This window comes from Nibribacter koreensis (assembly GCF_039541795.1).
GTDB lineage: Bacteria > Bacteroidota > Bacteroidia > Cytophagales > Hymenobacteraceae > Nibribacter > Nibribacter koreensis.
Window position 1 is genome coordinate 980,415 of record NZ_BAABGX010000002.1, and the last position, 115,343, is coordinate 1,095,757.

Annotated in this window: 107 protein-coding genes (1 of these 107 only partly in view); 45 read left to right on the plus strand and 62 right to left on the minus strand. The window is 49.7% G+C overall.

Annotated elements, in window-relative coordinates; genetic code table 11:
* Positions 1-384, minus strand: partial view of a DUF4142 domain-containing protein gene (locus tag ABD880_RS11425; RefSeq protein WP_345166043.1) — the 5' portion only. 186 nt of this gene lie to the left of the window's left edge; the window shows 384 of its 570 coding nt (coding positions 1-384); its start codon is at positions 382-384; the stop codon falls past the left edge of the window.
* Positions 385-596: 212 nt separating this feature from the next.
* On the minus strand, positions 597-1,379 hold the full coding sequence (locus ABD880_RS11430; RefSeq protein WP_345166045.1) for an enoyl-CoA hydratase/isomerase family protein: 783 nt from the start codon (positions 1,377-1,379) through the stop codon (positions 597-599).
* 147 nt (positions 1,380-1,526) lie between these two features.
* Between ABD880_RS11430 and ABD880_RS11435 the strand changes: the two genes are divergently transcribed.
* From ABD880_RS11435 to ABD880_RS11445, 3 genes are all read left to right on the plus strand, one after another.
* On the plus strand, positions 1,527-3,080 hold the full coding sequence (locus ABD880_RS11435; protein ID WP_345166047.1) for a M28 family metallopeptidase: 1,554 nt from the start codon (positions 1,527-1,529) through the stop codon (positions 3,078-3,080).
* Positions 3,081-3,489: 409 nt separating this feature from the next.
* The gene (locus tag ABD880_RS11440) at positions 3,490-3,666 is read left to right on the plus strand and encodes a hypothetical protein (RefSeq protein ID WP_345166050.1); all 177 of its coding nucleotides are present in this window, start codon (positions 3,490-3,492) and stop codon (positions 3,664-3,666) included.
* 17 nt (positions 3,667-3,683) lie between these two features.
* The gene (locus ABD880_RS11445; protein WP_345166053.1) at positions 3,684-4,151 is read left to right on the plus strand and encodes a hypothetical protein; all 468 of its coding nucleotides are present in this window, start codon (positions 3,684-3,686) and stop codon (positions 4,149-4,151) included.
* A gap of 210 nt (positions 4,152-4,361) precedes the next feature.
* Here the strand turns inward: ABD880_RS11445 and ABD880_RS11450 are convergent, their stop codons facing one another.
* The 3 genes from ABD880_RS11450 to rpoN all read right to left on the minus strand — a co-directional run bounded on the left by ABD880_RS11450 (position 4,362) and on the right by rpoN (position 7,637).
* Positions 4,362-4,868 (minus strand): hypothetical protein, encoded by a 507-nt coding sequence (locus tag ABD880_RS11450; RefSeq protein ID WP_345166056.1) that lies wholly within the window; start codon positions 4,866-4,868, stop codon positions 4,362-4,364.
* 527 nt (positions 4,869-5,395) lie between these two features.
* Positions 5,396-6,016 carry a hypothetical protein gene (locus ABD880_RS11455; RefSeq protein ID WP_345166058.1) on the minus strand — a complete coding sequence of 207 codons (621 nt, stop codon included), beginning with the start codon at positions 6,014-6,016 and terminating at the stop codon, positions 5,396-5,398.
* Between the two features lie 136 nt (positions 6,017-6,152).
* Positions 6,153-7,637: an RNA polymerase factor sigma-54 gene (rpoN, locus tag ABD880_RS11460; protein WP_345166060.1), complete on the minus strand. Its 1,485-nt coding sequence runs from the start codon at positions 7,635-7,637 to the stop codon at positions 6,153-6,155.
* Positions 7,638-7,877: 240 nt separating this feature from the next.
* Here rpoN and asnS point away from each other — a divergent pair, with 240 nt between their 5' ends.
* The 10 genes from asnS (at position 7,878) to ABD880_RS11510 (ending at position 18,305) form a co-directional block, all read left to right on the plus strand.
* A complete protein-coding gene (gene asnS / locus ABD880_RS11465; RefSeq protein ID WP_345166062.1) occupies positions 7,878-9,266 on the plus strand; it encodes an asparagine--tRNA ligase in 1,389 nt (462 codons plus the stop codon).
* 216 nt (positions 9,267-9,482) lie between these two features.
* Positions 9,483-9,926 (plus strand): hypothetical protein, encoded by a 444-nt coding sequence (locus ABD880_RS11470; protein ID WP_345166063.1) that lies wholly within the window; start codon positions 9,483-9,485, stop codon positions 9,924-9,926.
* 227 nt (positions 9,927-10,153) lie between these two features.
* Entirely contained in the window at positions 10,154-12,313 is a 2,160-nt protein-coding gene (locus tag ABD880_RS11475) for a TonB-dependent receptor (protein ID WP_345166065.1), read from the plus strand.
* A 175-nt stretch (positions 12,314-12,488) separates the two neighbouring features.
* Entirely contained in the window at positions 12,489-13,121 is a 633-nt protein-coding gene (locus tag ABD880_RS11480; RefSeq protein WP_345166067.1) for a hypothetical protein, read from the plus strand.
* A gap of 66 nt (positions 13,122-13,187) precedes the next feature.
* The gene (locus ABD880_RS11485; protein ID WP_345166069.1) at positions 13,188-14,231 is read left to right on the plus strand and encodes a sensor histidine kinase; all 1,044 of its coding nucleotides are present in this window, start codon (positions 13,188-13,190) and stop codon (positions 14,229-14,231) included.
* Positions 14,232-14,306: 75 nt separating this feature from the next.
* Entirely contained in the window at positions 14,307-15,098 is a 792-nt protein-coding gene (locus tag ABD880_RS11490; RefSeq protein WP_345166071.1) for a LytR/AlgR family response regulator transcription factor, read from the plus strand.
* A 174-nt stretch (positions 15,099-15,272) separates the two neighbouring features.
* Positions 15,273-16,172 (plus strand): LysR family transcriptional regulator, encoded by a 900-nt coding sequence (locus tag ABD880_RS11495; RefSeq protein WP_345166073.1) that lies wholly within the window; start codon positions 15,273-15,275, stop codon positions 16,170-16,172.
* A gap of 71 nt (positions 16,173-16,243) precedes the next feature.
* Entirely contained in the window at positions 16,244-17,185 is a 942-nt protein-coding gene (locus tag ABD880_RS11500) for a YeiH family protein (protein WP_345166076.1), read from the plus strand.
* Positions 17,186-17,219: 34 nt separating this feature from the next.
* Positions 17,220-17,684: a GNAT family N-acetyltransferase gene (locus tag ABD880_RS11505; protein ID WP_345166078.1), complete on the plus strand. Its 465-nt coding sequence runs from the start codon at positions 17,220-17,222 to the stop codon at positions 17,682-17,684.
* 57 nt (positions 17,685-17,741) lie between these two features.
* On the plus strand, positions 17,742-18,305 hold the full coding sequence (locus ABD880_RS11510) for a DUF4252 domain-containing protein (RefSeq protein WP_345166081.1): 564 nt from the start codon (positions 17,742-17,744) through the stop codon (positions 18,303-18,305).
* A gap of 614 nt (positions 18,306-18,919) precedes the next feature.
* On the opposite strand, the gene ABD880_RS11515 is transcribed toward ABD880_RS11510, so the two are convergent.
* Positions 18,920-21,793, minus strand: coding sequence for a CHASE domain-containing protein (locus tag ABD880_RS11515; protein ID WP_345166083.1), 2,874 nt, complete (start codon positions 21,791-21,793; stop codon positions 18,920-18,922).
* A gap of 108 nt (positions 21,794-21,901) precedes the next feature.
* Positions 21,902-23,251 carry an FAD-dependent oxidoreductase gene (locus tag ABD880_RS11520; protein ID WP_345166086.1) on the minus strand — a complete coding sequence of 450 codons (1,350 nt, stop codon included), beginning with the start codon at positions 23,249-23,251 and terminating at the stop codon, positions 21,902-21,904.
* Positions 23,252-23,351: 100 nt separating this feature from the next.
* Here ABD880_RS11520 and ABD880_RS11525 point away from each other — a divergent pair, with 100 nt between their 5' ends.
* On the plus strand, positions 23,352-23,858 hold the full coding sequence (locus ABD880_RS11525; protein ID WP_345166088.1) for a methylated-DNA--[protein]-cysteine S-methyltransferase: 507 nt from the start codon (positions 23,352-23,354) through the stop codon (positions 23,856-23,858).
* 293 nt (positions 23,859-24,151) lie between these two features.
* Here ABD880_RS11525 and ABD880_RS11530 read toward each other — a convergent pair whose 3' ends face one another.
* Together ABD880_RS11530 and ABD880_RS11535 are read right to left on the minus strand one after the other, a co-directional pair.
* Positions 24,152-24,766, minus strand: a complete 615-nt coding sequence (locus ABD880_RS11530; protein ID WP_345166090.1) for an alpha-ketoglutarate-dependent dioxygenase AlkB family protein — start codon at positions 24,764-24,766, stop codon at positions 24,152-24,154.
* Positions 24,767-24,774: 8 nt separating this feature from the next.
* Entirely contained in the window at positions 24,775-26,028 is a 1,254-nt protein-coding gene (locus tag ABD880_RS11535) for a cation:proton antiporter (RefSeq protein WP_345166093.1), read from the minus strand.
* A gap of 234 nt (positions 26,029-26,262) precedes the next feature.
* Between ABD880_RS11535 and ABD880_RS11540 the strand changes: the two genes are divergently transcribed.
* Positions 26,263-26,658 carry a hypothetical protein gene (locus ABD880_RS11540; protein ID WP_345166095.1) on the plus strand — a complete coding sequence of 132 codons (396 nt, stop codon included), beginning with the start codon at positions 26,263-26,265 and terminating at the stop codon, positions 26,656-26,658.
* 308 nt (positions 26,659-26,966) lie between these two features.
* Complete coding sequence (locus tag ABD880_RS11545; protein WP_345166097.1) at positions 26,967-29,207, plus strand: monovalent cation:proton antiporter family protein; 2,241 nt, start codon at positions 26,967-26,969, stop codon at positions 29,205-29,207.
* Positions 29,208-29,391: 184 nt separating this feature from the next.
* Here ABD880_RS11545 and kynU read toward each other — a convergent pair whose 3' ends face one another.
* Together kynU and ABD880_RS11555 are read right to left on the minus strand one after the other, a co-directional pair.
* Positions 29,392-30,666: a kynureninase gene (gene kynU / locus ABD880_RS11550; protein WP_345166100.1), complete on the minus strand. Its 1,275-nt coding sequence runs from the start codon at positions 30,664-30,666 to the stop codon at positions 29,392-29,394.
* Positions 30,667-30,769: 103 nt separating this feature from the next.
* Complete coding sequence (locus ABD880_RS11555) at positions 30,770-31,825, minus strand: amidohydrolase family protein (RefSeq protein ID WP_345166103.1); 1,056 nt, start codon at positions 31,823-31,825, stop codon at positions 30,770-30,772.
* A gap of 491 nt (positions 31,826-32,316) precedes the next feature.
* Between ABD880_RS11555 and ABD880_RS11560 the strand changes: the two genes are divergently transcribed.
* The 3 genes from ABD880_RS11560 to ABD880_RS11570 all read left to right on the plus strand — a co-directional run bounded on the left by ABD880_RS11560 (position 32,317) and on the right by ABD880_RS11570 (position 34,456).
* The gene (locus ABD880_RS11560; protein ID WP_345166105.1) at positions 32,317-32,712 is read left to right on the plus strand and encodes a RidA family protein; all 396 of its coding nucleotides are present in this window, start codon (positions 32,317-32,319) and stop codon (positions 32,710-32,712) included.
* Positions 32,713-32,798: 86 nt separating this feature from the next.
* The gene (locus tag ABD880_RS11565; RefSeq protein ID WP_345166108.1) at positions 32,799-33,656 is read left to right on the plus strand and encodes an NAD(P)H-binding protein; all 858 of its coding nucleotides are present in this window, start codon (positions 32,799-32,801) and stop codon (positions 33,654-33,656) included.
* Between the two features lie 65 nt (positions 33,657-33,721).
* Positions 33,722-34,456, plus strand: a complete 735-nt coding sequence (locus ABD880_RS11570) for a YebC/PmpR family DNA-binding transcriptional regulator (RefSeq protein WP_345166111.1) — start codon at positions 33,722-33,724, stop codon at positions 34,454-34,456.
* Positions 34,457-34,582: 126 nt separating this feature from the next.
* Here the strand turns inward: ABD880_RS11570 and ABD880_RS11575 are convergent, their stop codons facing one another.
* The 5 genes from ABD880_RS11575 to ABD880_RS11595 all read right to left on the minus strand — a co-directional run bounded on the left by ABD880_RS11575 (position 34,583) and on the right by ABD880_RS11595 (position 36,971).
* Positions 34,583-34,870: a type II toxin-antitoxin system RelE/ParE family toxin gene (locus ABD880_RS11575; protein ID WP_345166114.1), complete on the minus strand. Its 288-nt coding sequence runs from the start codon at positions 34,868-34,870 to the stop codon at positions 34,583-34,585.
* The gene (locus ABD880_RS11580) at positions 34,858-35,106 is read right to left on the minus strand and encodes a hypothetical protein (RefSeq protein WP_345166117.1); all 249 of its coding nucleotides are present in this window, start codon (positions 35,104-35,106) and stop codon (positions 34,858-34,860) included. Before ABD880_RS11580 ends, ABD880_RS11575 begins: the two co-directional genes overlap by 13 nt.
* Positions 35,107-35,207: 101 nt before the next feature.
* Positions 35,208-35,531, minus strand: coding sequence for a hypothetical protein (locus tag ABD880_RS11585; protein WP_345166120.1), 324 nt, complete (start codon positions 35,529-35,531; stop codon positions 35,208-35,210).
* 80 nt (positions 35,532-35,611) lie between these two features.
* A complete protein-coding gene (locus ABD880_RS11590) occupies positions 35,612-35,995 on the minus strand; it encodes a nuclear transport factor 2 family protein (protein WP_345166123.1) in 384 nt (127 codons plus the stop codon).
* A 448-nt stretch (positions 35,996-36,443) separates the two neighbouring features.
* Positions 36,444-36,971: a 3-hydroxyanthranilate 3,4-dioxygenase gene (locus ABD880_RS11595; RefSeq protein ID WP_345166126.1), complete on the minus strand. Its 528-nt coding sequence runs from the start codon at positions 36,969-36,971 to the stop codon at positions 36,444-36,446.
* A 17-nt stretch (positions 36,972-36,988) separates the two neighbouring features.
* On the opposite strand from ABD880_RS11595, the gene ABD880_RS11600 reads away from it, so the two are divergent.
* The 5 genes from ABD880_RS11600 to ABD880_RS11620 all read left to right on the plus strand — a co-directional run bounded on the left by ABD880_RS11600 (position 36,989) and on the right by ABD880_RS11620 (position 42,658).
* Positions 36,989-37,225, plus strand: coding sequence for a hypothetical protein (locus tag ABD880_RS11600; protein ID WP_345166128.1), 237 nt, complete (start codon positions 36,989-36,991; stop codon positions 37,223-37,225).
* 24 nt (positions 37,226-37,249) lie between these two features.
* Complete coding sequence (locus tag ABD880_RS11605; RefSeq protein ID WP_345166131.1) at positions 37,250-38,038, plus strand: SDR family oxidoreductase; 789 nt, start codon at positions 37,250-37,252, stop codon at positions 38,036-38,038.
* A 308-nt stretch (positions 38,039-38,346) separates the two neighbouring features.
* A complete protein-coding gene (locus ABD880_RS11610) occupies positions 38,347-39,789 on the plus strand; it encodes an aldehyde dehydrogenase (protein ID WP_345166134.1) in 1,443 nt (480 codons plus the stop codon).
* Between the two features lie 55 nt (positions 39,790-39,844).
* Positions 39,845-40,333: a hypothetical protein gene (locus ABD880_RS11615; RefSeq protein ID WP_345166137.1), complete on the plus strand. Its 489-nt coding sequence runs from the start codon at positions 39,845-39,847 to the stop codon at positions 40,331-40,333.
* A gap of 126 nt (positions 40,334-40,459) precedes the next feature.
* Positions 40,460-42,658: a S9 family peptidase gene (locus tag ABD880_RS11620; RefSeq protein ID WP_345166139.1), complete on the plus strand. Its 2,199-nt coding sequence runs from the start codon at positions 40,460-40,462 to the stop codon at positions 42,656-42,658.
* A gap of 131 nt (positions 42,659-42,789) precedes the next feature.
* On the opposite strand, the gene ABD880_RS11625 is transcribed toward ABD880_RS11620, so the two are convergent.
* From ABD880_RS11625 to glmM, 5 genes are all read right to left on the minus strand, one after another.
* A complete protein-coding gene (locus ABD880_RS11625) occupies positions 42,790-43,266 on the minus strand; it encodes a hypothetical protein (protein ID WP_345166142.1) in 477 nt (158 codons plus the stop codon).
* Between the two features lie 86 nt (positions 43,267-43,352).
* Positions 43,353-44,327, minus strand: coding sequence for an L-threonylcarbamoyladenylate synthase (locus tag ABD880_RS11630; protein WP_345166144.1), 975 nt, complete (start codon positions 44,325-44,327; stop codon positions 43,353-43,355).
* Between the two features lie 597 nt (positions 44,328-44,924).
* Positions 44,925-46,865, minus strand: coding sequence for a PAS domain-containing sensor histidine kinase (locus ABD880_RS11635; protein WP_345166145.1), 1,941 nt, complete (start codon positions 46,863-46,865; stop codon positions 44,925-44,927).
* Positions 46,866-47,140: 275 nt separating this feature from the next.
* Positions 47,141-48,283, minus strand: a complete 1,143-nt coding sequence (locus ABD880_RS11640; RefSeq protein ID WP_345166148.1) for a cysteine desulfurase family protein — start codon at positions 48,281-48,283, stop codon at positions 47,141-47,143.
* A 129-nt stretch (positions 48,284-48,412) separates the two neighbouring features.
* Positions 48,413-49,804, minus strand: a complete 1,392-nt coding sequence (gene glmM, locus ABD880_RS11645) for a phosphoglucosamine mutase (RefSeq protein WP_345166150.1) — start codon at positions 49,802-49,804, stop codon at positions 48,413-48,415.
* Between the two features lie 589 nt (positions 49,805-50,393).
* On the opposite strand from glmM, the gene mazG reads away from it, so the two are divergent.
* The 8 genes from mazG to ABD880_RS11685 all read left to right on the plus strand — a co-directional run bounded on the left by mazG (position 50,394) and on the right by ABD880_RS11685 (position 57,165).
* A complete protein-coding gene (gene mazG / locus ABD880_RS11650; RefSeq protein WP_345166152.1) occupies positions 50,394-51,206 on the plus strand; it encodes a nucleoside triphosphate pyrophosphohydrolase in 813 nt (270 codons plus the stop codon).
* 248 nt (positions 51,207-51,454) lie between these two features.
* On the plus strand, positions 51,455-52,309 hold the full coding sequence (locus ABD880_RS11655; protein ID WP_345166155.1) for a MotA/TolQ/ExbB proton channel family protein: 855 nt from the start codon (positions 51,455-51,457) through the stop codon (positions 52,307-52,309).
* 34 nt (positions 52,310-52,343) lie between these two features.
* Entirely contained in the window at positions 52,344-52,946 is a 603-nt protein-coding gene (locus ABD880_RS11660; RefSeq protein WP_345166158.1) for an ExbD/TolR family protein, read from the plus strand.
* Between the two features lie 14 nt (positions 52,947-52,960).
* Complete coding sequence (locus ABD880_RS11665; protein WP_345166161.1) at positions 52,961-53,485, plus strand: ExbD/TolR family protein; 525 nt, start codon at positions 52,961-52,963, stop codon at positions 53,483-53,485.
* Positions 53,485-54,306, plus strand: coding sequence for an energy transducer TonB (locus tag ABD880_RS11670; protein ID WP_345166164.1), 822 nt, complete (start codon positions 53,485-53,487; stop codon positions 54,304-54,306). The genes ABD880_RS11665 and ABD880_RS11670 overlap by 1 nt, the downstream gene beginning before the upstream one ends.
* Before the next feature lie 139 nt (positions 54,307-54,445).
* Positions 54,446-54,703 carry a hypothetical protein gene (locus ABD880_RS11675; protein ID WP_345166166.1) on the plus strand — a complete coding sequence of 86 codons (258 nt, stop codon included), beginning with the start codon at positions 54,446-54,448 and terminating at the stop codon, positions 54,701-54,703.
* Positions 54,690-55,646, plus strand: coding sequence for a PstS family phosphate ABC transporter substrate-binding protein (locus ABD880_RS11680; RefSeq protein WP_345166169.1), 957 nt, complete (start codon positions 54,690-54,692; stop codon positions 55,644-55,646). Before ABD880_RS11675 ends, ABD880_RS11680 begins: the two co-directional genes overlap by 14 nt.
* A gap of 46 nt (positions 55,647-55,692) precedes the next feature.
* Positions 55,693-57,165 (plus strand): tetratricopeptide repeat protein, encoded by a 1,473-nt coding sequence (locus tag ABD880_RS11685; protein ID WP_345166171.1) that lies wholly within the window; start codon positions 55,693-55,695, stop codon positions 57,163-57,165.
* Between the two features lie 108 nt (positions 57,166-57,273).
* Here ABD880_RS11685 and ABD880_RS11690 read toward each other — a convergent pair whose 3' ends face one another.
* The 13 genes from ABD880_RS11690 to ABD880_RS11750 all read right to left on the minus strand — a co-directional run bounded on the left by ABD880_RS11690 (position 57,274) and on the right by ABD880_RS11750 (position 68,988).
* The gene (locus ABD880_RS11690; RefSeq protein WP_345166173.1) at positions 57,274-58,338 is read right to left on the minus strand and encodes an RluA family pseudouridine synthase; all 1,065 of its coding nucleotides are present in this window, start codon (positions 58,336-58,338) and stop codon (positions 57,274-57,276) included.
* 93 nt (positions 58,339-58,431) lie between these two features.
* Positions 58,432-58,986 (minus strand): OmpH/Skp family outer membrane protein, encoded by a 555-nt coding sequence (locus tag ABD880_RS11695; protein ID WP_345166175.1) that lies wholly within the window; start codon positions 58,984-58,986, stop codon positions 58,432-58,434.
* Between the two features lie 67 nt (positions 58,987-59,053).
* Positions 59,054-59,740, minus strand: coding sequence for an OmpH/Skp family outer membrane protein (locus ABD880_RS11700; protein ID WP_345166177.1), 687 nt, complete (start codon positions 59,738-59,740; stop codon positions 59,054-59,056).
* A 17-nt stretch (positions 59,741-59,757) separates the two neighbouring features.
* A complete protein-coding gene (gene bamA, locus ABD880_RS11705; RefSeq protein WP_345166179.1) occupies positions 59,758-62,286 on the minus strand; it encodes an outer membrane protein assembly factor BamA in 2,529 nt (842 codons plus the stop codon).
* Entirely contained in the window at positions 62,286-63,038 is a 753-nt protein-coding gene (gene uppS, locus ABD880_RS11710; RefSeq protein ID WP_345166181.1) for an undecaprenyl pyrophosphate synthase, read from the minus strand. The genes bamA and uppS overlap by 1 nt, the downstream gene beginning before the upstream one ends.
* Positions 63,039-63,128: 90 nt before the next feature.
* Positions 63,129-63,800, minus strand: a complete 672-nt coding sequence (porG, locus tag ABD880_RS11715; protein WP_345166184.1) for a type IX secretion system protein PorG — start codon at positions 63,798-63,800, stop codon at positions 63,129-63,131.
* 90 nt (positions 63,801-63,890) lie between these two features.
* Entirely contained in the window at positions 63,891-64,829 is a 939-nt protein-coding gene (locus ABD880_RS11720; RefSeq protein ID WP_345166187.1) for a DUF6089 family protein, read from the minus strand.
* Between the two features lie 123 nt (positions 64,830-64,952).
* Complete coding sequence (locus ABD880_RS11725) at positions 64,953-65,831, minus strand: NAD kinase (RefSeq protein ID WP_345166189.1); 879 nt, start codon at positions 65,829-65,831, stop codon at positions 64,953-64,955.
* 52 nt (positions 65,832-65,883) lie between these two features.
* Positions 65,884-66,549: a CBS domain-containing protein gene (locus ABD880_RS11730; RefSeq protein ID WP_345166191.1), complete on the minus strand. Its 666-nt coding sequence runs from the start codon at positions 66,547-66,549 to the stop codon at positions 65,884-65,886.
* Positions 66,546-67,310 carry an alpha/beta fold hydrolase gene (locus ABD880_RS11735; RefSeq protein ID WP_345166193.1) on the minus strand — a complete coding sequence of 255 codons (765 nt, stop codon included), beginning with the start codon at positions 67,308-67,310 and terminating at the stop codon, positions 66,546-66,548. The genes ABD880_RS11730 and ABD880_RS11735 overlap by 4 nt, the downstream gene beginning before the upstream one ends.
* Positions 67,311-67,349: 39 nt before the next feature.
* Positions 67,350-67,922, minus strand: a complete 573-nt coding sequence (locus ABD880_RS11740) for an anthranilate synthase component II (protein ID WP_345166195.1) — start codon at positions 67,920-67,922, stop codon at positions 67,350-67,352.
* Positions 67,923-68,004: 82 nt separating this feature from the next.
* Positions 68,005-68,499, minus strand: coding sequence for a CvpA family protein (locus ABD880_RS11745; RefSeq protein ID WP_345166197.1), 495 nt, complete (start codon positions 68,497-68,499; stop codon positions 68,005-68,007).
* A gap of 27 nt (positions 68,500-68,526) precedes the next feature.
* On the minus strand, positions 68,527-68,988 hold the full coding sequence (locus ABD880_RS11750; RefSeq protein WP_345166199.1) for a GatB/YqeY domain-containing protein: 462 nt from the start codon (positions 68,986-68,988) through the stop codon (positions 68,527-68,529).
* A gap of 125 nt (positions 68,989-69,113) precedes the next feature.
* Between ABD880_RS11750 and ABD880_RS11755 the strand changes: the two genes are divergently transcribed.
* The 4 genes from ABD880_RS11755 to ABD880_RS11770 are packed head-to-tail and all read left to right on the plus strand — an operon-like array spanning position 69,114 to position 71,990.
* Positions 69,114-69,830 carry a pyridoxine 5'-phosphate synthase gene (locus ABD880_RS11755; protein ID WP_345166201.1) on the plus strand — a complete coding sequence of 239 codons (717 nt, stop codon included), beginning with the start codon at positions 69,114-69,116 and terminating at the stop codon, positions 69,828-69,830.
* A 58-nt stretch (positions 69,831-69,888) separates the two neighbouring features.
* On the plus strand, positions 69,889-70,467 hold the full coding sequence (locus tag ABD880_RS11760; RefSeq protein WP_345166204.1) for a PH domain-containing protein: 579 nt from the start codon (positions 69,889-69,891) through the stop codon (positions 70,465-70,467).
* Between the two features lie 40 nt (positions 70,468-70,507).
* Positions 70,508-71,275 carry an alpha/beta fold hydrolase gene (locus tag ABD880_RS11765; protein WP_345166206.1) on the plus strand — a complete coding sequence of 256 codons (768 nt, stop codon included), beginning with the start codon at positions 70,508-70,510 and terminating at the stop codon, positions 71,273-71,275.
* On the plus strand, positions 71,250-71,990 hold the full coding sequence (locus ABD880_RS11770) for an SAM-dependent methyltransferase (RefSeq protein WP_345166208.1): 741 nt from the start codon (positions 71,250-71,252) through the stop codon (positions 71,988-71,990). Before ABD880_RS11765 ends, ABD880_RS11770 begins: the two co-directional genes overlap by 26 nt.
* A 351-nt stretch (positions 71,991-72,341) precedes the next feature.
* Here the strand turns inward: ABD880_RS11770 and ABD880_RS11775 are convergent, their stop codons facing one another.
* The 7 genes from ABD880_RS11775 to ABD880_RS11805 form a co-directional block, all read right to left on the minus strand.
* Positions 72,342-73,709, minus strand: coding sequence for a murein hydrolase activator EnvC family protein (locus tag ABD880_RS11775; RefSeq protein ID WP_345166211.1), 1,368 nt, complete (start codon positions 73,707-73,709; stop codon positions 72,342-72,344).
* A gap of 34 nt (positions 73,710-73,743) precedes the next feature.
* A complete protein-coding gene (lolB1, locus tag ABD880_RS11780; protein ID WP_345166214.1) occupies positions 73,744-74,502 on the minus strand; it encodes a lipoprotein insertase outer membrane protein LolB1 in 759 nt (252 codons plus the stop codon).
* Positions 74,495-76,255: a tetratricopeptide repeat protein gene (locus tag ABD880_RS11785; RefSeq protein ID WP_345166217.1), complete on the minus strand. Its 1,761-nt coding sequence runs from the start codon at positions 76,253-76,255 to the stop codon at positions 74,495-74,497. The genes lolB1 and ABD880_RS11785 overlap by 8 nt, the downstream gene beginning before the upstream one ends.
* An 18-nt stretch (positions 76,256-76,273) precedes the next feature.
* The gene (locus tag ABD880_RS11790) at positions 76,274-77,281 is read right to left on the minus strand and encodes a sugar phosphate nucleotidyltransferase (RefSeq protein WP_345166220.1); all 1,008 of its coding nucleotides are present in this window, start codon (positions 77,279-77,281) and stop codon (positions 76,274-76,276) included.
* Positions 77,282-77,396: 115 nt separating this feature from the next.
* Positions 77,397-77,843, minus strand: coding sequence for a dUTP diphosphatase (gene dut / locus ABD880_RS11795; protein WP_345166223.1), 447 nt, complete (start codon positions 77,841-77,843; stop codon positions 77,397-77,399).
* 19 nt (positions 77,844-77,862) lie between these two features.
* On the minus strand, positions 77,863-79,359 hold the full coding sequence (locus ABD880_RS11800) for a lipopolysaccharide biosynthesis protein (RefSeq protein ID WP_345166224.1): 1,497 nt from the start codon (positions 79,357-79,359) through the stop codon (positions 77,863-77,865).
* A 160-nt stretch (positions 79,360-79,519) separates the two neighbouring features.
* Positions 79,520-80,302 carry an enoyl-CoA hydratase/isomerase family protein gene (locus ABD880_RS11805; RefSeq protein WP_345166227.1) on the minus strand — a complete coding sequence of 261 codons (783 nt, stop codon included), beginning with the start codon at positions 80,300-80,302 and terminating at the stop codon, positions 79,520-79,522.
* A gap of 228 nt (positions 80,303-80,530) precedes the next feature.
* Here ABD880_RS11805 and ABD880_RS11810 point away from each other — a divergent pair, with 228 nt between their 5' ends.
* Positions 80,531-80,971: a hypothetical protein gene (locus tag ABD880_RS11810; RefSeq protein ID WP_345166229.1), complete on the plus strand. Its 441-nt coding sequence runs from the start codon at positions 80,531-80,533 to the stop codon at positions 80,969-80,971.
* Positions 80,972-81,191: 220 nt separating this feature from the next.
* Here ABD880_RS11810 and infB read toward each other — a convergent pair whose 3' ends face one another.
* From infB to ABD880_RS11835, 5 genes are all read right to left on the minus strand, one after another.
* The gene (gene infB, locus ABD880_RS11815) at positions 81,192-84,368 is read right to left on the minus strand and encodes a translation initiation factor IF-2 (protein ID WP_345166231.1); all 3,177 of its coding nucleotides are present in this window, start codon (positions 84,366-84,368) and stop codon (positions 81,192-81,194) included.
* A gap of 168 nt (positions 84,369-84,536) precedes the next feature.
* Positions 84,537-85,802 (minus strand): transcription termination factor NusA, encoded by a 1,266-nt coding sequence (gene nusA / locus ABD880_RS11820; protein WP_345166232.1) that lies wholly within the window; start codon positions 85,800-85,802, stop codon positions 84,537-84,539.
* An 8-nt stretch (positions 85,803-85,810) separates the two neighbouring features.
* A complete protein-coding gene (locus ABD880_RS11825) occupies positions 85,811-86,284 on the minus strand; it encodes a ribosome maturation factor RimP (RefSeq protein WP_345166234.1) in 474 nt (157 codons plus the stop codon).
* A gap of 196 nt (positions 86,285-86,480) precedes the next feature.
* Positions 86,481-88,640 carry a ferrous iron transport protein B gene (gene feoB, locus ABD880_RS11830; RefSeq protein WP_345166237.1) on the minus strand — a complete coding sequence of 720 codons (2,160 nt, stop codon included), beginning with the start codon at positions 88,638-88,640 and terminating at the stop codon, positions 86,481-86,483.
* 3 nt (positions 88,641-88,643) lie between these two features.
* Positions 88,644-88,877: a FeoA family protein gene (locus ABD880_RS11835; protein ID WP_066507943.1), complete on the minus strand. Its 234-nt coding sequence runs from the start codon at positions 88,875-88,877 to the stop codon at positions 88,644-88,646.
* Between the two features lie 165 nt (positions 88,878-89,042).
* On the opposite strand from ABD880_RS11835, the gene ABD880_RS11840 reads away from it, so the two are divergent.
* Positions 89,043-89,789: a Bax inhibitor-1/YccA family protein gene (locus tag ABD880_RS11840; RefSeq protein WP_345166242.1), complete on the plus strand. Its 747-nt coding sequence runs from the start codon at positions 89,043-89,045 to the stop codon at positions 89,787-89,789.
* Positions 89,790-90,077: 288 nt separating this feature from the next.
* Here the strand turns inward: ABD880_RS11840 and ABD880_RS11845 are convergent, their stop codons facing one another.
* Positions 90,078-90,548 (minus strand): hypothetical protein, encoded by a 471-nt coding sequence (locus tag ABD880_RS11845; RefSeq protein WP_345166244.1) that lies wholly within the window; start codon positions 90,546-90,548, stop codon positions 90,078-90,080.
* Positions 90,549-90,561: 13 nt separating this feature from the next.
* On the minus strand, positions 90,562-93,030 hold the full coding sequence (locus ABD880_RS11850; RefSeq protein WP_345166246.1) for a bifunctional UDP-N-acetylmuramoyl-tripeptide:D-alanyl-D-alanine ligase/alanine racemase: 2,469 nt from the start codon (positions 93,028-93,030) through the stop codon (positions 90,562-90,564).
* A 244-nt stretch (positions 93,031-93,274) separates the two neighbouring features.
* On the opposite strand from ABD880_RS11850, the gene ABD880_RS11855 reads away from it, so the two are divergent.
* Positions 93,275-94,177 carry an EamA family transporter gene (locus ABD880_RS11855; protein ID WP_345166249.1) on the plus strand — a complete coding sequence of 301 codons (903 nt, stop codon included), beginning with the start codon at positions 93,275-93,277 and terminating at the stop codon, positions 94,175-94,177.
* A 139-nt stretch (positions 94,178-94,316) separates the two neighbouring features.
* Positions 94,317-94,748, plus strand: a complete 432-nt coding sequence (locus ABD880_RS11860) for a hypothetical protein (RefSeq protein WP_345166252.1) — start codon at positions 94,317-94,319, stop codon at positions 94,746-94,748.
* 216 nt (positions 94,749-94,964) lie between these two features.
* On the opposite strand, the gene ABD880_RS11865 is transcribed toward ABD880_RS11860, so the two are convergent.
* The 9 genes from ABD880_RS11865 to ABD880_RS11905 all read right to left on the minus strand — a co-directional run bounded on the left by ABD880_RS11865 (position 94,965) and on the right by ABD880_RS11905 (position 105,029).
* Positions 94,965-95,822 carry a hypothetical protein gene (locus ABD880_RS11865; RefSeq protein WP_345166255.1) on the minus strand — a complete coding sequence of 286 codons (858 nt, stop codon included), beginning with the start codon at positions 95,820-95,822 and terminating at the stop codon, positions 94,965-94,967.
* A 134-nt stretch (positions 95,823-95,956) separates the two neighbouring features.
* Positions 95,957-96,808 carry an acyl-CoA thioester hydrolase/BAAT C-terminal domain-containing protein gene (locus tag ABD880_RS11870; RefSeq protein ID WP_345166257.1) on the minus strand — a complete coding sequence of 284 codons (852 nt, stop codon included), beginning with the start codon at positions 96,806-96,808 and terminating at the stop codon, positions 95,957-95,959.
* Between the two features lie 71 nt (positions 96,809-96,879).
* Positions 96,880-97,392, minus strand: coding sequence for a Crp/Fnr family transcriptional regulator (locus ABD880_RS11875; protein ID WP_345166260.1), 513 nt, complete (start codon positions 97,390-97,392; stop codon positions 96,880-96,882).
* 164 nt (positions 97,393-97,556) lie between these two features.
* Positions 97,557-99,062: an alpha/beta hydrolase gene (locus ABD880_RS11880; RefSeq protein WP_345166263.1), complete on the minus strand. Its 1,506-nt coding sequence runs from the start codon at positions 99,060-99,062 to the stop codon at positions 97,557-97,559.
* 77 nt (positions 99,063-99,139) lie between these two features.
* On the minus strand, positions 99,140-99,664 hold the full coding sequence (locus tag ABD880_RS11885; protein WP_345166266.1) for a DUF2867 domain-containing protein: 525 nt from the start codon (positions 99,662-99,664) through the stop codon (positions 99,140-99,142).
* 216 nt (positions 99,665-99,880) lie between these two features.
* Positions 99,881-100,486: a hypothetical protein gene (locus ABD880_RS11890; RefSeq protein WP_345166267.1), complete on the minus strand. Its 606-nt coding sequence runs from the start codon at positions 100,484-100,486 to the stop codon at positions 99,881-99,883.
* A 113-nt stretch (positions 100,487-100,599) separates the two neighbouring features.
* Positions 100,600-101,190, minus strand: a complete 591-nt coding sequence (locus ABD880_RS11895) for a hypothetical protein (protein ID WP_345166270.1) — start codon at positions 101,188-101,190, stop codon at positions 100,600-100,602.
* A 124-nt stretch (positions 101,191-101,314) separates the two neighbouring features.
* The gene (locus ABD880_RS11900; protein WP_345166272.1) at positions 101,315-103,927 is read right to left on the minus strand and encodes a DUF5686 and carboxypeptidase regulatory-like domain-containing protein; all 2,613 of its coding nucleotides are present in this window, start codon (positions 103,925-103,927) and stop codon (positions 101,315-101,317) included.
* 232 nt (positions 103,928-104,159) lie between these two features.
* Entirely contained in the window at positions 104,160-105,029 is an 870-nt protein-coding gene (locus ABD880_RS11905; protein WP_345166275.1) for a DMT family transporter, read from the minus strand.
* A gap of 164 nt (positions 105,030-105,193) precedes the next feature.
* Here ABD880_RS11905 and ABD880_RS11910 point away from each other — a divergent pair, with 164 nt between their 5' ends.
* The gene (locus ABD880_RS11910; protein WP_345166278.1) at positions 105,194-105,679 is read left to right on the plus strand and encodes a regulatory protein RecX; all 486 of its coding nucleotides are present in this window, start codon (positions 105,194-105,196) and stop codon (positions 105,677-105,679) included.
* Positions 105,680-106,188: 509 nt separating this feature from the next.
* On the opposite strand, the gene ABD880_RS11915 is transcribed toward ABD880_RS11910, so the two are convergent.
* From ABD880_RS11915 to ABD880_RS11935, 5 genes are all read right to left on the minus strand, one after another.
* Positions 106,189-106,827 (minus strand): DUF4230 domain-containing protein, encoded by a 639-nt coding sequence (locus ABD880_RS11915; RefSeq protein ID WP_345166281.1) that lies wholly within the window; start codon positions 106,825-106,827, stop codon positions 106,189-106,191.
* A 522-nt stretch (positions 106,828-107,349) separates the two neighbouring features.
* Positions 107,350-108,270: a 1-aminocyclopropane-1-carboxylate deaminase/D-cysteine desulfhydrase gene (locus ABD880_RS11920; protein WP_345166284.1), complete on the minus strand. Its 921-nt coding sequence runs from the start codon at positions 108,268-108,270 to the stop codon at positions 107,350-107,352.
* Between the two features lie 80 nt (positions 108,271-108,350).
* A complete protein-coding gene (locus ABD880_RS11925) occupies positions 108,351-110,780 on the minus strand; it encodes a YfhO family protein (protein WP_345166287.1) in 2,430 nt (809 codons plus the stop codon).
* Between the two features lie 60 nt (positions 110,781-110,840).
* Positions 110,841-111,131, minus strand: a complete 291-nt coding sequence (locus ABD880_RS11930; RefSeq protein WP_345166289.1) for a DUF4834 family protein — start codon at positions 111,129-111,131, stop codon at positions 110,841-110,843.
* 2 nt (positions 111,132-111,133) lie between these two features.
* The gene (locus ABD880_RS11935) at positions 111,134-111,883 is read right to left on the minus strand and encodes an FkbM family methyltransferase (protein WP_345166292.1); all 750 of its coding nucleotides are present in this window, start codon (positions 111,881-111,883) and stop codon (positions 111,134-111,136) included.
* A gap of 205 nt (positions 111,884-112,088) precedes the next feature.
* Between ABD880_RS11935 and ABD880_RS11940 the strand changes: the two genes are divergently transcribed.
* The 4 genes from ABD880_RS11940 (at position 112,089) to ABD880_RS11955 (ending at position 115,304) form a co-directional block, all read left to right on the plus strand.
* Positions 112,089-113,015 (plus strand): restriction endonuclease, encoded by a 927-nt coding sequence (locus tag ABD880_RS11940; protein ID WP_345166294.1) that lies wholly within the window; start codon positions 112,089-112,091, stop codon positions 113,013-113,015.
* 103 nt (positions 113,016-113,118) lie between these two features.
* Entirely contained in the window at positions 113,119-113,436 is a 318-nt protein-coding gene (locus tag ABD880_RS11945; RefSeq protein WP_345166296.1) for a hypothetical protein, read from the plus strand.
* A gap of 128 nt (positions 113,437-113,564) precedes the next feature.
* Positions 113,565-114,794: a serine hydrolase domain-containing protein gene (locus ABD880_RS11950; RefSeq protein ID WP_345166299.1), complete on the plus strand. Its 1,230-nt coding sequence runs from the start codon at positions 113,565-113,567 to the stop codon at positions 114,792-114,794.
* A 135-nt stretch (positions 114,795-114,929) separates the two neighbouring features.
* On the plus strand, positions 114,930-115,304 hold the full coding sequence (locus tag ABD880_RS11955) for an endonuclease domain-containing protein (protein ID WP_345166302.1): 375 nt from the start codon (positions 114,930-114,932) through the stop codon (positions 115,302-115,304).
* Positions 115,305-115,343 lie beyond the last annotated feature (39 nt).

A 115,343-nucleotide genomic window follows, 5' to 3' on the forward strand; every position in this document is an offset into this window, starting at 1 on the left:
GCCGCTCTTGCTCATGATCTCATTGTACTCGTCCTGGTGGTCGTCTCCCATCTGCGTGGGCGTTACCAGGTTCTTGAGATCAGCAATCTGCTTAAGCTGGGCGTTGGCCTGCGTGTGGTGGTTGAGGAGGGTTTGTCCTAGTTCGCGCACTAGCGGAGACGCGCCTTTGCTGGAAGCCAGCCGGCCCAGCTCTGCTTCTAGCAAGCCACCGCTGGTGACTTCGGCTACAAACCACCCGGCTTTCTCGTCTTTGCCCGTGGTTTCCAGGAGTTTTTCATTGTGCTTTCCGGCAGCGTCTACAGAGGTGGAGTCTGAGGAACCGCCACAGCTGGTCAATATTGTCAACAAGGCGCCGCTGAAGAGAAAACACAATCTTTTTTTCATAGTGGTATTTTGTACAAATGGCATACAGGTCTCACCTGCTGGCTATTTTTACGGGCTTGCCATAGGATGGTTTTCATAGGCGGTTTTCTTGCTTGCAAAGAGCATTGTTGTGATTTTACCAGTATACATTTAAACGGAAAGAGCCCGCGCCTTTTGCAAGACGCGGGCTCTCTTGTTTTTGGCTTGTTTTCTCAAAAACAGGCCAAAAACGCTTACTCACCAGTGAAGACTGGTTTGCGCTTTTCATTGAAGGCGGCCACGCCCTCGCGGTTGTCAGCAGAGTTGCCGGCAATCTCCTGACAGTAGGCTTCATAGTCCAGCATTTCGTCCAGGCTAGACTCAAAGGATTTGTTCAGCATCTTCTTCATGAGGCCGATGGCTTTGGTAGGCGCACTGGCATAACGCTCGGCAATCTCTTGCACGGCGGCATCCAGTTCCTCTGGAGCAACTACTTGGTTGACCAAACCTAGTCGCAAGGCTTCATCGGCTTTTACCTTTGTGCCCAGCGTGCTCAGTTCAAAGGCTTTGCGCATGCCCACCAGACGCGGCAAGAAGTACGATGAACCCGAATCCAACACCAAGCCTACGTTGACAAACACTTCAATCAAACTAGCTTCTGTGCTGGCCACTACATAGTCACATGCCAAAGCCAGGGAACAACCAGCCCCGGCGGCCACGCCGTTCAGGCGGCAGATGATGGGTTTTGGCAGTTCGCGCATGGCCCTGATGATGGGATTGTAGCGCTTGTGCAGGCTGTCTGCAAGAGAGCGTTTTTCTGCGCCGGCAATGGCTTTCAAGTCCTGGCCGCTACAGAAGGCTCTGCCGACACCCGTCAAAATCACCACGCGCACGTTCACGTCTCTGGTTACTTGCTTAAGAGCGTCTTGTAGTTCAAAGCTCTGCTGGTCGTCAAAGGCGTTGAATACCTCTGGACGGTTGAGCATGATGGTGGCTATGCCATTGGTGACGCTATATTGTAGAATTTGCTCAGACATGTTGTTTTTGGGCTGTTTTATGAAAAGTAGGCTAAAAACGGTTTTATCAAAAGTACAGATTTGGGTTGGGAGTGCCAAAGGGTTGCCATTGGTGCTTTTTTTCTGTTTCTTTCCTATCTCAATTTCTTAATCCCACTCCAACCTAACATGAACAAAACCTATACCCTTTTGCTGGGGGCCGCTTTCTTGGCGTTCCCGGCAATGGCCCAGCAAAAAGCCGAGCCGCTGGACGCGGCCATCGTAGAGAAAATCAAGCAGGAAGGACTGCAGAAGTCTCAGGTGATGGACATTGCGTTCTACCTCACAGACGTGAACGGCCCGCGCCTTTCGGGTTCTACCGGACTGGCCAAAGCCAACCAGTGGACCAAAGAAAAACTTGCCTCCTGGGGCTTAAAGAACGCCACCATTGAGCCGTGGGGAACGTTCGGGAAAGGCTGGGAAGTAGAGAAATCCTACCTGGCCCTGACCAAGCCGTATTACCAGCCCATGATTGGCTCACCCAAGGCCTGGACGCCCAGCACCAACGGTCCGGTAAAAGGGCAGGTAGTCTTGGTGAAAGCCACCAAAGAAGAAGACCTGGCCCAGTACGCCGGCAAGCTGAAAGGCAAGATTGTGATGGCCGAAGTCACCAATCCTATCAAAACCACTTTTGAGGCCGACGGCAACCGCTACACCGACGAGCAACTGCACAAGATGGCCGAGCCAGTGGCTCCAACTGCCGGACGCGCACCTATGAGCGAAGAGCGTATGGCCCAGATGCGTGCCCGTCGTGCATTTGTAACCAAGATGAACGAGATGATTCTCTCTGAAGGCGCTGCCGCCATCCTAAGTTCACGCGGAGGTTCACATGGTACGTTCTTTACTACCAACGGTGCACCGTACGCCATGGACGCCAAGCCGGCCCTGCCTGAGTTTGAGATTGCCCAGGAAGACCTGTCCCGCATGAGCCGCCTTTTGAGCGCTGGCATTCCAGTAGAAGTAGAACTAGAGAGCAAAACCCGATTCTTAACTGATGACCCGCAAGGCTACAACGTCATCGCTGAGATACCAGGTTCTGACAAAAAACTGAAAAGCGAAGTAGTGATGCTAGGCGGTCACATTGACTCTTGGCACGCCGCTACCGGCGCCACAGACAACGCCGCGGGCGTGGCCGTGATGATGGAAGCCGTACGCATTATCAAAGCCTTGAACCTTCAGCCTAAGCGCACTATCAGAATCGCGCTTTGGGGTGGTGAAGAGCAAGGTCTGCACGGTTCCCGCGGTTATGCCAAGAAGTACATAGGTGACACCAAAACGATGGCCTTGTTGCCACAACAGGAGAAAATCTCGGCGTACTTCAACCTGGACAACGGTACTGGCAAGATCAGAGGTATTTACACGCAGGGCAATGAGGCCGTGGCTCCGTTGTTCTCTGAGTGGTTGAAGCCCTTCAACGCCATGGGCGCCACTACCGTGACCAACCGCAATACCGGCGGCACCGACCACTTGTCTTTTGACGCGCTGGGCGTACCGGGTTTCCAGTTCATCCAGGATGAGATTGAGTACAACACCCGCACCCACCACACCAACATGGACACCTATGACAGACTACAGCCCGAGGACCTAAAACAAGCCTCTGTAATTGTGGCCAACTTTGTGTACCAGACCGCCAACCGCGCAGAGAAACTGCCGCGCAAACCCATGCCTAAGCCGCAGTCATAAGGTTTAGCTTTAATCATAACCTAAAAGCCCGGTGTTCTTTCCAGAGCATCGGGCTTTTTGATGAAGTGTAAATGGGGACGGGGCGTTTTTGGCTTCTTTTCACCAAAACAGCCCAAAAACGGATTTTTCTCCCGCCCTTGTCGCGTGTTTTCACCAACAAGCGGAAGGGTCCTTGCACCTAGCTATCGCCTCGCATACTATTCTGATTTCTTTGAAAGCATCCAAAGAGATGAACCCGGTCGGTTTTAGCCTCTTTTGCGCAAAACAGCCCAAAAACGAACATCTTCTCTTCAACATCATTCTAACTAGTTATCAATCAGCAATAACTGATTCCTGTCAACTAATTCCTACTGACTGTTTACCGTATCTTGTAATTGTGTATCTTTACTAATTACCCTATTACGCTTTTATGAATACTCGCAACGCAAACATGCTTTTAAACGGCATGCTGGTGGTTTCCTTCTTGATTCTCATGCGCAACATAGAGCATCCAAACATCATGGTGCCTGCGCTGTCCTTCGTAGGATTCTTGATCTTTGTCGTGTTCAAGTTCATCATCACCCTTAGAAACCGAAAACAGAAATAACCTAACCGCTTACCCCTATGGAGTCCTTCTTCCTGAACTTGTCTCCTCCCAATGAGAACAGATCCACGCTGTCCTGGCTATACTCGGCCATGGCGGCCATCTTTTTGCTGGTAGGCTGTGTAGGCGTCTATACCGAATTTGCTTCTGGGCAGGCCCAATGGCACAACTACCTGTTGCCGCTGGTCCAGATGGCGCTGGGCATCTCTTACCTGGTGGTGGTGATTAGAAGAAGACGCCCGGTGGGCAAAAGCTACGTGCAGGTAGACGACCAGCAGATAGAACTCAAACTAGAGCCAGATGAAGACGCGTACACTCTGCCCTGGGAAGACATTCACCTCTTGCGCGTCCAGCCAAACAAACTCATCTACCGCCTCTCTACCGGCCACACCGGCGAAATCGATTTAGAGGACGTCCCAGAAGAGCACCTGGAAACCGTCCGGGAAGTCATCAGGCAAGCCGGCAAACGCAAAGGAGTAAGTCTTTGAGAGAGTCCTGAGTCGCGAGTTCTGAGTCTTGAGTCAAGCATCATATAAAACGTAAAGGCCCTGAAGAAAACTCTTCAGGGCCTTTACGTTTTTAGACTTTTTTCTGAGAATTAGGCTAAAAATGGATATAAGCTGGTTGAAATTCTTGTACAATTAAGTAATAGTAATCCCTTTCAACAGAGTCACCGTTTACTTCTTCAAGTCAACCATTTATTCCTTTACAGGAATATGCCATGTCTGGCCAGAGGCGGCTTTCCTTGGTATGAAGGTATACTTAGCAGGGTCCTTCAGCTTTAATCTCCATACAAACCTTAAGATTTCTGCAGAGGGGGTTGATGCCTCAGTATCCGGAGGGCATTTTGCTCCAATGTTCATGTAAATAGTATCTTCTATTTGGGTTATAAGACCATCGAGCGGGCAGTCTGTAGAATGCCAAAGAACAAAGGATATCTCTACTGAATCTGACTCTAATCGTTTAACCTGAAGTTGGTGAGCTTTTCTTATATTTTGTCCAACAAGAAACCTCTTGACATCATCTCTTGAGGCATTATAATACTGAAATTTGGAGGGCAGTTTATTTTCAGAGCAGGCTGAGTATGCACCAAGGGAGAATAAAAAAATGGTAATCTTAAGAAATGCATTGACCTTCATACGAGGGAATATGTTACCAATGATACTAATTAGAATCTGTTTCTTCTTAAGGTAAATCAATTTCATCTGTCTTCCTGAAAGGAACCTGTGGGCGAACTAGACAGGCGGTTGCATAAGAGCAGATTCTCCCCTTGAGGGGAGCGCAGAGGGGTGTTTATTTCAACAGATGAAGCTATCATATACTCATTTTGAATCTATAGAGCTAGGGTTAATGAATGTTCTATTTCTTCTTTTGATGTGCTAGTTTGAAGTAATGAACTCCTAGAAATATTGAGATTAGAGGAAGGACAGTCAAAGGAATTTTAAAACCTAAGAACCCTAAAAATGTGATGAAGGTCAAAATCCCAAACAAAATACCCAGTTGTCTGAAGTCCTTTTTGAACAAGTACAGGAAAAGCAATAGGATATTCCAAAAGGAGTAAACTATAACTTGCCATACCAGCATAAACCCTTCATAAAACTTCTTCTTGAAGAAATATGCTATGGAATCGTCAACTATTATGAGGAATAATAGAAGAAAGGAAAATGCTGTAAGAAGGTAATGGTAGTTACTCTTATTTAAACTAAAGCTGAGTCTCATATAAACAGCTGCTTTAAAAAGGAAGCCCCCAGAGAATCACGCCTAGCAGAAAACCCAGAATAAAGCCTGTGTAGACTTGTTTAGTGTTGTGGGCGCCTAACGCCAGCCTGGCAGAAAGAACCGCTCCGGCAATGGCAATGCCTATAACGGCGGGGTAAAACAAATGCGGTTCTGGGAGCCAGTCATAAAGCAAAACCAGAATACCCAAGGCCCCGCCTACCCCAATGGCGTGCGCGCTAATCTTCCAGAACTGGTTAATGACCAGCGTCATGTAGACAGACGCCGTGATGATGGCCATCACGTAAAAGAACAGGTCGTCAAAGTAGGTCTGGCGGTAAAAGAGGACGGTAGTCACCGTGTAACAGGCTGCGGCAAACAATAAGGGCCAGCGCCGGTCTGCCCTGCTTTCTAAGGTAAGGGATGAGATTTGTCCCGCCCGCCGCATGGCATACGCTCCCAACCCTGGAATGAGGAAAGTGGTCAGAAAGACCATAATCCAGACCAGACGCCGCCCTTCTACCGGGAACGTCAAGGCACCCACCGGCAGGTAGAACAAGATCAGGGCGAACAAGTACGATGGCAACAGCAGTGGATGAAACACCACTGACAGCACCAGCGCGAGGCGGGGATTCACTTCGTTAATTAAAAATTAGAAATTAGGAATGGGGGCATGCAGGAAACGGCTCTAGCTCAATCGTAAATTTGGTTAAAAATAATTTCTAATTTTTAATTTCTAATTCGCCTTCGCAAGGAGTTGTAAGCCATTTGGCTTACAACTCCTTGCGAAGGCGCGCTACGGGTATGTTTAACTGCTCACGGTATTTGGCCACGGTGCGGCGGGCAATGTTATAGCCTTTCTCGTTGAGCATTTTTTCAATCTTGTCATCTGAGAGCGGCTTGCGTTTGTTCTCTTTCTCAATGATGTCTTTGAGAATGGCCTTCACCTCGCGACTACTGGCTTCTTCGCCGGCATCGGTGGCAATGCCTTCAGAGAAGAAGAACTTAAGCGGTATAATCCCGAACTCGGTCTGTACGCTCTTGCTGTTGGCCACCCGGCTGACGGTAGAAATGTCCATACCGATGTCCTCGGCGATGTCTTTCAGAATCATGGGGCGCAGCTTGCTTTCATCGCCGTCCAGAAAATACTCATACTGGCGTTTCATGATGGATTCCATGGTGCGCAACAGGGTATTCTGGCGCTGTTTGATGGCGTCAATAAACCACTTAGCCGAGTCCAGTTTCTGCTTCACAAAGGTGACCGTCTCCTTGAGCTTCTTGTCTGTCTTGGCGCTTTTGTCATAGGCGTCAAACATGTCGGCGTAAGACCGCGAGATGCGCAGGTCTGGCGCGTTGCGGGCGTTCAAAGACAGTTGCAACTGGCCTTCCTCATTGGTGATGATAAAGTCCGGAATCACGTACTGCACGCGCGTAGCGCCCCCGCTACCGCCGGGCTTGGGGTTGAGCTTCAAGATTAAGTCTATCGCCGATTTGAGTTCATAGTCCTCCAGCTCCAGCTTCTGCTGAATGCGCGGATAATGCTTCTTAGTGAACTCGTCAAAGGTGTCATGGATGATTTGCTCCGCTACCTCAGTAATGTCATCTGGGTCGCGGCGCTCTAGTTGCAAGAGCAGACACTCCTGCAAATCGCGGGCGGCAATGCCAGGCGGATCAAAGGCTTGGATGCGGCGCAGAACATCTTCAATTTCCTCTACGCTGGCTTCTATGTTCTGCGAAAAGGCCAGGTCATTGGAGATGGCCTGCAGGTCACGGCGTATGTAGCCTTCTTCGTCAATACTGCCAATCAACTGCACGCCAATGGCTTGTTGTTTCTCATTGAGGTTCAGGAAGCCCAGTTGGTCCATGAGCGAGTCGGTGAGCGAACCCGTGAAGGCAATGGGCGTCTCGCGCTCCTCTTCCTCGCCGGGACCATCGCCTTGCATTTTATAGCCGGCAATGTCATCATCGCTCATATATTCTTCCAGGTTGAGGTCGCCGTCGTCATCGTCGCGGCGCATCTCCTCCTCGGCGTAATCATCTTCGGTATTGTCGAAATCTTCGTCCGCGTCTGAGGAGGTGTCCTCCTCGGCGGGGGCATCATCGGCTACGTCACCTTCTTCCAGCGCAGGATTGATTTCCAGTTCTTCTTTGATGCGGGCCTCCAGCTCAGCGGTAGGCACCTGCAGCAGTTTTATGAACTGTATCTGCTGGGGTGATAGTTTCTGGGATAAAAGCTGTTTTAAGTCAAGTCTCTGCATAGGCGAACGGCACCGGCCCCACAAGCGCGGACTAGGCCAAAGTTATGGTTTTTTACTACGGCTTTGCAAAAAAGGTTAATTTTGAATTTCGTGCCAAGGGCGCGAGGTATCACGTAGCAAGGATCAGGTAGCAAGACTTTTCTTTTTAAGTACTTCATACTTTGTACGCTTACCTGTTACCTTTGTCCTGATACGTGATACTTGATACGCGCTACCTATTTGGCGCTACGTGATACTATTATGAAAAGAACAAAAGTAAAAGCATTGCTCCAATCTGCGGAGAGAGGCCACGACGTTTTACTCAAAGGCTGGGTGCGCACCAAGCGCGGTAACAAGTACGTGACGTTTATTGCCGTCAATGACGGTTCTACCATTCATAATATACAGGTGGTGGCAGACATGAATCTGTTCACAGATGAGTCTCTGCGCGACGTGACCACCGGCGCCAGCGTGTCTGTAGTAGGAACCTTGGTAGAAAGCCAGGGCAAAGGCCAGACCGTAGAGATACAAGCCCGCACCATTGAGGTGATTGGCCTGGCAGACCCAGAAACCTATCCTTTGCAGAAGAAAGGCCACTCTCTGGAGTTTCTTCGGGAGATTGCCCACCTGCGCCCCCGCACCAACACGTTTGGCGCGGTCTTGCGCATACGGCACGCCATGGCCTTTGCCATTCACCGCTACTTTAACCACAACGGGTTCTTTTATATTCATACCCCGGTCATCACGGCCTCAGACGCCGAGGGTGCCGGTGAGATGTTCCGGGTCACCACCCTGGACCCTATCAACCCGCCTCGTACCGAGGACGGCCAGGTAGATTTCTCGCAGGACTTCTTCGGTAAGTCTACCAACCTGACTGTATCGGGCCAGCTGGAGGGCGAAGTTTGTGCCATGGCGCTTTCTGAGATTTACACCTTCGGGCCTACGTTTAGAGCCGAAAACTCCAACACCAGCCGTCACCTAGCCGAGTTCTGGATGGTGGAGCCAGAGATGGCCTTCTATGAACTAGAAGACAACATGGACCTGGCCGAGGACTTCTTGCGTTACCTGGTACGCTACGCCCTGGACCATTGCCTGGATGACTTGCAGTTCCTGAACGACCTATATGACAAGGAACTCCTGAGCCGCCTCAACTTTGTGGTGGAGCATGACTTCCAACGCCTGACCTACTCTGAGGCCGTGGCTATTTTGCGTGATGCCAAGCAGAAGTTTGAGTACAAAGTAGAATGGGGCACCGACCTGCAGAGCGAGCATGAGCGCTATCTGGTAGAGAAGCACTTTAAGAAGCCGGTTATCCTGACCAACTACCCTAAAGAGGTGAAGTCCTTCTACATGAAGCTCAACGATGACAACAAGACCGTGCGCGCCATGGACGTGTTGTTCCCGGGCATTGGCGAAATCATTGGCGGTTCTCAGCGCGAGGAGAACTATGACAAGCTGGTGGCCCGCATGCAGGAGCTCAACATCCCGGAGAAAGAAATGTGGTGGTACTTAGATACCCGCCGTTTTGGCTCTGTGCCGCACAGCGGATTTGGCCTGGGCTTTGAGCGTCTATTGCTGTTTGTAACCGGTATGGGCAACATCAGAGACGTGATTCCTTTCCCACGCTTCCCTAAGAGCGCCGAGTTTTAATTGGTTCAGCCACACCAATGAAGTATAAAGGAAGTCCCTACTCTCAATCATAAGAGTAGGGACTTCCTGTTTTAGGCCTCTTTCCTAGAAAATAGGCCAAAAACGGATTTATACTTGAGGCTTAGAAGCATAACAAATTTATTAAAGCCGCACCTTGGTGAAACTTTCTTGATTCCTTTCTACTTTTAGCAAAATAACACAAAACCCATTATTACTATGTTGAAGAAGTACGCAACCTCTCTGCTGTTGGTGTTGGCCCTTTTTGTGGGCAGTGCGCAGGCTCAGTCTTCACAAGACAAGGAGAAAGAAAAGAAAGAGCTGGCCAAGCAAAAGGCCGCTGAGAAGAAAGCCGAAGGCCTAGCCAAGGCCCAGGCCGCCAAGGAAAAAGAGAAAGCCAAGGCCGCCGCTATTAAAGAAAAGGAGGCCGCTAAGAAGGCCGCTGACAAAGAGAAAGCCGCTGCGGCTAAAGCCAAAGAGCAACAGAAGAAAGAAGCCGCTAAGCAAAAAGCGTTAGCCGCCAAAGAAAAGGAAAAAGCCAAAGCCGCTGAAGCCAAGCAAAAGGCTGCTGCCAAAAAATTAGCCGCCAAGGAGAAAGCCGCCGCTGCCAAAGAAAAGGAAGCCGCTAAAAAAGCCGCCGCCAGAGAAAAGAAGAAAGCGTAACCGCATTCCACTTACTATAACCATGAAGAGCCCGCCGGTAAGCGGGCTCTTTCGTTTTTGGGCTGTTTTACCGGAAAGAGGCCAAAAACGGAGAATCTGTTCAATCCCATGAAACGTTCATCATGGCCTCTTGACAGTTCATCTACCTCTCTCTACAGTTCATCCCCTTTTAATTTCATAGCCTTGGCGGGCGGTGCACCTTTGCTCAGAACCTAACCGCAACCGCTATGAAAACCGCTACGCTCCTTCTCTCCTTCTTCCTGCTCCTAACCGGCCACCAGTTATTTGCCCAGAGCCTGGTGAAAGGCCAGGTAAAAGACACCGACGGTCAGCCCATCATTGGCGCCAATGTCATGCTGAAGGGCGCGTATGACGGAGCTTCTACAGACGCGGCTGGTTCTTTCTCCTTTAAGACCAAAAGCACCGGGGCGCAGGTACTGGTTGTGAGTTACCTGGGCTTTGGCACTTTGGAGAAGTCTATTAACCTGGACCAGCCGCTGGCACCCTTGCACATAATTTTAAAGCCAGATTACCGCCAGTTGCAGGCGGTGCAGATTTCGGCGGGGGCGTTTGAGGCCAGTGATGAGAAGCGCGCGGCCTTGCTTACCTCTAGAGACATTGTCACCACCGCCGGCGCCGCTGCCGACATCATGGGCGCCATCAACGCCTTGCCCGGCACCCAGAAAGTGGGCGAAGAAGGAAAGCTCTTCGTACGCGGCGGCGACAGCTATGAAACCAAGACGTTTATTGACGGCATGGTGGTGGCCAACCCGTATAGCGCCAGCGTGCCAGACGTGCCTGCCCGCGGCCGCTTCTCCCCGTTCTTGTTCAGTGGCATGGCCTTCAGTTCTGGCGGCTACTCTGCTGAGTACGGACAGGCGCTTTCTTCTGCCCTGCTCTTGCAAAGCCAGGACCTTCCAGATGAATCCCAGACCGGTATCTCTTTGATGAGCGTGGGGGCCAGCCTCTCCCGCACCAAGCGCTGGGAAAATACGTCTTTGGCCGTGTCTGGAGAATACACCAATCTGCAACCGTACATGAGCCTGGTGCCCCAGCGCCAAGACTGGATCAAGATGCCTGAGACCAAAGCCGGAAGCGTGGTCTTCCGGCAGAAAACGTCCGCCACGGGCATGTTCAAGCTGTACGGCACCTACGCCAGCAGTGAGTTGGGCCTTTATCAGGAGAATATCAATCAACCAGAATCGCCTACCCAGGTCAACCTGTATAACCAAAATCTGTTCCTGAACAGTACCTATGAAGAAGTGTTTCAGGAGAAGTGGACCTTGCAAACCGGCACTACCTATACCTACACCACCCAAGACATAACAGCGGGCACCACAGACGTGAACACCGGTACGCATACCTGGAACGGAAAAGCGGTCATGATACGAGACTTGGGGCACGCCGTGACCTTGCGCACCGGCCTGGAGACCCAGCTGAGCCACTATGACCAGACCTTCCAGCAGAACCCGAAAGCAGACACACGCCATGGTTTGGTGAATGAACAAAACCTAGCGGGCTTCGCTGAGGCAGACGTGTACCTAGGGAGCAAACTGGTGGCCAGACCGGGCTTACGCTGGGAGTGTTCTCAGTTCTTGGGCCAAAACGCTTTGTCACCTAGAATGGCGCTGGCTTATCAGGCTGGCAAGGACGGGCAGGTTTCCTTCGCCTATGGTCACTTTTACCAGACGCCAGAGCAGGATTACCTCAAGTACCAACAGCCGCTCACCTTTGAGAAGGCCGTGCATTACATCTTAAACTACCAGCGCACCTTTGGCAAGCGCACGCTTAGAGTAGAAGGCTACCACAAGCAATACCAGCACCTCATCCGGTACGATGCTCCAGAGTTGCTGAATGCCACCCAAATCAATAACAGCGGACACGGCTATGCAAGAGGCGTAGAATTCTTCTTCCGGGACCAGGAAACCATCAAGAAAGGCGACTACTGGATTTCTTATTCGTTCCTGGACAGCAAGCGCCTGTACAAAGGGTATCCAACCTTGGCCCGTCCGTCCTTTGCTTCTACCCACAATGTGAACCTAGTGTACAAGCAGATGATAGACCCCATCAAAACCTACGTGAGCACCACGTTCAGCTACACCAGCGGCCGGCCGTTCCATAATCCCAACCAGGAAGGCTTTATGCAGGGACGCACCAGAAACTACCTTGACCTGAGCCTGAGTGCCAGCTACCTCACCACCTTCAAGGGACATAATGTAGTGCTACACGGCGCCTGCAACAATATTTTGGGCTTCAACAATGTATTTGGCTACCGCTACGCGACTACTCCCGGCCAGGATGGTCAGTTTGCCGCCCAAGCCATTGAGCCTGGCGCCAAGCGCTTCGCGGTAATAGCCCTGCTCATTTCTATTAATGACGCCAAGTAATGTGCTAATTTTTCAATGTGCTGATGTGCTAACGATCAGCACATTAACAATCAACAATTAACCTGTTTTTGGGCTGTTTCCCAGAAATCAGGCAAAAAACGACCTCATATAATTGACCAACCAGCAGCAATTGACAATCAACAATTAAAAAACCAACAACTTAAAAATTACTGCCATGAAAAAACTACTCTTACTTCCGGTATTCTTCATCACCTTCTTAGTACAGGCTCAGGGAAACTACCAGGCCGCATTAGGTGAGGCGCTCACTGAGTTGAAAGCGGCCAAAACTCCAGAAGAAACCCAGGACGCCGCCAACAAGATCAGCCGCATCTCGGCCGCCGAACCAAAGGCTTGGCTACCGGCCTACTACGCCACTTATGCGCACATTGCGTTGAGCTTTCAATTGAAAGAAGACGCCCAACGCGATGCCGTCCTGGACAAAGCCCAATCCTCCCTGGACAAAGCCTTGACTCTGGAGCCGAAGGAGTCTGAACTACACGTGCTACAAGGCTACTTGCACCAGGCCAGACTGGCTGTCTCGCCTATGAGCCGGGGCATGAAGTACTCTGGCCTTACGGTGGCGTCTTTAGAGAAAGCCAAAGCCCTGAACCCCGAGAATCCCAGAACTTACTTCTTACTAGGCCAGCACTACTTTAACATGCCCAAAATGGTAGGAGGCGGCAAAGACGTAGCCAAGCCTCTATTGACCACCGCCGTTGAGAAATACGCGGTTGCCCCACCTGCCAACAGCCTGTCGCCCAGTTGGGGCATGAACGGTGCCAAGAGCCTGCTGGCCAAATGCGAATAACCCAGATTCCTGCGCCCTGGCACGTGCCAAGGCGCAGGAATCCCTAAAAATCTTTAACTTTCTGCCATGGCCAACTTTGCTATCCCAGACCTGCGCGTAAAATCTGTCTTGAAGTGGGTGGCCATTTTCTCTGGGCTGGCCCTGCTCAACATGGCGTTGAACTGCGCTTCCTGTTTTTCTAAAAGCGGCTGGATCTTAATAAACTTCACCTACAGTTTTCTGCTGTTCGCCTCCCTTTGGCTGGGCAACGGCTTCTTAGGACACCTTCTCAACCGGGTAGTCTCCTGGGTTGAAAATCCAGGAAAGCGGTTCTTGATTACCATTGTCACCACCACCCTCTTTTCGGCGGTAGCCATTCTGCTGATCAACTGGGTGTATGTAATTTTCTTAAACGGCCTCTCTACAGAAGTTTTTCTCTCTACCAGGTTTAGGTGGACCATGGTCACACAGCTACTGGTCACGTTCTTCATCACCTTGTCTGTGTATGCGGTCTCCTTCTTGAGAGAATGGCGGCAGAGTGCCATCAACGCAGAGCGCCTCAGGAAAGAACAGGCCATCTCGCAGTATGAGGCCCTCAAGAACCAAGTGAACCCGCATTTCTTGTTCAACAGCCTCAACGCCCTCACCAGCCTGGTGCATCCGTCACCAGACCTGGCCGTCAAGTTCATCAAGCAACTCTCTGAAGTCTACCGCTACGTCCTGGACTCCCAGCACAAAGAGGTGGTGGAACTGGAAGAAGAACTGGCCTTTACCCAGCGCTACGTGTTTTTACAGCAGATTCGGCACGCCGAAGGGTTGCAAGTCTCCCTCCCCGAAGCGGTACCAGCCGGTTTTTACCTGCCGCCCCTGGCCTTGCAGATGCTCCTGGAGAATGCCATCAAACACAACAAGATACTGGCCAAAGAGCCTTTGCGCATTCAGGTCAGCATTGAAGGGAATATCCTGCGGGTAGAAAACAACCTGCAGCCCAAGACCCAGCATGAACCGCCCAGCGGCTTGGGACTTCCCAACATCAAAGCCCGCTACCAGATGCTCACTAACCGCGAAATGGAAGTAACAACCACAGAATCTTCGTATGCCGTGCGCTTGCCCTTGCTCACGTTCCAATAATCGTTTTTTGCCTCTTTTCCAGAAAACACCCCAAAAACGAACAACCCAAAAACGAATAACCAGTAACGAATTGTCATGCTCCGCGCCTTAATCCTAGAAGACGAACCCTTAGCCGCCAACCGACTGGCGCAACTTCTGCAAGCCCAAACAGAGGTGCCGCTTAACGTAGTGGCTACCTTGGCATCAGTGCAGGAGGCGGTGCAGTATTTCAAGGAACAGCGGTTGCCAGACGTGGCCTTTTTTGACATCCAGTTAGGCGACGGTTTGAGCTTTGAGATTCTGGAACAGGTAGAGGTGCACTGCCCCATCATCTTCACAACGGCGTATGACGCCTACGCCCTGCGCGCCTTCAAAGCCAACAGCATTGACTACCTCTTAAAACCTATTGACGAGGAAGACCTGACCAAAGCCCTTCAGAAACTGCAACGGCTTACCGCTTCCTCGGCACCAGCTACTCCCGCGCCAGACGGTTCTCTGCAACTGCTTCAGCAGGCCCTGCAACAATTGCAAAGTCCATCGGCACCGGCGTATAAAAACCGGTTCGTCTTGAAAGTGGGCGAGCATCTGCGGGCCATTCCGGTAGAGGAGATTGACTTCTTTTACAGCTTTGAGAAGGCTACCTTTCTGCAGACCACAGACAACCGCCGCTTTGCCCTAGACTACACCATGGACCAACTGGAGCAACTGGTCAACCCTCAGCAGTTCTTCAGGGTGAACCGCGGTTACCTGGTGCAGTTGCCGGCCATCAAAGACATCATCCATTACACCAACAGCCGCCTGAAACTGGTGCTACGCCAACACCCTCAGGAAGAAGTCTTGGTGAGCCGCGAGCGGGTTTCTACCTTTAGAGCCTGGCTGGACCAGTAAATCCGTTTTTGGGCTGTTTTCCGGAAAACAGGGTAAAAACGATTGATTGTTGATTGTCAATTGCTGATTGCTCGTTCACATAGAGAATCCATAGCACATCAGCACATTAAAAAATTAGCACATTCCATCCCATTCTCTCAATCATTCAACCATTCAATCTCTCAATAAAGAAGCATGCTAGATTTCCGGTGGAAGGTTTTTAGAAGCGTGGCCAAGCACCTGAGCTTTACCAAGGCGGCGGGTGAGTTGTTCATCACGCAACCCGCCGCTACCAAGCGCGTGCAGGAACTGGAAGCCGAAGTAGGCTTGCGTCTGTTCCTGCGCAAGGGCAACCGCATCCAGCTCACGCCCGCCGGGGAGACCATGCTGGCCTTTGCCGAGCGCGCGCATGCCCTGCAAGAAGAAGTGGCTTTTGCCATGGGTAAACTTAAAGACCAGGTAAGTGGGCATCTACGCTTGGGCGCCAGCACCACCATTGCCCAGTACGTGATGGCACCGGTGCTGTCGGCGTTTCATCAGCGGTACCCGCACGTGAAACTTTCCTTGCTCAACGGCAACACCGAGGCCATGGAGCAGGCACTCATCCATCAGGACATTGACCTGGGCATTGTAGAGGGCCTCAGCCACAGAAGAGAACTCCAGTACACACCTTTTTTGCCCGATGAACTGGTGCCCGTGGTCCGCGCCGGACACGCCCTCACCCAGACCGGGAGTATCACCCTTCCAGAACTAGCTTTGCAACCATTGGTCTTGCGGGAGCGCGGCTCGGGTACGTTAGAAGTCATTGAAGAAGCCTTGCGCGCGCACCAGCTACGCCTGCCAGATTTGAACGTGGTCCTGGATTTGGGAAGCTCAGAGACCATCAAGTCCTTTCTTCAGCACTCAGACTGCGTGGCCTTGCTTTCTGGGTACTCTATCCAACAAGAATTAGCCTCGGGCAAACTGGTGACGCTTCTCCCTGATGGTTTTAGTCTGAAGCGGTCATTCTGGTTTGTGCAACCGGTGGGCCAGCCCGAGGGACTCTCAGCATTGTTCCAGCAGTTCTGCTTGCGCCAGTATAACCTACCGGAATAGCACATCAGGATTTGTCATTTGCGCAGAGCATACAAGGAAGGTACTTTTGTGGTATCTTTTCTAAAGTACCCATGTCCCTCGCGCTGTCTTCCCCTACTATTTCCAGAACCATTTTCATTGTAGTGGGGGCGGCGTGTCTTACGCCTTGGGTTTCGCCGCCGGTGGCCTTGGCCGCGGGTGCCATTTTGGCCAATACCGTGGGCAATCCGTTCAGGCCGCTTACCTCCAAGCTCACCAAGAAACTATTGCAGTACTCCATCATTGGCTTAGGCTTTGGCATCAATGCGCACCAGGCCTTGCAGGCGAGCCAGGAGGGACTACTATTAACGGTGGCCTCCATTGTGCTCACCTTGACGGCGGGTTACTTGTTGGGCAAGTGGCTGGGTGTGGATTACAAGACGGCGTACCTGGTGAGTGCAGGGACGGCTATATGCGGGGGCAGTGCCATTGCCGCGGTTTCACCGCTCATTCACGCCGAGGAAAAACAGATGACCATGGCGCTGGGAACGGTGTTTGTACTCAACTCAGTGGCTTTATTAGTGTTCCCGTGGATTGGCAACCTGTTGCGGATGACGCAGGCAGACTTTGGCTTATGGGCGGCGCTGGCCATTCATGACACCAGTTCGGTGGTGGGCGCGGCGCAGACCTTCGGCGAAGAGGCCTTGCGCATTGCCACCACGGTCAAGCTGGCCCGGGCGCTCTGGATTATTCCGCTGGCGCTGTTCACGGCCTTCGCGTTTAAACAGTCGGGCGCCAAGGTGTCCATTCCCTACTTCATTGGCGGCTTTGTGCTCACCATGCTCATTGGGAGCTACGGCCCCAGCAAGTTAGAACCGCTGTATGCCGGCATCACTTTTGCCGCTAAGCGTGGCCTTACCTTGACCTTGTTTCTGGTGGGCGCCGGCCTGGCCAAGGAGACCTTGCGACAGGTGGGTATTCGGCCCTTGTTGCTGGGCGTGATGCTGTGGCTGGGCTTAGGTGTTTCCAGTTTGCTGGTCATTCAGAGCTTGTAGTTGCGCAAAAGCTGCTGGCCTCTTATCTTGTTCTATGGACTTGAACCAATACCGCCCCAATGATTATCTCCTGAGTTTTGACAAGAGGCGTCTGCAACTGGACGTGATTCATGGCTACCTGACGCAGAGTTACTGGTCTGCGGGCATTCCCAGGGAAGTGGTGGAGCGCGCCGTGGAAAACTCCCTGTGCGTGGGCGTGTACCACCAAGAAAAGCAAGTAGCCTTTGCCCGCCTTATTACGGACTATGCCACCTTTGCCTACCTCTGCGATGTGTTTGTGCTGGAGCGTGCCCGCGGGCAGGGATTGTCTAAATGGATGATGGAAGCCTTACAAGCGCACCCACAATTGCAGAACCTTAGACGCTGGTTACTGGCCACCAGAGACGCGCATGGCCTGTATGCCCAGTTTGGGTTTACGCCTTTGCCTTCTCCCGAGCCGTTCATGCAATTACACACGCCCAATGCCTACCAGACCGCCGCTTTCCTGGACCAGAAGTAGAACCTGCTGACCGTTTTTGGGCTGTTTCCCGTAAAACAGGCTAAAAACGACATTCTTATGGCAAAGACCCCTTCGGTTTTCACGGCAACTCCTCCCTTCAAGAACTATATTCTATTCCTGTTTACAGTGGCGTTATTGGGCGCGCAGGCCTGTAGCAGTACCAGCAAATTACCTCCGGCTCAAACCAGCCTGGAGTTCTATGACAAGTACCGCAACCAAGCCGGTTTTAAAGCGAGTAGCATTCCCGTGGGCCTGGTTACCAGAATAATAGGCAGCCAGTTAGACGACTCCACCATCACCATGCTGCAAGGTATTAAGAGCATACGGCTGCTCAGCTACGCCCCAGAAAACAACAAAGGCCAGCGCTTTTTGACCAACCGTCTGCTCCCCGAAATCCAAGATGTGTTCAAGACGCCGTCTTACAGCTCTCTGCCCTTGAGCGGACCGGCTGGTTTAGAACTCAAGGTAAAGGAAGACCAGCAAAAGGTAAAGGAACTGGCCGTGTTTGGCCAGCGGCGCAACGGGTTTGTGCTCCTGCTAGTGGAGGGCAACATGGACCAGCGCATGATTCAGAAAGTACTAAAGAAGATTGACCCAGACCTGGTGGCCAAGGATTTGTAAGGACCCGCCGTTTTTGCCTTGTTTTCTGGAAATTAGACGGAAAACGGTTTTGATGGTTGATTACCGGTTACTGCCACCTCAGGTCTGGAACGTTCCCAGCAATCTGCGCCTGCGCTGCCGTTGTTGCAAGTTCCATCTTTCACTGAAATAAGGCTTTGGTGCACGCATTTGGCTGTTCCCTTGGCAATGCCGTTTGCTCCGGTGCGAACTCACAGCTTTGTTCCATAGTCTCCGGTAAGCGCTCACGGCCGCGGGGCCTCGTCCTGGCCCTTCGCACTGCTGTTGTACTCTGGGCCTTTGGCCCCGCCTTTCAGGCGACGAAACAACAGAGGCGCTCAGGACCAAGACTGGTTCTGGTCCCAATCCTGTGAGGGCTTGTTGGTTGATTCTGGTGGTTGCAGGCAATTTCTGTCTCTGTCGCTGCAGAGTCATTCGTGCTGGCGCACGGCTGTAACTATCTGCTTGCACGGGGCCATGGTTCAAGTCTGCGACTTGGACCCATGATGCTGGCAGTTTTCAACTGCCCTGGAGCGCAGGCTTCAATCATGTGTTACGCCCTCCTTTGAAGAGGGTAGGGGGATGAAAGGAGCTCTTTCAGACTCAGGACTCGCGACTCAGGACTCCTTGAAGTAGACCGTGAACGTAGTGCCTTGGCCTTCTTCGCTGTCTACTTCAATACGGCCTTCATGGTTCTCAATGATGCGTTTGACAATATAAAGGCCAATGCCCGTGCCTTCTACGTGGGAGTGCAACCGTCGGAACATACTGAATAGTTTGCCCTGCTGGTCTTTTCTGATGCCTAGGCCGTTGTCCTGCACGGTGAGTATAATGTAGCCGTCTTCGCGGTGGGTTTTTAGGTTGATGACGGCGGGGTGCTGCGGGTCTCGGTACTTGACGGCGTTGCTCACCAGGTTGTACAGGATACTGCGCAGGTTCTTGCGGGCATACCTAAGGGACTGGACCTCAAAAGACGCGTTGATTCTGGCTTTGGCCTCATGGATCAAGGGGGCAATGTCTTCTTCTACCCCGGCCAGTACCTCAGCAAACAGTAGTTCTTCTACCGGCTGCTGTTCTGAGTTCTTCTGCACCTTGGTAATCTCTGTAAGGTCCATGATGGTGCCTTTGAGTTTGCCAATGGAGGCGGCCACCATTTTTAACAGCACCTGGTCATCTTCATGCTCGTCTTTGGTGGCGGCGTTGTCAATGAGGGCGGTGGTGAGGGCCTCCAGGTTAGAGAGCGGTGAGCGCAAATCATGCGAGGCCGTGTACACAAAGTTGTCCAGGTCATTGTTGATGCGCAGGAGCTCGTCGTTCTTCTTGACCAGTTGGTCATTGATCAAGGCCAGTTGCTCGCGGCTTTTCACCTGCTCGGTTACTTCTACGGCAAAGGTGAGCACAGACTCTACCTGGTCCTGGTCATCTTTGATGGGTTCATAGACAATGTTAAAGAAGCGCACCACATCTACTTCTTCCGGGGTTTGGGCGTCAAATTTTACCGGTACCTCCTGGGCAATGTAGGCTTCGCCAGACTGGCTCACAATGTACAGGATCTTCCGGAACGGCTCTCTTTGGGAGGGCGGCAGGGCGGCAAACGCGTTTTCGCCCACTTTGGCCTTGCCGTTGTATAGCTCGCTCAGATAGGAGTTGACTAAGGTGTAGGTCATGTCCTTTAACCGAACCAAGCCCACAATGGCCGGTACCTGCATGAAGATGCGCTGGAGCATTTCGGCGTTGCTCTTGAGGCGGTTCTCCATCTCAATGCGTTCTGTGATGTCTGACACGGAGCCAATGTAGCCTAAAAACTCTCCCTCCTCCTCAAAACGCGGACTGCCCGTATTAATGACCCAGCGGTACTCGCCATCATGGCGGCGCAGGCGGTACTCGCTCCTAAACTCCTGGTGGCTGTCAATGGCTTCTGCATATATCTTGAAGGCGCCCTCTGTATCTCCGGGGTGCAGGAACTGTTCCCAGCCGCGGCCTAGGTTTTCTGCCAGAGTAGAACCCGTGAACTCCAGCCACTGGCGGTTTACGTACGTGCACTGCTTGTTGGCGTCTGTGATCCAGACCATGACCGGGGTGTTGTCGGCCATGTTTCTAAAGCGGGCCTCACTTTCTACCAGAGCCTGCTTGGCTTTACGCTCTTCGGCTATGTTGCGCACCTCCAGAATATGGCCCACTACTTCGCCGCGTTGCTTCACAGACCGGATGGAGCAGGAAACAGGAATGGTCTTGCCGTCCTGACACAGGTAAGTATCTTCAAAGGTGACCGGCGTGAGCGAGGTGTACGGCGAGCTACCCATTGATTGATCTACCTTGGAGTGCACCACTTCTTGGAAAGGCTGTTTACGCAGGTCTTCCATGCCCAGTCCCAACAGCCGCTCAGCCGCCGGGTTCTGAAACGTGCAGTAGCCGTTGTTGTCCAGCAGGAAAAGTCCCGCGGTGGTGTTTTTGGTGATGAGTTCTGTCAATTGATTGGACTGCAGGTACCTCAGCAACGACCAGGTCACAAAGAAAATCAAGAGACTGATGATGCTGCCCGCCAAGAGAATAAGGTTGTGCTCATCTATGCCAGGGTCATTGGAGAAAGAGCGCGCCGGCCTGAAGGCAAGCGTCCAGGTGCGGCCGGCCAGCCTTACCTGCTCTACGCGGTGCAACTGCCTGCCGCTGGCGTCTAGTTTAACGTTGGCGGTGTCATTGCTGTAAAGTAGGTTCTCTTCTTGTATGTGCTTGCCGTCATAAATCTTAAGGCTTACGTCAGTAAAATCAGTGCGCAGGGTGCCTTCAATCAAGTCCATGGCCCTGAACGGCGCATAAACAAACCCATGCAGGCGGGCGCGGCGGTCTTCCAGAACGGTGGGGTTGCTCCCGTTGTCATAGATGGGCAGGTACACCAGAAAGCCGGCCTGAACGCCCTTGGTAAACTCCTGCACCAGTTTCACCTTGCCCGTCATGGCAGGCTTCCCGAAGTCACGGGCGGCTTCCATGGCCTCGCGCCGGGTGGGGTCATGGAACATGTCATACCCAAAAGCGCGCAGGTTGCGCACATTCATGGGCTCTATGTACAAGATGGTGGAATATTCTATGCGGGGGTCTGTGGGCAGTACCTTGAAATTAGGAAATCCTTCTGCCCTAACCCGTTGCTCCAGGCCCGGTACTTGTTCTGGGGTAAGCATGGTGGCATAGCCAATGCCCTGCATGCCCGGGTAATTTGCCTCTACCTCCAGGGACTGTTGGTATCTTCTAAAGTCCTGGCGCGTTACGGTGTCTGAGGAGAGAAACAGGCCCTTGGCTCCTTTCAGAATCTGGACGTAATGGCCCATGCGGCGCTCCAAAGAGGTTTTTATCTGGGCAGTGCGCAGTTCAAAGAGCTTAGCGTCCCGCTCCTGGTCACTGGTTTTAGAGACATAGTACGCGTACAGCGTAATTCCCAGCACCAACGCGAAGGAGCCAATGGCCAGGTAATAGTCTTTTAACCGAGATATGAGCATGTAAGGGGTTGTGTTCTTGGGGCGTACCGGCAAAGGTACACAAAGCAGGTGCACCTAAACGTTTTTAGCCTTATTTCCAGAAATTAGCCTAAAAACGGCCATTGCTGGTTACGCCAACTGTTCCTGCAAATAGGCTTGCACTTCTGGTTTGTCATAATCTGCCTCTGAACCAATGTGCGTCATGAGGTGGCGCATGATCTCCTCCTGCCGCCGCCCGTTGGCCAGAGCCTCTGCGTACGGTAAATCTGGAGAAAAGGTGACCATTGAGTACAAAGGCAGCCAGGCGTCTGGGTATTGCGCCGTAATTTTGGACTCAATCTTTTTCTGCAACAGGAACCGGGGGTCGGCCACCTTGTCGCGCATCTCAATGAAGTTATACACGGCCAGGTCTGCAATGGCATCTGTGTTGGGCTTGCGCACCTCTTGAAAGGTCTTGAAGATGGTCTCCCAGTCGGTGCCGTGTTCTTCTAAGAGACCGCGCAGAATGGTGCAGTCCTCAAAGCCGGCGTTCATGCCCTGGCCGTAGAACGGTACGATGGCGTGCGCGGCATCACCCAAGAGCACCACTTTGCCGGCGTGGCTCCACGGGAAGCACTTGACCGTCACCAGAGAGCCCACCGGGTTCTCAAAGAATTCCTGCGTTAACTCGGGCATGAGCGCCGCGGCGTCTGGGAACACCTTCTGGAAAAAGCTCTGCACCTGCTCCTCTGTCTGTAGGTTTTTAAAGGACACCTCGCCGTCATAAGGAAAGAACATGGTGCAGGTAAAAGAACCGTCCATGTTGGGCAGGGCAATCATCATGTACTGCCCGCGCGGCCAGATGTGCAGGGCGTTTTTCTCTAGTTGCCAGCCTCCATCAGCCGCGGGCGGAATGGTGAGTTCTTTGTAGCCGTAGTCCAGATAGCTCTGCTCATAGTTGAACCGCTCTGTCTTTTGCATGGACAGCCGCACCATGGAGAAGGCACCGTCTGCGGCAAAGAGCACATCTGGTTGGATGGTATGTTCCTGGCCACTGGCGGTATTCAAGAGCGTGACCTCATTGGTGCTCAGCTCTACCTCCAGCACCTGTTCCTGAAAATGCAAGGTCACGTTGGGCTGGGCCTCGGCTAGGTCCAGCAAGGCCTTGTTCAACCCTCCCCGGCTTACGGAGTAGATGGCCTGCCCCGCCTGCCCGTACGCCTGAAACGAAAGGTTGCCCTGCACGTCATGCATCACGCGGCGGTACATGGGTATGGCCACTTTCTTGATGTCCTCAGCAATGCCAATGGTTTCCAGCGCGCGCCAGCCCCGGTCGCTCAGGGCCAGGTTGATGGAGCGGCCACCTGCCAGTTCAGCGCTGCGCAGGTCTGGACGGCGCTCATACACCTCTACCTTGTAGCCTTGCTTGGCCAGGTACAAAGACAGCAGACAGCCAACCAGGCCGCCGCCCATGACACTTAACTGAGGATCTTTCTCCATAAACTTGGGTATGGGTGAATTTTTTAAGCGCGAAGCGCCAAATACTAGGGCTCTACGGCTAGAAAGGTTAAACTTGGTTAAATTTTGTGAAATATTCATCATGCCCAGTGCTTCTGCCCCATATGTTCTGCACCTGTCCAGCCCCTTGGGCACCCTGCGCCTGACTGCCAATGACACCCATCTATTTTCTGCCTCTTTTCCAGAAAATGAGCCAAAAACGGATTCTGCTATCATTCCTCCCATTTTAAGAGAAGCCGAAGCCCAACTAACCGCCTACTTTGCCGGCGAACGTCAATCGTTTGACCTGCCCTTACAACCCCAGGGAACCGCTTTTCAGCAGCAGGTCTGGCAGGCCTTGCAAGAGATTGCACCGGGCAAAACAGAGACGTATCTAGGCTTGGCCAAACGCTTTGACAACCCCGGCGCGGTACGGGCGGTGGGCGTGGCCAACGGCGCCAACCCCTGGCTGGTGCTAGTGCCCTGCCACCGCGTAATTGGTGCAAAAGGTGAACTGGTAGGCTACGCCGGCGATCTCTGGCGGAAGAAGTGGCTACTGGAGCATGAAGCCAAGATGAGCGGCGTGTACCAGACTTTTTTAGAATTTTGAGTGAGGGATTGAATGAGTGAGAGAATGGATTGAATTGAAGATGTGAAAATTTGGAGATGTGAAGATGGGCCTTAATGGTTACCCTATACACATAGTTCTGTTTTTGACTTGTTTTCAAGAAAATAACCTAAAATCCAACGGAGTTACTGCGCGTTTATAGCACTGACTTTGCTTTTCTGGAAAGTACTTTCGGCTAGACAGGAAAGTAAATCCTGCCGTACAACTAAACCCCATTGAGCTCCCGTTCTTGATTATCCCCATCTTCAAATTTCCACATCTTCAAATTTTCAAATTTACCTAATCACCCTAAACGTGAGGTTGATCCTGGGCTCTAGAGGCTTGGCAGATTTGGGGACCTGGTGCTGCCAATGGTGCTGGGTCTGGCCGGCCATTAAAAGGAGACTGCCAGATGGTAAAATCAGTTTCTGTTTGACGTCTGGCTGAATACGGTGCCTGAAATGGAAGCTTCGTTCCTGACCTAAGCTGATGGAGGCAATGATGGGGCTGGGACCTAGCTCTGGTTCATCATCTGCGTGCCAGCCCATGCTGTCTTGGCCCGTTCTGTAGAGGTTGAGCAAGACGCTGTTGAAAGAGATCCCGGTGGTGGACAGCAGTTTTTCGCGCAGTTGGGTTAGGACCGGAATCCAGGGCAGGGGCTGCCAAGTAAGTCCTGAGTAGGTGTATGATTTGCCTGCATCACCGTACCAGGCGGTGAGCCTTGGTTGAGGAATAGTCTTACCAAACAGCTTAATCTCTTCCTGCCGCCAGGCTATTTCTTGTTGTAGCCTTTGCCAGAGACTTGCCTGTTCTGCCTCTGGGATAAACCGGAGCAACAAGTATACGTCTGCGTCTGGCAGGGACAGGCGTTGTGGGGCATAGGTGATCGTAAAAGTAGGCAGAAGGGGCATACAACGCGTTACTCTACTTGTACATCTTTGGGACTTCTCACTCGGTCTAGATAACTCATGACTGGGGTGGCCAAAATGCCGTGGGTGATGATGGAGAGTAAGATGGTAAACCCGGCTATGGCCCAAATCTCGTCTGGGTTCATGAATTTGGCATGGGCAAACGCGAAGGAAAGGTAAAAAATTGAGCCAATTCCCCGTATCCCGAAGAAACTGATGGCCCACCTTTCTCTCATTTGCAGGCCACTCCCCTTTAAGCCCAGCATGCCCGCCACCGGTCTAATCAAAAAGACAAAGGCCAGCCCTACCAAGGCGCCTTGCCACGTAAGGGCGTCCAACAAGCCCTGGCCCAGGCTTCCGCCAAAGAGAATCAAGACCACCACTACCAGCATGCGCTCAATCTGGTCTGTAAAGTCGTGCATTTCGCGGTGGTATTTTGTGTGCTTCTCTGAGTGCTTGATGGTGAGGCCGGTAATGAACACGGCAATAAAGCCATAGCCGTGCACAAACTCGGTAAGGCCGTAGACCAGTAAGGTGGTGGAAATGGCCACAAAGCCATCGTGCGTCTCGGGTAGCCTCCCTTTTCTGGGCAATTTAAAAATAAGGTAGGCCACGGCTTTCCCTAGCAGAAACCCCAGCGCCACGCCTACCACCACCCGGTAGAGCACATCATACCCAAACCAATGCAGGAGCCAGTTTTCTTGCCCGCCGCCCTGCGCCACAACTGCCAAGGCAATGGCCAGCCACGTAAACGGAAACGCCATGCCATCGTTCAGACCGGCTTCTGCCGTAAGGGAGAAGCGGGTGTGGTCTTCTACTTCTTCACTGGGCGGCCCCACCTGCACGTCGGCGGCCAGGACTGGATCTGTAGGGGCCAGCGCGGCGGCCAACAGCACCGCCGAGGCCAGTGGCATCTTCAGGAAAAACCACGCCATGGCCACCAGTCCCGCAATACAAAAGACCATGGTCCAGCTTACCAGCCGCAAGGGCACGCTCCAGTTCTGCCAGGTGGGCCGTCTGTTGATTTTAAGGCCGGTGCCCATCAATGTAATGATGACGCAGAGCTCTGAGAGGCGCAGCACCATGTCATTCTCTCGTAGCGGTTCTGGGTCTGGCAAGCCTAAAGGCAGTTGATAGATGATGAGCCCTACCACAATGAATAGGATGGAATAGGACAGCGGCACCTTTTCAAACAGCGTGGGCAACCAGGCCATGGCCAACGCCGCCGCGCCAATGACTACAAACGTGAAAAGGTACAAATCCATGGGAGTTCTTTCTTGTGCCGAAAGACTTATACGGAAGCATCGTATAAATACCCATGAAAAAGCACCTCGTTTTTGGCCTGTTTCTGAGAAAACAGGCCAAAAACGAGCCCGTCAAATGCTGCCACCACCGTTTCTGCGTAGCTCTATGGAGTAGGACAAACGCAGGAAGAACTGCTGTTGAACAACGGGCAGGTTTGCGTTTGGGGCTGTAAAATGGTAATTTTGCTTGAACCCATGAGCAAATTGACAGGACTCTTACGGCATTTGGTTAGGCTTACCTTGATGTGGGCCATGCTGCTGTGGGCGCTTACGCTGCCTGGGCAAGAGGTAGACTTTTACCAGTTCCTGATTTCCTGGTCTACGCCGGTTGCTGAGCAAGAAGCGGCTTCAGTCTCTGAGCAGCACACGGCCACGGTAAATACGCAGGAAGTGATGGCCTCTGCAGACGCAAGACCGGCCACGTTTGAAACCAGCTTTCTCCAAAAGCACACGGCTGGCCTTCCATCGTCCTTTCTTCATGTTGATTATGCGCCAGTGAAGACCATTCTTTTAGGCAATGAAATTGTCTACGGCGTTTTTGTACTGGTAGCGCGGCGGCTGCCCACCTCTATTCAGCCCAACGCGCCCTAGCGTTTATTGCGGCACCTTCTATTCTCTTTCTTGGTCCCAAAACACCTGGCAGGTTCTACCTTCTCTGCCTTTTGCCAGTGGGCTTGGGCTTTTGGCACTTTCTATCACGTAAAGGACTTTAGGCTGTCCCTGTCGTCTAGGCTAATCCTATGTGCGTAACAAGAAAGTGAAACAGATAGAAGTTGCGTATTCTCTTTGTGCCAGAGGTCTTATTTCTTAGCCTTTAGCCAGGCCTGACAGCCAGCCATTTTCTATCAAAACACAAGAACCATTTCTCTGAGTCTGCCTCAGAAAACTCCTATATCACCATGACACATTTGCCCCACTTAATCATGGATTTGGGTTTGATATTGGCCGCGGCCGGTATTATCACCCTTATCTTTAAAAAATTAAAACAGCCGCTGGTGCTGGGCTACATCATTGCCGGCTTGCTGGTAGGTCCGCATTTTGCCTTGTTGCCCACCGTTATTGAGACAGCCAACATCACCATCTGGGCCGAGATTGGGGTGATCTTCCTGCTCTTCAGCCTGGGCCTGGAGTTCAGTTTTAAGAAGCTGGTGAAAGTGGGCGGCGCCTCTTCTATCATGGCCTTCTTTGAGGTGGTAGTTATGCTGGTGCTGGGTTATCTGACGGGTAAGTTGCTGGGCTGGTCTACCATGGACAGTATCTTTCTGGGCGGTATTCTTTCCATCTCCTCTACTACCATCATCATTAGGGCTTTTGACGAGTTGGGCGTAAAATCACAGCGCTTTGCCCGCCTGGTGTTTGGCGTCTTGATTGTAGAAGACCTGGTGGCCATCTTGTTGATGGTGTTGCTCTCCACCCTGGCGGTAAGCCAGCAGTTTGCCGGTACAGAGATGCTGTCTGCGGTGCTAAAGCTGGCGTTCTTCTTGGTGGTCTGGTTTCTGGGCGGCATCTTCCTTATTCCCACGTTTCTGAGAAGAGCCAGCAAGCTCATGAATGATGAGACCCTGCTCATTGTGTCTCTGGCGCTCTGTCTGTTAATGGTGATCCTGGCCGCGCAGGTTGGGTTTTCGCCGGCCTTGGGGGCGTTTATCATGGGTTCCATCCTGGCAGAAACCACCAAAGCCGAAAAAATTGAGCACCTCATCTCCTCTGTAAAAGACCTTTTTGGCGCTATTTTCTTTGTCTCTGTGGGCATGTTGATTAACCCGGCGGTGATTCTGGAGTACGCCGCTCCCATTGCCATCATTACGCTGGTGACCATTGTGGGCAAAGTGGTGAGTATTACGGGCGGCGGATTAGTAGCCGGGCAAGGGCTCAAGACGTCGCTTAAGTCTGGGATGAGCGTTTCGCAGATTGGGGAATTCTCCTTTATCATTGCCACGCTGGGACTCACCTTAAAAGTAACCAGCGAGTTTCTGTACCCCGTGGCCGTGGCGGTGTCTGCCATTACCACCTTCTCTACGCCGTACATGATCAAGTACTCAGAACCGTTGCACCAAGCCATTGAGAAGATGCTGCCCAACCGCTGGAAAGCCTCTCTGAACGAGTACAGTTCTGGGGCGCAGACCATCAACACTACCAGTGACTGGCAACTAGTCCTCAAGTCTTATGTGCTTAACCTGGTGGTCTACTCTGTGATCATCATTGCCTTGGTTTTGCTGTCTAGCCAGTATTTGAGTCCGTTTCTGTCTAACCTTATTAGTGCGCCAGACTGGGCCAATATGGCTACCATTGTCATCACGCTGCTGGCCATGGCTCCTTTTTTGTGGGCCTTGGTCATGCACCACCCACAGAAAGAGGCGCAGGCCCGCATCTGGGCCAACAGAAACTACAGAAGCCTCATCATAGTGCTGTCCTTCTTTAAGATTGGGGTGGCTATCTTTTTCATTGCCTTCCTGCTGGACCGTTTCCTTTCTGTGCAGGTGGCGTTGGTGGCGGGGCTGGGCATCTTGCTGCTGCTGGCGTTCTTCTCCAAGAAGATTCAGGAATTCTACATCAGGATTGAAAACCGGTTCCTGTCTAACCTAAACGCCCGTGAGCTGCATGAGGAAAGCAAAAAGCACCACTCCCTCACGCCCTGGGACGTGCACCTGACCAGCTTCACCATCTCGCCTTTCTCTGAGGCCGTGGGCAAAACCCTGGTAGAATTGCAGGTGCGCGAAAAGTACGGCATGAACGTAGCCGTGATTGAGCGCGGCGACCAGACCATCATGCCCCCTACCAGGAACGAGCGCATTTTCCCGGGCGACGTCCTTTACGTGTTTGGCTCAGATACGCAGATGGAAGCGTTCAGGCAGTTCATTGAAACCGAAAGGCCCGAAGAGGCAGTTGACTCTGAAAAAGAGGAAATACGCTTGCAGAAGCTGGTCTTGCGGCCAGAGTCTTTTCTTGTGCATATGTCCATCAGAGATTCTGGGGTGCGTGAGAAGACCAAGGGCCTGATTGTGGGGATTGAGAAAAAAGGCCAACGCATCCTCAACCCAGACTCAGAGCTGGTGTTTGAAGAAGGCGATATTGTCTGGATTGTGGGCAGCCCCAGCCGCATTAAAAAGCTACATGAGATGGAATCTACCTCAGGGTAAGCGGCAGTTTTCCATAACATGACAAACCCCGTTTTTGGGCTATTTTGCAGGAAATAGCCCAAAAACGGGGTTTGTCTTAAGTGATGATGAATGCACTTTGTCTACTTAAAGAAAGACAAAGATACTATAGAAACATAATGCCTATTTACCGCTAACAACAGCCTTACTCATTGATCATTACTCACTATTCATTACCAAAGTGCGCCGCCAAGAACTGCCCGAAGCGGTAGACGTCCTCAAACGTGTTGTACATAGGCGTTGGGGCTACCCTGATAACGTTGGGCTCGCGCCAGTCTAAGATGAACCCGTTGGCCATAAGCGTGTCAAACAACTGACGGCCGTTCTGGTTCACGAGCAAGGAAATCTGGCAACCTCTGGCTTCTGGCGCAGATGGCGTAATGATTTCTAATAACTCTTTCGGCTGATTCAATTCTTTAATAAGGAATTCTAAATAAGCAGTCAGACGTTCGCTTTTGGCGCGTAGGTTCTCAATGCCGGCTTCTTCAAACAAGGCCAGAGACGCTTTGTGCACCGCTAAGGGTAGAATCTGGGCATTAGACAATTGCCAGCCTTCGGCGCCGGCCATGGGAATAAAGCCCTTTTTCATCTGGAAGCGCTCTTGCTGGTCGTGGCCCCACCATCCGGCAAAGCGCGGCAGATTGGGGTTGTTGGCGTGACGCTCATGCACAAAGGCCCCAGAGGTTCCGCCCGGTCCAGAGTTCATGTATTTGTAGGTACACCACACGGCAAAGTCCACGTCCCAGTCATGCAACTGCAGGGGCACGTTGCCCGCGGCGTGCGCTAGGTCAAAGCCGCACAAGGCGCCTACGGCATGCGCCGCTTGAGTAATAGCCGCCATGTCAAACACCTGCCCGGTGTAGTAATGTACGCCACCCATCATGACCAAGGCAAGTTCATCGCCGTGCTCTTGGATGGCTTGCAGAATATCCTCGTTGCGCCAGGTAGTCTCCCCTTCGCGCGGCGAGATTTCAATGATGGCGTCTTCTGGGGTATAGCCATGGAATTTCACTTGGGTCTCTAACACATATTGGTCACTGGGGAAAGCACCGGCTTCGGTTAGAATCTTGTAGCGATTGCCTTTGGGTTGGTAGAAGGACACCAGCATGAGGTGCAGGTTCACGGTGAGTTGGTTCATGATGACCACCTCCTCGGGCTTGGCTCCTACAATGCGGGCAGTGGGTCCGGCCAGGGCTTTGTGGTAGGTGAACCAAGGCGTGTCTCCTTTAAAATGGCCTTCCACGCCCAAGGTGGCCCATTTGTACATCTCCTCCTCAACCGCCGCTCTGGCAGATTTAGGTTGTAGGCCTAAGGAGTTTCCGCAGAGGTAGACCGTGTCCTGTCCGTTTTGCTGCGGAATGTGAAATTGCTCTCTGAATTTATGAAGGGAATCTGCCGCATCCTGGGCCTGGGCAAAGGCCAACGTATTTTGAAAGGTCATCTCTTTGAATTTGTAAAGCACCGCGCGTGCGGCTCTAGCCTGCTAAATTAAGGAGAAACCCCCAATGTTAAACAGGAATCAGCACCGGCCTCAGGCTTTTGTATTACAAAGAAGGGCTATGAGATGTTTTGAGGCTGTTGGGCAGGAACTGTTCTTTCTGCAAACCCAGCCATTGCAAGGCAGAACCGCTCAATAACAGTTCCTTCACCGTGTCTGGGTACGGCATGGATTCAATGAGTTTACCCGGCTCCAGCTCACCCAGCGGGAAAGGATAGTCACTGCCTAAAGCAATCTTGTCTGCCCCGAACTGCTTGACCACATAGTCCAGCGTGTTAGGGCAGTGCACCAAGGAGTCTATCCAGAACTTGCCCAAGTAATTGACCGGCGGCACGTTGTTGTCTACGGCGCATAAATCTGGCCTAACGTCAAACCCATGCTGAATGCGACCAATGGTAAACGGGAAAGAACCTCCGCCGTGCGCGAAGGCTACTCTTAAGTTAGGCAAACGCTCCAGCACGCCGCCAAAAATCATGGAGCAGATGGCGCGCGAGGTTTCGGCGGGCATGCCCACCAGCCAGGGCAGCCAGTACTTGCGCATCTTCTTTTCGCCCATCATGTCCCAAGGGTGCACAAAAACGGCAGCGCCCAGGTCGGCGGCGGCTTCAAAGATGGGAAACAGGGCATCATCATCCAGATTCAAGTCATTGACGTTGGAGCCAATCTGCACCCCGGCCATGCCCAGTTCCTTTACGCACCGCTCCAGCTCTTTGATGGCCAGTTTGCTGTCCTGCATGGGGAGTGTACCCAGGCCAATAAAGCGCGTGGGGTAATCTGCCACCACGCCGGCAATATGGTCATTCAGGATTTTGGAGAGATCCCAGGTGTCTTCGGGCTTGGCCCAATAGGAGAACATGACCGGCACCGTGCTCAAGACCTGCACCTGCACGCCGTGATGGCTGCACTCCTGCATGCGCACCTGCGGGTCCCAGGTATTGTCCTGCACTTCTCTAAAAAAGCGGTCATCCAGCATCATGCGCGCACAGCAGGGCTTGTGGTGCTCCAATCGCACGAAACCGCCATAACCATACCGCTCTCGCAAGTCCGGCCAGCGCTCGGGCAAGATGTGCGTGTGGATGTCTATTTTGAGCGGTTGGTGCATGAGAATGGCATGTGCGGTTTACTTCGATGCTCAAAATAATAAAATCTGCGCAATTCTGGGAACGGCTTTTTCATTCTGCTTCCGTTTTTGGGTTATTTTCTGGAAATCAGGCTAAAAACAGATTTGATTGTTGATTGTCAATTGCTGATTGTTGTTCAATATTTACAAAAGCGTTTTTGTACTGTTTCACAAGAAAGAGGCTGAAAACCGTTAACCTACTTTTTTATCCTACCCCATTATTGTCATCTTGGAAAGATCTTGTGGGCAAGCTGTAGTGACGCTGGAGTAAACGCTATTACAACTTGTTCATAAGGTCCTTTCAGGATGACAGTAGGATATGGTGTAATGGGCTACTTTAAGTATGACAGTAGACAGAATGTATTTCTATCATCAGGGCTTCCAAAGAAAAATGAATGTCAATTTATTTCGGGCTTCGCCCTTATTAAGTAGCTTGGTTAACAATCTGCAATGGACAACTAACAATTAAACCTATGCCAACAGAAACAAAACGTCAATTATTCTCCTCGGGGGCGCCTTGGGAGGAGACCGTTGGATACTCACGTGCGGTAAGGGTGGGACCTTTAATTGAAGTAGCCGGCACTGCCGCAGTAGACAATGGCCAAGTAATAGGCGAAGGAGACGTGTATGCGCAAACCGTGTGCATTCTACAGAAGATAGAAAAAGTCTTGCAAGAGGCCGGCGCATCTCTAAAAGAGGTGGTAAGAACCCGGATGTTTGTGACGGACATTAGTCAATGGCAGGAAGTAGGCCGGGCGCACGGCGAGTTCTTTAAAGACATTAAACCGGCCACCAGCATGGTAGAAGTGAGTGCGCTGATTGACCCAAAACTGCTGGTAGAGATTGAAGCGACGGCGTACTGTGGCTGAATCGTTTTTGGGCTATATTTTGGAAAACTAGCATAAAATAAATATCTTATGCATTGAGTATCAGTCAATCTCCAAAAGAAAGGCCTATGAAAACAGTTTTAGTCTTAGGAGCCACCGGGTGTTTGGGTTCACATATTCTAGAAGTTTTGCGGGAGAAAGGCTATTCCATAAGAGCCACGGCACGCACTGCCCTCAAGGCCGAACAACTGCAACAGTCAGTTCATGAAGTAGTGGTGTGCAACCCCACGCAACAAGAAACCCTTACGCCAGAACTGGTACACGGCGTTGATTATATCATCTCTGCCTTAGGCAAAAGCCTGAGTCTGGCAGACACCAGCAAAACCTGCTTTCATGAGGTAGACTACCAAGGCAACCTCAATATTCTCAAGCTAGCACAACAGCACGGGCACATACAGAAATTCGTCTACGTGGCCGCGTTCAGTGGCGAGAAGCATCCTAGCGTGGCCTATTTCAAAGCGCATGAGGACTTCGCCAGAGATTTACAGCACAGCGGCATTCCCAACGCCATCATAAAACCGCCCGCTTTGTTTTCTGCTGTGCTGGAGTTAGTGCCCATGGCGCGCAAAGGGCAGCTGGCCTCAGTGGGTCCCGGCGACCATATTACCAATCCTATCCATGAGCATGAAGTAGCCGAAGCCTGCGTGCACGCCCTCACCTCTCCAGACACGGTGGTGGAACTGGGCGGTCCGGTCACGTATTCCCGCATGGATTTGATCAGGATGGTGGGCAAGAAAGTGGGGCATTACCGTAAAATTCCGCAGGTGCCGTACTGGGTGGCCAACACCTTTTTGCCCATGATAAAACTGGTGAGCAAATCTTTGTTTGAGAAAGCCGCTTTTTTAGTGGCCGTCACCAAAACCGATTGCGTGGCGCCCGTAAAAGGACAGCGCCGCCTGGAGGAATATTTAGCCGAACACGTGTAAGCTAACCTCTTGGGGCATCCGCTGTTTTTATCGATATTTGCACCAATCAGTTTTAGAAAACCGCAATGGGAAGAGCATTTGAGTTTCGGAAAGCCCGTAAAATGAAACGCTGGGACATGATGTCCAAGCAGTTCACCCGCATAGGGAAAGAGATTGTGATGGCCGTTAAATCTGGCGGACCTGACCCAGACACCAACTCCCGTCTGCGCGTCTGCATCCAGAACGCCAAAGGCGTGAATATGCCCAAAGACCGCGTAGAGGCCGCCATCAAGCGCGCCCAGGGCAAAGAAGAAAACGACTATTCTGAAGTTGTATATGAAGGCTACGGCCCGCACGGCGTCGCCGTCCTGGTAGAGACCGCCACTGACAACGTGAACCGCACTGTGGCTAACGTGCGCATGCACTTTAACCGCACCGGTGGTGAGTTGGGCCGTACCGGCGCCTTCGACTTTATCTTTGAGCGCAAAGGCGTGTTCCATTTGAACGGTGAAGGCCTGGACCTGGAAGAACTGGAACTGGACCTGATTGACTTCGGGCTGGAGAGCATTGACAAGGACGAGGAAGAAAACGAAATCATCATCCAAACCTCTTTCCAGGATTTTGGCGCCATGCAGAAAGCCCTGGAAGAGCGTGGCCTCCACGTGAAAAGCTCTGAGCTACAACGCTACCCAACGGTATTGAAAGAACTAACGCCAGAGCAACAAGAGGACATGACCAAACTTCTAGACCGTCTGGAAGAAGACGAAGATGTACAGGCCGTGTACCACAACATGAAAGAAGACGCCGAAGACGAGGAATAGCCTCTATTTTTAGCCTGTTTTCTGGAAAAGACGCCAAAAACGGAGATATAGGCAAAGGCCCGCTTTCTTTAGAGAAGGCGGGCCTTTGTGTTATATGACAATACTATCGTATGATTATGCTCAGTTTTATTTTTTACTAGGCTGCTGCCTGTTGTCAAATAGTGCCAGTATATAAATATCTTCTTGTTTCTGCTTATAGAAGATGGTAGTATGCTTATGAAGCAAAAATCCTCTTATGCCCTTTTCTGGATTTTCTAAACTCCCAATCTGAGGATACTTCACTAGCAATTCCAAGAATTTGAACACCCGAACAGTGAAGGTCTGGGTAGTCTTTTCGCCAAACTCTTCCTGTAAATATTGTTGCAGATGGGCTAACTGCTGTGCGGCTCGCTTGTTCCAAATTACCTGAGCCATTCAGAATTTCTTTTCAGCATTTCATCATGTGATAGCCAGGCTGATTGGTCTTCTAATTCACCCTCGCTGGACAGTACCTGTTGTTTCTGCTCTGCAGATAAGCCATTCCATAGACTTCCTTCTTGATAATCTTTTCTACTAGAAAGAATCATGAAGATTTCTTCTAACAACTGGGCATCATGCGTAGTATCAATCAGTTTGTGTAAATCCTCCTTAGTAGCTGCCATCTCTGTCATTTTTGATTGTATACGAATAAGGTAAATTTACTACTAATACTCTTTCTCTCTAAACATTAGCTTTCTTTTCAAAAGCAAGCCGCTGCTATAAAGCCATATTTTCACATTTCAATTTTCTTCTTCCAAACAATAGCAACTAGCCTTTCTAGTAACAGAGCATAAAAGGCTACGTTCAGCAAAAGACCAGGAAGATAAAGAGCTTTGTGATCAATAATGAAGCTCCAGAGCAATGTATGAATCGGGAACCTGAATATGTAAAACAAGCCTACTAAAGAGTTGGAAACCAATCCTCCTTGAGACGCCCCTTCATCTTCTGCCGCAGCAAATATGAACGACACAATCATTAGAAAGGTCAAAATAGAACCAGTAAGGACAAACAGGAAAGGATTAAATTTATTTAGTAGACGCTTCATTTGCTTTTGCATGTACGTATTGGGCAGCCCGTTCCTCACTCGCTCATAAATATCTAACAATGCAAGAACGAAAAGGAAACATACCCAGACCCCTAACTTATATCCACCAGCTTAACCACTTTATCACCCGAAAAGGTAAACACAGACTTCCCCTGCAGTTTCAGCTCATCGCCTTTCTTTTGGCCGGTGGGAAAATCCATGGCGAGGACGGCCTGATAATCTAGGGCGACTTCAGTCTGTCCGTCTTGGTGTTGGAAAGTGATAGGCGTTTGCTTTCTGGAAGAGAAATAGGCAGTTGCCTGTTCAGCTTGCTTTTTGAATGCTTCTATCCCTTGTAAGGACATATTCACCTCACCGTTAGACAAGTTCTCAAAGACAATATCCTCATCAAAGTGGAGGACCATTTTTGCTACATCAAACCGGTTATAGCCTTCCATGTATTGCCGGATAATTTGTTCTCTTTGATGATGGTCCATTAGTGGTTTTGTTTCTATAGTAACTGCCTTTCTAGTTCGCCCACAAGGTCCCCGAAACAAGTTCGGGATGTTCTACTTTCAGGATGACAAGAGAGGAAAAGTGAAATATTAATGTGTTCTTCTTTTTAATAAAGTAGCTATCCCATAGACCGTTAAGCTTACCAGAGAGAATGTCCCTCCAATGAAAGCGAGAAACATGAAAGCTAACATAGACCTCATAATAACCATGTCAAAGACAACCTCATAGGAAGTTTCTCTTATTATCTTTGAAAACACCAATAAATAGATAATAGGCAAAAAACTTAACCCTAAAACTGCGGCAAGCGCCTTTGGAGGGGAGTACCAATATTTCCTTAGTAAGCCACCAAGAAGTAACATTAATATGCCAAGCGGCAAAAAGAAAATCCAGCCCATTGTTTAAGGGTGTAAAGGAATTACTAAAACCATTTTACTGCACCGGCGCTGGTTTTTGCATCACTTCACCGCAATTACTGCAGGTGCGTTTTTCTTCTGAGGCCCAGAAGGCGTCCATGACCACGGGCAGTTGGCCTACAATGTCAGAGACGGGAATGTACTCTTCGTAGAGCTTGGTGTTGCAGTTCTCGCAGTACCACTGGAAACCATCCAGCTCTTTCTCATCGCGGTAGCGCTCCAGGACCAGACCCACGGTGTTGGGACCACGACGCGGGGAATGGGGCACGTTGGGCGGCAACAGAAAGATATCGCCGGCTTTGATGGTAATATCCTTGAATTCGCCTTCGTCAATGACCTTGAGCGTGATCTCGCCTTCCAGCTGGTAGAAGAACTCCTCGCCATTGTTCACGTGGTAATCTTTGCGCAAGTTGGGTCCGCCTACTACCATCACAATAAAGTCTTTGTTGTCTTTGTACACCTGCTGGTTGCCCACCGGCGGCTTGAGCAGGTGGCGGTGTTCGTCAATCCATTGTTGAATGTTGAAGGCAGATTGGATGGCCATGGCGCTAAAAATCTAAGGTGAAAAATGAAAGAACCTCCGCGGAGGAGACCGTTCCAAGGTACGAAACCTCTCCCATAAAAGATAGACCTCCGTTTTTGGGCTATTTTCAGCAAAACAAGGCAAAAACGACAGGTTTGCTTGCATTGAAAGGTGATAAGAAGGGCAAATTACTACAGAGCAATTTCGTAAAAAGAAGAGCCTTTCTCAAAGAAGAAGCACTTCCCCGCATAATTCACTATTTTGACCACGTGTAAATTTAGACTCAGAACCCTTCACATATGGACTTGAACTTAGAGAACAAGCATGCCGTGGTCTGCGGAAGCACCCAGGGCATAGGAAAGGCCATTGCCCTGGAGCTGGCGGCCATGGGCGCCACCGTCACCTTGGTTGCCCGCAACGAAGCACGCCTGCAGGAAACCGTGCAGGAACTGAATACTACTGCCGGGCAACAGCACCGCTACGTAGTGGCAGATTTCACCAACCCAACGCAGGTGCAGGAACGCATTGAGGCGCATTTGCTGGAAATGGGACAGGCCCACATCCTGGTCAACAACACCGGCGGACCAGCGGGCGGACCAGCCATCAATGCCCAGGTAGAGGAGTTTGAAAACGCCTTCGCGGCGCACCTCATCTGCAACCACGTGCTGGCGCAGGCCACCGTACCGTACATGATAGAAGCCAAGTACGGCCGCATCATCAACATTATTTCTACCTCAGTCAAACAGCCCATCAAAGGCCTAGGCGTGTCTAACACTATTAGAGGCGCCGTGGCCAACTGGGCGAAGACGCTTTCCTTTGAGCTGGCGCCCTTCGGGATTACGGTGAACAACGTCTTGCCTGGGGCCACACTCACCGCCCGCCACCATTCGCTCATTGAAGCCAAGATGGAGAAAACCGGCCAACCGCGTCAATCCGTGGAGGCCGAACTGCTGTCGGGCATCCCAGCCAACCGCTTCGGCGAAGCGCATGAAGTAGCCGCCGCCGCCGCGTTCCTGGCCTCGCCAGCTGCTGGGTACATCAATGGCATTAACCTGCCCGTGGACGGCGGAAGAACGGGGAACCTTTGATTTAGTCTTGAGTCGCGAGTCCTGAGTTGGGAATGCATTTTGGCCTGTTTTCTGGGGAAAGCCAAAAACGCAAACCTCCAGTTTACTCCTTCGTCCCCCTTTGAAGGGGGTAGGGGGATGATAGAGACAGTAGCAGAATAGTAAGCGGCAACAACCTTGTAATGCCTTGAAATTGACTCGCGGGAATGTCATTATCGTCAAAAGTAAGTCATCCCCCTACCCCCTTCAAAGGGGGACGGAATGCGCTGCTTTTCTTCCTAAATTAAAAATTTCTTGAATCTTGCGTCTTAAATCTTCAGTCTAACACCATGTTGCATCTGCAGAATTACATCAACGGAAAACTGGTAGCGCCTGCCTCTGGTCAGTACTTGCCTAATATCAACCCAGCCTCCGGCGAGGTCTATTCCCAGATTCCGGATTCTGGCGAGCAGGATGTGTTGAATGCGATAGAGGCAGCAGAGGCAGCGTTCCCGGCTTGGTCAAATTTGTCGGCAGAGAAGCGGGGGAGGTATTTGATGCGCATTTCTGAGCTTATTGACCAGAACCTGGACAGGCTAGCCGAGGCAGAGACCACCGACAACGGGAAACCGCTGTGGTTGGCCAAGACCGTGGATATTCCCAGGGCCAGCAGCAACATGCACTTCTTCGGGACGGGTATCCAGCACTTCGCGTCTGAGTCGCATTTCATGGAGGGTGTGGCCGTAAATTATACGGTGCGCAAACCTTTGGGCGTGGTGGCCTGCATTTCCCCGTGGAACCTACCGCTTTATCTGTTTACCTGGAAGATTGCCCCTGCCCTGGCCGCCGGAAACTGCGTAGTCGCCAAGCCCTCCGAAATTACGCCTTACACTGCTTATCTATTATCTGAGTTGTGCATAGAGGCTGGTCTGCCAGCGGGCGTCCTGAACATCGTGCACGGCACCGGCCCTAAGGTAGGCGCGCCTATGTGTGAGCATCCTGCGGTAAAAGCCATCTCCTTTACGGGCGGTACCCAAACCGGAAAAACCATCGCTAGGACTTCCGCGCCTTTGTTCAAGAAACTGTCCCTGGAACTGGGCGGCAAGAACGCTACCGTCATCTTCGCGGACTGTGATTTTGAGAAAACCGTAGCCACCGCCGTGCAATCTGCTTTTTCTAACCAAGGTCAAATCTGCCTCTGCGGTTCGCGCATTCTAGTAGAGCGCCCGCTGTATGAGCAATTCAAAACGGCTTTCCTAGAGCGCGTTAAGGCCTTAACCGTAGGCGACCCTATGCATTCTGACACCAAACAAGGCGCCTTGGTCTCAGAAGCGCATCTGCAGAAAGTCTTGCAGTACATTGAACTGGCCAAAGAAGAAGGCGGTATTTTGCTTGCTGGTGGCGAACGCGTACAACTGGAAGGCCGATGCGCTAACGGCTTTTTCCTACAGCCCACCGTCTTTGAGAACCTGCCTCACTCCTGCCGTACCAACACTGAGGAAATCTTCGGGCCGGTGGTTACACTCATTCCTTTTGACACCGAGGAAGACGCCATTTCTTATGCTAACGCCACCGAGTACGGCCTCTCCGCCTCCGTCTGGACCAATGACCTCACCCGTGCCCACCGCGTCTCGCATCAACTGCATGCTGGTATGATCTGGGTCAATACGTGGTTGCTAAGAGATTTGCGCACACCTTTCGGGGGCACAAAACAAAGCGGCGTAGGCCGGGAAGGCGGTTGGGAAGCCCTGCGCTTCTTTACCGAGGCGCAAAATGTCTGCGTGAAGCTGTAGTCGTTTTTGGCTTGTTTTGGTGAAATGAGGGAATATATATCACATTTAATAAAGCATGAAATTGTACGTAGGTCTCTTATTAGCTTCTTTACTGTTTATTACCTGCAAAAAGAAGAGCGATAATAAAATCCCAGTACGGATTGACTTCTTTCAAGCGGTTCAAATTGACAAAGAAGTACGTAATCCTAAATTGAAACAAGGGAAGTACATCACCTTTAAGTTTTATCAATTCTTCTATAGGACTAATTCAGACACATCGGACTACAGTCGCTCCCTACGTATAACAATTCCTTTATCTGACACTTCATTTTTTTATCAAACTGATTCTACTCACTTCTTTGAACAAGTTGTTTCAAATTGCCGTGGACTGTGTTCAGATTTTAAGACTGAACCTTTAAATAACGCCAACATTACTGGTAGAAAAATTGCTACTGATAAATGGCATATTGTAGCAGAGACTAAATACTTCAACTTTAAAAGATTCATCCATATCAAAAAGGGACATTTTGAAAAAGAAACAATATTCTTTTCAAATGACATGTAGCTCCCAAGCCTGCTCGTTTTTTACCTAATTCTCCCAAAACAGGCTAAAAACGCCTTGCTATCGTTCTTAGGCCAAAGCCGAAATAAATCCCTATTTTTAAGGCTGAGAACTATCTAACAAACTAGAATGAGACAAACCATACAACGTTGGCTGTTGACAGTGGCCGTGGTAGGCACCGCCCTACAAGCGCAGGCACAGCAGAAGCGAAGCTTTGATTTAGAGGACATCTTCCGGAAGGGCACGTTCCAGGCCAAGTCGGTGTACGGGGTGAACTGGATGCGCAACGGCCAGTTCTACTCCAGTCAGGTAGCTGACCAGAAAAACCAGAGCGTGGACGTGGTGCAGGTAGACGTGACTACGGGTCAGCCGGTGAGCACTATCATTGAGGGCGAAGACATCAAAATAGACGGTAAAATCCTGGACTATGATGACTACAGCTTCAGCGCTGATGAGACCAAAATCCTGTTTGAGACTGAGCATGAGCCTATTTACCGCCGTAGCAGCAAAGGCCATTTCTACGTGTATGACCGTGCCAGCAAGAAATTACAGAAGCTGAGCCAAGGCGGAAAGCAGAGCTATGCTACGTTTTCACCAGACAACAAATACGTGGCCTTCGTGCGCGACAACAACCTGTTCTACGTAGACCTAGCCTCTATGCAGGAGCGCCAAGTGACCAATGACGGCAAGTGGAACTTCATCATCAATGGTGGTACGGACTGGGTATATGAAGAGGAATTCAGCTTCGCGCAGGCCTTCTTCTGGTCCCCGCAGGGCAACCAGATTGCCTTCTACAAGTTTGATGAGAGCCAGGTACCGGAATACAACATGCAGATGTGGGGACCTTTGTACCCTACGGACTACAAGTTCAAGTACCCGAAGGCTGGTGAGAAAAACGCCATCGTCAACATCTACACCTTCGACCTGGGCTCTGGTAAAACCACCAAGATGGACACTGGCAATGAGACTGACCAGTACATTCCGCGCATCAATTGGACCAACACGCCTAACCTTCTTTCTATCAGAAGAATGAACCGCCTGCAGAACACCCTGGAGATTCTGCACGCCAACACCCAGACTGGCCAAAGCAAGGTAGTTTTGAAGGAAACAGACAAAGCCTACATTGACATCACCGATGATTTGACCTACCTGAAGAACGGCAAGCAGTTTGTGCACAGCTCAGAGAAGGACGGGTTCAACCACCTGTACCTGTATGACATGAACGGCAAGCTGGTTCGTCAAATCACCATAGGCAACTGGGAAGTGGCCAGCTTCTATGGCGTTGATGAGAAGAACGGATTGGTGTACTTCACCTCCACCGAGGTGTCTCCCTTGGAGCGTCACCTCTACAGCATGGGCTTGAACGGCAAGAACAAGAAAAGCCTGACTCCGGCTAAAGGCACGCACACCATCAACCTGAGCCGCGACTTCAAATACTACCTAGACTATTACTCTACTATCACCAGCCCAACGGTGGTGAGCCTGCACACTTCAGACGGAAAGCAGATTAAGGTGTTGGAAAGCAACGAGAGCCTGAAGACCACTTTAGCCAACTACAACCTACCCAAGGCAGAGTTCTTCCAGTTTAAAACCTCAGAGGGAGTGAACCTGAATGGCTACACCATCAAGCCGGCAGATTTTGACCCGAACAAGAAGTACCCAGTCCTCATGTTCCAGTACAGCGGCCCGGGCAGTCAGGAAGTGGTAAACAGCTGGAGAGGCAGAAACTACCTGTGGCACAGCTACCTTACCAACCAAGGCTACATTGTGGCCGTGATTGACAACCGCGGAACCGGCGGGCGTGGCGCTGATTTCAAGAAAGTGACGTATGGTAACCTGGGCCACTATGAAGTGATTGACCAGATTGAGGGCGCCAAGCACTTGGGTAACCTACCCTACGTGGACAAAGGCCGTATTGGTATCTGGGGCTGGAGCTTCGGGGGCTATATGAGCTCCTTGGCTATTACCAAAGGCGCCGATGTGTTCAAGGCCGCCATAGCGGTGGCACCGGTGACCAACTGGCGTTTTTATGACACCATTTACACTGAGCGCTTCTTGAAAACTCCGCAGGAGAACCCAGACGGTTATGACAAGAACTCGCCGGTATTCTACGCAGACCGCCTGAAAGGCAAGTATCTGCTCATCCATGGCACCGGCGATGACAACGTGCATTTCCAGAATGCCATTGAAATGACCAATGCCCTAGTGAAAGCCAACCGTCCGTTTGAGAGCGCCTACTACCCTAACCGGAACCACGGCATCAGCGGCGGCAACACCAGCATTCACCTGTTCACTAAAATGACCGAGTTCATCCTGCGCAACTTGTAGTCGTTTCAGGATTTATAAAGCAAAAGGCTCCCGTTCTTGGATGAATGGGAGCCTTTTTTATAGATGTCGTTTTTGGCTTGTTTCTCAGAGAATAGGCCAAAAACGAAAAAATGATAATGAGATAATCGTTTTTAATACAGTCTAAATTCCTCAGGTAATCTCTTATTAATGAAAGTAAAAAGTTGGTCTGTTTGATTAGATGCGGCCCTTATTCCTTTCAATCCCCATTGTGAAGCCTCTAACTGTTTCTTATCATAAAGCAATGAAACTGAAAAGCTTGCCCCATCCTTTATATCTTCTCTTATTCTATTTCTATCACTCCCATCCACTTCGTTATCCATACTTATTGTCTTGAGATAAGCATGACTCAGAATGTAGAGTGAATCAACGGCGTTATCCTCAAACTTTACTTTCAAAGTATCCACTACTTCTATTGTATCTTGATAATGACGCTTTAAAACATAGAGCGTGTTTTCATCCAAGCGGCCATCGTTGATTTTGAAGCGCTCTCGGTCATAGACGGAAACATTAGTATTATACATAAATGCCTCAAACTTGCTACCAAGACCGAACGTCTTAATCTCCAATCCAAATTCTTTGGATTTCACGCTTTCTGCTTTTTCACAAGATGAATGAGTAATTGAGGAACATGTTAGCAGGAGATATAGGAGGAAATTTCTTTTCATGGTTCCTATTAATACTCCTCTCCCTGAAAGCTGGCGCGTTGTAGGCGGTCATTGATGGCGAGGCCCAAGCCATGATTGGGCATGCGTTCGGCCAAGATAATGTCTACGGTAGGCATGTCTAGTTGGCGCAAGGCGGAGAACAGGTTGCGGGCCGCCTCACGCAAGTCACCGGTGGTAGAAAGCTGGATTTGGTGATGTGCCGGTATGTCTGCGAATGTTTTCTCCAAAGTAATAATGCCCACTCTAGATTTGTCTTCTATCCTTTCCAAGTTCTGCGCTACATCACCTAAATATACTTTCTTGCCGGGATTGTAGTGACTGCTTAGCATGCCGGGCGCGGCGGGGTTTGAGCTGGAGGTTTTGATATTGGCTTTGGAGATGTTCACCACTTCTTGCAGTTCTTCCAAGGCCAGTCCGCCCAGGCGCAATACTTCTACCTCATTGCCAACTACTCTAATAATGGTTGACTCAATGCCTATGTTGCTGGCACCGCCGTCTAAGATGTAGGGAATGCGTTCGCCTAACTGGTCCTGCACGTGCTGGGCCGTGGTAGGGCTCACATAACCGAACGGATTGGCGCTGGGTGCGGCCAGTGGAAATGGTAGTTGCCGGAGTAAATCTAAGGTAAGCGGGTGCTTGGGAATACGGATGCCTACGGAGTCATGGCCCGAGGTCACCAGCAAAGGTACTTGTTCAGATTTGGGCAGGATAAGCGTGAGCGGACCGGGCATGAAGCGCTCGGCTAGTTTATAGGCTACATCTGGCACCTGGCGGGCGATCTTCTCTAGTTCCTGGATGGAATGCGTGTGCACAATGAGCGGATCAAAGGCCGGTCGGTTCTTAGCTTCAAAAATTTTCACCACGGCGGCTTCGTCATAGGCGTTGGCGGCCAGCCCGTAAACCGTCTCGGTGGGGATGGCCACTAAGTCACCCTGGGTTAAATAAGAAACTGCCGTTTGTATGTCTTTGCCTATAAGTGCCATGAGAACCTAAATAATCCTGCAAAGCTAAACGTTCCCAGTTTATTTATAGCTAGGCATTTTCTGGGCAGGCGTTTTTGGGTTGTTTTCTGGAAAAGAGGCTAAAAACGATGAGAGGCGAGTGGGCTTAAACTTGCATCAAAAACTTGAAGTAGAAAATAACGGTAGCCACCCCGGCTAAGATGACCGTCAAGAATTGGTATAATCGCCTCTGATTCAGAATTGTACTATTGTTTAATGGCATTATTCTGTAGGCATACACCAACATGGTAATAGTGCACAGAGCTAAGGCAAATAGAGAAAATAGCATGATGACAGTCTTGCCTACCTGGTCATGCGTGCCACCAGCAAACTTTCTGATGAATATATCATTCAGGAGAATGACGCCACAACTCCAAAGAACCGTGACCGAAAAGTTAATTTTATATAGTGGATAGTTAATAGCACTTACAATAATAAACGGAAGGACGGCCGTAGCTATGATGGAGAAGGGTCCATGGTAATGCCCCATGATATTACTAGCCACTATCAACACAAGCCCAACGGCCATTGAAATCAGAAATCTACGCACGCATCATGTCTATATTATTTGGCAAGGTATCAAGAATTCTGGTTTTTGAAGTGCACATGAAACGCGGTGCCTTTGCCTAATTCGCTGCGTACTGTAATGTCATCTCCTGAGTTGTCCAGGATCTTCTTGACCAAGTACAGGCCAATGCCAGTGCCTTCTACGTGGTCATGTACGCGCTTGTACATGGCAAAAATCTTGGAGACCTGGTGCGCCGGAATGCCTAACCCATTGTCAGTGACCGAGAGTACGTAGTCACCGTTGTCTGCTATTTTTGAGCTAATGGTGATTTTGGGCGCCCGCTGCGGGTCTTTGTACTTGATGGCATTGGACACCAGGTTGTAGAGAATGCTGCGTAGGTTCTTGCGCGAGAAAGACAGGCTGTCAAACTCTAAATCGCCTACCATAATCTCAGCGTTGCTGTTCTTGATGGAGTCGCGCAGGTTGGCCTTCACTTCTTCCAGCAAGGTGTGCAGGCTTACCTGCTCAGCCTGGTCCTTGGCCTGTTGCAGTTTGGTGACTTCAGAAAGGTCATTGATGACTTTGCGAAGGGTTTCCAGAGAACTGCCCATCATGGACAGGATGTTTTGGTGCGGGATGCACTCCTTGCCCATGTCTTCTTTTAAGGCCAAGAGAAGCCCCTCCAGATTGGCAATGGGTGATTTTAAGTCATGCGAGGCCGTATACACAAAGTTGTCCAGGTCATTGTTAATGCGCACCAGCTCTTTGTTTTTCTGCATGAGGTCCTCGTTACGTCGGCGCTCAGTCAAGTCTCTGGTAATCTTGGCAAAGCCCAGCAACCTGTGGTCTGAGTTGTACACCGGTGACAAGACCACGTTGGCCCAGAAGGCAGCCCCGTCCTTGCGTACGCGCCAACCCTCGTCCTCAAAGCGACCGTCCTGGATGGCCTTGCTCAGCTCAAACGCCGGGAACCCGTTTTCAATAGCCTCGCGGGGATAGAACAAGGAAAAGTGCTTGCCAATCACCTCTTGGGCGGTGTAGCCTTTGATGCGCTCGGCGCCGGTGTTCCAGCTTACAATCAGGCCTTCTGTGTTGAGCATGAGGATGGCGTAGTCCTGCACGCTGTCAATCATCAGCCTGGACTTCTCCTCGCTCTCGCGCAGTTCTTCATTGGTTCTAAAGAGCTGTTCTTCTAGCTGTTTCTTTTCTGTAAGGTCACGGGTGATTTTAGAGAAGCCAATCAGCTCTTTCTTCTCATTAAAAATGGCGGTGATGATGACGTTGGCCCAGAAGGCGGTGCCGTCCTTGCGGTAACGCCAGCCCTCATCCTCAAACCGGCCATGCGCCTTTGCTTCTTTTAGCTCATATTCTGGAAAACCAGTCAGCACAGACTCGCGGCTGTAGAATTTGGCGAAGTACTTGCCAATGATCTCATGGGCTTCATAGCCTTTAATGCGGCGGGCGCCCTCGTTCCAGGTGGCCACGTGCCCGCTGGGGTCTAGCATAAAGATGGCATAATCTGTGACACCCTCTACCAAGCGCCTAAACCGTTCCTCGCTGTCTTTGAGTTCTTCATAGGCTTTGTAAAGGTCATCTTCGGCTTTTTTGCGCTCTGAAAGGTCACGGGTAATCTTGGAGAAGCCCAGGTGCTTGCCCTCTTCATTGTAGATGGGCGTGAAGATGACGTTGGCCCAGAACACAATGCCGTCCTTGCGCACGCGCCAGCCCTCGTCCTCAAACCTACCGTTCTTGAGCGCCTGTTCTAATTCATAGGCGGGATAATTTTTGGAGATGGCCTCTGGGGTGTAGAAAATGGAGAAGTGCTTGCCCAGCACATCTGCTGGCTCATACTGCTTAATGCTCTTGGCACCCGCGTTCCAGGTGGCAATGCGGCCCTCTGGGTCTAGCAAAAAAATGGCATAATCCTTAATACCTTCAATCAGAAGCCGATAGATGTCTTCAGTGGGATTCTCTTGGTTGTACCTTGAAACGAGCTCTAATTCTGAATTCATACGGGTGCGGGAAGGTGGTAGGGTCTGTTATCCTGTGTTAATACTGCACAAAATACAAATGGTTAAAACATTAACTCTTGGTTTTTGGTTCTACCCAATTACCCTTAGACGCCTTATACGGACACACGCCCTTAACAAATGGAAATAGCGGCCAAAGCCCTTAATAAATAGCCTTTGTCCTAATGAAAGTCGTTTTTGGCCTGTTTTGCAGAAAAGAGGCTAAAAACGAAAGCCCCGCTTTTGAGGCGGGGCTTGCTGCTTACATGATTCTATTTTTAGACGGTCTCTTTCTGGTACAGCTTGGCCAAGGTAGCCACGGTGTAGTCAATCTCTTCTGCGGTGTTGTACTTGCTGAACGAGAAGCGCACATTGCCGCGGCTCATGTCTGCGTTCATGGCGCGCAACACGTGTGAGCCCAAGTCTACGCCGCTGGTGCAGGCGCTTCCGCCCGAGGCCGATATTTTGTTGATGTCCAGGTTGAACAACAGCATCTCATTCATCTCAGAGGCCGGCAAACTCACGTTCAAAACCGTGTACAAGCTCTTATCGGCTTCGGAGGACAGACCGTTGAACTGCACGTCCTCAATCTGCTCACGCAGTTGATAGATCATGCGGTCTTTCAAGCTTTGGATGTGACGGTGATGATCCTCCATGTCACGGTAGGCAATCTCTAAGGCTTTGGCCAAGCCAATGATGCCGTACACGTTCTCGGTGCCGCCGCGCATGTTGCGCTCCTGTGACCCGCCCTGGATCAAGGGATGTATTTTGATGGAAGAATCTACATAGATGAAGCCCACGCCTTTGGGACCGTGGAACTTGTGCGCCGAGCCTACCAGGAAGTTAATGCCCAACTCCTGCACGTCATGTTTGTAATGGCCCATGGTCTGCACAGTGTCTGAGTGCAACACGGCGTCATATTTCTTGCAGATGTCTGCGATGGCCTGCAGGTCATTTAGGTTGCCAATTTCATTGTTGGCATGCATGATAGAGACCAAGGTACGTGGCTGGCTGGCCAGCATTTCTTCCAGGTGCTCTAAGTCTAAGGTGCCTTTCTCATCAACGCGCAGCATGCTCACCTGCACTTCGCCGCGCTTCTCCAATGACTCAAAGGAGTGCAACACCGCGTGGTGCTCTAGAGGGGAGGTAATGGCGTGCTGTAAGCCCAGGCTACGAATGGTGCAGATAATGGCGGCGTTGTCTGCCTCTGTACCACCAGACGTGAAGAAAATCTCGGCGGGTGAGGTGTTGATCAAGCTGGCTACTGTCTTGCGGGCGCCTTCAATGGCGGCGCGCACCTGCCTACCGTGCGAGTGAATGGAGGAAGGGTTGCCGTAATGCTCCAGCATAAAGGGAGTCATGGTGTCAAAAACTTCTTTGTCTAAGGGCGTGGTGGCCGCATTGTCCAGGTAAACTCGCATGGGTGATAGATTTTAATTAAGGCAACAGCAACAGGTGAAACAAGTAGAGAGGTGCATACAAATGCAGGATATAGGGTGTAAAGGGAAAAAGGCCGCACTTAGTTCTCTCAAACTGGTGCGGCCTTTCATTTATTCTTTATCAGAGATGATGTCTTTGATATCGCCTATGATTTTATTGGCCAGATGGTCTGCCGTAGAAAGCGAGTCAGACTCGGCGTAGATTCTGATGATAGGCTCTGTGTTAGACTTGCGCAGGTGCACCCACTCTCTGTCAAACTCAATCTTAACGCCGTCAATGGTGTTGATGGGCTGCTTGGCGTACTGCTTCTGCACTTTGGCCAATACCGCGTCTACGTCAATGTCTGGCGTTAGCTCAATCTTGTTTTTAGAGATGTAGTAGTTAGGGTACTTGGCTCTTAATCTAGAGATGCTCAAACCCGACTTGGCTAAGTGCGTCAAAAACAAGGCAATGCCCACCAAGGCGTCACGGCCGTAGTGCAGCTCTGGGTAGATGATGCCCCCGTTGCCTTCGCCGCCAATGACTGCGTTCTGGGCTTTCATCATGTTGACCACGTTCACCTCGCCAACGGCAGAAGCAAAGTAAGTACCGCCAGATTTCTCTGTCACGTCACGCAAAGCGCGGGTAGAAGACAAATTAGAGACGGTATTGCCCGGCGTGTTCTGCAACACGTAGTCAGACACGGCTACCAGAGTGTACTCTTCGCCAAACATGCTGCCGTCCTCGTTCACCAAGGCTAAGCGGTCTACGTCTGGGTCTACCACAATGCCTAGGTCAAACTTGCCCTTCTCCATCATTCTGGAGATTTCGCCTAGGTTCTCTGGCAACGGCTCTGGGTTATGCGGGAAGTTGCCATCTGGCTCGCAGTACAGTTTCTCAATCTGGGTAACGCCCAAGGCCTCCAAGAGTTGTGGCACGGCAAAGCCGCCACAGGAGTTCACCGCGTCTACCACTATTTTAAAGTTAGCAGCTTTGATGGCCTCTGCGTCTACCAACGGCAGGTCAAGGATGGCCTTGATATGGCGCTTTAAGAATTTATCGCTCTGGGTATACTTGCCTAGCTTGGTTACCTCAGCAAACTGGAACGACTCTTTTTCGGCCAGTTCCAGCACCAGTTTACCCTCTTGGTCATTAATGAATTCGCCATGCTGGTTCAAGAGCTTGAGGGCGTTCCATTGCTTGGGGTTGTGGCTGGCCGTCAAGATAATGCCGCCGCCGGCTTTCTTGGCAGGCACGGCCATCTCTACAGTTGGGGTGGTAGAAAGACCTAGGTCAATCACGTTGATGCCCAAGCCCTGCAACGTAGCCACTACCAGGCGGTTGACCATATCTCCGGAGAGACGGGCGTCACGGCCTATGACAATGTTGTTGTTATTGGTGGTCTGTAGTACCCACGTGCCAAAAGCGGCCGCAAATTTTACTACGTCTAATGGTGTAAGTGCTTCGCCTACTTCCCCCCCAATGGTACCTCTTATTCCTGAAATAGATTTTATTAACGCCACGTGTTCTTCAATTATATCCTACAAAAGTAGCAAAACCTTGCCTATTATTTGAAAGTTTGATGACATCCCTTACTATCTCCTGCAAAAGCGCCCTATTCTTAAGCAGCACAACCCCTTAATTCACTTACCCTTACCCTCTCTCAACCGAACTGGAGCTTTTTACTAATATCATTAGTGAAGTGGGTATTTCCCATAGCAAATCATGCCCCGCAGCACAAATGCTCACGTTAGCATACTGCCATTTTTGGCCTGTTTTGGCTAAAAGAGGCCAAAAACAACTGCTGCATGGTCTTTTTCAGCAGCCACTAGGTAAAGGGTAGACAGTTCTTTTGGGCTCTTACCCCAGCTTGCGTAAAAAAAATTAAAAAGTTTTTTATGGAAAGCCGGCAGTCCCTGCATCTTATAGGCAAACGCTGTTTCATTTAATGGTTTATAAAGATGAAGACTCCCTTAGAAAAGATTGACAGCAGCTAGCAGTCTGCCCACCAACGTGCCTAAGAAGGTTTAGTTGTTATTAATAATGTTACTAAAAGATTAAGTTAACGTAAAGCACTGGTTATTCATTTGAGTTTGAATGTATCTTTGGCTTATGGAAAACCAGCTTAGGCCCATGACGGCCACCCGCCAGGCGCAGTTAGACGCTTTTAACAGGTTGTTAGACATCCTGGATGATTTGCGGGAGAAATGCCCCTGGGACCAGAAGCAGACCATGGCCACCTTGCGGCACCTCACCATTGAAGAAACCTATGAGCTCTCAGACGCCATTTTAAAAGAAGATTTGCCTGAGATTAAAAAGGAATTGGGAGATGTGATGCTGCACCTGACCTTTTACGCCAAGATAGCCTCTGAGCAAGGCGCTTTTGATTTGGCAGACGTGTTGCACGCCCAATGTGACAAACTGGTGTTTAGGCACCCGCACATTTACGGTGACGCAGAAGCCACTACAGAAGAGCAGGTGAAAAAGAACTGGGAGAGCCTCAAACTCAAAGAAGGCAATAAATCTGTGCTGGCTGGCGTTCCTGCCTCATTACCCTCACTGGTAAAAGCCATGAGGATACAGGAGAAGGCCCGCGGAGTTGGTTTTGACTGGGACACGCCCAACCAGGTATGGGAAAAAGTGGAGGAAGAACTGGCTGAGTTTAAAGCCGAAGTAGAGGCCCCTGCGTTTTCACCGGCCAATACGTCTAAAGCGACAGATGAACTGGGAGACGTTTTATTTTCTTTGATCAACTACGCCCGCTTTCTGGACCTGAACCCCGAAGAAGCGCTGGAGAAGACTAACATCAAGTTTATAAAGCGGTTTCAGCACATAGAAGCCTGTGCCCAGCAAGATGGGAAAAAGATAAATGAGTTAAGCTTGGAGCAAATGGAAGTTTACTGGAACCAAGCTAAGCAACTTTAATCTAAAATAGATTTTAATTGCAATAATCTTAGAGTATACCGGTACATAACTAATGTTTTTCACCACTATATTTGATTATTTGCATTAAAATCCCTAGGCTTGTATTTATGTTGCTCATGAAGAGACACGCTATATTTAAAAGCTTGAAAACAAATAGAGGGCAATAGCGTTTATGAGCGTTTTTAGTAACACTAAATTTTAACAACTCACAGTAACACAAAACAACTAAACCTAAATTCTTAGACACAATGGAAAAAAAGAGTGCACCTGCAACTGCAAAACCAGTACAGAAAAAAGACGGCAAAGCAGGCTCAATGTTCGCCAGCATCGTGATTCCAATTGCAATCATCGCTGCTATCTTGATTTATATGTTCATCCTTGGTAACCCAGCTAACTTTGAAGGCGGTGACAATGCCAACCACCCTCTTCCTGGTAACTACCTAGGTCAGGTATATAAAGGTGGTTTCATCGTTCCTATCTTGATTTCAATCGTTATCCTGGTAATCGCCTTCGCTATTGAGCGTTATTTGACAATCTCTAAAGCAAAAGGTACTAAAGGTCTTGAGCAGTTTGTGCGCAACGTGCGTCAGAAATTGAACATGAATGACATCAACGGCGCTATTGCCATCTGCGACCAGCAGAAAGGTTCTGTAGCCAACGTGGTGAAAGCCGGTCTTTTGAAGTACCAAGAAATGCACACTGACACGTCAATGACTAAGGATCAGCGTATTTTGGCTATCCAGAAGGAAATTGAAGAAACTACGGCTCTTGAGTTGCCAATGCTTGAGAAAAACTTGGTAATCATCTCTACTATTGCCTCTATCTCTACCCTGGTAGGTCTTATTGGTACGGTATTGGGTATGATTAAAGCGTTCGCGGCCCTTGCAACTGCAGGTGGTGCCCCAGATGCAACACAGCTGGCAAACGGTATCTCTGAGGCCTTGATCAACACGGCTCTTGGTATTACTGGTTCTACCATTGCTATCATTGCCTACAACTATTTCACCAGCAAAATTGATGAGTTGACGTACAGCATTGATGAGGCTTCTTTCAGCATCATCCAGACGTATGCCGCTCAGCACGGTGAAAACAACAGAATCTAATTAGAATTAGCTTCTTAAGTTAATAGAAGGAAAAATGCCTAAAGTAAAAGTACATAGAACATCACCCTCCCTGGACATGACGCCCATGGTGGACTTAGCATTCCTTCTGGTAACGTTCTTCATGCTTATTTCGAAGTTCGCACCAGAAGAAGTGCTGGTGGTGGACACTCCGTCTTCTGTATCTGAAATCAAACTTCCTGACTCTGACGTGATTACCATCTCTGTTGGAAAAGAAGGAAGAGTTTTCTACAACGTAGACGGAACCAACACCCGACGTAAACTCATTGACAAAATGGGAGAGAAGTACGGTATCGCCTTTACTGACGAAGAGAAAGAATTATTCTCTAGAAGTGCTAGTTTTGGTGTACCAATTGCCAGCTTAAAGTCTTTCTTGAACATGACTCCTGAGGAGCAGAAGAAAGTGAGACAGCCTGGCATCCCTACAGACTCTCTTAGAAACGAACTTGGCGACTGGATCATGCAGACCAGATACTCTAACCCTAAGGCCATTGTGGCCGTGAAAGGTGACGGTTCTTCTGACTACCCAGCCGTAGGACGTGTGATTGAGATCTTGCAAGAGAAAAAGATTAACCGGTTCAACCTGGTAACCGACATGGAAACCAGACCAACCCTTTAACCTAAGCTAACGACATGGCAGAAGTACAACAGCAAGGCGGCGGCGAAGAAGGCGGTAAGAAACGGGCCAAAAAAATGTCAACTCGTATTGACATGACACCTATGGTGGATTTGGGCTTTCTCTTGCTAACATTCTTCGTAATGACAACCACGCTTGCCAAGCCGCAAACGATGGAGATTAACATGCCTGTTAAGCCTAAAGATGATGCAGACCGGAATGAATTGAAGGCCTCAAACGCTTTCACCATTCTCATTGGCGACAATGACAAGGTTTATTATTACAAAGGCTTGAACAATGGCACAGACCCAGTTGATTTGATTGAATCAGATTGGTCTAAAAACGGGATTCGCAAAGCAGTTTTAGAATCTACCCAAGCTAATCCTAACTTGGTGGTTCTAATTAAGCCAGATGAAACTTCTACGTACAAGAACGTGGTGGATGTCTTGGATGAGATGACCATTACCAGTACCAAGAAGTATGCAATTGTGCCCATGGACAATGCAGATGCCACATTACTTACAGAAAAAGGAGGTAGATAATGGACAATAGCAATTATTTAGCTACCGCGTCTCTTGACGACATGGTCTTTGAAGGCCGTAACAAAGAGTACGGTGCGTATCGCCTTCGTAAGATTTACAACAACCATATAAACAGAGGTATTGTCATTGCAATAGCTCTGTCTGTATTGGCCTTAGGTGCTCCAGTGGTAAGAAAAGCACTTTTTGGCGAGAGCGACGTTGTAAAGGCCCCACCAAAAATCACAGTAGTGGACTTAGAAGCGCCACCATCTGTAGAGAAAGTGGTTCCGCCACCGCCGCCACCGCCAGATGCGCCACCACCGCCACCGCCCGTGCGTTCAACTGTAAAGTTCACGCCACCGGTTGTAAAACGTGACGAAGAAGTGCGTCAGGAAGAGATTCCAGACCAAGACCAACTAAAAGAGGTAGACGCTGGTACTGTTACTGTAAAAGGTGACAACAACGCGCCGCCAACCCTAGAAGGTATTGACGAAGGCACTGGCCCAGTAGAAGAGGTTTTTGAGAACAAAGTATATGTAGCGGTAGAAAAGATGCCTGAATTCCCGGGCGGACAAGAAGCCATGTACAAATACCTTCAGAAAAACTACCGCGTACCGTCTGCCGCTTTGCGCGCAGGTGTTGAAGGTACTGTAGTTCTCTCTATTGTAGTAGGCCCATCAGGAGAAGTATCTGACGTACAAATCTTGAAGAAGCTTGGTTATGGATTAGATGAGGAAGCTGTCAGAGTAGTGAAGAGCATGCCGAAATGGAATCCAGGTGAGCAGAACGGACGTAAGGTTTCTGTGAAGTACACAATCCCTTACCGTATTGCCATCAAATAATTAGTTCAGCACAACGCTGAAAGGCTTACCCAACTCCGGAAATAAACTAAGCCACGGCATGGTTTGTTTCCGGAGTTCTTTTTTAACCAGCAGCATAACAGCCACTTATTTGAATTATCAAATAAAACGTATAACCACTATGGAGAATTACCAACGACCTGCCAGACCAGAACTCCCTAAAAAGTCTTCTGCCTTAAAATATGCATCCATGTTTATGGCTTTGGTGTATTTGGCCATAGGGGTGTACATCTTTTTCTCTGGCCCGGAACAACTAAGGATTTCACAGAACAGCAAATACATCTTTGGTGCCATGCTGTTCTTCTACGGTTTGTTTAGATTTGTGAGAAGCTATCAACTCTACTACAAGAAACCTACCAGAAGAGATGAAGAAGTATAGTCTTTTATCCTGCATTGGGCTCATTGCGTTTGCGTGCACCTTTGTGTCCTGCAACCAAGGCGGGTCCTCCCCTACAGACACTGCAACGTCTGGTGAGATAAAAATTGGAGTGGATGAATCATTCGCCCCTATTCTAGAATCTCATATTGACACCTTCATGGGCCTGTACAAGTATGCCAAGATAAACCCGGTGTACCAATCTGAAGGAAAGGTTATGGAGGCGCTTCTGCAAGACAGCATACGTCTGGCAGTAGCCACCCGCCGTCTTACCCAAGAAGAGAAAGACGCCTTTGCTCGTGAGAAAATCACTCCTACGGTCATTCACATTGCCACAGACGGCATTGCCCTCATCATTAACAAGGCCAATACAGACACTACCCTTACTTTACAGCAGGTGCGGGACATCTTTACTGGCAAGTTCAAGGATTGGAGCCAAGTGAGCGGCGCCCAGGCCAAGGGCCCCATTACCATTGTCTTTGACAACAGCAATTCCAGCACGGCACGGTACATCCTGGACTCTATCAACCTTAAAAAGCCGCTGCCGGCCAATACCTACGCCACCAAGTCTAACAGGAACCTGGTAGACTACATTGCCCAGAACAAAAATGCCATTGGCGTGATTGGAGTGAACTGGATCAGTGACCGAGACGACACCACCACCACTAGCTTTTTGAAAAAGGTAAATGTGGTGGGTATTAGTACTAAAAACGCCCCTACATCCGTTGAGGATTACATACAACCCTATCAGGCCTATCTGGCCCAAGGAACTTATCCACTTACCAGGGAGGTTTTTATCATAAGCCGCGAGGCCAGAACAGGTCTTGGCACAGGTTTTGCATCCTTTGTTTCAGGTGACAAAGGTCAACGCATAGTATTGAAATCTGGATTGGTGCCTGCCTCTATGCCGGTACGCATCGTAGGTTTCTCTGAAGAAGAAGAATAACAGCAGCTTACAACAATTACTTATAACTCTAACCACACACAACACAATGATTAAGAACTGGAAAAAGTATGGGATTTTAGCGGTAGCCTTCTTGCCTACTGCCGGAGTCCTTGCCTATGGTGTAGACGGGCAACGTTCTGGTGAGTTTGAAAATAATGCCCCCTCAGCATACGTAGCATATACCAACCTTATGCAGGACAGCCCTGCCATGGGTTTAGTAAAACAAGGAAAAGAAGCCTTATTGAAAGGTGATGCTGCGGGAGCGCAACAGTTCTTTGACAAAGCCTTGGCCCTTACTAAAAACAAAGATGCCAGTGTGATGGCCGCCATTGGCGAGGCCTATGTAGACGCAGACGCCAAGGACCTATCCCCTGCTATTAAAGTGTTAGAGGAAGCCGTAAAGAAAGACCCTAAGAACGCCTCGGCGTTTGTAGCTTTAGGTGATGCTTACTTAAAGCAGAACAAAGACGGTGGCAAAGCGCTTTCTAATTATGACAAGGCCATTGTAGCCAATCCTAAGTTTGCCAAAGCGCATTTACGCAGAGGGCAGCTATATGGCCAGTCCCGTAACTTTACGGCAGCCAAGGAGTCTTTAGACGCGGCCATTGCCGCAGATGCCAACTATGCACCCGCGTACCTAGAATTTGCAGAGCTGTACTATCGTGCAGACCAGTTACCTAAGAGCGCCGAGTATATCAAGAAATACGTGACCATGGCAGAGAATACGCCAGAAACACGTGCCAAGTATGCTTCAATCCTTTACCTAACCAAAGACTATACCGCAGCGCAGGCTGAGATAGACAATACGTTGAAGGTAGATCCAAACAACATTGCCATGAATCGTTTAAAGGGCTACATTTTAGTAGACACCAAACAAAACGAGAAGGCGTTGGAGGCCATGACTGCCTACTTTAATAAGTATGATGAGTCTAAGCGCATCCCTTCTGACTATGAGTACTATGCCAATGCCTTGGTAGCCAACAACAAAAACCAGGAGGCTGTAGACCTAATCATGAAGGCAAAGCAGGTAGACCCAAAGAATGCTTTATACGATGACCTCTTGGCCAAGCAGTATACCAAGCTTAAAAACTATCCTAAGGCTATTGAGTCATACAAAGCCAAGTTTAGCACCACGCCGCCAACCAATACAGACTTGTTCTATTTTGGTCAGGCCCATGAGCTGAACAACCAGTTCCAGACTGCTGACAGCATCTACACCATCATTACCACCAAGAACCCTAACTATGCCTATGGCCACTTCTGGAGAGCCCGCGCCAATGCATATCTAGACGCGGAAAGCACCCAAGGTCTGGCCAAGCCCCACTATGAGAAGTTCATTGAGCTCACCTCTGGTGACAAGGAGAAGTACAAGAAGGATTTGGTGATTGCCAACAACTACTTAGGGTACTACTACTACCAGAAGAAAGACAAAGCCAACGCCACTAAATACTGGCAAGAGGCTCAGGCTTTAGACCCAACTAACGCAGATGCCATCAATGGCTTGAAAGCCCTTAAGTAATAACTACATACTCCTTATCAAAAAAGGGTTGCTCTTATATTGAGCAACCCTTTTTTATGGTCTTGTCGTTTTTGGCCTGTTTCTTGGAAAATAAGCCGAAAACGAAAGCTATTGTTGTGTTCTCTCCTCTAAAAGCTTTCCATACTGTCGCCATTTAGCCAACCCTGCTCCAAAGTCTTCTGGCAGCTCAGATTCAAACAAGAGGAACTCATGCGTTCTAGGATGAATAAAACCCAATGATTTAGCATGCAAAGCCTGTCTGGGCAAGGCGTCAAAGGTATTCTGCACAAACGCCTTGTAAGAGCCGGTATGCTGTCCCTTTAAAATCTTATCACCGCCATAGGTAGCATCATTGAACAAAGGATGGCCCAAGTACTTCATGTGCGCCCGTATCTGGTGCGTGCGGCCCGTCTCCAGGTTACACTTAAGCAGGCTACAATAGCCAAAGCTCTCTAAGACCTCATAATGCGTCACTGCGTGCTTGCCAAAGTCACCTTCTGGGTACACGGCCATTACCTTCCGGTCTTTGGCGCTTCTTCCAATATGACCAGTGATGGTGCCCTTGTTTTGCGCAGGAACTCCCCATACCAACGCATAATAAGTGCGTTCAATGGAGTGGTCATAGAACTGCCTAGCCAGGTGTGCCATGGCCAGCTCTGATTTGGCTATTACCAGCAACCCTGACGTGTCTTTGTCTATGCGATGCACCAAACCCGGTCTAATCTCGCCATTGCGGCTAGTGGGCAGATTTTGCAGGTAAAACACCAATCCGTTGACCAGAGTACCAGACCAGTTATTGTAGGCAGGGTGCACCACCATACCGGCAGGTTTGTTTACTATCAAGAGATCCTCGTCCTCAAAAACTATGTTCAAGGGAATATCTTCTGGCACTACGTCTGTGTCACGGGGTGGGTCTGCCAGCGTAATGGTGATCACATCCAGAGGCTTTACCTTGTAGCTGGCTTTTATGGCTTGGTTGTTCACACGCACAGACTCGGCTTTGATGGCTTCCTGCAGCTTGTTGCGCGTTACGTTAGGCAGACGGTCCATCAAGAACTTATCTACCCGTAACAAAGCCTGCCCCTTGTCCACCACAATGCGGTGGTGTTCAAAGAGATCGTCAGAATCTAGGCTGTTGCCGGTTTCATCTTCCTGGTCCAGAGAAGAGATCATGTCGTTTTTGGCTTGTTTTGGTGAAAATAGGCAAAAAACGGAAAAGCCGATGGTGCTTATCACCATCGGCTTTTCCGTTAAAGAAAGTCCAGCTTAGTTCTTTTTCTTAACTGGCGTGGTAGGCTTGGCAGGCGTGGCGGCTGGCTTAGCAGTTGAAGCGGCTGGGCTAGCAGGTTTAGCACCCGGCGTTACGCCTAGTTTCTTCAATACCAAGTCCGTGAAGTTGTTTCCATCCTCTGGTCCGTACAACAGCGCCTCTGCGGTAAAGATGTGCGTATAGCCGTTTTCTTTGGCAACGTCATCAATTGCCTTTTGAATCTTGTTCATTACAGGCTCAAGGGCAGTCTGCTCTTTTTTCTGCAAAGAAGCGTCAGCGTTGCGCTGGAATTCTTCAATAGAAGAACGCAACGAAGTCAACTCTTTCTCTCTATCTGCTCTGATTACGTCTGTCATAGTTTGAGCGCCTTTGTTATAAGCCTCTAACTTGCCTTGGTAATCTCTCACTTTATTCTGTAGTTCTTTCTCCAACTGGCCGCTGTGCGCTTTCAAATCAGACTCGATCTGACGGCTTTCTGGCAACTGGCTGATAATGTAGTTTGCGTTGGTGTACCCAATTTTAACGGTTCCCGTCTGTGCAAATGAAGCCATGCTTACGCATACAAAAGCGGCCACCAACAGAGATTTCAGTTTGTTCATTGTACGTTACTTTGTGTGTTTAATTGTTTTTCTTTTTAACTGGCGGCTTTTTAGTGCCGGAGGCAGGTTTGGTGTTCTTAGAAGGCGATTTCTCTGTGGCCGCCTCAGGCAACGGAGGTATGTCTTCTGGTTTGTCTATCAAAGCATCTGCTGGTCTGGCGCCCTGTGAATTGGCTTCTTTAGAAGCCAGTCCCAGTTCCTCTAGCACATACTCAGTGTAATCATGACGCGGGTCTGTGTACAGCATAACCACGTCTCTGGATGACTTGTCAAATATAAAGCTCAGTCCTTTTTGCCTTACCACCTTCTCAACGGCTTCAAACAGTTGGTCTTGGGCAGGTCTTATCATTTCCTCACGCTTTTTGAACAGGCTTCCTTCAAACCCGAACATCTTGCGCTGGTACTCCCTAACTTCGTTTTCCTTCTTGGTAATCTCATCCAAGCGCTTGGTCTTCATCTCTGAGGTAAGCAGAATCTCTTCAGCCTGGTAGGCCTTCCTGAGTTTCTCCACCTCAGCGCGCATGTTCTCAATTTCCTTTTGCCAGGCAATAGACAATTTATCTACCTCTGTCTGGGCATTGGCATACGCAGGCATCTTCTGCAAGATAAACTCAGAGTCAATATAGCCGAACCGTTGCGCAAAGGAAGTCTGACTGCCCAATGTGAACAGTGTGATTGCTAGTAGAAACCTGAGCGTACTTTTCATGCTGTCTCTTCTTTTGTTTACCTAATCTGCTGTCCAATCATAAAGTGGAACTGACCACCGTTGGCATTAGGTTGTCCTGGCACGGTATCTAAGCCCCAACCATAGTCAAACCCTAACAACCCGAAGGCTGCCATGAACACTCTGGCTCCTACCCCTACAGAACGATACAATTTGAATGGATCATATGTCCGCATGCTAGGGAAGTTGTTACCGGCCTCGGCAAAGGCCAACACATAAACCGTAGCTGCTGGGTTTGGAGACACCAGGTAGCGCAACTCAGACACGTATTTGTTGAAGGCCACCCCACCCGCAGAAATCTGGCCATTGGCAGACAGCGGCGTAATACTTTCATCTTCGTATCCACGCAGACCTACGTAGTCAGTGGCTACTATAAACGAACCACCTCCTAAACCAGAGCCTCCTAGTTTAAATCTTTCAAACGGCCCAATAGTTCCTTTTGAACTATATGATCCAATAAAGCCAAAGTGCGCTCTTGTATTCAATACCAAATTTCCTGCCAAAGTGTGAAACCATGAGGCATCTGCCATCCATTTATGGAATTCTATCCATTGGAAGGAGTTTGTCTGGCCTTTAAACAAGGAATATGGAGGCGTCAAAGTGGCTGTTAAGCTCAATGCAGCCCCAGATCTGGTAAAGGTTGGATTGTCTATGCTGTTTCTGGAGAAGCCTGTGATAAAAGAAAAATTGTTAGCGTCTTTTATCTGGTCTGCCTCTGGATAGCCCCTAAAAATGGTGGAGCCGTTGCTCATGTTGTAGCGGTAATAAGACAGAGAGTTACTTAAGCTGAAGTAATCATCTGGCCATCTTAATCTACGACCCAAGTTCACAGACACCCCATTGATGTCAATATAGGCCTCACGCTGCTGGTTGAACTCGTCTAAATCATTGAATCTTTGAATAGACTTGCTCAAGCTCACGGTCAAGGAGTTTGGTCTGCGGCCGCCCAACCATGGCTCTGTGAAAGAGAGTGAGTAAGACTGGTAGCGCTTACCATTGGCTTGAATGTTCAAGGCCAGACGCTGACCGTCACCAGACGGTACGGGACGCCATTGCTTAAAGTCACCTGCTTTGCGCAAAGAGAAGTTGTTGAGCACTAGACCCACGGTACCTACGGCACCCAAGCCACCGCCCCAACCACCAGACAAGGTTATCTGGTCATTTGGCCGCTCCTCTACAGAATATTGAATATCAACGGTTCCGTTGGCTGGATTAGGGATTGGGTTCATGCCAATGTTCTCTGGGTCAAAATACCCTAGGGCGGCAATCTCGCGCTGTGATCTAATCAAGGCCGCACGGCTAAAGTTCTGTCCCGGCAGCGTACGCAGTTCACGCAAAATCACGTGGTCGCTGGTCTTGGTATTGCCAGATACACTCACGGAGTTGATTTTGGCTTGAGAACCTTCGCTCAACCGCATCTCAATGTCTATAGAGTCACCTTCTACCGCCACCTCTACGGGTTCAATCTGGAAGAACAGATAACCATCATCCATATAAAGCGAGGTTACGTCAGACTCATTTGGGTTGTAGTTCAGACGTTTGTCCAGTTCTTCTTTGTTATAGACATCACCTTTCTGTAAACCTAGCACTCTGCTCAGGTAGGCGTCATCATACAAGTAGTTACCGTTCCAGGTAATGTTGCGATAATAGTATTTAGACCCCTCATCAATGACTAGCTTTATGCCAATACGGTCATCACTGATTCTATAAATTGAATCTGACACGATGGTGGCATCACGGTAGCCCTGCGTATTGTAATAGTCAATCAGAAGCTTTTTGTCGTCCTCAAATTTGGCCTGCTGAAACTTGCCGCTGGTAAACAGTTTGTAGAATTTCTTCTCTTTGGTGTCTTTCAGTTTCTTTTTGAGCTTGCTGTCTTTAATGGCTTCGTTGCCTTCAATATTCAGCTCAGCAATTTTCACTTTCTCGCCCTTGTTAATCTGTATGTCCAGAGAAACGCTGTTGGCAATGATGGAGTCTGGGCTTTGCTTGATGGTAGCCTGGGCGTTTAGATAGCCTTTCTCTTGGTAGAATTTCTCAACGGCCGTACGGGTAGAGCTCAACAAAGCGTCTGTCACTACACGTCCCTTGCTCAAAGAGATTTGTTCGGTCAGATCCTCGGCCTGTGATTTGCTGGCACCCGTAAACTCAAACCTTGAAAGGCGTGGGCGCTCCGTTAAGAAGAAGTCCAAGAAAATCTTGTTCCCCTCAATACTGGTGGCACGCACATCTACGCCGCCCAAAATGCCTTGGTCCCATAATTTCTGGATGGCAAAGCCAATGTCCTCACCAGGTACGGTGATCTCATCTCCTATATCTAACCCTGTCAAGGAGATAAGCGTATTAGGGTCTAAGAATTTAGCACCGCTTACCGTGATACCCCCAATGGTGTATCTTTTAGGATTGCTGTAATCTAACGTAGAAGGAGATTGCTGTTGTGGGGTGCTTCTGCCAACGCCAAGCCTTACTTGTGCTGCTGCCGCATTAGACATTACTAATAGGCATAACAGCCAGAAATACTTACTCATTAAGAATTTGCTTTTTGTAATTGTTCACTTGTTTTCCCAAAACGGCGCTCCCGTTGTTGGTAGGCAAGTATGGCTTCATATAAGTGTTCTTTCCTGTAATCTGGCCATAACAGTTCTGTGATGTACAACTCTGTATAGGCTAACTGCCAAAGCAGGAAATTACTGATTCTTTGTTCTCCGCTGGTTCTAATCAATAAACTGGGGTCTGGCATACCTGCAGTAGCCAGATACTTCTCCACAGTCTGTTCTGTGATTTGCTCAGGATTTATTTCACCTGCTTGTACAGCCTTTGCTATTTGCTGTACCGCATTGGTAATGTCCCACCTGCCGCTGTAGCTTAGCGCTAGCACCAACGTCATTCTGGTATTCTGATTGGTCTTGGCAATTGCCTCTTGCAGTTGCTTTCTACAGGAATTGGGCAGAGAGGCCGTATCTCCAATAGCCTGCAACCTGATGTTATTCTTATTAAGCGTAGCCGTCTCCTTACTGATGGTGCTTACCAGCAGTTGCATCAAGGCTTCTACCTCTTGCTTTGGTCGTGACCAGTTCTCCGTAGAAAAAGCGTACAGCGTCAGGTATTCCACTCCCAGCTCAGCTGAGGCTTCTACCGTTTCGCGTACCGCAGTGATGGCGTTTTGATGTCCAAAGATCCGGAGGTTGCCTTTTTTCTTCGCCCAACGCCCGTTTCCGTCCATGATAACGGCAATGTGTTGTGGCAAATTGCCCAGATCTATCTTTTCCTTTAGGCTCATTAAAAAGAAATTTCAATGCAATTTAGGAAAAGCTTGTCAATATTAGACACACCCCTTCCAGTATACCTTACATTAAAGCATTGATTTCTTTTAAAATAAAGGACAGTTGATTTTATAGAAGGTATAAGACAGGCTCACTCCATTATAGAAATACCAGTCATTGTCATGTGGGTTCATGACCTTTTCATTCTGGTTGGTAAGGTTATCAAACCGGTCTGTCAACAAAAAACGCGCACCAAACTCCACACCTAGGTTTAGTCTATGCGTGAGGGCGTACTTAACGCCCGCTCCAATGGGCACTGCCATGGTAAACGCCGTCTTATAGGGCTCATTATTGCCTCCGTTCTCTGGATACAATATGCTTGGGTTTTGAGCAATGGTTTTGTTGTTGTATGCTAAACCAGCTACGCCCAAGGTAAAGTAAGGCGTCCATCTAATATGACGTCTAAAATCATAGTAATCCAGAAAGTTGTAGTCAAAGCCCACCGCCAGTTCAAGAACACTGGTGGTCACTTCTGCTCTTCTGTAATCTGAGAGAGGCAAGTCTTCATACTGTGTGTCTTTGGCCTTTACCTTCCCGGCTAAAAGACTACCGCGCAATACCAAAGCCCTTGACACGTCTTTCTTATAAAACAGCGTAAGAGCCGGACGGTTGCTTAAGACTCTGTACCGAGGAGACACATCCCCTTTATATGAAATCCCTCCTATGCCCAGCCCAATCTCATTGGTGCTTCTCTCCTGATTCTGCGCAAAAGAGGACATAAAAAAAACACTCCCTATTTGAACCGAAAGGCAAATAAGGAGTGTCCGTAAAATCTGTATTCTCATTTAGTAAAGTTTGGATTCTCCCTATTAACGGAATTTAGGTCCTCTTCGTACTGGTCTCAAGATATAACTTAAGGTAACGCCTGTAGTAATGTACCAGTCATCATCTGTAATGTCACCGCGTTGGTCACCTTTACGTCCATAACCATTTATACGTGGGTACCCACCATCATTAACAATTGGCCCAAAGCCACTCTCTGCGCTTCTATCAGAAAGGATTCTTGCTTCTTCAGATTTCAGGTCAGCTTTATTGGCATAAGTACCGCTCACATCATCTAGGTAATCCGTGAAAGTTTTTCTCCAACCAATCTCAAGCGCGATGTCCCAGCGTTTGTCAATTCTATAACGAGCTCCAATCCCTAAAGGAATAGCAAACTGCACTCTTGAGTAAGGCTCAGGGTAACCATCCCCGTCAGCATATTGCCCCTCTGTGCCTAATGGCTGTAGTTCATACCAACCTGTAGCAATCTTTCCGCCATCATAATAAGCCTTTGGGTTATGATGCAACACAGCAACCCCGCCAAATACATACGGTGTAAAATCTGGACGACGCAGGTAAGAACGACGGTTCTCAAACAAGTCAACGATACCTACTACGCTCAGCTCTTTGATATCATTTCTAAAGCTGAGGTTACGCTTAAATCTTGGCGCATTCTCTTCTTCATCTGGCGAGGCACTTTTGGCATCATCACCGGTAATACGGCCCCAGCTGAAAGAACCACGCGCTGAAATTCTTGGAAAGAACCTTCTGGTATAGCTCACGGCTAAGCTTGGACGAGTGGATTTTAAACGCAGACTGGTAAAATCTGCCTCTGGCGTCACATCACCAAAATAGTTCATGGCATTTAAGCTCACACCCACAGAATTATATCTGTTTCTGGTTCTAAAGCGTTGAGCCTCTGCATCCTGTGAAAACGCAATACTAAGGGTTACTAAAATTAAAAAAGCTGAGAATACGTTTTTCATGCCGTCAAACAATTTGCTGGATTCACTCTAATGGAATTTACACTTGCACTCCAACAGGCAAATTTATAATTTTTTTCTACATAAAGATCAGCTATATACACAAAATATATGTATAAATGGTTGTTATCCATTTCGTTGATCTAAGCCCCAATGCATTTTAGTGCGCAACGTGGTTAAAAAATTAACCTGGTTAAGCTTCACCAAACGCGCATTGAAGTCTTCCCGCCTTATGGCCAGTTGGATGGAAGCATCTACAGGTCTGGACCTGGAATCCAAAGAAACCAGATACTTGGTGCTCCTCCCTTCTATCTCAAAAGAAATGACGCTCCTGTCTGACACCACCAAAGGGCGGACATTCAAATTATGAGGACATACGGGAGACACGACAAAATTGTTTGTCTGTGGCATCATTACTGGACCGCCGCAGCTCAGAGAATAGCCGGTAGATCCTGTAGGCGTGGCCACAATCAGCCCGTCTGCCCAATATGAATTCAAATACTCGCCGTCTATGTACGTATGAACGGCAATCATGGAGGAAGTATCTCGCTTTAATATTGAAAATTCATTCAATCCAAAGTTAATCCCCTCAAAAACCTCTTGATCACTATCTAAATGAATAAGCGAACGCTCATCAAACGTATAGTGACCTTTCAATAACGTATCTACCGCCGCATCTAGTTGTGCATAGGGCACAGAGGCCAAAAAACCCAGACGGCCCATGTTTATGCCTAGAATAGGAATTTCCAAAGGCCCTACGTAGGTGACGGCATCCAAGAGAGTACCGTCGCCGCCCAGACTTAACATATAAGAGACGTCCTGCAGGTTGGTCTGCCTATTAAACGTCTCTATTTCTTTGGGGAGAGCAAGATACGGTTGTAATAGCTCTGCAAAATTCTCTGAGATGATGACGGCAATGCCCCGTTGGATCAAGTTATCAAAGAGACGCTTCACATACGGCAGCACCTCATCCTTTACTGGTTTGCCAACTATAGCTATCTTCATAGGGTCTTACAGATGTAGGAATAAGATCTAACTAAGCGAGAAGACAACGCAACTAGACATTTAGGTACCGCATCAACATATCCAGGCGGTCATGGTCTTCATCTGTGTTGCCGGCATCCTGAAACTGGGCTGTGATCTTATACCCAAAGCGCTCTAGCGTGGCTACAATCCTGGTCAGGTCAACGGTATTAATCTTCAAGGTAAGCTTCATCTGAAAAACATCTGCCTCATCTGGGGACACATAAGCGCTCAGAATCTTGGCGTTGTTGGATTCCACCAGACGGCTAATCTCTGATAAGGAATAATCGCGTTCAGCCATGCTCAAGACCAGAATACCGCCCTGCCCCTGTATGGCAGACATTTGCCCGAAGGCCGCGATGGTGTCGCTTACCGTGATGACGCCTAAATACTCCTGTAGTTCATCCAGAACAGGCACTACCTGTACTTTGTTTTTAATGGCCAGTTCCATGACACTGTAAAAGTGCTGGTTCTGTTGTACATGTACGTGCTCAAAATCAAAGGGAATTTGTTCTAAGACTAGGTCAGGATTTTTAGCTTCCAGCACATTGTCTTCGGTGACCAAACCCAGGTACTTCCGGTTTTTGACCACGGGCAGTTGGTTTAGCCTAAACTCCTCCATCCACTTCACCGCCTTCTCCCCAGAGTCAGAGAGTTTTAGCGGAGGCACCATTTGATTTATCAGTTCTTCGGCAATCATAGAGAGGCGGTCTTTATCAGAAATCTATCTAAGATACTGTTAAAGGCCTCTGGATGTTCCATCATGGGAGCGTGACAGCAGTGGTCTATGAAGTGCAGCTCTGAGTTTTGAATGAGCCTGTTGAACTCGTGGGCCACTATGGGCGGCGTGATGGTATCATTCAAGCCCCAGATTAATAAAGTAGGCGCGGTGATTTTACCTAAATCTTTTGCCATGTTGTTGCGCTGGGCAGACTTGGCAATGGAGATGATGCGTAATACTTTGGGATTGCTGTTGGTGATGTCAAACACCTCGTCCACCAGTTCTTTGGTAGCCGTCTCTGGATAATAGAAGGTATACTCCACGCGCTCTTTCACAAATTCATAATTGCCGCGCTTAGGGAAAGAACCACCCATGGAGTCTTCAAACAAACCAGAGCTACCCGTCAAGACAAGACGCTTTACATAGCTAGGGTTTTTAATCGCGTACTCCAAGGCCACGTGTCCGCCTAACGAGTTACCTAAAAGCGTTAATTCTGAAAGATTCTTGAACGCCACAAACTCCTCTACAAACTCTACCAGGCCCGGCACGCTGGCCTGCGGCAAAGGCATTGTATAAAGAGGCATCATTGGGATGACTACCCGGTAATTTTTCTTGAAATGCGACACCACTCCCTGCCAATTACTAAGCGCGCCAAAAAGCCCGTGTAACAAAATCAGCACTTGGCCTTCGCCCTCGTCTATGAATTCAAACCCGCCTTCCTTCTTAATTTCCAGGTCCATGTGTAGAGAATCGGTTGTGGTAATCTTTACTAAAAACTTCTAGTGGGTTGTAATATTAACAATATCTACCCAATTTTTAAGCATAGTGAGCCCATGAGTAGTCAAAGCCGCCTCGGGGTGAAACTGCAACGCATAGAGCGGCAATTGGTTATGCTTAAAAGCCATCAACTCGCCTTCTTGGGTTTGCGCTAAGGGAATCAAGGAAGCCGGAGCTTTAGTGACCACTAGGGAATGGTAGCGCACCACCTGTACCTTTTGGGGCATGTGGGCAAACAGCGGGTCTGGTGCGCAGGTAATCTCAGAGATTTTGCCGTGCATGGGCTTGAGCGCTTTGACTACCTGCCCCCCAAAGAACTGCCCCAAAGCCTGATGCCCCAGACAAATCCCCAGCATGGGCAACCGGTCATGATAGTAGTCAATGACCGCAGGCATGACCCCAGCCTTCTCGGGCGTGCCCGGCCCCGGCGACAGCACAATGCCTTCTAAGGGAAGTTTCTGCAATTCCTCCAGAGATACGTTATTGCGCCGCACTTCCACCTCCACGCCTATCTGTTTAAAATAGTCATAAAGGTTATAAGTAAACGAATCAAAGTTGTCCAGGAGCAGCAGCACGGAATAGATACTGTAAGAAAAGAATTTCCGTTTTTGGCCTCTTTTCCAGAAAACAAGCCAAAAACGGAAATCATATTATTATTTACTGAAGCGCGGTTAAGGCGTCTCTGCCCACCGGAATCACCCATTGCACAAAGGCCCAGGCACTAGGCGCGGCCTCTACATAAAAGGGATACAAGGTAGACTCTTTCACGGTGGCAAAGGCAGTATCTAACCCAGCGTTATTAGCGAAGTATACCAACAAGCACACTGCAAACCCCCACTTAAGCGCCCCGAAAAAAGCACCGCCCAACTTGTCTAACAGCCCCAGGGGCGTGAGGTTGACCGTCTTCTTTAAGAGCAGACCAATGAACCGTACGGCAAACCCAATGGCAATGAACACCAGCAAATAAGGCAGAAACGGCAAGAAACCGGCGCTGTCACCCAGCCATTCATTGATGGTAGGCGAGGCCATGTTCACCAACTTCACCCCGAAGACGATAATGATCACCAGGGCCGCCAAAGAGGCAACTTCTAATATCAAGCCTTTCCACAAACCTCTGATAGCCCCGTAGGCCACCGGAAGAAGCAGAAACATGTCAAACGTGCTCAATCAGGTAAATGCTTAGGCGTTGGTATTGTTTAACAAGGCGCTCACCGCGCTGGAGATGGCTCTGCCGTCGGCTAGACCAGCCAGTTCTCTGGAGGCTACGCCCATTACTTTGCCCATGTCAGAGGGTCCCAAAGCACCCACGCGCTGAATGATTTCCAAAAGACGCTCGCGCAAATCTCCTTCGTCCAATTGCTGAGGCAGGAATTCCTCAATCACAGCCAGCTCAGCCAGTTCTACCTCTTCCAAATCCTGACGGCCCTGGGTGCGGTAAATCTCAGCCGAGTCGCGGCGTTGCTTGGCCGACTTGGTCAACAGTTTCATCTCTGCGTCTGCGGTTAATTCCTCGGCGCCGCCTTTCTCGGTTTCGGCTAAAAGAATTTGGGACTTGATGCTTCTTAGGGCTTGCAGACGGGTTTTATCTTTGGCCAGCATGGCTTGCTTGATACCTGCTTCTACGTTTGCTTTTAAACTCATAGTTAAATTTTGTAAGGCTCTCATAAAGGGAACCGACGTGAGACATCTATTGAACGGCGCCGTCAAATTGTTTTTATCTTTGCCCAGCCCGTATGAGGGTAATGACCAAGTAAAACGTGACAACCATGACGAAACTGAGTGTAAATATAAATAAAATAGCCACGTTGCGGAACGCCCGCGGCGGCAACCGTCCTAATGTTCTTCAAACGGCGTTGGACTGCGAACGGTTTGGCGCGCAAGGCATCACCGTGCACCCACGCCCCGATGAGCGCCACATCCGCTACCAGGACGTGCTGGACCTCAAGCCCGCCGTCACCACCGAGTTCAACATTGAAGGCAACCCCACGCCAGACTTCATCCAACTGGTCCTGAGTGTTAAGCCAGAGCAAGTGACCCTGGTGCCTGATGCGCCCGATGCCATCACCTCCAACGCTGGCTGGGACACTATTAAGCACAAAGACTTTTTGGTAGACATCATCGCGCAGTTTAAAGAGCAAGGCATCCGGACGTCCATCTTCGTGGACCCAGACAACAAGCAGGTAGAAGGCGCCGCCTTGACGGGCACAGACCGCATAGAACTCTATACCGAGGCCTACGCTTCTCAGTACCTAGCAGACCGCGAGAAAGCCGTCGCTCCGTACGCCGAGGCCGCCAAAACAGCCCTGCAATGCAACCTGGGATTGAACGCTGGGCATGACCTAGACCTGGACAACCTTCGTTTCCTGAAGGAGCGCCTGCCCAACCTACAGGAAGTTTCCATTGGCCACGCCTTGATTTGTGATGCCCTTTATTTCGGGCTGGAGAATACCATCCAGCTGTACCTGCGCCAACTCAACTACTAATGCTGGAACTTCCGTTTTTTGCCTGTTTTCTGAAAAGTAGCCCAAAAACGCCACGCGCATGATAGGGACTATCATAAAGATGACGGCCTTTCTGGTGCTGGCGCATTACGTGGTGGGCTTCCTGCTGAAGGTCTTCTCGCGTAAGAGCAAAGTCTACTACCTGGCACCGGCAAGGCAGTTCGGGATGGTGTTCTGGTCCGCCATCGGCACCTGGCTGGGTGCTTCTATCCTGAGTTTGATTCCTAGGGCGCAGACGGATACGTTGCTGGAGAAAAGCTTAGCCGCGGGGATTGGATCTGCCCTGTTGCTGTTCTCGTTGCCTAGCCTGTTCGTGCACTTCCAGTACTGGCGATTTGAGCAGGAAAGCGCGCTGGAACTGGATACCAAAAGCGGAGTAGCCTTGCTGTTGCGTCCTGGCCAGCGGTATTACTTAGACGCCGCCCAAGTGCACGCGGTACAGGAGACCAAGTGCAGTTCTAACAGCTTTTTTTGGAGCCCTTACAAGTACCTGACGCTGACGCTAGCCGACGGTAGCCAACTTATTATAACGTCACTGCTGATTGATGTAGAACAATTGAAGGCACTTTGGCCCCGCGCCGCGTATTCTGTAAAAACGAAATTCATCTGTTTTCTGTAAAACAGGCCAAAAACGATACTTCCCTATAAACACAATTCATATGGAATTACACTACCGCACTATGGGCGAAGGTTCGCCGCTCATCATCTTACACGGTCTCTTTGGCACCTCAGACAACTGGCAGACCTTGGGCAAGCAGTTCTCTGAGACGCATAAAGTGTACCTATTAGACCTGCGCAACCACGGTCGCTCCCCTCATTCAGATGAGTTTTCTTACCAGTTGATGACCAATGACCTGGCTGAATTTATTGAACAGCACAACATCCAAGACCCTATCATCCTGGGGCATTCCATGGGCGGAAAAGTGGCTATGAATTTTGCCGTACAGTACCCAGACAAGCTCTCTAAGTTGATTGTCGCGGACATTGCTCCCAAAGCCTATCCGCCGCACCATGACGCTATTCTGGAAGGTCTACGCTCCATTGACCTGAACACTTTACAAAGCCGCAATGACGCAGATGCCATCTTAGCCCAGAAGGAAAGCGACGTGGGTACGCGCATGTTCCTGCTCAAGAACCTGTACCGCAAAGAGGACAACACCTTCGGCTGGCGCCTGAACATTGACGCCATTGAAGCCAACCTGCCCGGCATCCTGGATGAAGTAGTCTCAGACACGCCTTTCAACAAACCCACGCTGTTTATAAGAGGCGGCAACTCCCGTTACATCAAGCCAGAACAGGACACCGCAGAAATTCAAAAGCTGTTCCCGCAGGCACGCATAGAAACCATTGAAAACACGGGCCACTGGCTACACGCCGAAAAGCCCCAAGAGTTCTTTGCCATTGTCAACCAATTCCTACAAGCTTAAGATGAGCGCCAAAGGCACCTTATTTCTCATCCCTACGGTCTTAGCTGAGGACACCGCCAATGCCGTCATCTGCCGTCAGGTGGCCGAAGTGACTGCGCAGTTGAAGTACTTTATGGTGGAGAACGCCCGCACGGCTCGCCGCTACATCAAGTCCATTGCACCTACGCAGGTTATTGAAGAACTGCAGATTACGGTCATAGACAAAGACTCCTCAGATACAGAACTGTCGGCGGCGTTAAAGCCGTTGCTGGCAGGACAAGACGGCGGCGTAGTATCTGAGGCGGGTTGTCCCGGCGTGGCTGACCCGGGCGCAGAACTGGCTAGATTGGCGCATCAGAATGGCATCAAGGTGGTGCCTTTGGTGGGACCTTCGGCGATTTTGATGGGCTTGATGGCGTCTGGGTTCAACGGGCAGTCCTTCGCGTTCCATGGATACTTGCCTATTGAGAAGTGGGACCGGTTACAGGCTTTGCGCGGACTGGAGAAGGAAATGCAACAGAAAGACCAGACCCAGATTTTCATGGAGACGCCTTACCGTAATCGCCAGATGATTGACGACCTGTTGCAGAACTTGAGCAAGGACACCAAGCTCTGCATAGCCGCCAACATCACTGGCCCCAATGAATTCATCCAAACCAAAACCGTCGCCAATTGGAAAGGCAAAGTGCCTGATTTGCATAAACAGCCCGCAGTTTTTTTGATTTACAAGCGGTAGAAGCTAGAGGTCGTTTTTGGCTTGTTTTCTGGAAAACAGCCCAAAAACGGTGGTAGTGATAAAACAGAAAGGCCGATGCTATTTAAGCATCGGCCTTCTTCTTTGTTTCAAATTTGGATGTAAAATCAATTGGCTATTCCACCAAAACTCTTCCCCAGATTTGTCATCCTGGAAGGACCTTGTGGGCAAGCTAGACAGACGGTGACTAAATGCGTTTTTTGCCTTTTTCTCAAGAAACAGGCAAAAAACGCATTCCAATTTCCCTGCTTCAAACTTGCGGGAGGTGTCTTTTTAATAAGCGCTATTATAGCTTGCCCACAAGGTCCTTCCAGGATGACAAAGAAAGTTGAATTACTTCCGTAACAACCAGCCTTCTGGGTTAAGGTTGGTCTGGTTCTTCCAGATCTGGAACTGCAGTTCTGAGGTGCCTTCTTGGTCTGTGTACACGGTGCCAATCACGTCTTTAGCGTCCAGTTGCTGGCCTTCAGACACGTTCACGCTGCGCAGTTTGGCATACACGGTAAAGTACTCGCCATGCTGGATCATGACAATGTTGTTCATGCCCGGGATGGTCTGTACGGCCAATACTTTACCGCCAAAAATGGTGCGCACCTTCTCATTGGCACCCGTCTGAATATCTAATCCGCGGTTTTCTATCACCACGCCTTTTAACACCGGGTGCGCATGACGCCCGAAGCGTTGTGAGATAAATCCACGTTCTACCGGCCAGGCAAATTTTCCTTTGTTACCGGCAAAGTTAGAAGACACCAGTTCGCCTTCTGGCGTGAGGGCTACTTTGTTACTACTGCGCGGGGCGGCTGGCTCATCATCTGTGTCTGTAGGCACTGGTTTGCCTGCTTTGGCGGCGGCGGCGGCTTCACGGGCGGCCTTGGCTCTAGCGGCGGCCTCAGCGGCGCGGGCTGCACGGGCAATCTCTTCGCGCACTATGTTCTCAATCAACCGGTCTAACTGCTGAACGGCCTTCTGTCTTTTTTCCACCTCCTGCTTAAGCGACTGCTCTTGCAAGCTCAACTGCTGCACCACCTGGTCCTGCTCATCGCGCATGGACAACAGGTTCTTATTCTCCTGTAATTGCACGTCTAACAGGCTCTTTTTCTTCTGTTTCTGAGAAGTAAGTGTAGAAAGGTGCTGGCTTAGGTTCTGCTGGGTTCGTTCAATGGCGGCCGCCTGCTTTTTACGCGCCTCGGTGTACTGGCGCAGATAGCTCATGCGGCGCATCATCTGGTTAAAAGACTTGGACGCGAACAGGAACATTAGCTTGTTGTAGCTGTTGGAGGACTTAGAGGCCGCATAAATCAATTGCGCATACTCCTCCTTCAGACGGGCCAGGTTCATCTGGGTCTCGCCTACCTTCTCCTCGGTGGCACTCAGGTCTTTGTTCAGGTAATTAATCTCTGAGGAGATGTTCCTGATCATGCCCTTCTGCACCGTGATCTTTTCTTTGATAACGTTCAACTGACCTAAAGAGGCCTGTTTCTTTTGAGCGGTCTGTTCTAGAATACGGTTGGCCTCCTGGATGCGGCGCAGGTTCTCCCGCTTTTCGCGCTCTAGTTGCGCTTTGCTTTTAACAGGAGTTTTAGCCGGAGACTTTTTAACGGCCGCCTTGGCGGGTGCCTTCTTTACCGGAGCCTTCTTGATAGTGGTTTTGGCACGCGTGGGCTGCTTCTGCTGGGCGTCAACTCCCAGAGAACCAAGCAATAAAAGAAAGAAAAAAAGAAAAAATGCCCCCCGCCTATTTACGTTCATAGTCCGAAGGTACAGAAAAAGGAAAATCCAGAGAAGTTTCCGATACTGAAACCTGTTTGTGCTTGACCGCCACCACCGTGGTTTTGGCCGAATTTCCTTCTGGTTGTTGAATGGTCAACAGCAAGGCCATAGGGAAAGGCTTGCCGTTCACGTTGTCAAATTCCTGATAGTCCATGGTCATCAGGTCTTTGTTGTTGAGGTTGCGCACCTCTACGCGTTTGAGCTTGTAGCGCGTGGTGTCCACATACTGGTCTACCTGCAGGTTGTTGCGCAGTTGACGCACGTGTTGCACCGGGCCCATGTTCATGTATTTTTCTTTGTTAGGATCACCGGGCACAAAATTACCCACCAGCATGTCCTGCAATTCTTTAAAGTTCACGTCAATCTTATACTTCTCTTGCAAGAGCGCATAAGACCCGGCAAAATATTCCTGCTTAAGCCGATTGACCATAAAAACAGAGTCTGGCGTTATTTTCAAGCGGATTGCCTCAATACCCAGTTTAGACACAGAAGCCCAGATCATTTCATTTTTCTTGAGACGCATGGTCACGTTGGCGCTCAGGTTCTGGCTTTCTAGTTGCACATTGCCTTTGGCGGCCAGGTAACTGTAGTCTGTGTTGACCACGTTGACCTTGTTGATGGTTTCTGGCGTGGTGTCAGAAGACGCGGTGGGAACAATGTCTTTTTTACAGCTTGCAAATAAGAAGAGGGAAACTGCCCAAAGCGTCAGGAACTTGTTATTCATAGAGTTTTTTGTCTTTTATCTTCTTACTGATGACCTGCGAGGCGCCGCCCACCTGGTTGGCCTTGACCCATTGCTTGAGCGCCTGCTCGCGCTGGCCCAGCTGGTAAAGCACGTCACCGTAGTGTTCAATGATGGTGGCATCAGAAGACAGGGATACGGCCTTTTCCAGAATGCGTTTGGCCTCCTGGAAATCTTTCATCTTGTACAGCACCCAGGCATAGGTGTCTAAATACGTGGCATTGTCCGGAAACTGAGACACCAGCACACTGGACATCATTTTGGCCTTGGCCAGGTTCTGGCCGCGCACAGAGAGAAAGTAACTGTAATTATTGAGGGCATGCGGGTTGTTGGGATCCATGGCCAAGACCGTTTCAAAGGCCTGGTCAGACAACTCATACTGCTCTGCGGCATTATAGGCATCGCCTAACTGCATATTAAACTGCAACAATAATTCAGGATTCCCCACAGACAACCTTCTGCCGTACTCCAAAGACTTGGTAGCCTTAGGATAGTTCTTATTAATAAGGTGCGCCGTGCCATTATAGAACCAGAACATGGCTTGGTTGGGGAAGAACTCCAGTGCCTGCTCAGAATGGATGATCAGTGAGTCGGTCTGGTTCATCTCACCGTCCAGCAAGACAATCTGCTGCCAGATCTTGTAGTGCCCCGGGTCTAATTTGACGGCTTTCAGGTAATTGTCTCTTGCGGCTTGCTTGCGGTTGGAGTTGGCGTAAATGTCACCGGCCACGGCAAAGGCCTTGGCCTCGCGCGGGTGTGACTTGGTCGTGAGCTCGGCCAGTTTAATGGCCTGCGCGGCTACCTTCTCATCTGGCAGGCGCCTGATGTAGTCTACCAGAATCTTTACCTTGGTGTCAATGTCCAGCCCGGCATTCCCAAAAGCCAGTTCCAATTGCGCTTCACCTTCGGCCACTTTGCCTTGCTGACGCAAAAGATCGGCCAGCATAAGGCGACCGTAGGCATTGTCTGGGGCAACTTTTAAAGCGCGTTCCGCCATGGCTGTGGCTTCCGGAAACCGCTTGTTGGCGGCCAGCATCTCGGCCTGGGCCAACACATAACGTACTTCCTCGGGGTTCGCCGCAATCAGGTTTTCGCCTTCTTTGAGGGCCTGCGCCAGGTTGTTTTGCTTTAGATAGATTTGCTGTTTCTTGAAAGAGACTTCCTCAATGTAGCCGTACTTCACCTCTATCTGCGCTAAGGTTTTAAGGGCTTCATCTAGACGGCCTTTGGACAAATACAGATCTGTGAGGTTGAACAGGTACTGCTCTGTGTTGGGCAATTCTTGGGTAAGCCGCGCAAACACCTTGATGGCCTCGTCTACCTGTTGTTGGTTGGTATAGATTTGTCCTAACAGTAGATGATAATAGGGGTTGGTAGGCGCCAGTTCTAAGGCTGCTTTGGCGAAGGGCAAGGCCCCGCGGGCGCTTCCTAGCAACAGACTGGTCTCGGCTATCTTGTAATTGACCGCCGCATTGGACGGACTAATAGCGTAGGCCCGCTGGAAACGGTCCAGGGCCTTGGCGTATTCTTCCAGCACGAAGTACTTCATGCCTTCTAGAAAATAGGACTCACTTAGCTGGCCTTCTTGCACGCTTAGGGCAGGCAAAGCTACCGGAGAAGTTGCCTCAACAGCCCCCTCCTTCTGCTTTTTACGGTCAGACTGGGCATAGCCCGACTCTGCCGTAACTACCAACCCGCACAGAGCGGCCACTAATGTGAGTCCTCTTTTCAACATAAAATGTGGTATGCTAATCTAGTCGCGCAGGGTGTTGTAGTCGCCCAAGCTAAGATCTGCCGGTGTTTTCTCATACACAACATGGTTTCCTACCATTGAGTTTGCAATGAGGGCACTTTTAATCTTGCTGTTCTCTTGCACTATGCTGTTACTCAGCACAGAACCGTCTACCTGCGTGTTGTTTCCAATGGAAACGTGCGGACCTATCACTGAATTGTTCAGTACCGCATTTTCTCCAATATAAACCGGCGGAATGATCACCGTGTTGTTCAAGGTAGCGCTGGAAGATACCAAACCCTGCTCATCTTTGATGTACTCAAGATAGCGCTGGTTGGTATACACGGTGGCGTCTTTGTTGCCGCAGTCCAGCCACTCAGAGATAGGGCCTGGTATGAACACAGAACCTTTGCTCTTCATGTTCTCCAGCGCGTTGGTCAACTGGTACTCGCCTTTGTCTTTGATGTCATTGTCCAGCAGGTACTGCAACTCATTGCGCAGGTACTCGCCGTCTTTAAAGTAATAGATACCAATGATGGCCAAGTCAGAGACAAAGTCCTGCGGTTTTTCCACAAACTCCGTGATCTGGCCTTGCTCGTTTAGTTTCACCACGCCAAACGGACGCGGGTCTTCTACTTTCTGCACCCAGATGGTACCCTCGGCAGAGGTGTCTAGTTTGAAGTCTGCTTTGAAAAGGGTGTCTGCAAAGGCTACCACCACGTTGCCTTTCAAGGCGCTCTGGGCGCACAGGATGGCGTGGGCCGTGCCTAATGGTTCTTCCTGGTAATGGATAGTGCCTTTGGCCCCTACAGACTCGGCAATCTTAATCAAGCGGGCCTCCACCTCTGCTCCAAAATGCCCAATGATGAAGGCTACTTCTTCAATAGGCTCCTGGCACACTTTGGCAATGTCTTCTACCAGACGCTGCACAATCGGCTTGCCGGCAATAGGAATCAATGGTTTAGGAACAGTAAGCGTGTGGGGGCGCATGCGTTTGCCCATGCCGGCCATTGGTACTATTATTCTCATAGTATGTAGTGATTTTTGATAGGTAAGTTTGGCCTACGTACGGGCAAGCCAAAATTTAGATTTAAAAAATACGTTTTTGACTTCTTTCTACGAAAACAGGCCAAAAACGGTGAGTTTATTTGGTGCCGGTGCTGCCGTAGCCGCCCGCGCCTCTCTCAGTAGAAGACAGTTCCTCAGCGGCTTGCCAGCTCACGCGCTCATGCCTGGCTACCACCATCTGGGCAATGCGTTCGCCATCTTCTACTACAAAATCAGTATCAGAGAGATTGACCAGCAAGACCTTTATTTCGCCGCGGTAATCTGCGTCAATGGTGCCGGGCGTGTTCACGATGGAAATGCCATGTTTGAAGGCCAGCCCACTACGCGGACGAATCTGAGCCTCGTAGCCTTCGGGCAACTCTATGCTGAGGCCCGTAGAAATGAGGGCGCGTTGCAAGGGCTTTAGCGTAACAGAAGCCTCTAAGTTGGCACGCAAGTCCATGCCAGCAGACTGCTCGGTTTGGTAATGCGGCAAGGGATGCTTGCCTAAATTGATGACTTTAACAGAAAGCGAAGAATTCATAGACAGCTAATATACAAAATTATCTATTTAAGGCACGAAGCGCTGGCCTCTCCACCACCCACACCACGGCTACAAAAACCGCGCATAGAGCCAAGTGGTATACCTGCCTGATCCAGAAGTTATCCAGTTCCCACGCTTGCGCCAGCCAGATAAGTCCAGAGGCCAGTAGCAAATACCCGAAGATGGCCTTAAGGGGATACGGCACTGGAAAATACTTCTGCCCAATCACGTAACACACCACGGCCATCAAGAAATAGCACAGAAAGGCCGCAATGGCACTGCCCATGTAGCCCAGCACCGGAATGAGCAGAAAGTTGGCCACCACCGTCACTACCGCCCCGAAAATGGTGATGTAGGTACCGTAGTAGGTTTTATCTGTGAGCTTGAACCAGACCGTGAGGTTGTAATACACCCCATTGAACAGATAGGCCAGCAACAGCACTGGTACAATCTCCAACCCCGTCCTGAATTCCTTCCCGAGGAAATACTGGAAGATGTCTAGGTTAGCGCTGATGCCTAGATAGGCCAAGGCGCAGATAATGACAAACCACCGCATGACCATGGCAAACGTCTGCGGCGAGTTCTTGTCCTGCGCCTGCGAAAAGAAGAACGGCTCTGCTGAATACCGGAACGCCTGAATCATGAGGCTCATCATAATAGCCAGCTTGTAATTGGCCCCAAACACGCCCAAGGCCTGCTCATTGGTAGTGCCGGGATAAAAGCCTTCGGGAAGCCACTCGTCCAGCATGATTCTGGAAAGCATTTCATTGGTAGCCCCGGCCAGGCCCATGATGAGAATAGGGAACGCATAGACCAGCATGGGTTGCATCTCAGTCAGGGCCAGTCTGAATTTAAAGTCCCTAAACTGTTGCCAGAGCATGGGAATGAAGAGCAGGTTGGCCACCATGTTCACCACAAAAATATAGCCTACGCCCAAGTCAGGATTGTAAATGGCTTCTACCATTGGCCGCAGTTCCTGCAAATACTTGCCCTCATACACGTGGCGGCAGAACAGCAGAAAGAACAAATTACCGCCAATGACCAGAAAGATGTTGGTCAACCTGATGATGGCAAAACGGGCGGCTTTGTTCTCTAGCCGCAGACGGGCGAAGGGAATGGCCACTATGGCATCTACCGCAATGGTGATGCCCAGCCAAATGATGTACTCTGGATGCTCTGGGTAGCCCAGGCTGGACGCAATGGAGGAATTGAAGATAAGCAGAAGCGCCGTGAAGGTGAGACTGGTAGTAAGTACTAGCGTTTGCACTTTCTGATAAAGCTCTTTCCGGTCTGCCCCTTCTTTGTTGGCATACCGGAAGAAAGCGGTCTCCATGCCATAGGTATAGACGATGTTCAGGAACGCGACAATGGCATAGAGCTTGGTCACCACGGCATACTCCTCCCGCAGGAAAATACCCGTATACAGCGGCACCAGCAGGTAATTCAAGGCCCTGCCCACAATACTGCTTAAGCCATACGCGGCAGTCTGACCCAGGAGTTTTTTAGCAATGCTCATGTAGGCAATTGGTATGGTAAGAACGGCAGAAGCATAGGCATTACTTGAAACTCTTTTGGGCTAGGCACAGGTACTCCCGTTTTTGGCCTCTTTTCCAGAAATCAGGCTAAAAACGGGAGTAAGATTAATTCTAGTATGTACTGATTCTCTGCTTGGAGAATTATTCGCCTTTAAAATGAGGCTTGCGCTTTTCTAAGAAGGCGCTGGTGCCTTCCTTGAAGTCATCTGAGCCACAGCACCGGCTAAAGGAGTTGGCCTCTGTCTGGTAGCCGTGCTCTTCTTTGTCATACCAGGCGTTTACGCAGTCTACAATCATGCCCACCGCCAGCGGCGCCTTAGAAATAATCTTATTCATGATCTCCAAGCACTTCGGCATTAAGTCTTCTACGGCGGTCACGTGGTTGACAAGACCTAGCTCTTTGGCCTCTAGTGCCGGGATAAGGTCACCGGTCATCATCAACTCCATGGCCTTGCCTTTGCCTACCAACTGGGTTAGGCGTTGCGTCCCGCCGTAACCGGGTATCAGTCCTAAGTTCACCTCGGGCTGTCCGAAGCGGGCGTTCTCACTGGCTACTCTAATATGGCAGGCCATGGCTAGCTCACACCCTCCGCCCAAGGCAAAGCCGTTCACCGCGGCAATCACGGGCTTAGGGCATTCCTCAATCATAGAGAAGACGTCCTGTCCGCGCTCGGCAAAACGACGGCCGTTCACCTCGTTTAGTTCAGAAATCTCAGCGATGTCTGCGCCAGCCACAAAGGCCTTCTCGCCGCTTCCGGTCAAGATGACACCGCGCACGTCTTCATCGTCATACACCTCTTGCATGGCCGTCTGAATCTCCTGCACCGTCTCAATATTCAAGGCATTCATTTTGCTGGGTCTGTTCACGGTAATGAACAAAATGCCGTCCTGGTTGTCTAACAGAAGGTTATTATAGTGCGCCATGGCTTAAATTCTAGAATATGTCTTTTTCAAAACGAAAGGCGCAAATATAAACAAACCCCACAGATATATGGGCATCTGGCACAAGACAAAAAAAGTAGGGGAAACACCTGAGGGAGAAGACAATGAACTGAAAATTCTTTCTTTACTTTACATACCCCCAACCGGAACTGTTGCGTTTTACATACAGTTTACTCCCTACGTATCTCCATCTCACACCATTACTTAAGTATGCGTATTTTTTTCAGACAGATAACGCTGGCAATTATCCTGCTTTTGACCACGGCGGTGTTTACAGAAGTGGCGGCCCAGCAAACTAAAAAGAAGAGCAAAGCCAAAAAAGAAATGCGGCGCAAAGGCCCGGACGGAAGAATGCGCGGCGCGGCTCCAGACGGCAACGGTGACCGCAAGATGCTGCTGGAGCGCGAGCAGGCCATCGCTCAGGCCAAGGCCAACGGCGGCGTGTACAACGGCCCGCGTCTGGCCATTGCTAAAAACACCTATGACAAAGGCAAAGGCGGCTTCTCGCAGGGCAAGTATGTTAACAAGACCAATTACGCCAAGACCAAAAAGTCTAAAGGCCCCAGAAAAGTGATAGACCTGGACAACCCCAACGGCAAGCTTTACAAGAAAAGCCAGAAGAAACGCAACAAGACCTTCTTGTTCTTTTAGTCTTTACAAAGCATCTTTCATAGAAACCGCCTCTCCTGCTTAGCACGAGAGGCGGTTTTGTTTTAGACTTTTATTTTGCCTAAAATCAGTTCTATCGTTTTGGGCTTACTTTCTGGAAAACAGGCCAAAAACGCTCTAATATCCTGTATCTCAGTAGGACATAAAAAAACCGCCCCACCTTTGCAGGCGGGGCGGCAGTATTTCACTATATGCATTCTACTTATAGAGTACGTTTGATTTCGCGCTCTTCGTAGGCTTCAATCACGTCACCTTGTACCAAGTCATTGAAGTTCTTGATACTGATACCGCACTCGTAGCCGGTACGCACCTCAGAGACATCGTCTTTGAAACGCTTCAGGGCCAGGATTTCACCAGAGTGTACCACGATACCGTCACGTACAATTCTGATCTTAGAGTTACGTGTAATCACGCCATCTGTCACCATACAGCCGGCAATGGTACCCACCTTGGTGATTTTGAACACCTCGCGTACTTCTACGTTGGCGGTCACTTCTTCTTTCACCGTTGGTGCCAACATACCTTCCATGGCGTCTTTCAGCTCATTGATGGCGTTGTAGATGATAGAGTACAGACGGATGTCAATCTCTTCCTGCTCAGCCAGTTTACGGGCATTCACAGACGGTCTCACCTGGAAACCAATGATAATCGCATCTGACGCCGAGGCCAGCAATACGTCTGTCTCAGAGATTTGACCCACCCCTTTAGACAAGATGTTCACCTGTACCTCCTCGGTAGACAGTTTCAATAATGAGTCAGAAAGTGCCTCTACAGAACCATCCACGTCACCGCGTACAATCACGTTCAGCTCCTTAAATGTACCGATGGCCAAACGACGCCCGATTTCATCCAAGGTGATGTGTTTCTTGGTGCGCATGCTCTGCTCACGCTGCAACTGCTGACGGTTTACGGCAATCTCACGGGCTTCACGCTCAGTTTCCATTACCACAAACTTGTCACCCGCCTGCGGAGCGCCGTCAATACCCAATACCTGAATCGGCATGGACGGACCGGCAATCTTATGGCGTTTGCCTAGTTCATCGGTCATGGCTTTCACGCGGCCGTGGTGTGAACCAGCTACTAGGATGTCACCAATCTTCAACGTACCCGTCTGCACCAATACCGTGGCTACATAACCTCTACCTTTATCCAAGGCGGCTTCAATCACGGTACCTACGGCACGGCGGTTAGGATTGGCTTTCAGCTCCAATAATTCAGCCTCTAGCAATACTTTATCAAGGAGTTCATCAATGCCTTGTCCGGTCTTAGCGGATATTTCCTGGCTTTGATATTTACCACCCCATTCTTCTACCAGTACGTTCAACTGGGCAAGCTCCTCACGAATCTTGTCTGGGTTGGCCGTTGGCTTGTCAATCTTGTTAATGGCGATTACAATTGGAGAGCCTGCCGCTTGCGCGTGGTTCAAGGCTTCCTTGGTTTGTGGCATTACGTTATCATCTGCCGCCACCACAATGATTACAACGTCTGTAACCTTGGCACCACGGGCACGCATGGCGGTAAAGGCCTCGTGACCCGGTGTATCCAGGAAGGTGATGTCTTTACCGGCCTCAGTGGTTACCTGGTAGGCACCAATGTGCTGGGTGATACCCCCGGCCTCACCGGCAGTTACCTTAGTTCTTCTGATGTAATCCAGCAAAGAGGTTTTACCATGATCCACGTGACCCATGATGGTCACAATTGGAGCGCGTGGCAACAAATCTTCCTCGGCGTCTACTTCCTCAATACCCGTGTTCTCTTCTTCCTCAGCCGAAGCGAACTGAATGTCATAGCCAAACTCATCTGCAATGATGGTGATGGCCTCGGCATCTAGACGCTGGTTGATGGACACGAACATGCCCAGGTTCATACAGGTCTTGATTACCTCATTGACGCTCACGTCCATTAAGGCGGCCAAGTCATTGGCAGACACGAACTCTGTTACTTTTAGAATCTTAGATTCTAATTGCTCCTGCATTCTGCGCTCATCTGCGGCATCTGCCACGGCAGAGCGTTTCTCTCTACGGTATTTAGAACGGTTTCCTTGGTTACCGCCTTTGCCACCGCTCAGACGGGCCAATGTAGCCTTAATCTGATCCTGGATTTCCTTATCCGTTAGCTCAGCTCTAGGTTGAACTGGTCCACCTGGACGTCCGCCGCCACCGCCTGGACGGTTGCCTTGGTAGCCGCCGCCTGGACGACCTGGTCCACCGGCTCCTGGCTGACGATTAGCCGCCTGACCTGTTCCCAAAGGACGGGTGCTGTTGGCTCTGTCACCGGCGCGGTGTGGTTGTGGTGCGTTAGGATTAGTATTGGCTGCGCCCGAAGTACCTGGTTTAGGCACTTCAATGCGCTTGCGTTTCTTTTTGTCTCCGCCTTGTCCTGGCTGGCCACCTGGTTGGTTGCCTCTGCGGCGCTCGTCAGACGAGGCCACTGGCTTACCGCCTTTGCCACGACCACCGCTCACTGGCAATTGAATCTTACCTAGAACCGTCAAACCTTTCAGTTGATCGGCTTGGGCTTTGATGGTGCCTTGCGGGGTGGTGTCTGCGTCAGCAGAAGGAGCTTCTGGCGCGCTTGGGGCGGCCGGCGTAGCTGGGGCTTGAGGTGCAGCGGCTACGGGAGCTGGCTTTGGCGCTTCAGCCGCAGGGGCTGGCGTTGGGGCCGGGGCAGCCGGAGCAACAGGTGTTACAGGTGCTGCTGGAGCTGGAGCTGCTGGTTTCTCTGCCACTGGCGCCGGGGCCGGGGCTACTGGAGCGGCCGGGGCTGGCGTTGGGGTTGGAGTTACAGGCGCCTCAGGTGCTGAAGCCGCTGGCGTTACCGGAGCCGGTGCAGCTGGAGTAGCTGCAACTGGTGCTGGTGCCGGAGTTGGCGCCGCGGCTGGCTTTTCTGCTACCGGGGCAGCAGGCTTCTCTGGTGCCGGAGCTGCGGCCGGAGCCGGCTTTGGCACTGGACGGCCTTTGGCATCCAGGTCAATCTTGCCTAGTACTTTAAACCCTGGCAACGTAGCGCTGGAAGCAGGTGCCGGAGCTGGCTCAGCAGGCTTTGGCGCCGCTGGCTTCTCTGGCTCTGCCGCCGGCCGTACCGGGGCACTGTTTTTAATGAGCATTTCGGGCTCTGGGTCCTGGGCTTTCTTAGGTTCTGGCTTCTCCTCTGCTCCGGCCGGCTTCTTCCCGATGTTCAACTCAGCTGCCTCTGCCTTGGCTTGCATGGACGAGGCAAACTCTTTAGACAGCATATTGAACTGCTCTGGGGTAATTTTTGAAGTAGGTTTATTCTCGACATCCACTCCCTTTTTTTCCAGGAACTCTACTACCGTAGAGGTACTGATGTTCAAGGTGGTGGCTACCTGTTTAAGCCTCATCGTTCTTTCTTCTGACATGCTCAATATGCTGTTGTTTTTATTTGGTTCTGTTTTGATTACGTGACTCTTTTATGATGGTGTGGGTTTGCCGGTACGTTTTCACGTTTTTGACCTGTTTTCCAGAAATAAGGCCAAAAACGGCACCCACTCCCCTAGGTCAAATAATCTGGCACAAGTACCACGCCACTAGTTGGTTTCTTCTGATTCTGACTCTGACTCAAACTCTGAGCGGATGATGTTCAGCAGGTCCTCTACAGTTTCTTCTTCAAGCTCTGTACGACGCACCAAATCCTCTTTGCCCACAGCCAAAACGCTACGGCCAGTGTCCAGGCCAATGCGCTTCAACTCATCAATCACCCAGCCTTCAATCTCATCTGTAAACTCGTCCAGGCTGATGTCTTCTTCAAACCCTTCGGTTTCTCTGAATACGTCAATCTCCAAGCCCACCAATTTACTGGCTAGTTTAATGTTCTGTCCGCCTTTACCAATGGCCAATGAAACCTGGTCTGGCTTCAAGAACACTGATACGCGTCCGTTTTCTTCATCTACTTTGATAGAGCTAATCTTGGCAGGGCTCAACGCCCGCTGGATGTACAGCTCCATGTTATCTGTGTAGTTGATAACGTCAATGTTTTCGTTCTCCAGTTCGCGTACGATGGTATGGATACGAGATCCTTTCATACCCACGCAGGCACCTACCGGGTCAATACGGTCATCATACGACTCTACCGCTACCTTGGCGCGCTCGCCTGGCTCACGTACAATCTTCTTGATGGTGATAAGGCCGTCAAAGATCTCTGGCACCTCATTCTCAAACAGACGCTCCAGGAACTGCGGAGAAGTACGAGAAAGAATGATTTTTGGGTTACCGTTGATGATTTCCACACGCTGCACCACCGCTCTTACCACGTCACCTTTGCGGTAACGGTCTTTAGGGATTTGCTCCGTTTTAGGAATCAGCAGCTCATTGTCTTCTGAATCCAGAATCAACACCTCACGGTTCCACACCTGATATACTTCCCCAGAGATGATTTCACCCACCTGGTCTTTATATTTTTGGTACAGCAAGTCTTTCTCCAGGTCTTTCACGCGCTGGATCAAGGTCTGGCGGGCAGTCAACACCGCACGTCTACCAAAATCCTCTAGCTTGATCAACTCAGAAACCTCTTCGCCTACTTCAAAGTCAGGCTCAATCTTGATGGCCTCAGAGAAGGGAATTTTGTCTGTGTCCCAGATATCCTCTGAGTTGTCATCCACAATCTCGCGGTTACGCCAGATTTCCAAATCACCTTTTTCTACGTTCAGGATGATGTCGAAATTCTCGTCTGTTCCCCACTTCTTTCTGATCATGGTGCGGAAAACGTCTTCCAGAATCCGCATCATGGTAGGGCGGTCAATGTTCTTGAACTTAGCGAATTCCGCAAACGATTCAATCAATACTGAACTATCCATGTCTTATCTTATTTAAAAGAGATTACAATCTGCGCTTTCACAATATCACTGTAGGCCACGTGCACGGGCTCCAGCATAGATACTTTATGTTTTACTTTCACTTCTTCGGCAAATAGGAAACCATCTTCCATGGCGTCCTTAATCTCACCTGTTTTCTCCACACCGTCCGCTAATTTCAGCTTTACGTTGCGGCCAATGTTACGGGTGAACTGACGCGCCGTGGTCAACGGAAAATCTACGCCCGGGCTGGACACTTCAATCACAAAGCTGAACTCCTCGCCCATGGTTTCCTCAATCTTCTTGGCCACGCGGCGGCTAATCTTGGCGCACTGGTCAATGCTGATGCCCTGGTCACCGTCTGCCAGAATAGTCACTTTGGGCCGCACCGGAGAGTCTGACACCGTCACAGATACCAGAAAAAGGTCTGGTTCTGGCAGTGCCTCCAACGCGAAGCCTTCAATCATTTTTTCGTCTAGAGCCATTTTGCAAACAGGGTAAGAAATAAAAAGGGGGACTATCGCGTCCCCTTCTTTGCTCTTTAATCGCACAAATGTACAAATAAATCATCTAAAACACAAGCACTGGCCTATATAGTACATAGACAGCACTTGGTTATAAAAATAATTTTTATCGTTTTGGGCCTCTTTTCTGGAAAATACCCCAAAAACGGAAAGGTCTTTAGGAGAATAGCTGGAAGACGGCAAATGCAGACACGTAGGCCAGGCCCGTCATGTAGAGCATCTGCAAGATGGGCCATTTCCAGCCTTTGGTCTCACGGTACACCACCGCTATGGTGCTCATGCACTGCATGGCAAACACGTAGAAAATCAAGAGTGAGAAGGCCCGGGCCGGTGTGAAGAACGGCTGCCCGAATTCGTCTTTCTGCGCTTTCAGTTTCTCCTTGACGGTGGCAATGTTCTCAGAATCACCTACGCTGTAAATGGTGGAGATAGTCCCCACAAACACCTCACGCGCGGCGAAGGACGTGAGCAAGGCGATGCCCAGCTTCCAGTCATAGCCCAGCGGACGGATGGCCGGTTCAATGAACTTCCCAAACTGCCCGGCATACGATTCCTCCAGCTTCTGACCGGCAATGTGCGCCTCTGCGTCCTGCTCTGCCAGTTTCTGGGCTTGGGCCTCTACCGTGGCTCTCTGCTCGGCTACCTGCATGTTGTTGCCCGGCCCGTAAGAAGACAGCACCCAGAGAATGATGGAGATGGCTAGAATGACTTTACCCGCCTGAAACACAAAGGCTTTCACCTTCTCTACAATGGTAAGGCCCACGTTTTTCCAGCGGGGCATTTTGTAGGTAGGAAACTCCATAATGAAGTAACTACGCTCTTTGGTACGCAAGACCATTTTCATAAGCGCAGCCGAGAAAATAGCCGCCAGGAAGCCAATCAAATACAAGCCCATCAGGACAATACCCTGCAGACTCAAGACACCCAACACGTAGGTTTCTGGTACCACCAGCGCAATCATGACTGTATAAATGGGCAGACGCGCCGAACAGCTCATGAGCGGCGTCACGAAGATGGTGATGAGGCGGTCTTGGAAGGAGTCTATGTTACGCGTGGCCATGATGGCCGGCACGGCACAGGCCACACCCGAAATCAAAGGCACTACGCTCTTACCGTTCAACCCGAACTTGCGCATAATCTTGTCCATCAGGAAGGTCACTCGGGCCATGTAGCCCGATTCTTCCAGAATGGCGATGAAGGCAAACAAAATGGCAATCTGGGGCACGAACATGAGTACGCCGCCCAAACCGGCCAAGACGCCCTCGGTGAGGAGGTCAATCAAGGGGCCTTCTGCTTTGCTTTGAATCCAGGAATTCAGCGTGGCTATGCCCAGGTCAAGCATGTCCATGGGGTAGCTGGCCCAGGCAAAAATGGCCTGGAACATCAAGAACAGCACCCCGAAGAAAATCAAGTAACCAAAGACCTTGTGCGTCAGAATCTGGTCCAGCTTGTTGCTCTGCTTCTCGTTGTTTTCGGCTTTGGTGACTTGCATGGCGTCCAGGAGCATCTCATTGATGCGCATATAGCGAGCAATAGTCTCGTTGGCCTGCAGGGTGTTGGATTTGAAATCGTATTTCTTGACCAGTTCAGCTATGTATTCTTTGTCATCCTCAGACAGAAACGACAGCTTCTGGTACTGGTGGGCGTAGTGCAGGGCCAGGTAGTCATTGCTCAGTTCAAAGTAGTAACGAATCTGGCGCACCATCACCAGCAGGTCTTCGGGTATCTCAAAGAAAGACGACGTAGACACCTGTAAGGGCTGGGACAACAGAATCTTGAGCGCCGCAATACCGCTTCCGTTACGGGCATTCATGGGCACTACGGGCACACCTAGTTCGCGTTGCAGTTCTTCTATGTCAATGGAAATGCCATGCTTTTCTGCCAGGTCCATCATGTTCAAGGCCAACACCGCCGGAATCTTCAAATCCGCGAGCTGGGTGAACAAAAGCAGGTTGCGCTTTAAGTTAGAAGCGTCTGCCGTGATGATGAGGGCGTCTGGATAGAAGTCTGATTTTTTGTTGTGGAGCAGGTCAATGATTACCTTCTCGTCTAAGGACTTGGGGTAGAGGCTGTAGGTGCCGGGTAAGTCTATGACCTGCGCGCGCAGGTTGGGCGTCAAGTGCGAGATGCCTGTCTTCTTGTCTACCGTTACACCCGGAAAGTTGCCCACCTTCTGGTTTAAGCCCGTCAATTGGTTGAAGAGCGAGGACTTTCCCGAGTTGGGATTCCCGATCAACGCAATTTTGGCGACGCGCTCTGGTGCGTCTGCAGAAATGGAGGAGGCAGCGGCGGGGGCCGGCGCAAGAACTTGAGACATAGACTAAGCCTTTAGCATGATAGTAGCAGCTTCGTCTAAACGCAGGGACAGGGTGTAATCGTTCACGATGATGGTAATGGGATCCCCCAGCGGCGCGCGGCTGTTCAGCTTCACTTTCTCACCAGGTATACAGCCCATCTCCAATAATTTCAGAGACATTTCGGGGTCATTTAAACAACAGATGACGCCGCTTTCTCCAATCTTCAAATCCCGAACGCTCTTTTGCTCGCTTTCCACCTGGCCTGCTTTTATTTAGACTTGTTATAAACAGTTGCAAGGTACTAGGTGTTCCGGTTGAATCCAAAAAAGATGCGCTCTTTCCGTATTTACACCTGCTTTTGCAACACATAATTGTTTTTTGACGGGCATTTCTCTAAATTTCACCTAGATAAAAGAAAAACTATGTCATTATTCAGCTCTAACAACCCAACCCTTAAAGAAGAAGCCTTTGTCTCTGCGGCAGGCACTGAGGACATTGCCGGTGCAGGCGTCATGACCTTGCAAGGCACCATTGCCAAGTCGGCCATCTTGTTTGCCGTGGTGGTGGCGTTTGCCCTGTTTTCATGGGAGTTCCTGCAGTTTGTGGGCGAGCCCTTACCGTTCATGATTGGCTTGCCGGTGGTAGGCTTGGGTCTGGTGTTCCTGATTTCATTTAAGAAACACCTGGCCGCGTACATAGCGCCTGTCTACTGTGCCATTCAAGGTTTATTTTTGGGCACCATCTCTGGCATTCTGGAGATAGCGTACCCGGGCATAGCCAACCAGGCCATGTTGCTCACCTTCACAGTGTTTGGCGGCATGTTGCTTTTGTACAGCACCCGCGTAATTAGAGCCACTGAGCGCTTTAAGTCCATCATCATGACCGCCACTCTGGGTATCTTTGCCTACTACATGATTGCCTTGGTGCTTGGTTTCTTTGGTATTGAGGTGGCTTTGATTCACAGCAGTGGCATGGCCGGTATCATCTTCAGTCTGTTGGTAGTGGTGATTGCCGCCATGAACCTCATCTTGGATTTTGACACCATTGAGCACGGATCTCAAATGGGCGCGCCTAAGTACATGGAATGGTATGCGGCCTTCGGATTGATGGTAACCTTGATCTGGCTGTACCTGGAGATTCTGCGTTTGCTTTCTAAATTAAGAAGATAAGAATCTACTCTTTTGCGGCCAACGTACATACAGTAGTACCAAATTTCTACTGCTATGCCCAAGACCAAGAAAGAACAGAAGAAGGAGGACCCTTGCTGGAAAGGCTATGAACAGGCCGGCATGAAAGACAAAGACGGCAAGCAAGTCCCCAACTGTATAAAGAAGAAGTAACACAAAGAAGCCTTGACCCAACGGTCAAGGCTTCTTTTATTTTAAGCCTTTTTTGGCCTCATTTCCAGAAATGAGGCCAAAAAAGGCTACTCGTTATAGAACACGCCCAAAGGATATTTATGGAATTGTTTCTATACCTGAGAATTTAAACAAACCATTAATTTTCTTAAAATGAATAGCAATGGAAGCACCCTCATGCCCTGGCGCATATTCTCCCGGTTGCAAGATGGTAATTATGGCGCTGATATCAGAAGAAGGATGATTCTCCTTATGTAATCTGATATCATTCATTTGCCGGGCTCTTGCCCAACTTTCAGAACTAGCTATGGCCCTCAATTTTCTGGAGTGGAATTTTCTCCTGCTCATCTTTTGTGCGTTTGGTCCGGGAGGCGTCCCGGCATCACAAACCAGACACCAAATCTCCTTTGAGGCTATCTTCTTAAACTCAGCGTAGTTAAGGCTCTCAAAATTTCTGAACACTTCATCTAACGCTTGTCTTATTTGCACGCTGTCAGATAAACTGATGGACTGTCCATAAGAGAGGTGAGTACAAATCAGGAAGCAAGCAAGAAGTAATAATTTCTTCATCAGGCAGTCCAGCTTACTCGTTGTAAAACACGCGCTTGACGCGGGTGCTTACGTTGGTGAGCAATTCATAGGGAATGGTACCAATGCGAATGGAAAGCTCCGTCAACGGCAGTTCCTTCCCGAAGACCAGCACCTCTTCTCCCGCCTGCACGTCTACTCCAGTCACGTCTATCATGCACATGTCCATGCAGATGTTGCCGATGATGGGCACGCGCTGTCCGTTCACCTGCACCTCGCCCACCCCGTTGCCAAACCGGCGGTCATAGCCGTCTGCGTAGCCAATGGCGATGGTAGCAATGACTTTGTCGGTATCGGCTACACCTTTGCGGCTGTAGCCTACGGTATCGCCTTTAGTCACGCGCTTTACTTGGGAGATGGTGGTTTTGAGCTGGCCCACGGTCTGCAGCCCCTCCTGCTCGGTGCCCGAGGACTCTATGCCGTACAGCCCAATGCCCAGCCGCACCATGTCAAAAGCGGCCTCCTGTCCAAAGCGCACAATTCCTGCCGAGTTGAGGATGTGTTTGGTCACGTGATAGCCTAAGGTGCTTTCCACCTGCTGGGCCATTTGGGTAAAGGCGGCAATCTGCTGTCTGGAGAAATCATTGTACAGGGCTTCATCGGCGCCGGCCAAGTGACTGAAGACGCTTTCTACCTGCACGTGCGGCACTTGCACCAATACCTCTAGCGCGTCTGCCAATTCGGTCGCGTCAAAGCCGAGGCGGTGCATGCCGGTGTCCAGCTTTAAATGGATGCGGGGCGTTTTTGGACTGTTTTCCGGAAAATAGTCCAAAAACCGATGTAGCAGGTCCGGAGAGTAAATCTCGGGCTCCAGATTGAATTGTTGCATCTTCAAGAAGCTATCCGCGCTGGGGTTCATGACCATGATGGGCAGGGTGATGCCGTGCTCGCGCAAGGCCACGCCCTCGTCTGTGTAAGCCACGGCCAGGTAATCCACGCGGTGAAACTGTAAGAGATTGGCAATCTCATAGGAACCCGCGCCGTACGCGAAGGCCTTGACCATGACCATAATTTTGGTCTGCGCCGACACTTTGGAGCGGTAGAAGTTGAGGTTGTGCACTAGCGCGTCCAGGTTCACCTCCAGCACCGTGCCGTGCACCTGCTGCTGCAAAGCGGCCACCACCTTCTCAAACTGGAAGACGCGCGCGCCCTTCACCAAAATGGTTTCTTGCCTAAACGTCTCGGGCCGCAGTTGTCCCAAGAAAGAATCTGTCCCGAAATAGAACTCGCTGCCCGCCGGGAACAGGTGCTGGTTCCTACTAATCACATCGCCAATGCCAATGACCCGGTCCACGCCGTGCGCCTTGACGTCATAGGCCACCTGCTGGTAGAGCGTTTTCTCGTCCAGACCGGCTTCCAGCAAATCAGAGAGGATTAAGGTCTTTCTGCCGCGGCGCGCTTGCTGGGCCAGCACGTCCAGGGCAATTCTTAAACCCGCCAGGTCATTATTGTAAGTGTCATCAATCACGTAACAGCCGTTGATGGCCTCTTTGCGCTCCAGGCGCATGGCCACGGGTACCAGGCGCTCAAAGGGCGTGCTCAGCTTTTCGGGTTGTAGGCCCAGGTACAGCAGAAGCGTGAGGCAGTGCAGAGCGTTCTCAAGGGAGGCGTCGTCGGTGAAAGGAAGCGTTAAGGAATGCTCCTGGTCCTGGTAATTGTAGGCTATCTTGGTTTTGTGGGTAGAAGTAGACTTGATTTTCACCTGCACATCGGCGGCATTGCCTTTCAGGCTCCACGTGAAGCTCGGAAGGTGTTGATGCTGGATGGTATGGCGCACCAGCTCCTGGTCAGAGCAGTAGATGAGTTGAGAGACGTCCTGGAACAAGAGCAGCTTCTCCTCCAGCTTCTGCTGGTCAGAGTCAAAACCCCCACTGTGCGCCGAGCCCAGGTTGGTGAAAATGCCGATGGTGGGCTGAATGACCCGAGCCAGTTTCTCCATTTCGCCGGGCTCAGAGATGCCGGCCTCAAACACGCCAATGGTGTGCGTCTCATTAATCTGCCAGACAGACAGCGGCACGCCAATCTGCGAGTTGTAGCTTCTGGGGCTTTTGACTACGCGCTCAGTGGGGCTCAACAACTGCGACAGCCACTCTTTGACGATGGTCTTTCCGTTGCTGCCCGTGATGCCCACCACCGGCAAATGATACTGGCTTCTGTGGAAAGCGGCCACGTCTTGCAGGGCCTTCACGCCGCTGGTCACCAAGAGAATATTTGCATCCTTGTGCTCAGGCACCCCGGCGAACGCGCCCAAGTCCTCCACTACAAACTGCCTGACGCCCTGTTCATACAGGCTGGCCACGTAGTCATGCCCGTCATGGAAATCCCCGCGTATGGCGAAGAACACTGACGTGGCGGCGTTGACCAGTTTGCGGCTGTCGGTGAGCAGGTGCTGGACCGGGTACAGCTGGGCCCATTGCACCACATACCCGCCGGTGGCCTGAGAAATTTCTTGAAGCGTGAGCATAGGCGTAACGTTAGTCAAAACCAAAGATACAAGAAGAAACAGGACACTGAGAACGTGTCAGAGGGGAGCACCCACTTCTTACCCACTTAAGGGCTGGCAAGTTTCAAAGCGGAGGAATGGCCTTGGCAAAACTTCTTACGCAGCAGGTAGAACCGTTTTTGGGCTGTTTTCCAGAAAAGAGGCTAAAAACGAGCCGTTGTCTGGGGCAAGCCCTACCTTTGTACTTTCTAAAGAACGACCGTACGTGAAAGTGAATAAATATTATGGCGCCGCTATCAGTGCGTTTATCATCTGGGGCTTCATCCCGTTTCCCCTAAAAGCCTTAGCCGACTACCCCAGCAGTCAGATTCTGTACTTCAGGATTCTGGTCTCCGTCCTGACCTTGATTGTGGTGTCCTTGCTGACGCGCCGCCAGCAGTGGAAGGAGACCAAAGCCCTATTCCAGGGCCACGCACCCAAGGAGAAGCGCAAATTCCTGGCGTTTACTTTGCTGGGCGGTTTGCTGCTCACGGTCAACTGGCTGGCCTTTATCTATGTGGTGAACCACGTGGACATCCAGACCGGCTCGTTTTCTTATCTGCTCTGCCCCATTCTCACGGCGGTGCTGGGTTTCTTGATTTTGAAGGAGCACCTGCGCGTCAACCAGTGGCTTTCCGTGGCCTTGAGTTTAATGAGCTGTCTCTTGGTGGGCACAGATTCGTTGACCAACCTGCTTTTCAGTTTGCTCATTGCCTCCTCGTATGCCTTCTACCTCATTACCCAGCGCCTGCTCAAGGACTATGACAAGATTGTGCTGTTGACCCTTCAATTACTGTTGGCGTTTTGCATCATCGGGCCCAGCTACTCTTGGTTTGTGGGCGCCGAGGCCGTGCCCATCACGGGGCATTTTGTGCGGCAGATTGTGCTGTTGAGCTGGGTGTTCACGGTAATCCCGTTGTTCCTAAACCTGTATGCGCTCAAAGAAATCAAGTCGGCGACTATTGGTATTCTCATGTACCTCAACCCCATCATCAACTTCACCATGGCCTTTGTTTATTTTAATGAAGTGGCTAGCACCCAAAAAGTTATCGCGTACGCGGTTATCTTTTTGTCGGTGATTTTGTACAACCTGCCCATAGGTAAAAAGAAGGTAGTGGCGGGGGCATAAAAAATATTTAAAAATTTTTCTGAGCCCATGCAACCAATCATCGGTTTGAGGGCTCTTCATAGTAAAGGCGCCCATTAGGGCACTTTTCAAGGAGATGTTTATGAGAAAAAGTCTTTGGTTGTTTTCCGGAATGTTAGCCATGGGTTGTACCCGGGCAGATGTTTCGCCGGGGACAGAAAAAGAGGGAACCTCCCCCAAGGTCACCTCTGGTACTGGCCAGACCGCACAACTCAAAGTAAAGCAGGTAGTCACGCTCAACCAGCTCTCTGTACAGCTTCAAAGTTTGCAAGACAGTAGATGCCCCATGAATGCCATGTGCATTACCCAGGGCTCTGCCATTGCCACCCTTGAAGTGAAGGACGCCGCCGGCAACAGCAAATCCCAGATTCTGTATCTGGGCGAGAAGCTGCCAGCCCCCAACAACAGAGGAGACCGGTCCGCCGACTCAGTGGAAGTATCCCTGGGCCAGAAGAACTACCGCTTGATTCTCCACTCCGTGGAACCGTACCCCAACACCTCTGCTGTGCCAGCAGAAACGCAGACCATCTCTGTGACGGTACGTTCCCTTTAGTTTGTCTTTATCGAGTTTATTGATAGAGGGTTGTTTGAAAGAGGTGAGCCCGCGGTCAAGGACCGCGGGTTTCGCTTTTCTAGACCTTTTGGTTTTGCCCGCTCTGTCATTGAATTGGATTGCTTATAAAACGAAGAGGCCCTGATGTACTTGCTACATCAGGGCCTCTTCGTTTTTGGCCTGTTTCCTGGAAAGTAGGCTAAAAACGATGGTAGCTTACTTTTCTATTACCTCCTCCAAATCAAACGTGAGCGTCTGGCCTTTGTAATTGACATATTCCATCCTGATGAAGCCATAGAATTTATCAAACCAGAAGGTATGCACAGACTTCCCGAAGGGGGCAGTTGATAGGGCCACTACCTTCCAGGCGTTTTTAAACTCCTTAAACTTGGTTTGTAGGTTTTCCTGCCCTTTGACTTGGTAGAAATTATGCACGGTGGTTTTGGCCCAATCTCCCCAGCCTTTGCCCGGGTATATTTCATTGCTCCAGGTTTTGCCTGACTCTAGCGGCAACTGCACATTAGGGAAGCCGGCCACCTCCGTGAAGTTAAATTGATTTTCCCGGAAGGGATGCATCCAAACCTCGGCGGGGGTTTCAATCACACCCGTAGTCTCCTGGGTGGTAATGCGGTCTAGGCTGGCGAACTTTCTGTTCACAAAATGCTTCCGTAAGGCCACTAGTTCTTTATCTGTCACCTCAAACTGCATGGCCATTTCTTCCTGCACGTCTGGCTGCGCTACCCAACTTCTTCCGGTGGCCATCATCCAGACTTTGCTGTCAGAAAGCAGGCTTCCGTCTTTGGCCTTATACACGGCTCTGTAAATATATTCCCGGCAGGGTTTAAAGATAACTTGCCCTTTGCGCCTCAGTTCGCCCAGCGTGTCTTTTCCATTCTCCCCAGACAAACTGTTGAGGTCAGTGACGGGTTGCTTTGTAAGGTCTGGTGTTTCTGCGTAAGGGCAGGGAATCTCTTTGAAACTATATGTGCGCGGTTCCTTGCAGGAATTGAACAATAGAACCAGCACAATAAGATAAATGTGGCCTACTATAATTGACTTCTTGTTTTGATACATGCTGTCGAGAATCTATTCCGTTTTTGGCCTATTTTCTGGGAAACAGGCTAAAAATGATGGTTGGTGTACGGCCACGCCTGAGGCGAAAAAAACGCGTTTATTTTATTTGCTGCTGCTTTGCTACGAGCAGACGTTTAGTTTACTGCAAAATTGTCTTCCAGAAACCTGAAGACCAGATTGAAGTGCTTCAACGGCTCAGCGTGCCTGCCTTTAACGGCCACATGTTCAAACTTGTGTTTGAATTTATGGCTTTTCAACCGATGCATCATTTTCTCAGACATGGGCGTGGAGGGGCAAATTTCGTCTTCTGTGGCTGAAACCAGAAGAACAGGGCCGTTGATGTGCTCCACTTTAATCAGGGCTTTCTGCTCTGCACTGGTGTCTTGCAACATTGCCTCAAACGCTCCCCGCAAGTTTCTCTGCATTAAAGAAGGAACAGCCTCTTCATTGACCGGTACGAAGGGCAGCTCTTTGCCTTTAAAGGTCCAGCAGGAGCTTGTGAAATGGTCTGTGTGTCCCGGAAAAACGGCATGGCTTGGCACAAGCCCGATGACGCACTTAATGTCATCATAATAACTGCCCAGAAGCAAGGCCAGGTCAGCGCCTCTTGACCCGCCAATGATGGCAACTCGGGCTTTGTTTACCTTTGGGTTTTCCCTTGCCTCGGCTATTGCACGGTACACATCTTCTAGCGCAATCTTGTCAAGGGTGGCTGGCGTCCCTTTGGCCCCAAAGTACCCGACGGCCAAGAAGGCGTACCCTTTCTCAATAAATTGGTTTCTCGTTGCTTTCCAGTAGTCGCTTGCCCAGGCGTTGCCGCCTTCTGAACCGCCAAGACCAACAATCAACGGTTGGTTCTCCCCTTTCCCTAGGTAGAGTATACTTTGGGTGTTGGCGGTATTTAAGGGTATCTGAGAAAAGGAACTGAAGGATAGCAGGACAAATACCATGAAAAGCCCTGCGCTGATTTTGTGTGTGTCTCTCATTTTCTTGGGTTTAACTGAAACACAAAACTGAGCTTTTGCCAGCCATAAAATTTTGACCTAGATCAAAAAGATCATTTCCTGGCCCGTATTCTGCTCAGCGTTTCTTGCGTAATCCCCAGATAAGAGGCAATCATGCCCAAAGGAATACGGTGGTAAATACCTTGGTACGTTGCACAAAAATGCAGATACTTCTCCTGGGCTGTGGTAAACCGCAGGGAGGTTATTCTTTCCATGAAATGCCCAAACACCGTACCCATGGAGAGCCTTGCGTACCGCTCCATTTCAGGGAAGTTTTCAAACAAGTACACCAGGTCATGCACGTGCAGGCAGAATACATCTGTGTCTTCAATGGCGTCAATGTAATAGATGTCAAGCTGTCTTTGCATGAAGCTTCTAGGCGAGTTTACCCATTCGCCTTCTTCACAGAAATATTCGCTTATCTCCTTGCCCTCTTTAATAAAATACCCACGAAGCAGGCCTTTCTGGATAAAGTAACTCTTAGTACAGACAGTGTTTGCGTCATGGACCAGTTCTCCTTTCTTGAAGGTTTTAAAGTGAATTCTCTTTACTAACTCACTTTTCAAGGCTGCAGTTAACCGTATATACTTTTCAAAGTGCTGGACTAATATGGCTTCCGGTTCGATACGTTGTTGGTTAAGGTTTGTCTCTATAAAATGTGTTCTTGTAGCCACCAGAGCCGTATTTAAGATGGGCACAGTGATGGCGTGGCTCCTCCTATTCTTGTCGTTTACTCATACCCGTTTTTCTTCAAGAACTCTTTCCTGAAGCTGGCCACTTGGCCAGAATACCGCCTGTCCCACCAAATGGTATGGGGCGCACCTTCAAAGGTGTGAAATTCTACCTCATTGCCTAGTTGCGTCATGGCTTCTACAAAAGCTTTTGCAGACGCATAGTCAACGCTTTGATCATGGGTGCCGTGCAAGATCAACATAGGAGGCAGGCCAGGCTTCAACAAATGCTGGGGTGAAATTTTCTTTACCTCGGTTTTATCTTTGAGGCCCTTGCTAATCCAATCTGTGCTACCGTCTGCATACAGGCTATACACGCCGGCATTTACTAACAGCAGATTGGGCACCGGGCTAATGCTCAACTTGTCACTGCGCTCATTTACGCTTTCTGCCAAAGCTGTACTTAAGACCAAGTGCCCACCCGCCGAATTACCAGTCGCTATTATTCTATTGGGGTCAAGGTTATAGGCATCAGCATTTAGTCTTAGCCACCGGATGGCGCTTCGGGCATCTTTTACGGCTTCAAAGGGCTTGGTTTCATGGCGGTCGGCTATTCTATATTCAACGGCTACCCCTACCCAGCCTTTCCTGGCATAATTGGCCGCGTTGTAGAAGTCCCACTCAGGCGTTCCCTTCGTCCAACTGCCACCGCTAAAGAAAACCATGACCGGACGTTTCGATTTTAGAGAAGCAGAATCTGGCAGGAAAATGTGCAGGTCCAGCGCCACGCCATCTACGGTTTTGTAAGTTTTAATGATATGCCCCTTGTAGGAGTTGGCGCTTTCTACGTATAGGCTGTCTATGGTCTTGACATGCACCTTATTTTGGCTGGTGGTTAGAAAGGTCTTCACCGCCTTTTCCATGTTTTTACTTCCCCAGTCCTCCAGATGCGCGCGCAGGTAATGGTACTGCCAATACTCCCGGCACTGCTCATTGGTAAAATACCTTGGGACCAAATTCAGGTAAGCATCCAGCCGCTTGTTGTCTGATTTTTTATACTGCGCCTTCTTGACTTCTTCTGTAGACTTATGCCGCAAGAAGCCTTCCACATAGCCCCTAAAGTCTTCGCTGGACAAAAGGGCAGGGTTGTTGAAATCCTCTAGATGCTGGTCTAGCCTGGTTTGTGTGGGCTTTGAAAGCTGTACTTTCTTAGAAGTGTGGTTTTCATGGAAGTACGGGTAGCTTAAGATGATGCCATCAAAGAAGTAGTCAATGTCTCTCAACTGGGTAGGAATAAAGGAGGCATCTATTGTTTGAAAAGGAGCGTCGTATTTTTGGGTAACCGTAACGAAAGGCTGTTTTAAAGAATCAATCTTGCTCAGAAACTGGGATTCCTTTAATGAATGAATAGCAGGCCTGTTCGGGTAGAAAAGCGCTTCAAACACCCGGCTCACGGATCTCATTTCTGCCTTGTACTCGTTGCGCAGAGAGTCAGCGGCCTGAGTATTCTGCCCGAAGCAGGTCATAACAGAAAGAGAGAAAAGCAGGGTTAGAAGTCTTTTCATAGGTAGGTTTAGGGAGTGGATAGTTGCTGCTTGGCTTGCCTAAGCAACACGCCTGCAAATAGCGGAAAGCATTTGGCTTACACAAGGTTAGCAGCAGGAAGCTGGCTATTTTCTATGCGCTCAATCATGCCCTTTAACATGCCTGGCACAATCCATTTGTGAAACGGCTTTACCAGAAAAAAATAAAACCGCCCGAAGCGATTATGAAAGGTGACGGCAGTGGTGATGGTGAGATGTTTCTGGCTGGTGCCATCCAGCAGGCTATCCACCAGCAAAGAGACCCTGAAGTCTAAATGCTTGTCGTCTTGCCCTACTACCAGCTCATTTTCTGTCTTATCATAGACCTTGAAAAGGCCCAGTTGCTGGCCTGGCTCAAAGGTTGAATTCTCTACCAGCTTCTGCCTGTCTAAAACTTCTCCTGAGGTTTTCAACCCAAACAGCTTAACCACTTTGTTCCTCAAGGCAAAAAGCGTGTCTGTTACGTTTGATTTGCGTGAGAAGAACATCCTTCCAACTTCTGTAGCGCCAATGGATGGATTGACATCAGAGAAAGCACCATGGTAGCTGTCAACGTAATCAAACAGGTGATCGTCCTTTTCCAATAGTGATGCGTCAGGTATTGTACTTGTATGGCTATGGATGATCATTTACTTGTTGATGGAGCAATTAAAACTCAACGTACTCGTATAAACAACGTGCTAGGCCGTCGGCCGTAGCATGGTGTTTATGCATTGTTGGCAGATGGCGTTTTTTCAACCACTATAAACCACCTTTTAAAAGACTTTCTACTTTTGACATAAGATAGTCAAGTTCTTCCTTTAAATTTTGTCCATGGCAATTTCTATATGCAATTTTAGACCCACAAAAGCAATTCTTATAGGGTCTTCCTCCAATATATATATATAATCTAATAAAAGAGATTTCAATTGCTGAAAGTGGTTAATTACTTCTAAAGCGGGTAATGGAACTGACATTTGTTCATCATCGACCCTCTTTCCATAAGTGTATAATTTTTCTGTTTTCTCACATAATAGAATAAAATCATCAACTAAAGGATTGTCGGTTATGTTGACCCTAATATTATCAACTAGTTGGCCATCAAAGATGAAATTGTTGTCCGAAACAAACATTCTCTGATTGGAACTAGATTCGTTAGGAGTAATATCTATCAAATCGCCATCCGGTGATTCCCATACAGCATGTCTTTCCCCTTCATAGAGAATTTCGGATTTATGAATTGTCCAACCGTAGTGAACATTTCCGCCGTCTCTTTTTACTTTTTCCTCAACATTCAAAAAGCAATTGTTTGGTTTTGAATATGGTTCAACAAAAATAGGAACTTGCTCCGGTTCATATTCGCTGCCAATTTTATCTAACAGTATGTCAATAAAATTTACTTTTCTTTTTGAATTCAAACCTTTCATCTGCTAATTCTATTCAATTTTTTATATTTCGCTTTCTGCCAACGGCTGGGCTAAACGACGGCGGAGGCCGTCGGCCGAGGCTGGCGTTTAGCTCTTGTTGGCGGACGGTCTTTTTATGCTTGTGCTGCGGCTTTCTCTTTTTCTACAACTCTATTGATTCTTGGTTGTAATACCCAGACACCTAATGGTAGAAAAAGAATAAGTATGAAATCGCTGAAGTAGTCCCCGAGGCTTGCCTCCTTTTTCATCTCTATTGACTTCAATACTTTTGCTGGAAAAGCTTGGTAATATAGAAAAGCAAAAAGCACATAGAAGAAAGGAAGTGCAGCAAGGCCAGTCAGAGTCATTCCTTGTCCGTCGGACAATATCATCAATGTTAAATAACCGCCAATCCAAGCAAAGAAATTTATCTGAAAGAAGGTGTTATTCACCTCAACCTTCTTAGGCAAAAAGTCTTGCAAGAAGTATCCAATTACAAACGGGTAGATGAAATAAATCAGAATACCTACCAAGTTTATTATCATGGTGGTTGTAGGGTCGTCATGGAGGGTTGTATTTGATAAAGCCATTCCGACTATTAGTATGATGAATATTTGCCAATTCTTAGCCCTTAATAGTATTTCCATTATATCTGATTTTATTCTATGACTGACCGCCAACGCCTGGATAAACGCACCAGATGCGTTTATTTCAAATATAGTCACAGAATTTAAGAGGTGCGTTTATTTCATAATTTTAAAAGCCAAAGCAATCAAAATAAGATAGTTACCCATCAAGCAAAAATCTTACACCTTAGAAAATTAATATTTAAGAATCAAGGTAGCTTAGTTAAAACCCAAACCCAACCCGTATTCCAGAACTCACCTTCTCTTTTTCCTGGAAGCCCGTGAAGAAATCCACGCGCAACACTTTAAACAAATGCTCCACGCCCACGCCTAGCTCCAGGTAATGGCCAGCGGCGTCTGTGTGCAGGTAGTTGATACTACCTACCTCCTGCCATTTGAGTTTGCGCAAGAGCGGTACTTTGTTCAAGATAAAGCCATTGAAGTGGTGGCTGTAATGCGCTTCCAGGTAAGTGCTTTGGGTGCTGTAGCGGTAGTAATCCAGCAGCTGAAATCCGCTGAAGTCGCCAGAGAGCAACGTACGGTTACCTTCAAAGTGCTTGAAGTCCATGAAGTACATCTGCTTTTTGCGCCAGAACGTGCCTAGGTTAACTGAATAGTTGCTGGTCCCCAACAGGCCCAGGCGAAGTTCATCCCGCACGCCCAAGGTGACCAAATCATAATCTACGTCACTACTCAACACCCCACTCACGCCTTTGCGGTACTGCGCCGTGAAGGTGGGCCACTTAGAACCCAGGTTGATTTTGCGGTCTGGGCGCAAGATGTATTCCTGGCCCGGCTTGTAGCTGAGCGCCAAAGAAACGGTAAGGGCTTCATGCTCCGAAAAAGCGGTAGAGGCTACCTCGGCGTTGACTGGTTCATTGGGCGTGAACTCTTTGTGCGGACGGTCGCGCCACGTATAATCTGTGGTATTGAACAGCATACGACGCTGGGCATAGTCCACCATGAACGTAGCCTGCAGACCGTTCACCAGTTCGCGCTGGTGCCAGAGGCGCAGGTAGTCGCGCTGGTAAAGCTTCTGCCAGTTCTCTTCGGCTAGCAGGGTGTAGACGGTGTTGATGAAGGGCGTGATGGGATCCTGCGCATTGAATTGACTCACAAAGCGTCCCGCCTCCATGCCTATGGACTGCCGCTTAATCAAGTTGTACTGGTAACCGGCGGCTATCTTGGCGTTGAATTTTTCATTCTTGAAGCCATAGCGCACCGTGGGCGTGATGGAATAGTTTCTGCCGTCCTCAAAGCGTTTGCTATAACCCAGGCGCAGGTTGGCCACCAAACCTTCTACGGTGTTGTACTGCCAGATGCGCGTAATGGGCTCCACGGTGTAAGCCGTGCGCTCAAACGAGTTCCTGTATGAGTAACCCGCCAAAAAGACATCGGCCAGGGAGAGCTTGTTGTTCTTGCGGTCCAGGGAATCTTTGTACGGCTTGGACTCTTTGACCACCTGGATGCTGTCTTTCTCATGGTAATCCGACACTTCTTCCTCGGTGAGCGGCACGGGGCGAATCTCGTCCCAGTAAGCGCTATCTCGTTTGTTGGAGTTCTCTTCAATGGCCAGCACCTCCTTCTTCTTGAAAAAGGCATCATCGGGCACACCGTTGGCGGGCACCTGGTCTTTCTTGTCCCTGGACTGGCGCTTCGGTTTCTTTTCGGGCACCGGCACTACCACAGCAATGGGTTTCTCAGGCTCGGCTACCGGAGCGGCCACTGTGGGCGCCGGGGCGGGCGGCTTCACAAACGAGGCAGGCTGAACGCGGTACTTGCTGTACACCGCGGTAAAGTAGCCGTTGCCTTTAAAGCCATAGCCTTCCACGTCAAACGTGAACTTCTGGGACTGCAACACCCACACGTTGCCGGGCGCGGGCGTGAACTGCTGGGTGATGCGCAAAGTGTCCACAAACTCAATCTGCTGGGCCTTGGTCACAAACAGGTTGAGGCTATGGATGCGGTACGAATCGTCTACAATGTAAATGTAGCCCGTAAACACCGGGTCATGCCGACGCTTGGGCGTTACTTTGATGCGGTGCACCAGATTGCCGTTGTTCTGGGCGCTCCCCATGAGCTCATAATTGTAAAACAACAGGGCGTTCCCGGCCACTGGCGAAATAAAGCCCCGCTCATTGATGCCGTTGGCCTTGATGAGGCTCTTGTAGAAATTGATGCTGAAGTCTGAGGCGTTGTTGAAGCTGAAGGCCTTGCTGTTCCCGCTCACCTTAGACGAAATCATGCGCTCCCGCATCTTGTTGGGCTGCTTGAAATGCAACTCAGAGACAGACTCAGACAAGTAAATGATCCCTGGCTTCAGGCCCGCCGGCACTTTCATAATCCCCAACACGCGTTTAGGAACATTGATAAGGCGTTGCAATCCTTTAATGTAAACCTGCGCGCTGTAGGCTTCCACTTCCTTTAGGTGGTAGTCGCGTTTGGCAATGGCCTGGCGCATGATGCTGTAGGCCGGGTCTTTGCCGTCTCCGCTAATGCGCACTTCGCCTATGCTGTACACGTCCTGCTCCAATTGCACATTGAGCACCACTGGCTCTGTTGTGTCTTTGATGTCCACCGTCCGGCTCTGGCTTTTGTAACCCACGTACTGGAACACCACCGTGTAAGTACCCGGGTCTACGGTAAGCTGGTAATTGCCCTGCTCGTTGGTAGTGGAGCCTATTGTAGTGCCCTTAATGTAGACGGTGGCAAAGCCCATCCCCTCGCCTTTTTCATCGGTTACCTTCCCTTTTAGCACGCCGGCGTGCGCACTTGACAGTGCCAATAAAGAGAAAAGCAGAAACCAGAAGACCCTTGAAAGCGAAGCGGTGGGCATAAACACGAAGCGTAAGAAAGAAATGGCAAGGATTAACAGGAGAACGCACTTAGGTAGGCTTTCGACATATCTAGTATTCAAAATACTTAATATTGTTTCCATCCTATGCCGGTAAGCATGGACAAACCTCCTCACAGATTCCTTATTGCTAAAGATAAGACAAAAGAACTTTGGTAGAAGGCGTCAGCAACACCGTTTTTGGCCTGTTTTCTGGAAAAGATGCCAAAAACGGCTACGTGGTTGCCTGAGCTTCCACGGCTTCTTTCTTGCGCAGACGACGGCTGTACTCCATGTTGAGCAACACGCCTACCAACACCAAGGCAATGCCCAGATACGAGAACACGTCAAACACCTCCCCGAAGAGCAGGAACCCCAGACCCAGCGCGTAGAAAATGCCCACATAGTTGAGGCTGGCTACGCGGGCCAGCTCTTCGGCCTGGTAGGCTTTGGTCATGTAATATTGCGCCAACTGCGTGAAGACGCCCGTCAAGAACAGCCACACCCAGTCTATACCCTGCGGCGGCACCCACTTGAACAGGCAGAACAACGCAGACACCGGCAAGGCCACCAGCGGGAAGTAAAACACAATGACCATAGGATGCTCGCGCGCATTAAGCTTCCGGATGGAATTGTAGGACAAGCCCGACACGAACGCCCCGCCCACGCCCACCAGCAGGTAATAGGTAGAGATGCGCGTGTCTACGCCCTCAATCACCAACACGCCCACAAACGAAATCAAAAAAAACAGCCACTGCCACGGGTGCACTTTCTCCTTGGCAATGAACACCCCCAACAGCGCCGTAAAAATGGGAGATAGATACTGAATGGTCACCGCGCCCGCCAGCGGAATGTTCTGCAAGGTGGTGAAGTACATCATCAAGGCAATCACCCCCGTAATGCCCCGTCCCACCAGAATAAGCTTGTTGCTCCCCCAAGGTGCCACGTTTAGGTAGCGTAGGGTGGCATAGCTCATAGCCAAGGATATAACAGACCTGAACAGAATGATTTCCATGGACGGCAGGTGCGGCAGGTATTTCACGCACACGTTCATCAAGGCAAAGAAGAACGTGGAGAGCAACATGTACTGGGCACCTTTGGTCATGGAGGCAGGGGAAGATAAGAAAGGCAAAGGTCGGGAGATTTATGGCAAAAGAAGTGCTTTAAACCAAGACATTTATACTATGTAACCAACCCCAAGGGTAAACTGTTTTTGCCTACTTTTGGTTAATAGAAAGGGATATTCCCCCTTGCATTTATCCGGTTGCCGTGTTCACACCCAAGAAAAAGAAAGTCTACACCAAGAAAGAGGCTCTGCCCAAAATTGCGGCCTACTGCGCCTACCAGGAGCGTACGCAGAACGAGGTGCGCGCCAAACTCTTAGACTATGGGCTGGACTTGGACGAGGCTGATGATTTGGTAATTTACCTGACCCAGGAGAAGTTCCTGGACGAAGAGCGCTACGCCCAAGCTTATGTACGGGGCAAGTACGGCCTCAAACGCTGGGGCCGACGCAAAATCATGCAAGGCCTCAAAGCCAAACGCATCTCTGACTACTGCATCAAGAAAGGCCTCCAAGAAATTGACCCCGACAAATATTGGGAGAACCTATTGCACTGGTTGGAGCGCAAACACAAAACCGAAGGCGAGCGCAATCCCATGGCCCGCAAGCAAAAGATTAACTACTTCCTGCAAAGCAAAGGCTATGAACTAGACCTGATCAATGATGCCTGGAAAGAGTTAGGGTTGGATTGATGTGCTAATGTTTTAATGTGCTGATGTGCTATTTTTTTGATTTGAAGATTAGAGAATGTGCTTTACAGCTATTGCCAAAGGAATTCAATTTTTCGACTCTTCTACTGTTCTTCTATTTTTGTCATCCTGAAAGGACCTTGTGGGCAAGCTAGACAGGCAGTTCCTAAGCCGAAACACCGTTTTTGGCCTCTTTCACAGGAATCAGGCCAAAAACGAAAACTCACTGGCGCGAGACTACAGTCTCGTGACATAAGATGGTGCGAGTCTCCAGAATCACTGCGCAAGATGGGTTGAAAATGGAGTCTGTAGACTCCACCCATCCACTGGCCCAAGTCTGAAGACTCGCGCCAGAAGAGAAGCCGAACATTCTAACCCTGAACAAGCACTAATCACATAAAAAGCGCATTCCATTTCATAGCCACTGCTTCCCTAGCTAGCCACCAAGACCCTTTCAGGATGACAAATAAAGGGAGTCTTCAACTCAAGAAAATAGCACATCAGCACATTAACTATCGTTTCTTGGGCACTGGCGGGGCTTGCATTGTCTCTCTCGGCATCAAATACACCTTTCGGCCGGTCATATTCTCTAGCATGGGCTTCAGGATTTTCTCTGCGTTGATGGACGTCTGCTTTAAAATACCGCTGTTGAGCGCGGCCTGCTTCACGTTCTTTTCCGCGAACTTGTATCCCTCGTCCACCAGCTCGGCGTCCTGGAAATAAGTATTCTCCTTGCCAAAGACCTTGGACTCGGTGTGGTTCACGCGGTAATAGCAAATCTCAGGCGCAGGCAGGCTTATATGCAGGGCCGTATCTCCCAGGAACTGCAAATCAGAAGGCTGAAGTTTCTGCAAATCAATACAACCCACGGCCTCACCCGAGACAATGAGTGCTACTTTAGAATTAGGCAGGAACCGGGAGACTTCTTTGCTATATTCCACCACGTCTTTGAAATTGTAGCGCACCAGTTCCAGCTTGCCCATCTCCTCAATCTTGGTGAGAATGGTATTGTGTGTCACCTCCACCTCAGGCTCCTCCTTGCCGCCCAAAAGCTTTTCAATAGAGCTACTGCAGGCGCGCCAACCCAGAAAGGCCACCAAGAAAATCAGAATCCAGGGAATGAGCTTACGAAGCACGTAAAGAAGTCGCATCAGGTATAAGTAGTTTCTACTACAAGATAAGCGAAAACCACGCCGAAGGTTACGGTCTCTTCGTTTTTAGCCTGTTTTGGTGAAAACAGGCTAAAAACGAAGAGAATTAAAAATTAGAAATTATGAATTAGAAATTGACGCATTTCGTACCCCTTTGAAGGGGGTAGGGGGATGACGATGGGCGCTTCACAACTTGTAACCGCTTTAAAGAAAGGGGGGAATCCTTTTCTACTATAATGGGATTTTTCACTTTTTTCAGCAGAAGTAAATCATCCCCCTACCCCCTTCAAAGGGGGACGAAAAAGCTCCTACTCCATAACCTACATAACTCCACTTTGTCATCCTGAAAGGAACTTGTGGGCTAGTTGTAATGACGTCTCTCAAAAGCAAAGGAAATGATTATTGAAGTAAGATGAAGGCAAATTATTCCATTGCCATCGCCCATCTAGTTTGCCCACAAGGTCCTTTCAGGATGACAGAAATTAAAGAGAGCTGCGAGTATTGAAAGAGCTTTTTAGCTATCTAGCTCAACAAATCCTCCGTTGGCCAACTCAACCTATACCGCTCCTTGAAACCCGTCCAGCCTTGCAAGCCACCAGTATGTACCGCAATGATTTTGGTGCCTCCGGCGAAGTAATCTTTTTCAATCAAATCGAACACGCCAAATAGCATCTTACCCGTGTAGACGGGGTCCAGCAGAACCTGGTGCTGGCGGTAAAACGCTTCAATAAAGTCTAGCAGTTCAGGCGTCTGTTTGGCGTAGCCTCCAAAGTGATAACCTGTCTGTAGCTCCCAGTTACCATAGCCTCGGCCAGAATAGGCCTGCAGCCAATGCGCAACATCGGCTTGTAAAAAGTCTCCGCCTTTCAATGCTGGGAAACCGATGATTTGGCCTTTGCCTTGTGCTCCAGCAATGATGCCCGCCAAGGTCCCGCCGGTGCCAGCAGCCACGCAAATCACATCCCAAGGCTCCTGTAGCTCGGTGACAATCTCAGTACAGCCTTTTACCGCCAATAGGTTCGTCCCGCCTTCGGGGAGTAAATAAGGATTGGGAATACTTGCCAGCAATTGCTCCTGAAAAGCAGGCTCATATTTGAGGCGGTAATCTTCGCGGGAAAGGTAGCGCAACTGCATTCCGCAAGATGTAGCGTGCTGTAGGGTTGGGTTGAAGGGTACGGTTTCCTCGCCACGTATGTAGCCAACGGTGTTAAACCCAAACTCCTGCCCTGCCGTGGCCACGGCGGCAATGTGGTTAGAGAAAGCGCCTCCAAAGGTGACCAGCGTTTCGGCGTGTTGGGTACGCGCTTCCTGCAGGTTGTAGTGGAGCTTGCGCCACTTATTGCCGGGGATGGTGGGATGCAACAGGTCTTCGCGCAGGACCGCCAACGTCACCTGTTTCTGGGTGAGCAAAGGGTGTGACAGGTACTGGAGCGGGGTGGCCATGGGTTTGGGATAGACACAAGAATGCCCCGTTTTTAGCCTATTTTCTCAGAAACAGGCCAAAAACGGGGCACCTCATTGGGTTAAACCGTCTCTGGTTTTCTTCTTTTAAACGTCACGTACACCGCGCCAAACAAGCCTGCCAACAAGAGCAAAGATGAGATTAGCGACACGGTATTGCCCAAGGTATATTCCGTAGGCTCAAACTTGAATTCTACCACGTGCTTGCCGTTCGGGATAGGCATGGCGCGCAAGATGTAGTTTACCCTGAAGTGGTCAACTGGTTTGCCGTCCAAATAGGCTTGCCAGCCGTCTTTGTAATATACCTCAGAGAAGACCGCTACACCATCTTGCGTGGCTTCAGCGTCATATTTCAGGTAGTTGGGCTTGTATTCTGTGAGTGTGATTCTGGATGCTGAGGCACCGTATACATGAGGCTTCACGTTCGGGAATTTGGTAATATCCACGATGGCCTCGTTGCCTGGGTCAAAGGTCTTTAACGTCTCTAGTTCCTCGTCTGGCGAGTTTACGGCGCGTACGGTCTGCACAAACCAGGCATTGCCTAAGCTTCCCGGAATCTGCTGAACCGGTTGCTCGTCTTTGCCTGTGATGGCGTAACGGGTGTTGAGCATGTTGAGTACGTTCATGTTACCCTGCGCGATGTGCTTCTCAATCACGTCCTGGTAACGGCGTAACTTGGCACCATGGTACCCGCCAATGGATTTGTGGAAGTAAGACGTACGCGCATCGTTGAACGGATTAGGAACATTGTACACGCGGTAGCTCAGGGACTTGTCGCGCAGAATGATTTCATCTGCGGTAGTTGGCGTGAAATACGATTTGCTGTAGTCTTTCTGGAAGTCTTTGTCATTCAAATAGCGCTTGTCTACGCCCCACAAATCCACCAGAATCAAGAGACCAACAATAAGCGTGGTCACAAAAGCCGATAGTTTACGCTTAGTAAACATGTACAAGGCTCCACCCGCCAATAAGATGAATACCAAAGAACGAAGGGCGTCACCACGCAACATCGCTTGGCGGTCGGCGCGGATGGCTTGTACCGGGTACTGGTACTGCAACAACTGCTCGTCTACCGGCGCCACGTAATCAAAAATACCACTGAACACGAAGAAGAAGGCACAGATACCGCCCACAATGCCCAAGGCGATTAAGATTTTCTTCTGAAGTTCTTTCTGGTCAAGGGCTTCGTTTTGGATGACACGGCAAAGGGCCAGAATAGCTAACAGCACCATGGTTACTTGGGCAATCACTAAAGCCATGCTCACTGCTCTAAACTTGTTGTAGCCTGGCAGGGCGTCAAAGATGAAATAGTTGAACCCAGCGAAGTTCTTACCCCAAGCCAGGAACAAGGACAGAATAGTCGCGCTCAACAGCCACACCCACAGACGGCGAGGCGTTACCATTAAGCCTAAAACAAACAGAAAGCAGATGATAGCGCCCATGTACACCGGTCCACCTACAAACGACTGGTCTCCCCAGTAGAACGGCATAGATACGTCTGCTAATTGCGCGGCTGGCATGCCGGCCTGGCTTAAAGCGGCGTAGGTTTCTGAGTTTTTCTCTAATGGACCTTGGCTGGCCCCGCCGTAGAAGTTAGGAATGAGCAAAGTCATGCTCTCCCCGATGCCGTAGCTCCACTGGAAGGCGTATTCGCGGTCAAGGCCGGTGCTGGCTTCGTCTGGGTTCTGCTTTAGTTCTGAGGCGCCTCTGATGGAATATTGACCGTACTCGGCGGTGGTATAGATACGCCCGAAGCTTACGCCCGCGGCCAGTAAAGCGCCAATAGCTAGAACAGCGGTGCGTTTAAAGAAATCGGCTGTACGGCCTTCTTTGTACCAATGCACCAGCTCCACAATGCCAAAAATGAGGACAATCAAGAGCAGGTAATACGTAATCTGCAAGTGGTTCATGCGTATGTGCATGGTCAACCCGAAGGCGAACAGCGCAGCCCCAATCCAGAGATTCTTGCGGTAGGCGTGAATCAAGCCCGCCAGCACCAACGGCAGGTAGGCAATGGCCAGTGATTTGGTGTTGTGCCCTGCTTCTAAGATGGCAAAGTTATACGACACAAACGTATAGGCGATGGCCCCTACCGCCGCCAGCATCGGGCGCAAGCCCAACACCGCAAACAAAATATAGGCACACAGCAAGGTAATGAACACGTTAGACGCTACTAAAGGCAAGCCCGCCGTGAAGATGTGGTGCACGTACTGGAACAAGTCACCCGAGAACTGCACGCTTATCAAGTAGGCCGGCATACCGCTGAACATGGAGTTGGTCCAGAGGGCTTCCTCGCCGGTGGCCTGGCGGTAGTCCGCTATCTCTTTGGCCCCGCCCTGAAACTGCACCACGTCATGTTGCATCAGGCTTTTGCCGTCAAAGAAAATGGGTGAGAAATAGGCTACCGTCAGTAGCAAGAAAAACAGAAGCACCAACAGGTGCGGCAACAGATGGCGATTGAAGTTAAAATTCGCCGGTAAAGAAGAGGCCATAGCGTCTAATAGAAGAAAAAAGCCCGATGCAGAGAGCATCGGGCTTGAAAGATAATCAGTTTATTTTATTTCTTCATAATCCACGTACTCCCCGTCGGGGAAGTCTTTCTTCTGACGCACCTCTTCGGGCACGTAGTCTACCTTTATTTTACCGGTGCCGGGGTTAGCAGACGCCGTGCTGTGGCCGTTGCCCTGGAAAGGGCGCTGTTGCTGGGCGTGGGCCTGGTACGTGAATTGTTGCGCCTTGCGCATCTGTTTCTGCACAAATAGTTTAAGCGCATACTTGATGATGTACGGCATGAGGAACCGCAGTGCAAAACCGATGGCTAAAAGTATAAGGAAGGTCTTCAAGTCTAATTCTGGTTTGGTTTAAAGTAAAAGTCACCGCCCTGGTAAGAGTCAATTTCATAGAGCGCGCAGACAGATAACGTGCGTTGCGGGCTTAACGTGTATACGCCATAGCCCAAACCGGTTAAAATCTCCACTACTTTCCGGCGGTTCTCGGCCCCGTTGAGCTCTGTTTGAATCAACGGCTTGTGCTTCTTTATAGTTTCCTGCAGGTGGGCAAACACCTGGTGTTCATAGCCTTCCACGTCGCACTTGATAAAGTGAAGTTGCTCCAAATCTGCGAACAGCTCATCTGGCACGCGCATCTCTACCTCATAGGTTTGGGCGTATTGTTCCTGGGCACTGCTCGCAATTTTGGTCATGCCGTGGTGCACCAGCCCATCGCGCAGGGGCGTGCCCATCTCAATGGTGGTGTTCTCCCCGCCCAAGGCGAACGGCAACAGCGTGAGGTTGTCCACCCCGCTGGCCCGCACATTGTCCTGCCAGATTCTACCAAACAAGGGCACCGGCTCCACGGCCAGCACTTGCCCTGTAGGCCCTGCCAGCTTAGACAAGAAGGTAGAATAGTAGCCCAGGTTGGCGCCAATGTCCAGACACGTATACCCCGGCCGAATGATTCTGCGCAGGAAAAACAGCTCTGGGTACTTGGCCTGCCCTCTGCCCGAGCCTACCATGATAATGTACATCCGGCTCACCAGACGCAGATAGCCCTCAAACCCGAGCGCCTTGACCAATAGTTTACGAAAGAATTTCACGGGGTAAAGTTCTGGATTCTACCGGGAGAAAACAAAGGGAAGCGTTTTTGGTGTGTTTTGGCGGAAATAGGCTAAAAATGAAATGTGGGCACTTCCACTTTATCAAAATAATTCTCTAGCTTACCTATTCGTGTTTTCACAGGGCATAAAATATTAATCAAACCTTAGTTGATAGATTAGACCAAATTATAATTGATATCTAATAATGAATAATGAATTAGAAAAATGGGCGCCCTCAAAACGCTCCGCTGCTAAAAATATGTTTGCAGCATTTAACATTCTAAAAGATGCAGGCGGTCAGCTACCAGGCAAAACAGTAATAGAAACAATAAGAAACACTATTCCTCTTAATGACTGGGAAATGGAGGTTTATGAAAAGACTGGTTACATCCGTTGGGAATCAATCCTTCATTTCTACACAATAGACTGTATAAAAGCGGGATTTCTAAGAAAGAATAAGGGAATCTGGTATTTAACAGAGGAAGGCGAAAAAGCTATAAAGTTAGGCCCAGCCAAATTATTTGAGACTGCATCTCAACTTTATAGAAATTGGGCTGCCGATAACAAAGACCCAAAGGTAAAGAAAGAGAAACAAGCAGAAGAGGTAGCTGAGTTAGAAGAAAATAAAACTCAGACTCAGAAGGCCAATCTTGATTTACTAGAAGAGCAAGCCATTTCAGGTATCAAGGATTTCATAAGGAGCAAGAACGCTTATGAGTTTCAAGATATGGTTGCAGCTTTATTGAGAGCCATGAATTATCACACCCCTTTTATATCACCTAAAGGTAAAGACGGCGGTCTAGACATAATCGCTTACAATGACCCATTAGGAGCAACTTCACCGAGGTTAAAAGTTCAGGTTAAACACAGACCTGATGCGGTAGTGCCAGTGGATGATATTAGAAGCTTAACTGGCTTATTGAACAAAGACGGTGATATTGGCCTATTTGTAACCTCTGGATATTTCACCTCTGAATCAAACCGTTCAGCCAGAGAGAGTCATCGCCACATTAAGTTGTTAGACATTGATAATTTTATAGCCTTGTGGCAGGAGTTCTACAGCAAATTATCTGATGAAGATAAAAACATGCTTCCGCTTCATCCCATATATTTTCTAGGTAGCAACGAGTAGACATTCAGCTTACACCAGTTTAATAGCTTAATAACCAATATTTTATATCAGAATACATTTTTTATATCGGAATACATTCTTATTTAACCTTACAAAAAAATTTATGCAGAGGCTTGACAAACAAGTAGAGCGTAATTTAAAGGGCATGGAACTTGAAAAAGCCCAGAATCTTGAACAGGCCATTTCTCTTTATGAGGAAAATGTAAAAGAGAAGTTCGATGGAAGCCATCCATATGAAAGGCTATCTATTATCTACAAGAAATTAGGTAAAATAGAGGACGAAATAAGGGTTCTAGAACTTGCAGTTTCTGTATATAATAAAGAAACTGCAAGAACAGTCCTTTATGGAAATCCGAAGCTGGGAAAGTTTAAAGACAAACTCACGAAAGCTTTAGAAAGGAAGAATAAGACCAAATTATGATTTGTTAGCTAATGAAATGGACCAGCCTATATTTAGTTTTTAGATATAACTTAACACAGGCGCTTCCTTTTATAAACTGAAACAACCTCCTTATCTTTAGAATCGGTTTCTTGTAGGTAGTAGCAGATATGGCATTTTTGAGAGAACAGAATGGTTGGCTGAAAAGCCTCATAGCGGTAATGGGCTGTGTTTTTCTTTTTTCCTGTCAAGAGAAAGGGGAAACGAAGCGGTTTTCACTGTGGGGAAAGAAGGAAGTACGGCAAACGGTACCGGTGCCGGCGTCTTTCACGGCGGACAGCGTGCAGAGACTGAGCAAGCATTTAGACTCGGTGTTCAAGTATTTCCATAAACGCCGGGGCTTCAATGGCACGGTGCTGGTGACCAAGTATGACCAAGTGGTCTACAAAGGCGCCTTCGGGTACGCCGATTTCTACAAGAGAGACACGCTCACGCTAGAAACCGCTTTCCAGCTGGCCTCAGTGTCTAAGCAGTTCACAGCCGTGGCCATCATGATGCTCAAAGAAGAAGGCAAGCTGAGCTATGAAGACAGCGTACAGCAGTACATTCCAGACTTCCCGTATCCTGGTATCACTATCAGGATGCTCCTCACCCACCGGTCGGGTTTGCCTAATTATACGTATTTCAGTGACAAGCTGTGGCCCAACCGTCAGGTGCCCATCACCAACAAAGACGTTTTGGGCTTAATGGCCCAGCACAAGCCAATTGCGTACCTCAAACCCAATGCGCGCTTCAACTACAGCAATACCGGCTATAGTCTGTTGGCCTCTATTGTGGAGCAGGTAAGTGAGATGCCCTTCGCTGAGTTTATGCAGAAGCGTATTTTCAAGCCACTGGACATGACCAGCTCCTTCACCTACAGTCCCAACATGGCGGTGCTCACTGGTAAAATAGCCACTGGTCACACCCGCTACCGCCAAAAACGCACCACAGATTACCTGGACACCGTGCTAGGGGACAAAGGCATTTTCTCCACCGTAGAAGACCTCTACAAATGGGACCAGGCGCTGTACACCAATAAATTAGTAAGCCCAGAGACCTTGCAGGAAGCCTACACCGGTACCTGGCTCAAAAAGAAACAGCATGAAGACTATGGCTTCGGTTGGCGCATAAAGCCTCTGGAGAACGGCGACACGGCCGTGTACCACGGTGGCCTCTGGCATGGCTTTTCTACTTATTTTCTGCGCAATCCCAAAGACCATAGCGCCCTCATTGTCTTGAGCAACCTGCCCAACGGAAGCCTGAGCTACTTGAAAGACATTCGGGAGTTCTTATATCCAGCCACTACTGATAGCGCCAAGGCTCAGAACAAGGAAATGGTGGCAAGTGCTAAGAGGTAATTTCTGAAATACTTGAGAGACAAGGCAGTGCCATTGTCTCTACAACCAATGAGTTTATCACGCGCAGACTCTCCCCTTGAGGGGAGCGCAGAGGGGTGTCTACACCTGCGGGCACGCATTCCGTAAAAGGCATTTATGCCCAACCGCATCATCCCCTACCGACCAGATCTTAAGGAGAAAGCCAGGCAGTTGCGAAAGAACAGCACGCTGGCTGAAATTCTGCTCTGGGAGGAAATCAGAGACAGAAAGCTGGGATACCAGTTCCACCGACAGGTACCAATGCTGAATTACATCATGGACTTTTACAGCCACGAGTTACGTCTGGCCATAGAGGTGGACGGCGATAGCCACAATCATAAGGCGGATTACGATGCGCACAGGGAGCAGGAACTGAAAGCGTATGGGTTGACCGTCCTTAGGTTTGGAGACTTAGACGTGAAAAGAAGGATGGCCTACGTGATGCAGGAAATCTATCATTGGATTGAGGATTACAAAGAAAGACAAAAGTGACTCTCCTGTGTAGACACCCCTCTGCGCTCCCCTCAAGGG

Bases quoted from the DNA above. Each gene is read 5' to 3' on its own strand.
- ABD880_RS11515 (WP_345166083.1), bottom strand. From the start codon at position 21,793: ATGCTCATATCTCGGTTAAAAGACTATTACCTGGCCATTGGCTCCTTC.
- ABD880_RS11660 (WP_345166158.1), top strand. From the start codon at position 52,344: ATGCCTAAAGTAAAAGTACATAGAACATCACCCTCCCTGGACATGACG.
- ABD880_RS11570 (WP_345166111.1), top strand. From the start codon at position 33,722: ATGGGAAGAGCATTTGAGTTTCGGAAAGCCCGTAAAATGAAACGCTGG.
- ABD880_RS11800 (WP_345166224.1), bottom strand. From the start codon at position 79,359: ATGAGCATTGCTAAAAAACTCCTGGGTCAGACTGCCGCGTATGGCTTA.
- mazG (WP_345166152.1), top strand. From the start codon at position 50,394: ATGGAAAACCAGCTTAGGCCCATGACGGCCACCCGCCAGGCGCAGTTA.
- ABD880_RS11580 (WP_345166117.1), bottom strand. From the start codon at position 35,106: ATGACAGAGATGGCAGCTACTAAGGAGGATTTACACAAACTGATTGAT.
- ABD880_RS11610 (WP_345166134.1), top strand. From the start codon at position 38,347: ATGTTGCATCTGCAGAATTACATCAACGGAAAACTGGTAGCGCCTGCC.
- ABD880_RS11675 (WP_345166166.1), top strand. From the start codon at position 54,446: ATGGAGAATTACCAACGACCTGCCAGACCAGAACTCCCTAAAAAGTCT.
- dut (WP_345166223.1), bottom strand. From the start codon at position 77,843: ATGAATTCTTCGCTTTCTGTTAAAGTCATCAATTTAGGCAAGCATCCC.
- ABD880_RS11870 (WP_345166257.1), bottom strand. From the start codon at position 96,808: ATGAGAGACACACACAAAATCAGCGCAGGGCTTTTCATGGTATTTGTC.
- ABD880_RS11435 (WP_345166047.1), top strand. From the start codon at position 1,527: ATGAACAAAACCTATACCCTTTTGCTGGGGGCCGCTTTCTTGGCGTTC.
- ABD880_RS11565 (WP_345166108.1), top strand. From the start codon at position 32,799: ATGAAAACAGTTTTAGTCTTAGGAGCCACCGGGTGTTTGGGTTCACAT.
- kynU (WP_345166100.1), bottom strand. From the start codon at position 30,666: ATGACCTTTCAAAATACGTTGGCCTTTGCCCAGGCCCAGGATGCGGCA.
- ABD880_RS11450 (WP_345166056.1), bottom strand. From the start codon at position 4,868: ATGAAATTGATTTACCTTAAGAAGAAACAGATTCTAATTAGTATCATT.
- ABD880_RS11880 (WP_345166263.1), bottom strand. From the start codon at position 99,062: ATGAAAAGACTTCTAACCCTGCTTTTCTCTCTTTCTGTTATGACCTGC.
- ABD880_RS11860 (WP_345166252.1), top strand. From the start codon at position 94,317: ATGGGTTGTACCCGGGCAGATGTTTCGCCGGGGACAGAAAAAGAGGGA.
- ABD880_RS11890 (WP_345166267.1), bottom strand. From the start codon at position 100,486: ATGAAAGGTTTGAATTCAAAAAGAAAAGTAAATTTTATTGACATACTG.
- ABD880_RS11670 (WP_345166164.1), top strand. From the start codon at position 53,485: ATGGACAATAGCAATTATTTAGCTACCGCGTCTCTTGACGACATGGTC.
- ABD880_RS11750 (WP_345166199.1), bottom strand. From the start codon at position 68,988: ATGAGTTTAAAAGCAAACGTAGAAGCAGGTATCAAGCAAGCCATGCTG.
- ABD880_RS11485 (WP_345166069.1), top strand. From the start codon at position 13,188: ATGGCCAACTTTGCTATCCCAGACCTGCGCGTAAAATCTGTCTTGAAG.
- ABD880_RS11635 (WP_345166145.1), bottom strand. From the start codon at position 46,865: ATGAATTCAGAATTAGAGCTCGTTTCAAGGTACAACCAAGAGAATCCC.
- ABD880_RS11605 (WP_345166131.1), top strand. From the start codon at position 37,250: ATGGACTTGAACTTAGAGAACAAGCATGCCGTGGTCTGCGGAAGCACC.
- ABD880_RS11445 (WP_345166053.1), top strand. From the start codon at position 3,684: ATGGAGTCCTTCTTCCTGAACTTGTCTCCTCCCAATGAGAACAGATCC.
- ABD880_RS11760 (WP_345166204.1), top strand. From the start codon at position 69,889: ATGATAGGGACTATCATAAAGATGACGGCCTTTCTGGTGCTGGCGCAT.
- ABD880_RS11720 (WP_345166187.1), bottom strand. From the start codon at position 64,829: ATGAAAAACGTATTCTCAGCTTTTTTAATTTTAGTAACCCTTAGTATT.
- asnS (WP_345166062.1), top strand. From the start codon at position 7,878: ATGAAAAGAACAAAAGTAAAAGCATTGCTCCAATCTGCGGAGAGAGGC.
- lolB1 (WP_345166214.1), bottom strand. From the start codon at position 74,502: ATGAATAACAAGTTCCTGACGCTTTGGGCAGTTTCCCTCTTCTTATTT.
- ABD880_RS11630 (WP_345166144.1), bottom strand. From the start codon at position 44,327: ATGGCACTTATAGGCAAAGACATACAAACGGCAGTTTCTTATTTAACC.
- ABD880_RS11785 (WP_345166217.1), bottom strand. From the start codon at position 76,255: ATGTTGAAAAGAGGACTCACATTAGTGGCCGCTCTGTGCGGGTTGGTA.
- ABD880_RS11845 (WP_345166244.1), bottom strand. From the start codon at position 90,548: ATGAAGAAATTATTACTTCTTGCTTGCTTCCTGATTTGTACTCACCTC.
- ABD880_RS11490 (WP_345166071.1), top strand. From the start codon at position 14,307: ATGCTCCGCGCCTTAATCCTAGAAGACGAACCCTTAGCCGCCAACCGA.
- nusA (WP_345166232.1), bottom strand. From the start codon at position 85,802: ATGGATAGTTCAGTATTGATTGAATCGTTTGCGGAATTCGCTAAGTTC.
- ABD880_RS11510 (WP_345166081.1), top strand. From the start codon at position 17,742: ATGGCAAAGACCCCTTCGGTTTTCACGGCAACTCCTCCCTTCAAGAAC.
- ABD880_RS11765 (WP_345166206.1), top strand. From the start codon at position 70,508: ATGGAATTACACTACCGCACTATGGGCGAAGGTTCGCCGCTCATCATC.
- ABD880_RS11865 (WP_345166255.1), bottom strand. From the start codon at position 95,822: ATGTATCAAAACAAGAAGTCAATTATAGTAGGCCACATTTATCTTATT.
- ABD880_RS11560 (WP_345166105.1), top strand. From the start codon at position 32,317: ATGCCAACAGAAACAAAACGTCAATTATTCTCCTCGGGGGCGCCTTGG.
- ABD880_RS11700 (WP_345166177.1), bottom strand. From the start codon at position 59,740: ATGAAAAGTACGCTCAGGTTTCTACTAGCAATCACACTGTTCACATTG.
- ABD880_RS11535 (WP_345166093.1), bottom strand. From the start codon at position 26,028: ATGGATTTGTACCTTTTCACGTTTGTAGTCATTGGCGCGGCGGCGTTG.
- ABD880_RS11730 (WP_345166191.1), bottom strand. From the start codon at position 66,549: ATGATTGCCGAAGAACTGATAAATCAAATGGTGCCTCCGCTAAAACTC.
- ABD880_RS11725 (WP_345166189.1), bottom strand. From the start codon at position 65,831: ATGAAGATAGCTATAGTTGGCAAACCAGTAAAGGATGAGGTGCTGCCG.
- ABD880_RS11925 (WP_345166287.1), bottom strand. From the start codon at position 110,780: ATGGCCTCTTCTTTACCGGCGAATTTTAACTTCAATCGCCATCTGTTG.
- ABD880_RS11470 (WP_345166063.1), top strand. From the start codon at position 9,483: ATGTTGAAGAAGTACGCAACCTCTCTGCTGTTGGTGTTGGCCCTTTTT.
- ABD880_RS11945 (WP_345166296.1), top strand. From the start codon at position 113,119: ATGCAGAGGCTTGACAAACAAGTAGAGCGTAATTTAAAGGGCATGGAA.
- ABD880_RS11585 (WP_345166120.1), bottom strand. From the start codon at position 35,531: ATGCAAAAGCAAATGAAGCGTCTACTAAATAAATTTAATCCTTTCCTG.
- ABD880_RS11665 (WP_345166161.1), top strand. From the start codon at position 52,961: ATGGCAGAAGTACAACAGCAAGGCGGCGGCGAAGAAGGCGGTAAGAAA.
- ABD880_RS11640 (WP_345166148.1), bottom strand. From the start codon at position 48,283: ATGCGAGTTTACCTGGACAATGCGGCCACCACGCCCTTAGACAAAGAA.
- ABD880_RS11475 (WP_345166065.1), top strand. From the start codon at position 10,154: ATGAAAACCGCTACGCTCCTTCTCTCCTTCTTCCTGCTCCTAACCGGC.
- ABD880_RS11575 (WP_345166114.1), bottom strand. From the start codon at position 34,870: ATGGCTCAGGTAATTTGGAACAAGCGAGCCGCACAGCAGTTAGCCCAT.
- ABD880_RS11595 (WP_345166126.1), bottom strand. From the start codon at position 36,971: ATGGCCATCCAATCTGCCTTCAACATTCAACAATGGATTGACGAACAC.
- ABD880_RS11680 (WP_345166169.1), top strand. From the start codon at position 54,690: ATGAAGAAGTATAGTCTTTTATCCTGCATTGGGCTCATTGCGTTTGCG.
- ABD880_RS11480 (WP_345166067.1), top strand. From the start codon at position 12,489: ATGAAAAAACTACTCTTACTTCCGGTATTCTTCATCACCTTCTTAGTA.
- ABD880_RS11525 (WP_345166088.1), top strand. From the start codon at position 23,352: ATGCCCAGTGCTTCTGCCCCATATGTTCTGCACCTGTCCAGCCCCTTG.
- ABD880_RS11735 (WP_345166193.1), bottom strand. From the start codon at position 67,310: ATGGACCTGGAAATTAAGAAGGAAGGCGGGTTTGAATTCATAGACGAG.
- ABD880_RS11840 (WP_345166242.1), top strand. From the start codon at position 89,043: ATGTCATTATTCAGCTCTAACAACCCAACCCTTAAAGAAGAAGCCTTT.
- ABD880_RS11440 (WP_345166050.1), top strand. From the start codon at position 3,490: ATGAATACTCGCAACGCAAACATGCTTTTAAACGGCATGCTGGTGGTT.
- ABD880_RS11825 (WP_345166234.1), bottom strand. From the start codon at position 86,284: ATGGCTCTAGACGAAAAAATGATTGAAGGCTTCGCGTTGGAGGCACTG.
- bamA (WP_345166179.1), bottom strand. From the start codon at position 62,286: ATGAGTAAGTATTTCTGGCTGTTATGCCTATTAGTAATGTCTAATGCG.
- ABD880_RS11850 (WP_345166246.1), bottom strand. From the start codon at position 93,030: ATGCTCACGCTTCAAGAAATTTCTCAGGCCACCGGCGGGTATGTGGTG.
- feoB (WP_345166237.1), bottom strand. From the start codon at position 88,640: ATGTCTCAAGTTCTTGCGCCGGCCCCCGCCGCTGCCTCCTCCATTTCT.
- ABD880_RS11545 (WP_345166097.1), top strand. From the start codon at position 26,967: ATGACACATTTGCCCCACTTAATCATGGATTTGGGTTTGATATTGGCC.
- ABD880_RS11920 (WP_345166284.1), bottom strand. From the start codon at position 108,270: ATGGCCACCCCGCTCCAGTACCTGTCACACCCTTTGCTCACCCAGAAA.
- ABD880_RS11810 (WP_345166229.1), top strand. From the start codon at position 80,531: ATGCGTATTTTTTTCAGACAGATAACGCTGGCAATTATCCTGCTTTTG.
- ABD880_RS11430 (WP_345166045.1), bottom strand. From the start codon at position 1,379: ATGTCTGAGCAAATTCTACAATATAGCGTCACCAATGGCATAGCCACC.
- ABD880_RS11620 (WP_345166139.1), top strand. From the start codon at position 40,460: ATGAGACAAACCATACAACGTTGGCTGTTGACAGTGGCCGTGGTAGGC.
- ABD880_RS11940 (WP_345166294.1), top strand. From the start codon at position 112,089: ATGAATAATGAATTAGAAAAATGGGCGCCCTCAAAACGCTCCGCTGCT.
- ABD880_RS11900 (WP_345166272.1), bottom strand. From the start codon at position 103,927: ATGCCCACCGCTTCGCTTTCAAGGGTCTTCTGGTTTCTGCTTTTCTCT.
- ABD880_RS11540 (WP_345166095.1), top strand. From the start codon at position 26,263: ATGAGCAAATTGACAGGACTCTTACGGCATTTGGTTAGGCTTACCTTG.
- ABD880_RS11695 (WP_345166175.1), bottom strand. From the start codon at position 58,986: ATGGCTTCATTTGCACAGACGGGAACCGTTAAAATTGGGTACACCAAC.
- ABD880_RS11755 (WP_345166201.1), top strand. From the start codon at position 69,114: ATGACGAAACTGAGTGTAAATATAAATAAAATAGCCACGTTGCGGAAC.
- ABD880_RS11615 (WP_345166137.1), top strand. From the start codon at position 39,845: ATGAAATTGTACGTAGGTCTCTTATTAGCTTCTTTACTGTTTATTACC.
- uppS (WP_345166181.1), bottom strand. From the start codon at position 63,038: ATGAGCCTAAAGGAAAAGATAGATCTGGGCAATTTGCCACAACACATT.
- ABD880_RS11495 (WP_345166073.1), top strand. From the start codon at position 15,273: ATGCTAGATTTCCGGTGGAAGGTTTTTAGAAGCGTGGCCAAGCACCTG.
- porG (WP_345166184.1), bottom strand. From the start codon at position 63,800: ATGTCCTCTTTTGCGCAGAATCAGGAGAGAAGCACCAATGAGATTGGG.
- ABD880_RS11805 (WP_345166227.1), bottom strand. From the start codon at position 80,302: ATGGCGCACTATAATAACCTTCTGTTAGACAACCAGGACGGCATTTTG.
- ABD880_RS11915 (WP_345166281.1), bottom strand. From the start codon at position 106,827: ATGCGACTTCTTTACGTGCTTCGTAAGCTCATTCCCTGGATTCTGATT.
- ABD880_RS11590 (WP_345166123.1), bottom strand. From the start codon at position 35,995: ATGGACCATCATCAAAGAGAACAAATTATCCGGCAATACATGGAAGGC.
- ABD880_RS11520 (WP_345166086.1), bottom strand. From the start codon at position 23,251: ATGGAGAAAGATCCTCAGTTAAGTGTCATGGGCGGCGGCCTGGTTGGC.
- ABD880_RS11690 (WP_345166173.1), bottom strand. From the start codon at position 58,338: ATGATCTCTTCTCTGGACCAGGAAGATGAAACCGGCAACAGCCTAGAT.
- ABD880_RS11955 (WP_345166302.1), top strand. From the start codon at position 114,930: ATGCCCAACCGCATCATCCCCTACCGACCAGATCTTAAGGAGAAAGCC.
- ABD880_RS11530 (WP_345166090.1), bottom strand. From the start codon at position 24,766: ATGCCCCTTCTGCCTACTTTTACGATCACCTATGCCCCACAACGCCTG.
- ABD880_RS11905 (WP_345166275.1), bottom strand. From the start codon at position 105,029: ATGACCAAAGGTGCCCAGTACATGTTGCTCTCCACGTTCTTCTTTGCC.
- ABD880_RS11790 (WP_345166220.1), bottom strand. From the start codon at position 77,281: ATGAGAATAATAGTACCAATGGCCGGCATGGGCAAACGCATGCGCCCC.
- ABD880_RS11950 (WP_345166299.1), top strand. From the start codon at position 113,565: ATGGCATTTTTGAGAGAACAGAATGGTTGGCTGAAAAGCCTCATAGCG.
- rpoN (WP_345166060.1), bottom strand. From the start codon at position 7,637: ATGCAGAGACTTGACTTAAAACAGCTTTTATCCCAGAAACTATCACCC.
- ABD880_RS11500 (WP_345166076.1), top strand. From the start codon at position 16,244: ATGTCCCTCGCGCTGTCTTCCCCTACTATTTCCAGAACCATTTTCATT.
- ABD880_RS11555 (WP_345166103.1), bottom strand. From the start codon at position 31,825: ATGCACCAACCGCTCAAAATAGACATCCACACGCACATCTTGCCCGAG.
- ABD880_RS11685 (WP_345166171.1), top strand. From the start codon at position 55,693: ATGATTAAGAACTGGAAAAAGTATGGGATTTTAGCGGTAGCCTTCTTG.
- ABD880_RS11505 (WP_345166078.1), top strand. From the start codon at position 17,220: ATGGACTTGAACCAATACCGCCCCAATGATTATCTCCTGAGTTTTGAC.
- ABD880_RS11655 (WP_345166155.1), top strand. From the start codon at position 51,455: ATGGAAAAAAAGAGTGCACCTGCAACTGCAAAACCAGTACAGAAAAAA.
- infB (WP_345166231.1), bottom strand. From the start codon at position 84,368: ATGTCAGAAGAAAGAACGATGAGGCTTAAACAGGTAGCCACCACCTTG.
- ABD880_RS11745 (WP_345166197.1), bottom strand. From the start codon at position 68,499: ATGTTTCTGCTTCTTCCGGTGGCCTACGGGGCTATCAGAGGTTTGTGG.